General features: G+C 52.6%; 88 protein-coding genes (2 of these 88 only partly in view). 37 read left to right on the top strand and 51 right to left on the bottom strand.

Annotated features, from left to right (window positions below):
* The 4 genes from FH871_RS15700 to FH871_RS15685 all read left to right on the top strand — a co-directional run.
* On the top strand, nt 1-1,069 hold the 3' portion of the coding sequence (locus FH871_RS15700) for a CHAT domain-containing protein (RefSeq protein ID WP_138992355.1). Its footprint begins 794 nt before the window's first position; the window shows 1,069 of its 1,863 coding nt (coding positions 795-1,863); its start codon lies off the left edge, out of view; the stop codon is at nt 1,067-1,069.
* Between the two features lie 3 nt (nt 1,070-1,072).
* Nucleotides 1,073-4,762, top strand: coding sequence for an NACHT and WD repeat domain-containing protein (locus tag FH871_RS15695; RefSeq protein ID WP_138992354.1), 3,690 nt, complete (start codon nt 1,073-1,075; stop codon nt 4,760-4,762).
* 147 nt (nt 4,763-4,909) lie between these two features.
* Nucleotides 4,910-6,211: a caspase family protein gene (locus tag FH871_RS15690; protein WP_138992353.1), complete on the top strand. Its 1,302-nt coding sequence runs from the start codon at nt 4,910-4,912 to the stop codon at nt 6,209-6,211.
* Complete coding sequence (locus tag FH871_RS15685; protein ID WP_138992352.1) at nt 6,208-6,636, top strand: hypothetical protein; 429 nt, start codon at nt 6,208-6,210, stop codon at nt 6,634-6,636. The genes FH871_RS15690 and FH871_RS15685 overlap by 4 nt, the downstream gene beginning before the upstream one ends.
* On the opposite strand, the gene FH871_RS15680 is transcribed toward FH871_RS15685, so the two are convergent.
* The 6 genes from FH871_RS15680 to selD all read right to left on the bottom strand — a co-directional run bounded on the left by FH871_RS15680 (nt 6,620) and on the right by selD (nt 11,192).
* Complete coding sequence (locus FH871_RS15680) at nt 6,620-7,000, bottom strand: hypothetical protein (protein WP_138992351.1); 381 nt, start codon at nt 6,998-7,000, stop codon at nt 6,620-6,622. The genes FH871_RS15685 and FH871_RS15680 overlap by 17 nt on opposite strands.
* Nucleotides 7,001-7,053: 53 nt before the next feature.
* Entirely contained in the window at nt 7,054-7,659 is a 606-nt protein-coding gene (locus tag FH871_RS15675; protein WP_138992350.1) for an RNA polymerase sigma factor, read from the bottom strand.
* 181 nt (nt 7,660-7,840) lie between these two features.
* Complete coding sequence (locus FH871_RS15670; RefSeq protein ID WP_138992349.1) at nt 7,841-8,482, bottom strand: MBL fold metallo-hydrolase; 642 nt, start codon at nt 8,480-8,482, stop codon at nt 7,841-7,843.
* 20 nt (nt 8,483-8,502) lie between these two features.
* Nucleotides 8,503-9,204: an SAM-dependent methyltransferase gene (locus FH871_RS15665; protein WP_138992348.1), complete on the bottom strand. Its 702-nt coding sequence runs from the start codon at nt 9,202-9,204 to the stop codon at nt 8,503-8,505.
* Nucleotides 9,205-9,271: 67 nt separating this feature from the next.
* The gene (locus tag FH871_RS15660) at nt 9,272-10,042 is read right to left on the bottom strand and encodes an alpha/beta fold hydrolase (RefSeq protein ID WP_138992347.1); all 771 of its coding nucleotides are present in this window, start codon (nt 10,040-10,042) and stop codon (nt 9,272-9,274) included.
* A 103-nt stretch (nt 10,043-10,145) separates the two neighbouring features.
* Nucleotides 10,146-11,192, bottom strand: a complete 1,047-nt coding sequence (gene selD / locus FH871_RS15655) for a selenide, water dikinase SelD (RefSeq protein ID WP_138992346.1) — start codon at nt 11,190-11,192, stop codon at nt 10,146-10,148.
* A 385-nt stretch (nt 11,193-11,577) separates the two neighbouring features.
* Between selD and FH871_RS15650 the strand changes: the two genes are divergently transcribed.
* Nucleotides 11,578-14,964, top strand: a complete 3,387-nt coding sequence (locus FH871_RS15650) for a carboxypeptidase regulatory-like domain-containing protein (RefSeq protein ID WP_138992345.1) — start codon at nt 11,578-11,580, stop codon at nt 14,962-14,964.
* A 63-nt stretch (nt 14,965-15,027) separates the two neighbouring features.
* A complete protein-coding gene (locus FH871_RS15645) occupies nt 15,028-15,897 on the top strand; it encodes a glycerophosphodiester phosphodiesterase family protein (RefSeq protein WP_138992344.1) in 870 nt (289 codons plus the stop codon).
* A 2-nt stretch (nt 15,898-15,899) separates the two neighbouring features.
* On the opposite strand, the gene FH871_RS15640 is transcribed toward FH871_RS15645, so the two are convergent.
* Nucleotides 15,900-16,817, bottom strand: coding sequence for a patatin-like phospholipase family protein (locus FH871_RS15640; protein ID WP_138992343.1), 918 nt, complete (start codon nt 16,815-16,817; stop codon nt 15,900-15,902).
* 233 nt (nt 16,818-17,050) lie between these two features.
* Between FH871_RS15640 and FH871_RS15635 the strand changes: the two genes are divergently transcribed.
* A complete protein-coding gene (locus tag FH871_RS15635; RefSeq protein ID WP_114405232.1) occupies nt 17,051-18,025 on the top strand; it encodes a polyprenyl synthetase family protein in 975 nt (324 codons plus the stop codon).
* An 83-nt stretch (nt 18,026-18,108) separates the two neighbouring features.
* On the opposite strand, the gene FH871_RS15630 is transcribed toward FH871_RS15635, so the two are convergent.
* Nucleotides 18,109-18,825 carry a fatty acid desaturase gene (locus tag FH871_RS15630; RefSeq protein WP_138992342.1) on the bottom strand — a complete coding sequence of 239 codons (717 nt, stop codon included), beginning with the start codon at nt 18,823-18,825 and terminating at the stop codon, nt 18,109-18,111.
* A gap of 126 nt (nt 18,826-18,951) precedes the next feature.
* Between FH871_RS15630 and pafA the strand changes: the two genes are divergently transcribed.
* Entirely contained in the window at nt 18,952-20,577 is a 1,626-nt protein-coding gene (gene pafA / locus FH871_RS15625) for an alkaline phosphatase PafA (RefSeq protein WP_306439238.1), read from the top strand.
* Between the two features lie 76 nt (nt 20,578-20,653).
* On the opposite strand, the gene FH871_RS15620 is transcribed toward pafA, so the two are convergent.
* Nucleotides 20,654-21,112, bottom strand: a complete 459-nt coding sequence (locus FH871_RS15620; RefSeq protein ID WP_138992340.1) for an NfeD family protein — start codon at nt 21,110-21,112, stop codon at nt 20,654-20,656.
* A 4-nt stretch (nt 21,113-21,116) separates the two neighbouring features.
* Nucleotides 21,117-22,034, bottom strand: a complete 918-nt coding sequence (locus FH871_RS15615; protein WP_114404982.1) for an SPFH domain-containing protein — start codon at nt 22,032-22,034, stop codon at nt 21,117-21,119.
* Between the two features lie 279 nt (nt 22,035-22,313).
* Between FH871_RS15615 and FH871_RS15610 the strand changes: the two genes are divergently transcribed.
* From FH871_RS15610 to FH871_RS15600, 3 genes are all read left to right on the top strand, one after another.
* Nucleotides 22,314-23,168 carry a LytTR family DNA-binding domain-containing protein gene (locus FH871_RS15610; protein ID WP_138992339.1) on the top strand — a complete coding sequence of 285 codons (855 nt, stop codon included), beginning with the start codon at nt 22,314-22,316 and terminating at the stop codon, nt 23,166-23,168.
* A gap of 146 nt (nt 23,169-23,314) precedes the next feature.
* On the top strand, nt 23,315-23,893 hold the full coding sequence (locus FH871_RS15605) for a hypothetical protein (RefSeq protein ID WP_138992338.1): 579 nt from the start codon (nt 23,315-23,317) through the stop codon (nt 23,891-23,893).
* Nucleotides 23,894-23,993: 100 nt separating this feature from the next.
* Nucleotides 23,994-25,136 carry a serine hydrolase gene (locus FH871_RS15600; RefSeq protein ID WP_138992337.1) on the top strand — a complete coding sequence of 381 codons (1,143 nt, stop codon included), beginning with the start codon at nt 23,994-23,996 and terminating at the stop codon, nt 25,134-25,136.
* A 27-nt stretch (nt 25,137-25,163) separates the two neighbouring features.
* Here FH871_RS15600 and FH871_RS15595 read toward each other — a convergent pair whose 3' ends face one another.
* Complete coding sequence (locus FH871_RS15595; RefSeq protein ID WP_138992336.1) at nt 25,164-26,318, bottom strand: acyl-CoA dehydrogenase family protein; 1,155 nt, start codon at nt 26,316-26,318, stop codon at nt 25,164-25,166.
* A 316-nt stretch (nt 26,319-26,634) separates the two neighbouring features.
* On the opposite strand from FH871_RS15595, the gene FH871_RS15590 reads away from it, so the two are divergent.
* From FH871_RS15590 to FH871_RS15575, 4 genes are all read left to right on the top strand, one after another.
* Entirely contained in the window at nt 26,635-27,966 is a 1,332-nt protein-coding gene (locus tag FH871_RS15590; protein WP_114404977.1) for a UDP-glucose/GDP-mannose dehydrogenase family protein, read from the top strand.
* A gap of 36 nt (nt 27,967-28,002) precedes the next feature.
* The gene (locus FH871_RS15585; protein WP_138992335.1) at nt 28,003-28,983 is read left to right on the top strand and encodes a UDP-glucuronic acid decarboxylase family protein; all 981 of its coding nucleotides are present in this window, start codon (nt 28,003-28,005) and stop codon (nt 28,981-28,983) included.
* 361 nt (nt 28,984-29,344) lie between these two features.
* The gene (locus FH871_RS15580; protein WP_171062857.1) at nt 29,345-32,065 is read left to right on the top strand and encodes a SusC/RagA family TonB-linked outer membrane protein; all 2,721 of its coding nucleotides are present in this window, start codon (nt 29,345-29,347) and stop codon (nt 32,063-32,065) included.
* Between the two features lie 99 nt (nt 32,066-32,164).
* A complete protein-coding gene (locus FH871_RS15575; protein ID WP_138992333.1) occupies nt 32,165-33,664 on the top strand; it encodes a RagB/SusD family nutrient uptake outer membrane protein in 1,500 nt (499 codons plus the stop codon).
* 120 nt (nt 33,665-33,784) lie between these two features.
* Here FH871_RS15575 and FH871_RS15570 read toward each other — a convergent pair whose 3' ends face one another.
* Nucleotides 33,785-36,580, bottom strand: coding sequence for a family 78 glycoside hydrolase catalytic domain (locus FH871_RS15570; RefSeq protein ID WP_138992332.1), 2,796 nt, complete (start codon nt 36,578-36,580; stop codon nt 33,785-33,787).
* Between the two features lie 271 nt (nt 36,581-36,851).
* Here FH871_RS15570 and FH871_RS15565 point away from each other — a divergent pair, with 271 nt between their 5' ends.
* Nucleotides 36,852-38,555: a hypothetical protein gene (locus tag FH871_RS15565; RefSeq protein WP_138992331.1), complete on the top strand. Its 1,704-nt coding sequence runs from the start codon at nt 36,852-36,854 to the stop codon at nt 38,553-38,555.
* Here FH871_RS15565 and FH871_RS15560 read toward each other — a convergent pair.
* Both FH871_RS15560 and FH871_RS15555 read right to left on the bottom strand, forming a co-directional pair.
* Nucleotides 38,522-42,364 carry a glycosyltransferase gene (locus FH871_RS15560; RefSeq protein WP_138992330.1) on the bottom strand — a complete coding sequence of 1,281 codons (3,843 nt, stop codon included), beginning with the start codon at nt 42,362-42,364 and terminating at the stop codon, nt 38,522-38,524. The genes FH871_RS15565 and FH871_RS15560 overlap by 34 nt on opposite strands.
* Nucleotides 42,361-43,659, bottom strand: a complete 1,299-nt coding sequence (locus FH871_RS15555; RefSeq protein WP_138992329.1) for a glycoside hydrolase family 2 TIM barrel-domain containing protein — start codon at nt 43,657-43,659, stop codon at nt 42,361-42,363. The genes FH871_RS15560 and FH871_RS15555 overlap by 4 nt, the downstream gene beginning before the upstream one ends.
* A 360-nt stretch (nt 43,660-44,019) precedes the next feature.
* Here FH871_RS15555 and FH871_RS15550 point away from each other — a divergent pair, with 360 nt between their 5' ends.
* The 5 genes from FH871_RS15550 to FH871_RS15530 all read left to right on the top strand — a co-directional run bounded on the left by FH871_RS15550 (nt 44,020) and on the right by FH871_RS15530 (nt 56,511).
* A complete protein-coding gene (locus FH871_RS15550) occupies nt 44,020-44,910 on the top strand; it encodes a hypothetical protein (protein ID WP_138992328.1) in 891 nt (296 codons plus the stop codon).
* Between the two features lie 364 nt (nt 44,911-45,274).
* Entirely contained in the window at nt 45,275-46,852 is a 1,578-nt protein-coding gene (locus FH871_RS15545; protein ID WP_138992327.1) for a lytic transglycosylase domain-containing protein, read from the top strand.
* Between the two features lie 145 nt (nt 46,853-46,997).
* Entirely contained in the window at nt 46,998-47,591 is a 594-nt protein-coding gene (gene ruvA / locus FH871_RS15540; RefSeq protein WP_138992326.1) for a Holliday junction branch migration protein RuvA, read from the top strand.
* Between the two features lie 278 nt (nt 47,592-47,869).
* The gene (gene sprA / locus FH871_RS15535) at nt 47,870-55,276 is read left to right on the top strand and encodes a cell surface protein SprA (protein WP_229317335.1); all 7,407 of its coding nucleotides are present in this window, start codon (nt 47,870-47,872) and stop codon (nt 55,274-55,276) included.
* 83 nt (nt 55,277-55,359) lie between these two features.
* Nucleotides 55,360-56,511 (top strand): BamA/TamA family outer membrane protein, encoded by a 1,152-nt coding sequence (locus FH871_RS15530; protein ID WP_229317321.1) that lies wholly within the window; start codon nt 55,360-55,362, stop codon nt 56,509-56,511.
* On the opposite strand, the gene FH871_RS15525 is transcribed toward FH871_RS15530, so the two are convergent.
* From FH871_RS15525 to FH871_RS15505, 5 genes are all read right to left on the bottom strand, one after another.
* Complete coding sequence (locus tag FH871_RS15525) at nt 56,512-56,838, bottom strand: DUF2752 domain-containing protein (RefSeq protein ID WP_138992325.1); 327 nt, start codon at nt 56,836-56,838, stop codon at nt 56,512-56,514.
* A gap of 40 nt (nt 56,839-56,878) precedes the next feature.
* On the bottom strand, nt 56,879-57,415 hold the full coding sequence (locus tag FH871_RS15520) for a CD225/dispanin family protein (RefSeq protein WP_138992324.1): 537 nt from the start codon (nt 57,413-57,415) through the stop codon (nt 56,879-56,881).
* 101 nt (nt 57,416-57,516) lie between these two features.
* Entirely contained in the window at nt 57,517-58,209 is a 693-nt protein-coding gene (locus FH871_RS15515; RefSeq protein ID WP_138992323.1) for a uracil-DNA glycosylase family protein, read from the bottom strand.
* Nucleotide 58,210: 1 nt separating this feature from the next.
* Nucleotides 58,211-59,056: a serine hydrolase gene (locus FH871_RS15510; RefSeq protein ID WP_138992322.1), complete on the bottom strand. Its 846-nt coding sequence runs from the start codon at nt 59,054-59,056 to the stop codon at nt 58,211-58,213.
* Nucleotides 59,053-60,030 carry an NAD(P)-dependent oxidoreductase gene (locus tag FH871_RS15505; RefSeq protein ID WP_138992321.1) on the bottom strand — a complete coding sequence of 326 codons (978 nt, stop codon included), beginning with the start codon at nt 60,028-60,030 and terminating at the stop codon, nt 59,053-59,055. Before FH871_RS15505 ends, FH871_RS15510 begins: the two co-directional genes overlap by 4 nt.
* 157 nt (nt 60,031-60,187) lie before the next feature.
* Here FH871_RS15505 and pdxA point away from each other — a divergent pair, with 157 nt between their 5' ends.
* On the top strand, nt 60,188-61,348 hold the full coding sequence (gene pdxA / locus FH871_RS15500; RefSeq protein ID WP_138992320.1) for a 4-hydroxythreonine-4-phosphate dehydrogenase PdxA: 1,161 nt from the start codon (nt 60,188-60,190) through the stop codon (nt 61,346-61,348).
* 6 nt (nt 61,349-61,354) lie between these two features.
* On the top strand, nt 61,355-62,245 hold the full coding sequence (locus tag FH871_RS15495) for a YicC/YloC family endoribonuclease (RefSeq protein ID WP_114404960.1): 891 nt from the start codon (nt 61,355-61,357) through the stop codon (nt 62,243-62,245).
* Between the two features lie 54 nt (nt 62,246-62,299).
* On the opposite strand, the gene FH871_RS15490 is transcribed toward FH871_RS15495, so the two are convergent.
* Nucleotides 62,300-63,352: a saccharopine dehydrogenase C-terminal domain-containing protein gene (locus tag FH871_RS15490; protein WP_138992319.1), complete on the bottom strand. Its 1,053-nt coding sequence runs from the start codon at nt 63,350-63,352 to the stop codon at nt 62,300-62,302.
* 213 nt (nt 63,353-63,565) lie between these two features.
* On the opposite strand from FH871_RS15490, the gene FH871_RS15485 reads away from it, so the two are divergent.
* The 3 genes from FH871_RS15485 (at nt 63,566) to FH871_RS15475 (ending at nt 67,861) form a co-directional block, all read left to right on the top strand.
* Nucleotides 63,566-64,156: a DNA-3-methyladenine glycosylase gene (locus FH871_RS15485; RefSeq protein ID WP_138992318.1), complete on the top strand. Its 591-nt coding sequence runs from the start codon at nt 63,566-63,568 to the stop codon at nt 64,154-64,156.
* Between the two features lie 207 nt (nt 64,157-64,363).
* On the top strand, nt 64,364-66,688 hold the full coding sequence (locus FH871_RS15480; RefSeq protein WP_229317319.1) for a TonB-dependent receptor: 2,325 nt from the start codon (nt 64,364-64,366) through the stop codon (nt 66,686-66,688).
* 12 nt (nt 66,689-66,700) lie between these two features.
* A complete protein-coding gene (locus tag FH871_RS15475; RefSeq protein ID WP_138992316.1) occupies nt 66,701-67,861 on the top strand; it encodes a PepSY domain-containing protein in 1,161 nt (386 codons plus the stop codon).
* 105 nt (nt 67,862-67,966) lie between these two features.
* Here the strand turns inward: FH871_RS15475 and FH871_RS15470 are convergent, their stop codons facing one another.
* Nucleotides 67,967-69,586 (bottom strand): hypothetical protein, encoded by a 1,620-nt coding sequence (locus tag FH871_RS15470; protein ID WP_138992315.1) that lies wholly within the window; start codon nt 69,584-69,586, stop codon nt 67,967-67,969.
* Nucleotides 69,587-69,674: 88 nt separating this feature from the next.
* On the bottom strand, nt 69,675-70,385 hold the full coding sequence (locus FH871_RS15465) for a hypothetical protein (protein WP_138992314.1): 711 nt from the start codon (nt 70,383-70,385) through the stop codon (nt 69,675-69,677).
* A gap of 209 nt (nt 70,386-70,594) precedes the next feature.
* Here FH871_RS15465 and FH871_RS15460 point away from each other — a divergent pair, with 209 nt between their 5' ends.
* Nucleotides 70,595-72,127, top strand: a complete 1,533-nt coding sequence (locus tag FH871_RS15460; RefSeq protein ID WP_138992313.1) for an aldehyde dehydrogenase family protein — start codon at nt 70,595-70,597, stop codon at nt 72,125-72,127.
* 69 nt (nt 72,128-72,196) lie between these two features.
* Here the strand turns inward: FH871_RS15460 and FH871_RS15455 are convergent, their stop codons facing one another.
* Nucleotides 72,197-73,162: an aldose 1-epimerase gene (locus tag FH871_RS15455; RefSeq protein WP_138992312.1), complete on the bottom strand. Its 966-nt coding sequence runs from the start codon at nt 73,160-73,162 to the stop codon at nt 72,197-72,199.
* 269 nt (nt 73,163-73,431) lie between these two features.
* Between FH871_RS15455 and FH871_RS15450 the strand changes: the two genes are divergently transcribed.
* The gene (locus tag FH871_RS15450) at nt 73,432-74,532 is read left to right on the top strand and encodes an acyloxyacyl hydrolase (protein WP_138992311.1); all 1,101 of its coding nucleotides are present in this window, start codon (nt 73,432-73,434) and stop codon (nt 74,530-74,532) included.
* Between the two features lie 165 nt (nt 74,533-74,697).
* Nucleotides 74,698-75,531: a hypothetical protein gene (locus FH871_RS15445; protein WP_138992310.1), complete on the top strand. Its 834-nt coding sequence runs from the start codon at nt 74,698-74,700 to the stop codon at nt 75,529-75,531.
* A gap of 12 nt (nt 75,532-75,543) precedes the next feature.
* On the opposite strand, the gene FH871_RS15440 is transcribed toward FH871_RS15445, so the two are convergent.
* The 4 genes from FH871_RS15440 to FH871_RS15425 all read right to left on the bottom strand — a co-directional run bounded on the left by FH871_RS15440 (nt 75,544) and on the right by FH871_RS15425 (nt 78,653).
* The gene (locus FH871_RS15440) at nt 75,544-76,341 is read right to left on the bottom strand and encodes a TIGR02757 family protein (protein WP_138992309.1); all 798 of its coding nucleotides are present in this window, start codon (nt 76,339-76,341) and stop codon (nt 75,544-75,546) included.
* An 83-nt stretch (nt 76,342-76,424) separates the two neighbouring features.
* Nucleotides 76,425-76,646, bottom strand: coding sequence for a hypothetical protein (locus FH871_RS15435; RefSeq protein ID WP_114404947.1), 222 nt, complete (start codon nt 76,644-76,646; stop codon nt 76,425-76,427).
* A gap of 79 nt (nt 76,647-76,725) precedes the next feature.
* Nucleotides 76,726-77,793 (bottom strand): LysM peptidoglycan-binding domain-containing protein, encoded by a 1,068-nt coding sequence (locus tag FH871_RS15430; protein ID WP_229317317.1) that lies wholly within the window; start codon nt 77,791-77,793, stop codon nt 76,726-76,728.
* The gene (locus FH871_RS15425; RefSeq protein WP_171062856.1) at nt 77,790-78,653 is read right to left on the bottom strand and encodes a DUF4905 domain-containing protein; all 864 of its coding nucleotides are present in this window, start codon (nt 78,651-78,653) and stop codon (nt 77,790-77,792) included. Before FH871_RS15425 ends, FH871_RS15430 begins: the two co-directional genes overlap by 4 nt.
* 94 nt (nt 78,654-78,747) lie before the next feature.
* On the opposite strand from FH871_RS15425, the gene kdsB reads away from it, so the two are divergent.
* Nucleotides 78,748-79,476 carry a 3-deoxy-manno-octulosonate cytidylyltransferase gene (gene kdsB / locus FH871_RS15420; RefSeq protein ID WP_138992307.1) on the top strand — a complete coding sequence of 243 codons (729 nt, stop codon included), beginning with the start codon at nt 78,748-78,750 and terminating at the stop codon, nt 79,474-79,476.
* A gap of 460 nt (nt 79,477-79,936) precedes the next feature.
* Nucleotides 79,937-81,493, top strand: a complete 1,557-nt coding sequence (locus FH871_RS15415; RefSeq protein ID WP_138992306.1) for a bifunctional response regulator/alkaline phosphatase family protein — start codon at nt 79,937-79,939, stop codon at nt 81,491-81,493.
* 108 nt (nt 81,494-81,601) lie between these two features.
* Here the strand turns inward: FH871_RS15415 and FH871_RS15410 are convergent, their stop codons facing one another.
* Both FH871_RS15410 and fsa read right to left on the bottom strand, forming a co-directional pair.
* A complete protein-coding gene (locus tag FH871_RS15410) occupies nt 81,602-82,282 on the bottom strand; it encodes a cell division ATP-binding protein FtsE (RefSeq protein WP_114407801.1) in 681 nt (226 codons plus the stop codon).
* A gap of 101 nt (nt 82,283-82,383) precedes the next feature.
* Nucleotides 82,384-83,043, bottom strand: coding sequence for a fructose-6-phosphate aldolase (gene fsa, locus FH871_RS15405; RefSeq protein WP_114407802.1), 660 nt, complete (start codon nt 83,041-83,043; stop codon nt 82,384-82,386).
* A gap of 323 nt (nt 83,044-83,366) precedes the next feature.
* On the opposite strand from fsa, the gene FH871_RS15400 reads away from it, so the two are divergent.
* The 3 genes from FH871_RS15400 (at nt 83,367) to FH871_RS15390 (ending at nt 85,432) form a co-directional block, all read left to right on the top strand.
* Nucleotides 83,367-84,140, top strand: a complete 774-nt coding sequence (locus FH871_RS15400; protein WP_229317316.1) for a tetratricopeptide repeat protein — start codon at nt 83,367-83,369, stop codon at nt 84,138-84,140.
* 33 nt (nt 84,141-84,173) lie between these two features.
* Nucleotides 84,174-84,524, top strand: coding sequence for a transmembrane 220 family protein (locus FH871_RS15395; RefSeq protein ID WP_138992304.1), 351 nt, complete (start codon nt 84,174-84,176; stop codon nt 84,522-84,524).
* A gap of 395 nt (nt 84,525-84,919) precedes the next feature.
* On the top strand, nt 84,920-85,432 hold the full coding sequence (locus FH871_RS15390) for a hypothetical protein (protein WP_138992303.1): 513 nt from the start codon (nt 84,920-84,922) through the stop codon (nt 85,430-85,432).
* A 23-nt stretch (nt 85,433-85,455) separates the two neighbouring features.
* On the opposite strand, the gene FH871_RS15385 is transcribed toward FH871_RS15390, so the two are convergent.
* From FH871_RS15385 to FH871_RS15360, 6 genes are all read right to left on the bottom strand, one after another.
* Nucleotides 85,456-86,394 (bottom strand): glycerophosphodiester phosphodiesterase family protein, encoded by a 939-nt coding sequence (locus FH871_RS15385; RefSeq protein ID WP_138992302.1) that lies wholly within the window; start codon nt 86,392-86,394, stop codon nt 85,456-85,458.
* A 211-nt stretch (nt 86,395-86,605) separates the two neighbouring features.
* Nucleotides 86,606-89,239: a CotH kinase family protein gene (locus FH871_RS15380; protein WP_138992301.1), complete on the bottom strand. Its 2,634-nt coding sequence runs from the start codon at nt 89,237-89,239 to the stop codon at nt 86,606-86,608.
* A gap of 464 nt (nt 89,240-89,703) precedes the next feature.
* Nucleotides 89,704-90,624 (bottom strand): AraC family transcriptional regulator, encoded by a 921-nt coding sequence (locus FH871_RS15375; RefSeq protein WP_138992300.1) that lies wholly within the window; start codon nt 90,622-90,624, stop codon nt 89,704-89,706.
* A gap of 71 nt (nt 90,625-90,695) precedes the next feature.
* Complete coding sequence (locus tag FH871_RS15370) at nt 90,696-91,706, bottom strand: aldo/keto reductase (protein ID WP_138992299.1); 1,011 nt, start codon at nt 91,704-91,706, stop codon at nt 90,696-90,698.
* 153 nt (nt 91,707-91,859) lie between these two features.
* On the bottom strand, nt 91,860-93,734 hold the full coding sequence (locus FH871_RS15365; RefSeq protein WP_171062855.1) for a serine hydrolase: 1,875 nt from the start codon (nt 93,732-93,734) through the stop codon (nt 91,860-91,862).
* Between the two features lie 107 nt (nt 93,735-93,841).
* The gene (locus FH871_RS15360) at nt 93,842-94,774 is read right to left on the bottom strand and encodes a M20/M25/M40 family metallo-hydrolase (RefSeq protein ID WP_138992297.1); all 933 of its coding nucleotides are present in this window, start codon (nt 94,772-94,774) and stop codon (nt 93,842-93,844) included.
* 131 nt (nt 94,775-94,905) lie between these two features.
* Here FH871_RS15360 and bla point away from each other — a divergent pair, with 131 nt between their 5' ends.
* Complete coding sequence (bla, locus tag FH871_RS15355; protein ID WP_138992296.1) at nt 94,906-95,664, top strand: subclass B1 metallo-beta-lactamase; 759 nt, start codon at nt 94,906-94,908, stop codon at nt 95,662-95,664.
* 34 nt (nt 95,665-95,698) lie between these two features.
* On the opposite strand, the gene FH871_RS15350 is transcribed toward bla, so the two are convergent.
* The 7 genes from FH871_RS15350 to FH871_RS15320 all read right to left on the bottom strand — a co-directional run bounded on the left by FH871_RS15350 (nt 95,699) and on the right by FH871_RS15320 (nt 100,686).
* Nucleotides 95,699-95,905, bottom strand: coding sequence for a hypothetical protein (locus FH871_RS15350; RefSeq protein WP_138992295.1), 207 nt, complete (start codon nt 95,903-95,905; stop codon nt 95,699-95,701).
* 333 nt (nt 95,906-96,238) lie between these two features.
* A complete protein-coding gene (locus FH871_RS15345) occupies nt 96,239-96,658 on the bottom strand; it encodes a hypothetical protein (protein WP_138992294.1) in 420 nt (139 codons plus the stop codon).
* Between the two features lie 54 nt (nt 96,659-96,712).
* Entirely contained in the window at nt 96,713-97,213 is a 501-nt protein-coding gene (locus FH871_RS15340; protein WP_138992293.1) for a hypothetical protein, read from the bottom strand.
* Nucleotides 97,214-97,246: 33 nt separating this feature from the next.
* On the bottom strand, nt 97,247-97,699 hold the full coding sequence (locus tag FH871_RS15335) for a hypothetical protein (protein WP_138992292.1): 453 nt from the start codon (nt 97,697-97,699) through the stop codon (nt 97,247-97,249).
* Between the two features lie 100 nt (nt 97,700-97,799).
* A complete protein-coding gene (locus FH871_RS15330; protein ID WP_138992291.1) occupies nt 97,800-98,435 on the bottom strand; it encodes a response regulator transcription factor in 636 nt (211 codons plus the stop codon).
* Nucleotides 98,432-100,417 carry a tetratricopeptide repeat protein gene (locus FH871_RS15325; RefSeq protein WP_138992290.1) on the bottom strand — a complete coding sequence of 662 codons (1,986 nt, stop codon included), beginning with the start codon at nt 100,415-100,417 and terminating at the stop codon, nt 98,432-98,434. Before FH871_RS15325 ends, FH871_RS15330 begins: the two co-directional genes overlap by 4 nt.
* A gap of 68 nt (nt 100,418-100,485) precedes the next feature.
* Nucleotides 100,486-100,686: a hypothetical protein gene (locus tag FH871_RS15320; RefSeq protein ID WP_138992289.1), complete on the bottom strand. Its 201-nt coding sequence runs from the start codon at nt 100,684-100,686 to the stop codon at nt 100,486-100,488.
* 420 nt (nt 100,687-101,106) lie between these two features.
* Between FH871_RS15320 and FH871_RS15315 the strand changes: the two genes are divergently transcribed.
* The gene (locus tag FH871_RS15315; protein ID WP_138992288.1) at nt 101,107-101,676 is read left to right on the top strand and encodes a DJ-1/PfpI family protein; all 570 of its coding nucleotides are present in this window, start codon (nt 101,107-101,109) and stop codon (nt 101,674-101,676) included.
* Nucleotides 101,677-101,786: 110 nt separating this feature from the next.
* Here the strand turns inward: FH871_RS15315 and FH871_RS15310 are convergent, their stop codons facing one another.
* The 5 genes from FH871_RS15310 to FH871_RS15290 form a co-directional block, all read right to left on the bottom strand.
* Nucleotides 101,787-101,936 (bottom strand): hypothetical protein, encoded by a 150-nt coding sequence (locus FH871_RS15310; RefSeq protein WP_229317314.1) that lies wholly within the window; start codon nt 101,934-101,936, stop codon nt 101,787-101,789.
* 340 nt (nt 101,937-102,276) lie between these two features.
* Entirely contained in the window at nt 102,277-103,095 is an 819-nt protein-coding gene (locus FH871_RS15305) for a DUF6615 family protein (protein ID WP_138992287.1), read from the bottom strand.
* 2 nt (nt 103,096-103,097) lie between these two features.
* Nucleotides 103,098-103,754 carry a hypothetical protein gene (locus FH871_RS15300; protein ID WP_138992286.1) on the bottom strand — a complete coding sequence of 219 codons (657 nt, stop codon included), beginning with the start codon at nt 103,752-103,754 and terminating at the stop codon, nt 103,098-103,100.
* A 175-nt stretch (nt 103,755-103,929) separates the two neighbouring features.
* The gene (locus FH871_RS15295; protein WP_212768232.1) at nt 103,930-107,349 is read right to left on the bottom strand and encodes a ThuA domain-containing protein; all 3,420 of its coding nucleotides are present in this window, start codon (nt 107,347-107,349) and stop codon (nt 103,930-103,932) included.
* Between the two features lie 162 nt (nt 107,350-107,511).
* Nucleotides 107,512-108,834, bottom strand: a complete 1,323-nt coding sequence (locus FH871_RS15290) for a Gfo/Idh/MocA family protein (protein WP_138992285.1) — start codon at nt 108,832-108,834, stop codon at nt 107,512-107,514.
* 200 nt (nt 108,835-109,034) lie between these two features.
* Between FH871_RS15290 and FH871_RS15285 the strand changes: the two genes are divergently transcribed.
* The gene (locus FH871_RS15285; RefSeq protein ID WP_138992284.1) at nt 109,035-109,568 is read left to right on the top strand and encodes a hypothetical protein; all 534 of its coding nucleotides are present in this window, start codon (nt 109,035-109,037) and stop codon (nt 109,566-109,568) included.
* Nucleotides 109,569-109,610: 42 nt separating this feature from the next.
* Here the strand turns inward: FH871_RS15285 and FH871_RS15280 are convergent, their stop codons facing one another.
* The 4 genes from FH871_RS15280 to FH871_RS15265 form a co-directional block, all read right to left on the bottom strand.
* A complete protein-coding gene (locus FH871_RS15280; RefSeq protein WP_138992283.1) occupies nt 109,611-111,554 on the bottom strand; it encodes an SGNH/GDSL hydrolase family protein in 1,944 nt (647 codons plus the stop codon).
* 309 nt (nt 111,555-111,863) lie between these two features.
* Nucleotides 111,864-112,688, bottom strand: coding sequence for a polysaccharide deacetylase family protein (locus FH871_RS15275; protein ID WP_138992282.1), 825 nt, complete (start codon nt 112,686-112,688; stop codon nt 111,864-111,866).
* 40 nt (nt 112,689-112,728) lie between these two features.
* Nucleotides 112,729-114,081 carry a neutral/alkaline non-lysosomal ceramidase N-terminal domain-containing protein gene (locus FH871_RS15270; RefSeq protein WP_138992281.1) on the bottom strand — a complete coding sequence of 451 codons (1,353 nt, stop codon included), beginning with the start codon at nt 114,079-114,081 and terminating at the stop codon, nt 112,729-112,731.
* Nucleotides 114,082-114,202: 121 nt separating this feature from the next.
* Nucleotides 114,203-115,343, bottom strand: the 3' end of a protein-coding gene (locus FH871_RS15265; RefSeq protein ID WP_138992280.1) for a PVC-type heme-binding CxxCH protein. Its footprint extends 1,913 nt past the window's final position; the window shows 1,141 of its 3,054 coding nt (coding positions 1,914-3,054); its start codon lies beyond the right edge, outside the window; its stop codon occupies nt 114,203-114,205.

The following is a 115,343-nucleotide window of genomic DNA, read 5'->3' as shown; positions in this document are numbered from 1 at the left end:
ACTGCCGTATCCGATTGCCGAACCGCTCCGCCGGTTATTCACGCCCCCGTTCAGTCCGGAAGGCAAGAAATTGCCGATTCCAAGTACGCGCGAAAGGCTGCTGAACTACACGGCCCTGTTCGAGTCCGCTCTTGACTTACTGATGATTACCCTGCTGGCTCAGGTACTCGACCGGCTGATCCGGTATCGGAAAGAAGGAGTGGAGCCACCGATGACGGCAGAAACCACCGCCCTGTTGCAGCGGCTGGTGACGGAGGGCTGGTCGAATCTGGAACCGCACCAACTGGAGCGATCGCTGCGGATGTTGAGCCAGTTTCTGGCCGATAGTCAGATCAAACTCTTCGTCCCGGAAATGCAGGAACTCGCCCGTCAGTTCGATGAACGGGAGACGTTTTACGAATGCTTTCTCTTTTTTGATGACCTGCGCCGGCGGCTGGCGGGCAACGCCGGGGTCGCCAACATTCCGTCGCTTTGTCAGGTGGGCGAGGATCAACTCGTGGAGTTGTGCAAACGGCTGGGTTTCTGGGCGAACTACCAGCTTGAATCGTACAAAAACATTCGGGTCGTACGGTTTTTTTACCGGCAGGAAGAGTACAAACACGAGAAAGCGGTTTTAAGAACTACCCAGAACCCGTACGAAGACAAATCATTTCAGGAGATCAACCTGACCAATCCGTGGGCGTCGCAATCCGTGCTGCTGGTGAAAGTCCGGCGGGAAGCCACCACGGGCGAAACCGAAGTGGCTGATTTCCTGAACCTTTCGCCCTTGCTGATCGACCAGAATGTCTACATCAAAAGCAACGTTTTCGATCCGTATAGTTTTCATTCATCCCAACCCGGAACGTTGCGGTTCAAACACATCGCCCGGCCCGAAGATCCGTTGCTAAGTGTGTCGTTCAAGCCCAGTGAGACGGAAGTGCTTCAGAAGCAGGATTTTACGACCCTGCGCGAACAGTTCAGTACCGTACTGGCGCTGCTTTCGTTACCCGATCCGCTGGCGACCGCCGAAAACGAACCGAACCCTTCAAATACCGATACCAACATTGATCTGCTTTCTCTGTCTGACTAAACCATGCCCGCCCCCCCGTCCGTAAGCAGTCCGTTTAAATTTCTTGACGCCTACACAGCCGCCGACCAATCCCGGTTTTTTGGCCGACATGCGGAGCAGAAACGGCTTGTCGAACTCCTCTTCCGGTCCCGGCTGGTGCTGGTCTACGGGCCGTCGGGCACCGGGAAAACCAGCCTGGTGCAGTGCGGACTGGCGAAGGCGATTCCGGCTTCCGATTATTTTCTGGTGTCCATCCGGCGCCGGGGCGATTTGCGGCAGACGCTGGTAACGATCCTGAGCGGTATGCTGGAAGAAACCGCCCTGACCGATCCGGTCGCCCTCGTGGCGGAATGTATTCGCTACGCGCTGCGTCCGATCTATCTGGTTTTCGACCAGCTCGAAGAACTCTTTATCAGCGGCACGGCGGAAGAACAGCAGTGGTTTGCCGGTTTTTTGAAAGCGATCGAACATTCGTCGATTGCCTGCAAAGTGATTCTGGTCACGCGCGAAGATTTCCTGGCGTTTCTGTATACCTACGAAGAACAACTGCCCGGTTTGTTCGATTTTCGGATGCGGGTGGAGCCGATGAGCGAACGGAATCTGGAAGAAGTGATTGTCGGCACGTTTAGCCAGATTGACGCCGTTCGGCTGGTGGAGGAACCCCGGACGGTCAGGCTCATTCTGGAAAACAACCGCAGTTCGGCTAATTCGTTTCAACTGCCTTATCTTCAGGTGTATCTGGATCGGCTCTGGCGGAAGGAGAACGAAAAAGATCCGGAACCACCCGTCTGGATTACCCCGGCTCTGGTGGAGGAGGTGGGCCGAATCGACGACGTGCTGGAGCTTTTTCTGGCCGAACAGAAGAAATTCGTAACCGACTTGCTGGCCCCGGACGAGCAACCTGCTGTGAGTCTGGTGCTCGAAACCTTTGTGACCTACGAAGGCACCCGCCGGGAACACCGGCTGGCATCGCTTGAAGAAGCCACGCGCCTGCCCGTTGCGCTGCTCCTGCGAATTTTGTCCGAGCTGGAACGCACACGTCTGGTTCGTCCGGACGAAGGGACCTACGAACTGGCCCACGACAGTCTGGCCAAGGTGATCGACAAGGGGCGTTCGGCCGAACAGCGGCAAATCAACGACATCATCCGGCGGCTGAAAGATGCGTATCGCGAATACATGGAGAAAAACCAGGCGGAAGATTTGCTGCTCTCTTCGCGCCGACTGTCCGAAATCCGGCTCTACGAAAAAGCCGTACACGACGAACTGGACCGCAGCCTGGAGAAGCCCGAAAGCGACGCCAAATGGGCGTATATCGAAGCCAGCCGGGCCTTTCAGAAGCGGCTACAGCGCCGGGAACTGGAAGAGCAGCAGCGGAAAAATGCCCGGCTGAAACGCACCATCGCCATTGTGTCGGTGTTTCTGGCGGTAGCGCTGGCGTCGGTCTGGTTTGCTGTCAATCAGTGGGGCAAAACCAACCACACCCGCATCGTATTACAGGCAGAAGAGATGGACCCCGTCCAGGCTTTGGTAACAGTGGCTGGCGTGTATGAGCAGGACCCGAACGAATTGAACCGGAAAGCCCTCTACAACCAATTTTACAACCACCGGCTGTATGCGTCGAAGCTGGAGCTGGAAAGCATGCCGATCCGGGAGGCTGATTTTTCGGAGGATGGCCGGTATGTGCTGACCACCACTGAGGGTAACCTCGTTCACCGCTGGGATCGGAGTCAGCAGAACCTGAAAGCCGATTCGTTGGAAATTCCCGGTGTTTACCTGTCGGTCGAACTGGCTCCCGATAACCGGCGTGTGCTGGCCCTGACCGAGCCGGGGAACGTTTTTCTGGCCGACTTCGGGGATAAAACGCTCAAAGCGATCGGTGCGGACCCCACCGTATTTTTTGCTGAATTTTCGAAGGATGGCCAGACGATTTTGACCGTCAACGGCGAAGGGACGGTGACGCTCTGGACGCAGAATGGCAGCAAAGCCGAGGTGCTGACGGCCCTTCCACCGATGGAACTAGCGGCCTATTCGTTGGATGGTTCGATGATCGTGGGTTCTCCGAAACTGAAAGTTGGGCAGGAAAACAAGGAACTGAGCAACCAGATTCTGTTGTGGGACCCGCTGGGGAAACAACTGTTGGATTCGATTCGGTTACCGAATGGGGTTATTTGGGCCGAAGCGATTGAAGACGGTCGCTTGTTACTCGTTGGAACCGAGGATGGTCGGGTGTTTCAGTGGGATCGGAGAACCCGGCAGATTCGCCCCCTGCAGCAGCCAGGCGGGGATTTTCAATTTCCCAATCTCAAGCTTTCGCGCGATGGTCATACCCTGGCCGCGGGTGTCGGGCAGGCCATTTACTGGTGGAATTCGGATGGAAAACTGGTGGATAAGTTGAAAGTAGACCAACTGTTGCAGTCGATCGAAATCTCCCCGGATGGCAGGATGATGCTGACCGTTGCCGGGACCGAGGTCGAACTGTGGGATCAGGATAAACAATCCAAAGGCGTTTTATCGCATTCAACAACCGTGTCGACGGTGGCCTTTGCGCCCGATGGAAAATCGATTCTGACCCGAACGGAAGACGGTAAAGTGTTTCTCTGGAATTGGCAGGATGATCGCTTGCTGGAATTACCCCACGAGGAGATTGTTCTGGACGTTTCGGTTTCGGCCGACGATCAGACGATGGTGACATTAACCGTTGAAGATCAGGTCGTTTTCTGGAACCGGGCCGGTCAGCCGATCGATTCGGTGGTGGCACCGTTCGGAACCGTAGGTGTTTTGGTGTCCGTCGACGCCCGGCATCTGTTGCTCGACATTCCGGACAAGAATGCCGTGGTCTGGAACCGCACCCAACGGCGGATGAAGTCGCTGGCTGGTGAGTTCGTCACGGCCTCGGCCGACCGAAGCACGTTCTTGACGCGCACGAAAACCGGGAAGGGCTATCTGTGGAATTTCGAGGGCGAGCGAATCGACAGCCTGCCAATGAATCTGAATGGGCATCTCATTTATTTGTCGGAAAATGGGCAGGAAGCGGTGATCCGGTCGCTGCGGTCGACGGGTGGGAAGATGCACATCTGGAGCCGCAAAAACCGGCGGCTGATGCCCTTGCCGGGAAACCACCTGCAGGCCACGATTTCGCCGGATGGAACGTCGGTTTATGCCCTGACCAAAGGCAACAATGACACTTTGTCGGGCTGGAATCAGCAGGGGCAGTCCTTTCTGTCGCAATCCCTGCAATCCGGGCGGTTTACCGCCGGGTACGTAATCCGGTCTTTTGCCCTGTCGCCCTCCGGTCAACAGGCGCTGATTACACAAGAGGCTGAAAATCAGGCTTTTCTGTGGAATGTAAAAGCGAAGTCATTCAGTTTGCTAACGCACAGCAAGGAAGTGGAAAACGCCGAATTTTCGCCGGACGGAACCCTCATCGCCACATTTCAGGGCGACGGTAAATCGTTCTGGTGGGGAGCTGACGGGAAGCGGCTTCTCGATTGGCGGGGTACCGTAGACCAGTTCAGTTTTTCAAAAAGTGGTGCCCTTTATTCCGCCATTCAGGGGCATCGGGTTTTGGTTTGGCCCGGCCCGGATTTTATCACCGAATGGCTTGATCAGCATATTCCGAAAGCGGAACGGCAGACGATTTTGGCCGGTGTGAAAAAACAATACCGGCTGCAAACCTCGTTTTGGGAGGCCATCTGGCAATCGTTCCGGGAGTAAAAACCGGTGGGCTTGCCATTCATCGGGAACAAACCGGGTAAACGTCTTTTCGCGTTGATCGGGTGTAAATTGCCCAATTACACAAAAGTCATTGTATCCGAATGCCCGATTCCGTACCTTAATTCGCAGAAAAATCTGTCTATTCCTATGAAACCCTTCGTTGGCCTGATTTTGATTTGCCTTTGGGTGGCGTCTTTGCCAACGCGCGGGCAGTCGGTGGTGGAGCCGCTCGTTCAGTTCAGGAACGATTCGATTCCGGCGATGGCGTTTAGTGTGACGGGCTCCGGGCGGCATTTCAACCGGTTTTATCCCCTCGATGTCGATAACGTTAAAATTCGCATCGGCGATACGCTGCAGGTGAAGGTGACCCCCATCAAATCCAACCGCAACCTGATTATTTCCATCCGCAACTGTTACGGAAATTGCACCATCGACGAGCGGGCCACCAGCGGATCGAAGACCACGGCCTACTCCGTTTTGTCGGCCAACGTCGACACCCTCAGGGAGTTAACGCTGAAAGTGCCGATCACCCAAACCGTTGCCTTTACCGACAATACCGGCAACAAACTGTCGCTGGATAACTCGGGTCTGAAATTCATTTTCGTTTATATTTCAAACCCGAACATGGCCCTGGCGGAGTATGACCTGGAGCTTTCGATTATACGAAAATCCGAACGGAACAACGAATATCCGCTGCCCGCCAAAGTAAAACGGCCAACCATGGCGACCGCCCGCTACCACGCGGTTTTGATTGGGGTCAACGATTACAGCGATGCCCGAATCAAACTCAACCGTCCCCGCAGCGACATTGCCCGGCTGGACAGCGTGTTGCGGCAGAAATACGAGTTTACGTCGATTATCAACCTGCCCAATGCTACCAAAAAAATGGTGAAAGACACGCTGACGGCGCTTTCCTACCGGCTGCTGAGCGACGATAACCTGCTGATTTTCTTTGCAGGACACAGTGTCAGTACCGACGAGAATACCGGTTTCTGGGCCTTGCAGGATACGCAGCAGGAAGATCTGGACAGCTATTTGTCAAATGCCGCGCTGGTGTCGATTCTGAACGAAATGCGCACCCAGCATCTGTTGCTGGTGGTCGATGCGTGTTACGGGGCCACGGTGGTGTCGTATCAGGTGATGACCAACCAGAAACTCCAGACCTGGGAGGAAAAATATACCCAGAAAAGCCGCAAAGCCATGAGTTGCAGTTCGTTGGAAGAAGTACCCGACAACAGTGTGTTCCTGGATTATTTCATCAAACGGCTGGCTACGAACGGGGAGGAGTATCTGCCGTCGGAAGAGTTGTTCGACAGCCTGAAAAATGAGGTTCACAACCGAACGCAGATCCGGCAAAAACCGACCTACGGGCACATCAAAGGCTCGACGCCGGGAGCGGGGGATTTTATGTTCAAACGCAAACTGCGGTTAGCCGTCAAATCGGAATGAGGCTGCTTTTGCTCATCGGCTTACTGGGATGCAGCCTTCCGGTGGTGGGAAGCCGGGTTTGGGCGGATTCCAGCCGGGCCAAAGGGGATACGCTGGAAGTGAGTTACATCAAGGTGTTTTTTATCGACGCCCCCGTGCCCGATTCAAGCCGCAAAGTGACCATCAGTTACAGTCAGAAAAGCATTATTCTGGTGAATGATTACGGCAAACCGGCGATGCTCGAAATCAGCCGGGACATGAAGCAGTGGACGGCTTTTACGATCAAGGCCAACAACGTGAGCATTTATCCCACCAACAGCACCCAGCTTTTCGTCCGGCTGAAAACCGATCCCGTTCGGAGCAATAAATACACCGTCCGCCGGGGATCGCGCTACCGGATTTACCTCGGCACGGATGGAAAGCTGGCGCTCAACCCGGAGGACTAAACCTGCCGTTTTTTCTCCAGTGCAGTTTACGGAAGAAAAACCGTGCGAGCGCAGACCAGCCCGGCGGCTGCCACCGAAACCAGCGGAAAACGGGGTTCGACAGTGAGGTTGACGATGTCTTTTTTGCGAGCGTCATCGTTTCCGAAATCAGTTGCTGAAGTTCAGTTTCGGACAAATAGGCATCGTTGACCTGCAAAGCCGCAACCACCGTACGGGCCAGCTTCAGATCTTCAACCCGGTCGGGGTTGGAGACCTGCCAGATGTACCAGAACGCATCGCTCTCCGGCGTGGGTTGCAAAACCCACTTCCGAAAGGTCTCATTCCAGATTAATTTTTCGATGTTTGGGGCGTATTGCTGTGGCATTCGTGGCGCATTTGCTGTGTGAAGGGACCAGAGACGGGTTGACTGCATGTCCGTCAACCCAGCAGGTGAATCAGCGAAACGACAAAAAAGTCGGCTTTCCACTGGGCTTTCAATTGTTTGATGGCAGCCTGGAGCAGATTCGAAACCGACTGCGGGGCGATGCTCATGACCTCGGAAATGTGGTCGCGGTCCAGTCCCTGAAAAAACTTGAGATACACCACTTCCTGCTGCCGTTTGGGCAATTGCCCGATGAGGAACTTTATCCGGTCGACCACACAACGTGAGGATTCGTCTTCAACCAGACTTTCCTGCACTGAAAATTCGACCGAGAAATGGTCGACACAATCCAGTGGAGTCCCTGATTGCCAGCGTTTATTTTCAAGAGCCCGGTGCATGTGTCGGTGGAGGGACGCCAGCAGGTACGCTTTCACCACAACGGTATCGTTCAGCGTATCTCTTTTCTGCCACAATTCCAGAAAAAGAGCCTGAATGCAAGCTTTCACGAATGCGGAATCCTGGGAATATTTATGACCGTATGCGAAAAGCAGTCGGCCATATTTTTCCATTAACTTCTCAAAAGCCCTGCTGTTTCCGTTTTTAAACTGCTGCCAGAGAGCGAGCTCATCCACGACAACCGGGTTTTTATTCAATATATTCATGACATACCCTTGCTGCGGATAGTGGAAGATGCCTTGCCGATCAAATATAGGGTATTATCTGAATTCCTGAAAATAAGTCTTACTATATGTCAAAATAGTACCAAGCTGGGTGGAATGGGGAGTGGTGAAAGGGTACTTTCCCGATAAGCACAGGAAAACGCGAATGGACCGACAACGACCGTTACAGCCTGACAAACGGATTGGTTCGTTTTTCCTGGCCGATCGCCGTGGTTCCCATGTGGCCGGGGTAAACCGTGTAGTCGTCGGGCAGGGTGTAGAATTGCGTCCGGATGCTGTGAACCAGCGTATCGAAGTCGGAAAGCGGAAAGTCGGTTCGTCCGACGCTGCCCCGGAACAGCACATCGCCCCCGATGACGAAGCGGTCGGCATGACCGACAAAAGCCACATGCCCCGGCGCGTGTCCCGGCACAAAACGCACTTCCAGCTCCGAGTTTCCGAATGAAAGAGTTTGCCCCGCTACCAGCCATTGATCGGCTTCGGTCGGCTCATAAGCCCGGAAACCGTAGTGCTGCGCCAGGATTTGCGCCGACTTCAAAACCGGCAGGTCGCTTTCGTGCAGGTACAAGTCAACACCGTATTTCCGCTTGACGAACGCATTGCCCAACACATGATCGATGTGGGCGTGGGTATTGAGCAGTTTAACCGGTTTCAGGTCGTTTTGCGCAATGAAAGCCGTTAGCGCTTCTTTCTCGGACTGGTCGTAACAACCGGGATCGATGATAACCGCTTCGCGGGATTCGTCGTATAAAACGTACGTATTTTCAGCCAGCGCGTTAAAAGTAAAAGCTTGTATCCGGATCATAATCAAGGAAATAGACGATCTTATAGAAGTAAAAACAGGCTGGGTTTTTTATGCAGATCCGGTGTTTGGGCCTTCCATTCGCGGATGCTCAGCGTGCGGACCAACTCGTCGTTGGCGGTCAGATTGCAGGCAATGCACAGCCGGGTTTCGGGATTGCAGGCCGTCAGGATGTCGGCCAGCAGGTGGTTGTTGCGGTAGGGTGTTTCCATGAAAATCTGGGTCTGCTGGCGTTTGCGGGCATCCAGTTCCAACTGCTTGATTTCTTGAAGCCGGGCCGGTTTTTCGATGGACAAATACCCGTGAAAAGCGAACGACTGACCACTCATGCCTGACGCCATCAGGGCCAGCAGAATGGACGACGGCCCCACCAGCGGCCGAACCTGCCAACCCGTTTGGTGAGCCAGCCGCACCGCCACCGCGCCGGGGTCGGCCACGCCGGGGCAACCCGCTTCGGACAGAACGCCCGCATCCCGGTTTTGCTGTTTCAGGATGGCTAACTGCTGTTTGGTTTCGGCTTCGGGCGTGTCTTTGTCGAGGTCGTAAAACAACAGGTCGTCGATCACCACCCCGGTTTTCAGACTGCTGATGAACCGCCGGGCCGTGCGGACGTTTTCGACAAAAAACACCGTCGTCTGGCTGATCACCTCACGGATTTGGGGTGACAGCACCTGGTCGGCGGTATTTTCGGCCAGCAGGGTGGGAATAAGATACAGAACAGGCATGATAAAAAAGGAAGCAAACCGCATCCGCAAAGATGCCGACCGGTTTGCAAAGAACCGAATAAGCCGACTACTTTTCTAAAAACCGCATCAGTATTTCCACAAACTCCACCGGTTTTTCGGCCTGTACCCAATGCCCGGCATCCTCGATGGTTTCGAGCGTGCTGTTCGGGAAAATGCGTTTGATTTCGGCCTCGTCTTCGTCTTTGATGTAGCGTGATTTGGCACCCCGGATGAAGAGCGTCGGTTCCGTTACCGTCCGGACGTGGGCCAACTCGCCCCCAATCGCGTGCAATTCCTGCTCGATAACGGGCAGGTTGAGCCGCCAGTCGAACTGACCGTCGTCGGTGCGAAACAGGTTTTTAAGCAGGAATTGCCGAACGGGCAGAATGGGTTCGTACTGGCTCAGAATGTCGTCGGCGTCGTTGCGGCTTTTGATGGTCGTCAGGTCGATGGCTTTCAATCCCCGGATCAACTCGGCGTGGTGAACGGGGTAAAATTTGGGGGCAATGTCCACGATCACCAACCGGCTGAATTGCCCGGGATAGTCCATTGCAAACTGCATGACGGCTTTTCCCCCCATCGAATGACCGATCACGACAGGCTTGTCCAACTGGTGTTCGGTGATGAATTCCTGCAAATCGGAGGCCATGGCGTCGTAATTGAACACCTCGCTGCGGGGCGACCGCCCGTGGTTGCGCTGATCGACCAGAAACACGCGATGGTTGTGTTCGGCGATGGATTTCGAAATGGTCAGCCAGTTATCGGACGAGCCGAAAACACCGTGCAGAATGATGATGGGAGGGCCGGTCTCGCCGGTCTGTCGATAGTAGAGTTTCATAGAAATTGTACCCACGGCGGTTCGTCCGTGTAGGGTTCAGGGGCCAAATTACAGAATATTGCCTGATATTTCACGGCCGAACCGCCGTGGGTAGGATGGATGTTTACCGAACGTAAACGACTTTTTCGCCTTTTTCGATCAGTTGCCCGAAGGCTTTTAAATGAAGTTTGTATTCAAAAGCCACCTGCTCGAACAGCGTGGCACTGCGGGGATCGACGGCAACCAGCAAACCGCCACTGTGTTGCGGATCGGCGAGCAAAAACCGTTGTTCCTCCGTCAGTTCGCTGGTTTTTTCGCTGAAAAGATCCCAGTTTCGGCGGGTGCCGTCCGGAATGTTTTCCGACTTTCGGTATTCGTCCAGCATCGGCAGAACCGGGACTTTGTGAAAATCGATCTCGGCGCTCAGTCCGCTGTTTTCGGCCATCGTGATCAGGTGACCCAGCAAACCGTAGCCCGAAACGTGGGTCAGTGCCTTAACGTACGGCAGTTTTCCGAGGAAGGTTCCGAACGTATTCAGTTTCGTCATCTGGCTCAGGGCCAGTTCAGAATGTTCGGCGCTCAGGGTTTCCCGTTGCAGCGCGGTGGCCAGCATACCGGTACCCAGCGGTTTGGTCAGATACAGGCAGCAGCCTTCCGTGGCCGTGCTGTTTTGTTTCAAATGGTTCAGGCGCACCTTGCCGGTGACGGCCAGCCCAAAAAACGGCTCGGCACTTTCGATGCTGTGAATGCCCGCCAGTGGAATACCGGCTTCGGCGCAGAGGGAGCGGCTACCATCCAGGATTTGACCGGCAATTTCAACCGGAATGGTATCGCATGGCCAGCCCAGCATGGCCACCGCCAGCAGCGGTTCTCCCCCCATGGCGTAGATGTTGTTGAGGGCGTTGGCGGAGGCAATTCGACCGAAATCGTAGGCGTCGTCCACGAAGGGCGTGAAGAAATCGGCCGTGCTGACGACGGCTTCACCGTGGCCCGTTTCCAGGACGGCGGCATCGTCGCGGTGATCCGGACCCACCAGTAAGTTAGGGAAATTGGGGAGGGAAGACGTTGGAGCGTTCAGGAGCGTGTGAAGAACCGTTGGGTCAATTTGGCCGCCAAAACCAGCGCTATGGCTGAATTGGGCCAGTTTGTATATTTCCGTTTGTTGAATCATGTCCGTACGTGTTGTAACTGCTGTGCGGTTTTCTTTTTAATACTACTGAAAGATAAAAAGAAAGGTTTAAAATGTCGCTTTTTCGGGGCGATGGATGAATTGTTAAAAATCAGGTAAATACCTGAATAGTAGAAGATTGTCTAAAATAGATGCAAAAACGGACGATGGCTTAACGCAATGGTAACATAAAAATAATGTGGCGAAATTGAACGATAAAAACAGATTTATGGAGTTTTTGTAGATTGCTTGTTTGTATAAATGTTATTTTGGTACTTTACTAAGAACTGCTACTTGAGTCACAAAAAAAAATGTCGTTTCTTTGTGAAGAACTGTAGCAGGTTGTCGGATACACTTCAAACCAAATTTAACCAAATCAACCATTTTTATGAACAGAAAATTACTGTCTATCTACCTGGTAGCGTTCCTGTGCGGGCTGGTCTTTGTGCTGTCCGGCGGAGATGTTCAGGCACAGGTGACTTCTTCATCCATTGCAGGTTTTGTGAAAGATCAGAAGGGAGACGGGCTTCCGGGCGCGACGATCGTGGCGATTCACACGCCTTCCGGTACGCGCTACGGAACCATAACCAACGGTGAAGGGCGTTATACTTTTCCCAACGTTCGGGTGGGTGGGCCGTATACGGTAACCTCGACCTTCGTTGGCTTTAAAGAACAGACAAAGGCTGACATTTTTGCGAGTCTGGGAACGGCCGCCAATGTGGATTTTGCAATGGCCGACGAAAGCACGCAGCTTTCGGAAATCGTCGTGTCGGGTAGCCGGAGCGATATTTTCAGTTCGGACCGGACCGGGGCGGCTGCTTCCTTCGGACGGGAAGCCATCAACACGATTCCAACCATTAACCGGACGCTGACCGACGTTACCAAATACAACGCCTACGGCAACGGTCAGTCCTTTGCCGGACAGGATCCCCGTTTTAACAACTTCACCATCGACGGTTCGGTGTTTAACAACGGATTCGGTTTGGGTAGCTCGGCACTGGCCGGTGGCCGGACCGGAACAACGGCGGTTTCACTGGACGCCATTGACCAGATTCAGGTGAACGTGGCCCCGTTCGATATTCGCCAGTCGGGCTTTACGGGCGCAGGTATCAACGCCGTCACCCGTTCCGGTACCAACGAATTCTCGGGATCGGTCTATCACCTGTTCCGGAACAACAGCCTGGTGGGTAAAAAAGCCGATGGGGATGAAATTACGCCTAAACCCAACATCAATGAGAAAACGTACGGTTTTCGGTTGGGCGGTCCCCTGATCAAGAATAAGCTGTTTTTCTTCGTCAATGGCGAGATGTTCGACAGCAGCACGCCAGCTTTGCTGTGGAGTCTCGACCGTGGCCAGGGCGGTGGAAACGTTTCGCGGGTAACCGAAACCGATATGCGTGATCTGGATCAGTTTATGCAAACGAATTTTGGCCGGAGTCTGGGAGCCTATGATGGCTTCAACAACGATGTAAAAAGCCGGAAAGGCTTGATCCGTCTGGATTACAACATCAACGACCAGCACAAACTGTCGGTACGGTATTCACACCACAATTCGGAATCAGGCTCCATCATCAGCAACAGTAACAGTAGCAACACGGCGGGGAATGGAAACCGGACGAACAGCGATCTGGCGATTTCACCGGAAAACTCCGGCTATATCATTGCCGATAACACCCGCTCGATTGCGGCTGAGCTGACCTCGAACTTCGGGGGTAAATTTGCCAATAACCTCATTGCTACGTACAACAAACAGAACGAAGACCGGACGTATAAAACCGATATTTTTCCGACCGTCGATATTCTGAAAGACGGGAGTACGTACACATCCATTGGGTTTGATCCGTTTACCCCGAACAACAAGCTGAATTATTCGACGATGAACATCACCGACAATTTCAGCTTTTTTGCCGGAAGACATACTCTGACGGCTGGTGTTGTCTACGAACATTACACCTCGAACAACGTGTTCTTCCCGTCATCGAAAGGGGTATACGTGTATAACTCCATCGACGATTTCAAGACGGCGGCTTTAGCCTCGATCAACAACCCGACCGCAACGACCTCACCGGTAACGGTTGCCCGTTATAATTTGCGGTATTCGCTGATTCCGGGTGGTGGTGAGCCCTTGCAGACGCTGAAACGGAATCTGTACAGCGCTTACATTCAGGATGAGTTCCAGGCTACTCCAAACTTCAAGCTGACAGTAGGTTTGCGGGGCGATGTGTTTCAATATGACAACAGCACGGCTGAAAACTTTAACAATCCGATTGTGGCCGGTTTGACATTTAGGGATGAAGAAGGACAAAATTACAAAATCACGACCGGAACATTCCCGAAAGCGCGTTTGCTGTTGTCACCCCGGGTTGGGTTTAACTGGGATGTGAAAGGAGACAAAACGACGCAGATTCGCGGAGGAAGTGGTGTCTTCGTTTCCCGGATTCCGGAAGTATTGATTTCCAATCAATTAGGAAATAACGGGGTCAATACCGCCGTCATTAACGTACAGAACACGACGGCGTATCCGTTTGTGACCGACCCAAGCCAGTTACCGGCCGCCGTTCGTCCACCCGATCCTTCAACGGTTGATTTAACGAAACTGCTTCCGTACGTTGTCAACGCATCGGATCAAAACCTGAAGTACCCCCAAATCTGGAAAACGAACCTGGCCGTCGATCAGCGTTTGCCCTGGGGGTTGATCGGTACGGTTGAGTTTGTTTACAACAAAAACATTCAGGCCCTGCGTTACATCGATGCCAACCTGAAAGCACCAACCCGGACGCTGAACGGCCCGGACACGCGTCCAGTTTTCCCGGCTTTCGGGGTAACCAGTTCAGGGAGCGGAGCCGCCAACACCGTAAACATTGCCCGGTATTACAATACGGCCATTGCCAACGCCTTTGTGTTGAGAAACACCAACAAGGGAAGCTCGTACATCGTGACGGCGAAACTGGAGAAACCGGCCACCCGTGGGTTTGGTGGAATGCTGGCGTACACCTACGGCGAAGCCCGGGATCTGGCCTTTGTGGGGAGCACGGTTCAGGCCAACGTGCCGACAACGATGGGACAGAATTACCTGACCACCTCGTATTCGGATCAGGATTTGCGTCACCGGATTGTGGGGTATCTTAATTACCGGCTGAACTACGGCGGTAAATTTGGCGGTTCGACTGCCTTCACGCTGGGCGTTCTGTCGACCAGTGGCAGCAAAATCTCGTACACCTACAACCAGGATGTGAACTTTGACGGTCAGACGACCAATGATTTGTTGTACGTGCCGAGAAATGCTTCTGAGCTGACGTTTGCTCCGCTTACTGTCGGATCAGGTACGAGTGCCGTGACCTACTCCCCGGAGCAGCAGCAAACGGCTTTTAATGCCTACATCGAAGGGAATGACTACCTGAAAACCCGTCGCGGTCAGTACGCCGAGCGGAACGGCGGTAACTATCCCTGGCTGACCCGTTTCGACTTTACGGTTATTCAGGAGTTTTATGTAGCCGTGGGTGCCAAAGGTAAACGCAACACGATTCAATTCCGGGCTGATATTCTGAACGTTACCAACCTGCTCAACAATAGCTGGGGGCTGGGAAAAACCGTTACGACCTTCAACCCGCTGGCGCTGGCCAGTGTGAATACCACGACGGGTATTCCTACGTATCGGCTGGCTACGCAGGTCGTTGATGATCAGCGCATTCTGCTCAGAGATTCGTTCGTTCCCAGCCAGAACCTGAACGCGGTGTATCAGGCTCAGTTGGGTATCCGGTATATCTTTAATTAAGCACTCCTTAGTCAGACAACACCCCCGCCGGAGCGATTCGACGGGGGTGTTTTTTTTGAAGCGATGAAAAAGTTGATTTTAGCCGGGGCATTTTTGCTGGTTGGGGTTGGACTGTTGGCACAGCCCGCATCGAAATATACCACGGCAAAAGCATTGGAACAGGTTCTGGCGTATCGTACTGATCGGAAATTTCCTTTGATTCTGGCTCATCGGGGTGGCCCGGAAGTTACAGAAACGGAGAATAGTCTGGAGACCTTCCGGCATACGGTTCGGCAAATTCCGGATGCCATCATTGAAATGGACGTTCGGATGACCGCCGACAGCGTGCTGGTGCTGTTGCATGACGACGAAATTGAACGAACCACCACCGGGAAAGGGTCGTTGAAAGGGCAGACCTGGGCCGAACTGAAAGCGGTTTTTCTGCGCGATCTACAGGGTCATTCCACCCGACAGCGCATCCCGCTTTTCGACGATGTTCTGCGCTGGGGAGCCGGAAAGGTGTTGATGGCTATCGATGCCAAACCGGAGGTTGATTTGCGAAAAGTGATGAAAGCCATTGTGGATCGGGGAGCTTTGCACAGTGTTTTTGTCATTTGCTATTCGACAGCGGACGCTGTAAAGCTGCGTAAACAGTACCCGGATGTCTGGATTGCGCTGGGATTCAATACCGCCGATCACGGTGAATCGATCCGAAAATCGGGTTTGTCGTTGCATCATCTGATTGCGTTGGCGGCTCGCCAGGGAAGTGATTTTTACCGAAGGGTTCATCAGGATGGTATTGCCTGTACGGCAGGAACCTACGGGCCTGGCAATCTGGATGAAAAACCAATCAGGGAGGTGGCCGACGATTATAGAAAGATCTTTCAGACAGGCGCGGATATTTTGACAACCGACCGACCGGTGGAAGTCAGGCGGTTATTCAAGGATTTATAGAGCTATACCTGCCGCTCAATCCCCTGCGCCCGCAGCGCAATGGTGGCATCGCGGTAGCCCTGCACGATCAGCCGCCCGATGTCGTCGGACGAAAACCGCATCAGGTTCAAATACAGCGGTTCGTTCGGGCGGACGAGGGTCAGGTGCATGGTGTTGCCCCGCAGTTTCTCGCGCTCAATCCAGCGTTCGGCCCAGGCAATATCGTTGTTGACTATCTGGTTGACCGTGATGTCTTTCACGCGTTCTACTAAATTCAGCAGGCTGCGGTAATTGAATTTTTCCGTAAATATCCGTTTGGCGTGGCAGGCGACACACACCAGTTCGTCGGCCCCGTCGTCGATGGCTTCCCGCAGCGGGGCGACCTCCCGCAGACCGCCGTCCAGAAACATCTTCTGGCGGTCGTTACCGACGCAGACGGCGGGCATCAGAAACGGCAGGGAACTGCTGGCAATGACGTAATCCAGGATCGATTCGTCGTCGTTGCTGGTATACACAATGTCGCCTTTGATGATGTCGACCGCGCCCACTTTCAGTTTGACGGGGCTGTTGACCAGAACCGGGAGCTTGATGTGGGTTCGAATCAGGCTTTGAAGGGGCGCGGTGTCCAGCAAACCATCGAAGCGGCTCAGCAGGGTGTTGTAGCCCATCACCAGCGTTGACTGAACCACGGCCACGTCCTTCGGCTGGGTGATGTTCCGAATCCAGAATTCGATCAGTTGCCGACCGGCTTTGGGCCAGTCGACGGCACCATGCTCGGCAAACTGTTTCCCGGCTTCGTGAACCAGAAAAACCGCATTGAGGCTCCCCACCGAAATGCCATAAATGGCTTCGGGTTCAAAACCGGATTCCAGAATGGCCTGAATCGCACCCGCCTGAAAAGCCCCCTTGAGCGAACCGCCCCCTAATACCAGTGCACGCATGGAAAAAGATTGATGAATGATGGACGATGAATGCAAACAGGAATGAGAGGTTTTTTTTCATCCATCATTCATCGTCCATCATTCATCATTTTTACTAACCGTAACATTACATTTTTAGAGCCAATCTTGCAACGGGTGCGAAGTTTTTACGAAGTTTTGTCCTGATCTCGCATTTGAGTGGTATACTTGCGCCCTGAATGCGGTTCATCCAACCCGATGAACTGATGTGAATGATGCCACTATCGATCCGGGACATACAAGCGCCGATTGCTGCCGAAATGGAAACATTTGAGCACAAATTCCGGCAGTTTATGAAAAGCGAAGTCATGCTTCTGGACCAGATCATGAACTACATCGTGCGCCGAAAGGGCAAACAGCTTCGGCCCATGTTCGTTTTTCTGACGGCCGGTGTCTGCGGAACCGTCACCGAATCGACCCACCGGGGTGCGGCCCTCATCGAACTGCTGCACACGGCGACCCTCGTTCACGACGATGTGGTCGATGACTCCAACTACCGCCGGGGTTTCTTCTCCATCAACGCCCTTTGGAAGAACAAAATCGCTGTGCTGGTGGGCGATTATCTGCTCTCACGCGGGCTGCTGCTGTCGGTCGACAACGGCGATTACGATTTGCTGAAAATTGTCTCGAAGGCGGTTCGCGAGATCAGCGAGGGTGAGTTGCTCCAGATCGAAAAAGCCCGGCGGCTGGACATTACGGAAGCGGTTTACTACGAAATCATCCGCCAGAAAACCGCATCGCTGATTTCGGCCTGTTGCGCCGTGGGTGCCCGCTCGGTGGATGCCAGCGCCGAAATGATCGAAACCGCCCGGATGTTCGGCGAAAAAGTGGGAATTGCTTTCCAGATCAAAGACGATTTGTTCGACTACGGGGAAGAAGAGGTGGGCAAACCGCTCGGCATCGATATCAAGGAAAAGAAAATGACGCTGCCGTTGATTTATGCGCTGAACAACGCGAAATGGGTCGAAAAACGGCGGATGATCAACATCGTCAAGAATGAAAGTGAAAACCCGAAACGGGTCGCCGAAGTCATTGATTTTGTGAAGAAGTCGGGCGGTATTCAATACGCCACGACGGTTATGACCCGCTACGTCGACGAAGCCAAAGCCCTTCTGTTCACCCTGCCCGACTCCCGCTACCGCACTTCTCTGGAACAATTGGTGCAGTATACCATTGAGCGCTCTAAATAGTGAAGAGTTAACAATGAAGAGTTGGCTGACGCATATTCGTTCGTATAGGCCAATTGCTTGAATACGCTTTTAACTCTTCACTGTTAACTCCTTTCCCGCGCTTCCGGCAACTTCCACCAGGGCAAATATGGCCAGGCATGGTGCTCGGCGTGGTAGCCGAAAAAATAGCAACTCAGGAAGGCCAGCACGTGGTTGCGTTTCTGGCTGCGGGCGTTGTGGGGCGGATTGTGGTGTTCACCCCGGTGGGGGCGATAGGTGCCAAAGTAAAAGAGCTGGAACGTGCTCAACACCGCCGGAACCATCCAGAACGCAATCAGATTTTCCATCGGAAACCAGAGCTTCAGCACGTTGTAAGTAACCGCCATCAGGACAATCTGAAGCACCGAAATGTATTCTTTCAGGAAACTGTAGTACCAGGCCAGAAAACCGGGATTGCCTTCGTGGTAGTCGGGGTCGTCGGGGGTGGCCGAGTGTTTGTGGTGCAGGTGGTGTTTACGGCTGAGTTGGTTGTAGTTATTGAAGGCAAACAATGTGGCACACAGCAAGCCAATGGCGTTGTTCAATCGCTTGTTGTGGGGAGCCACCACGCCGTGAATGGCATCGTGGGCGGTAATGAAAACGCCGGTATAGAGGTGGGTTTGGACCAGTACGAAAACGTAAACCAGCGGATTCTGCCAGTTGATCGGGTAATTCAGCAGAAAAACCAGCATGCCCAGCCAACTGAGCAGAATGGCCGCAGCAAAATAAAGGCCCCGGTTGCCGATTTGAGAAGGTTTAAACGAAATTGCGGAAGTTACCATTTAACAATTCATTTACCGGCTAACGACCCGCGTACCAGAAATGTTCATTACTTTTGGGGTTATAACCCGACTCATTCTCCATAGTCCCTTCCCATTGGCATGAAACTAGTCCGTTTAGGCTTACTTTTGCTTGCACCCGTCTTGGTGTTTGCGCAACCTGCTCCCAAAAAAGCAGCCAACCCTTCAACCTCCCTGAGCCGCCCGAAACTGGTGGTTGGCATCATCGTTGACCAGATGCGGTATGATTATTTGTACCGGTTTTACAACAAATATTCCGAAGGCGGATTTAAACGGATGATGCGGGACGGCTTTAATGCCCGTAATAATCACTACCATTATGCGGCTACGATTACCGCCCCCGGTCACACGCACGTATACACGGGTTCGGCCCCGGCCATTTCCGGTATTGTGGGCAATGACTGGTACGACCGGGCCGCTGAACGGACGGTGTATTGTGTCGAAGATTCAACGGTACGATCGGTCGGAAACACGTCGTCAGCCGGGCGGATGTCTCCGCGAAACCTGCTGGTGACGACCGTGACGGACCAGTTGAAAGTGGCCACGCAGGGTCGCTCGAAAGTCATTGGCATTGCCATGAAAGACCGGGGTGCCATTCTGCCTGCGGGTCATGCCGCCAATGCCGCCTACTGGTTCGACTCGAAAGACGGAAGCTGGATTTCGAGTACATTTTATATGAAAGAACAGCCCCAGTGGGCAAAGGACTTTAACGCCCTCAAACTGTCGGACAAATACCTGACACAAACTTGGGAAACCACGTTGCCAATTGATCAATATACGGAAAGCACTGCCGATGACACGCCGTTTGAGAATCCGCTGACCGGCGAACCCAAAGCCGTGTTCCCGCACCAGGCCATTGCCTCGCTCGGCAGTAAATACGAAGCCCTGCGGACCAGCCCATTTGGCGATGTGTTGACGAAAGAAATGGCGATAGCCGCTCTGAAAGGCGAGAATATGGGAAAAGGCAGCGAGACCGATTTCCTCTGCGTCAGTTTTTCGTCACCCGATGCCATTGGTCACCGGTTCAGTCCATCGTCCGTTGAAATCGAGGATGAATACCTGCGCCTGGACAAAGTGATGGCGGACCTGCTGAATGCGCTGGATGCGCAGGTCGGAAAGGGGAATTATTTCACGTTTCTGTCGGCCGACCACGGTGCCGCCGATAACCCGGGTTACTCGCAGAGCCTGAATTTACCGGGCGATTTTCTGGAAGCAAAGGACATCAGCGCGGCCACCGACAAGGCCCTGACGGACGCGTTTGGCCCCGGGAAATGGGTCATTGGCAATTCCAATGCACAGGTCTATCTGAACCACGACCTGCTGCGGGAAAAGAAAGTGAAAGTGGCCGAGGCTACTGAAGTGGTGCGGATGGCCTTATTGAAAAATCCGGGCATTCAGAACGTGCTTAACCTGCACGACATCAACTCGAATTCCGTCCCGGAATACTGGTTGCCTTTGCTGCGGAATGTCTACAACCCCCGGCGAAGCGGTGACCTGTATCTGGTGACGCAACCCGGCTGGCTGGAAGGCTACCGGAAAGGCGGCACTTCGCACGGAACGCTCTATAATTACGATACCCACGTCCCGCTGGTCTTTTACGGCTGGGGCATCAAACCCGGCGAAACCACCCGCCGGACACACATTGCCGACATTGCCTCCACGGTTTCGGCGCTCCTGCACATTCTGGAGCCCAGCGGAAACATTGGCGATCCGGTGGCGGAAGCGATGAAATAAAACTGGGTAAATAACAAAAAAACGACTCTATGCTTCACTTGGCATAGAGTCGTTTTGGTTTGGGAAAAGGAGTTTCTTACTGGAAACTCTCCACCGGAACCTGCGCAACAATAACCCGGCTCCCCTCCATTCTTTTGATCACTACCGGCCGCCCTGCCATGATCGACTCGTCGTTGTCCGAAACCGCCGTCCATTCCGTGCCGCGGTAGAAAATCCGGCCTTCGCCGGAGGCTGGGATGGTTTCAACGACCGTGGCTTTGTCGCCCACCGATTCGACGTATTCCTGTTTTCGGGTGCGGGATTCGAACCAGCGCCGGAGCGGTTTTCGGCCTGTGACCAGTGTTAGCAGCGTGATGGACGCAAACGCAAACAACTGGGCGCTGACTTCCGGCGTTACGCCCAGCCAGGTGACCAGGGCCGTAACGAACGCGCCAACGCTCAGGAAGGCGAAGACAAACGAAACACTGAGTAGTTCGGCAATCAGGAACAGAATGCCCAGAACGACCCATAACTGAGGCCAGGTGATGAAGTCCATCGCTTTATGATTTTTTGTCCTGATGTTTGACCACCGTCATGGCGGTTGAAATAATCGATGCCAGATCCCCGAAATTCGCGGGCAGAATCAGCGTGTTGTTGGTGCGGGCCAGGTTGCCAAACTGATCGACCAGTTGTTCGGCCACCCGGAGTTGGACGGCATCCATACCACCTTCGTCGTTGATCGCGGCTGCCACTTTTCGGATGCTTTCGGCGGTGGCATCGGCGATGGATTTGATGGCTTCCGCTTCGCCCGATGCTTCATTGATCTGCCGCAGCCGCACCCCTTCGGATTCGAGAACAACCTTCTGTTTTTGCCCCTCGGCGATGTTGATGGCGGATTGCTTTTCACCCTCCGATTGCAGAATGACCGCCCGTTTTTCACGTTCGGCCTGCATCTGCTTCTCCATCGCGTTCAAAACGGATTGAGGGGGCGTAATGTTCTTGATTTCGTAGCGCAACACTTTAACACCCCAGCCAATGGCGGCTTCGTCGATGGCCCGGACCACCGCCTGATTCAACGTCGTCCGTTCTTCAAACGTCTTGTCCAGTTCAATTTTGCCCATCTCACTCCGCATCGTGGTCTGCGACAACTGAATGACGGCAAACCGGTAATCGGCAATTCCGTACGACGCTTTCTGTGGATCGACAATCTGAATAAAAATGACGCCATCGACGCGCACCTGCACGTTGTCGCGGGTAATGCAGATTTGTTCGGGAATGTCAAGAGCGGTTTCTTTTAAACTGTGCTTGTAGGCAACCCGGTCGAAAAAAGGAATGATGAACGTGATGCCCGGCTGCAGAACCGCCAGAAATTTACCCAGACGCTCCACCACATAGGCGGTTTGCTGCGGCACGACCTTGACCGTCATGAAAACCACCAGAAGGGCCAGAACGACAAGGGTTAAAAAAACATATCCCATAAGAGAGTGAAGGTTAAGTGAATGAAAGAGGATAGAAGTAATACGTGAGACAAAAGACAGGAGTGTCTCTATGCTCTCGTCTCCCGTCTTTTGTCTTGACTAAATCTCGGAAAAATAGACGCATATCTCCAACTACTGTGATGATAGGCAGAAAAAACCGTAAATGAAAGGTTGTGAGGCTGGATGGAGAAATTAGATTAATTTGCGGCAGTAATCAGCCGCTGAAGGGACGTTGTCCCATTGGCTACCGGAAGTCTGTCAATTGTACTGGTAATCCCAATGCCTGTTATTCACTACCCCGACCGCTGGGTTCGCCTGATCGGCATTCCGATCTGGGCGGTGCTGTTCCGGTTCATCGGCGATCCGGCTCCCCTCGGTGATTTGTTTCTGAATCCGCTTTTTTACCTCGATGTGGCCGTCATCATGGGGGTAAATGTCATTCTCTGGGAGTTCAACCGCTGGCTGATCCGAAAGATGGACGTACGGTATTCGTGGGCGACTCAACCGCTGCAACGGCTGGTGACCCAGGGCGGTCTGGCGTTGGCTTCTACGGGGTTTATCATCGCCGTTTTTAGCCTGATCTACAACAAGTTTATTCTGAAAAGGCCCCCGCCGTTCGACTTGTCGATCACCATTTCCAACGATATTCCGATTGGACTCCTTTTCATCGTTATTCTGCACATGGCCTACACCATGTACTGGATGCGGGCCTACCACCGCCAGGCCATTGCCGAATTGCGCCAGCAACTGGCCGGTGTACGGACCGAACCCGCACCCGAAGAAAACCGCAATCCAGCCCTGAAAACCCTGCTGGTGAACCAGGGCAAAGGGTTCGTTCCGGTTTCAATGGAGCAGATTGCCTACATTTTTATTACGAACGAAACCAGCATCGTCAAAACCGTCGATAGCCAGTCGTTTACCGTCGATGCCACCCTCGAGCAGCTCAGCGAGCGCTTGCCCGTCGATGTTTTTTTTCGGCTCAACCGCCAGTTCATCACCCACCGAAAGGCCATCCGGAAAGTCGAAAACGACGGTTCCGGGCGGTTGGTGCTGCATCTTCACCCCGGCCACTCCGAAGAGGTGGCCGTTAGCCGTCGGCGTGTGACCGAATTTCGGCAGTGGATGGGATCCTAACCCCAAAACCTTCGTGCTTTTATCCACCATTCGCGTTTTCATTTCGGCCATTCAGCCCGGAACACCGACCGGTGGGCGGTCAAAAACCGCCTTGGCATCGTTTTTAGGTCCAATTTTGCAGCCAACAACAACTGCTGAACAATGCCATGAAAACAGTGCAAGTCTTCCTTGTCATGCTGCTGGTCGTCACGACGGTGAACGCGCAGAAGCCCAATCCGACCCGAAGCGGTCTGCCCATCACCCTCAGTCTGTTCTCGGAATCCATTAGTTTGCCAACCTTTAAACACATTCAGACGGGTGGTATTGGAATCAAAATCGGAACCGAGCTATATTACCGCAACCGCCCCGGTTCTCAACTCATCCAGACCCTGAACGTGGGCTATTACCACCATCCGCGGGTGCAAACCGGCTTTTTTGTCAACTCCGAATTTGGTTTCCGGAAGTACGTCGGGTCGCTCTATGTCGATGCTTTTCTGGGTGGTGGAACCTTGCTGGTGCGACCGGTTTCACCTTCCTACACACAGGATTCGAACTCGGGTGAGTACCGCAAAGCCCCGGCGACGCAACTCAAATTCATGCCCACCATCAGTGCCGGTCTGGGGTATCGTTTCCACCACCGAACGACGGTGTTTACCCGTTACGAACTCTTTGGCGAAATGCCGTTCCGTGAAATTTTACTACCCCACCAGGCCCTGCATCTGGGCACGAGGTTTCTGTTCAACTAGAAGAAAGACGATCGAAGTGAGTGGGACCTGAAAAATGGAAACCTGCTAGGTAGTCTCACTTCCCTTGTCTCACCTCTTATTTCTCCATAAACAACAACTCATGAAAAAACAATTGATTTTCAGTGCCTTCGCGGCACTGCTACTCATAGCGTGCGAAACCGACCCCGTTCTCAAACCGACTACTGAACCCGGTTCGACAGACGAATATGCCAATCATCCTAAAAACCAGCTTTACCAGAAAGAACTGGGGGATTTTCGCCGAAAGTGGAACATACCCGGTTCTCTGATGCTGCTGAAACGCGCCGACGAACCCGTTTGGATCGGTGCTGTTGGCAAATCCAATCTGGAACACCAGACCGACCTTCGCATCACCGATCTGTTTCGCACCGGCAGCATCACCAAAGCGTTGGTGGCAACGGTGGTTATGAAAATGAAAGAAGAAGGGCAACTGCGTCTGGAGGACAACCTGGCTGCGTTGTTGCCCGAGATGAACGGCAACATTCCGGATGCGCAGACGATCACGGTTCGGCACCTTCTGGCCCACACCAGCGGTATCGTAGATCCAACGAACGATGACCTTCAGTATCAGCTCGATCTGTTGAACAATCCGCACCGCCGGGTTCAGCAATCGACCGACGAAATCCTGCAACGATACGTCTACGGCCGGGCACTGGTTTTTCAGCCGGGCGATCGCTCTCAGTATTCGAATACCAATTTCTGGTTATTGGGGAAAGTGATTGAGAAAATCCGGGGGAAGCGCCTGCAGACGGTTTTGGAGGAGGTGATTTTTACGCCTTTCGGCCTGACCCACAGCTACCTCGACCGGCGCGACGACCGCAATGTGGTTCGGGGCTACAACGATTTTTATGCCAACGGAAAACTGATGGACGTGACGGCCATCGACCGCGCCGATGCCGACGGTCAGGCCAACGGTGGGCTGGTTTCAACCGCCGGCGATTTGCTGAAATTCAGTGAGGCTTTCTTTGCCGGAAAAATCATCCGTCCGGCGTCGGTGCAGGAAATGATGACGATTCAACCCGTGCGGAACGGCGTCAATGAATACGGTTTGGGACTGGAATCGTATTCTTCAACCGAACTGGGCATGGGTTGGGGACACAACGGGACGCTGCTGGGCGTTGACGCCAACTGGTTTTATTTCCCCGACAAAAAGGCTCTGTATGTCATTTTTAACAACAACGGCGGAGGTTCGGATAAATCATTTGTGGAAAAGTTGCTGAAATAGAAATGGCGGGAACGTTTCCCGCCATTTCTATTTCAGGATCAGTCGTGAAATCACCAGCCGCTGAATTTCGCTGGTTCCTTCGCCGATGGTGCAAAGCTTGGCGTCGCGGTAGTATTTCTCGACCGGAAAGTCTTTCGTGTAGCCATATCCGCCAAAAATCTGCACGGCTTCGTCGGCCGCTTTCACGGCCACTTCCGACGCGTAGAGTTTCGCCATCGCCGATTCCTTCGTGACTGGTTTTCCGGCATCTTTCAAATCGGCGGCCTGGTAGGTGAGGAGTTTGGCAGCTTCGATGGTGGTGGCTAAATCGGCGAGTTTGAACGCAATGGCCTGAAACCGGGCTATCGCCTGGCCAAACTGCTCCCGTTCCTGGGCGTATTTCAGGGCGTGTTCGTAGGCACCCAGCGCAATGCCGAGGCTCAGGGCGGCAATCGAAATCCGGCCGCCGTCCAGAATTTTCAGGGACTGCACAAAACCGTCGCCCACCTCGCCGAGCCGCTGGCTGTCGGGAATGCGGCAATCCTGAAACAACATTTCTGCCGTCTCGGACGCCCGCATACCGAGTTTGTCTTCTTTTTTGCCGCCCGAAAAACCGGGTGTGCCACGTTCGACCACAAAAGCTGTGGCATTGTGGGCGGTATTGGGTTCTCCCGTTCGGGCGATGACCACGGCCACATGACCGCTTTTTCCGTGTGTAATGAAATTTTTGGAGCCATTCAGCACCCAGTTTTCACCATCCCGAACGGCCACGGTGCGCATGTTGCCAGCATCGGAGCCGGTGTTGGGTTCGGTCAGCCCCCAGGCACCAATCCATTCGCCGGAGGCCAGTTTGGGTAAATACAACTGCTTTTGCGCCGGATTGCCAAACAGCAGGATGTGATTCGTACAGAGGGAGTTGTGAGCCGCCATCGACAAGCCGATGGAACCGTCTACCTTCGCTAATTCGACAATGGCACCGACGTATTCCCGGTAGCCGAGTCCGGAACCGCCGTATTCTTCCGGGACCAGAATGCCCAAAAGCCCCAATTCGCCCAACTGGCGCATCGTTTCAATCGGGAAATGCTGCGACTCATCCCACTCCCGAACAAATGGCAGAATCTGGCGTGCGGCAAAATCGCGGACGGTTTGGGCAATTAGTTGCGAACTATCGTCTACTTGGTTTTCTACAATTTCTGAAGTCATGAACGAGCTATGCTGTGTGGCACTTTTACGATGATTTTAATAATAATTTACAAAAAAAAATCGACAGACCCAAGCCGGTTGGCAAATCCGTCTGCAATGGATTTAGCAATTTACTGTGCGGTCTGTGCGGATGGCTAACTGACATTGAGCCAGCGCGATACCCGAAGATTATCGACCTCTGAATCACAAATTCCGGGAGGAGCCATCAGAATTAAGTAAAAAAATCTATTTTTGTGTCCTGCAATCAAGGTATACAAAAAGTACAAATCAGTTGACTTCTATCAACCTATCTTAACATAAATACAATCACTTCTCTATGAAATTAGCCGTTATTGGAACCGGGTATGTCGGGCTCGTTACGGGGACCTGTTTTGCCGAAACCGGAAACCAGGTCGTCTGCGTCGACATCGACGAGCGTAAAGTTGAAAAACTGAACAACGGAATCATTCCGATTTACGAACCGGGTCTGGATGTTTTATTCAACCGGAATACGGCCGAAGGGCGTCTGAAATTTACGACCAACCTGGCCGAAGGGATTGAAGGAGCGGAAGTTATTTTCCTGGCGTTGCCCACACCGCCGGGCGAAGACGGCTCGGCCGATTTGAAATACATTCTGAAAGTATCGGACGATCTGGGTCCGTTGCTGAAGCAATACGCGGTTATTGTCGACAAAAGCACCGTGCCGGTGGGAACCGCCGAAAAGGTGTGGCTGCACATTTCGCGGGGCGCGAAAATCGACTTCGACGTGGTGTCGAACCCCGAATTTCTGCGGGAAGGCGTTGCCGTCGATGATTTCATGAAACCGGATCGCGTCGTGATTGGAACCAAGTCAGACAAAGCCAAAGCCGTTCTGAATAAGCTGTATGCCCCGCTCGTTCGGCAGGGTAACCCGGTAATTTTCATGGATGAGCGTTCGGCCGAAATGACCAAATATGCCGCCAACGCGTTCCTGGCCGTTAAAATTTCGTTCATGAACGAGATCGCCAACCTTTGCGAGAAAGCCGGTGCGAACGTCGACGATATTCGTCGGGGCATCGGAACCGACAGCCGGATTGGCAAGCGGTTTTTGTTCGCCGGGATTGGCTACGGCGGCAGCTGTTTTCCGAAAGACGTGCAGGCGCTGGCCAAAACCGCGCAGGAATACGACTACGATTTCAAAATTCTGAAGTCGGTGATGGATGTCAATACCAAACAGAAAAGCAAACTGCTTCCGATCATCAAAAACCACTTTGACGGCGATCTGAAAGGGAAAACCATTGCCGTCTGGGGGCTGGCGTTCAAACCGTATACCGACGACATCCGGGAAGCACCGGCGCTGGAAAACATCCGGGCCTTGCTGAAGGAAGGCGCCAAAGTAACGGTTTACGACCCCGAAGCGATGGACAATGTGCGGAATGTTCTGGGCAATCAGATCAACTACGCCCATACGTCGTATGCCGCCCTGGACGATGCCGACGCTCTGGTGATCATGACCGAGTGGCCGTTGTTCCGTACGCCGGACTTTGGAAAAATGAACCTGTTGCTGAAAAACAAGCTAATATTCGATGGTCGGAATGTCTACGAACTCGACCAGATGAAGGAAGTCGGGTATACCTACTACAGCATCGGGCGCGAAACCGTAACGCCGGAAGTCACGCAGAATGCGTAAACGGATCAACTAAAAAAAATCTGAAACTCTCACTTTATGAAACGCGTACTCATTACAGGCGGGGCTGGTTTCCTGGGGTCGCACCTCTGCGATCGGTTTATCAAAGAGGGCTACCACGTCATTGCGATGGACAACCTCATTACGGGCGACATTCGCAACATCGAACACCTGTTCCACCTGCCCAACTTCGAGTTCTATCACCACGACGTATCGAAATTCATCCACGTTTCGGGCGATCTGGACTATATTCTCCACTTCGCGTCGCCCGCCAGCCCGATCGATTACCTGAAAATTCCGATCCAGACGCTGAAAGTCGGGTCGCTGGGCATTCACAATTGCCTCGGACTGGCGCGGGTTAAAAACGCCCGGGTGCTGATCGCTTCCACCTCGGAAGTGTACGGCGATCCGGCGGTTCACCCGCAAAACGAGGATTACTGGGGCAATGTGAACCCGGTTGGTCCGCGTGGGGTATACGACGAAGCCAAGCGTTTTCAGGAAGCGATCACGATGGCGTATCATACCTACCACGGTCTGGAAACGCGGATTGTGCGGATTTTCAATACCTACGGCCCCCGGATGCGACTCAACGACGGCCGGGTGTTGCCCGCTTTCATCGGTCAGGCGCTGCGCGGAGAAGACCTCACGGTTTTCGGCGACGGCAGCCAGACCCGTTCGTTCTGCTACGTCGATGATCTGGTCGAAGGTATCTACCGGTTGCTGCTGAGCGACTATGCCTACCCGGTCAACATCGGTAACCCCGGCGAGATCACCATCCGGGAATTTGGCGAAGAAATCATCAAACTGACGGGAACCAAGCAGAAACTGATCGTTAAACCGTTGCCGACCGACGACCCGAAACAACGCCGTCCGGACATCACGCGGGCGCAGCAGATTCTGGGGTGGGAGCCGAAGGTTTCGCGGGCCGAAGGGTTGCGGATTACGTATGATTACTTCCGCAGCCTGCCGGAAGAAGAATTGTACAAAGCTGCCTACCACCGGGAGTTTGTAAAAAAATAAACAGACAAACGTTTTTTCAGTGCTGACGGACTTTAGTCCGTAACAGTCAGTCCGTTTCGGGCAGCCTGTTTCTCTGAAAAGGATAAAAAGTTGGTCGGTATAAAGAGCCTGCGTAGTCGTAAAGAGTACGCAGGCTCTTTTATTTTTTGGATTGGTATTATTCTTGATACGGAAGAGTTAATTAACTTTCAGCATTACCTCCTCTAACCCGTCCAGGTATATGATACACCCACCGATTATCCGGTGTTTCTCAACAATATGGATAAAAACCAATTCGCTCATTTTCAATCCTTTTATCCTCGCTTTAACGCTTCAGTTACCCGCCCATGCCACCGCAGCTTTCCCATCTGATGATTCACTTTTGACGCAAAATGGCCGGCTGACCGCCTTTCGGCACACCAGCTCGACGGATACGGTTTCGGCTAAAAACCTCCGACGGATCGTGACCGCAAACTCCCTGCAAAGCTTGCAGGGGCAGGTGGCCGGCCTGTTGGTTCGGTCCAATTCCGGCGAACCGGGCGGGGCGGCAACCCTGCAAATTCACGGGCCGGGGCGGTTTGGCGATACCACACCCCTGGTGGTGGTAGATGGGATGATTATCGGACAAACGGATAACCTGAACTGGCTGGCTCCAAACACCATCGAAACCGTCGAAGTCCTGAAAGATGCCACCTCGATGGGGCTCTATGGCATGCGGGGTTCCAACGGCGTTATTCTGATTACCACCCAAAAAGGCGAAACCGGCCAGCCCCGCGTCACTGTCGATTTGTACACCGGCGTTCAGCGGACGACCCGGATGCCGCAACTCCTCAATACCCGCCAGTACATCAGTTACATTAACGACAGCCGCTCGAACGGCGGCTTGATTCCGGCGTTTAAACTGACCAATCAGGTGTCGCTCGATACCCTGCTGGGCACCAGCACCGACTGGCTCGGCGCGTTGTTTCGGCCGGCACCGGTTCGGAGTGCGTATGTATCCGTCGCGGGAGGCAGGGAGTCGGCACGGTACCTGATCGCTGCGGATTATTTCAAACAGGACGGCGTTATTCTCGGCTCCGATTTCGAGCGGTTGTCGATGCGGCTCAACACCGATTTCGATCTGACCGACAACCTGAAAGTGGGTCAGAACCTGACCCTCAGCCAGTCGGTCCGGCACGCCAACGACGGAACCGGGGGCCGGACACCCATTGAACAGGCTTTGAAAAGTGCGCCCTATCTGTCGATCACCAACCCGCGACGGGTGGGCGGCTACGAGGGTACTACCTACCTCGACGCCGGCAACGACGCCCTGAATCCCATCGGCTTGTCGGTTTTGACCAACGATCGGCACACCTCCCTGAATCTGATCGGTGATCTGTTCGGCGAATGGACGCTGTTCGATGGCCTGACCTACCGCGCGACCCTCGGCTTCGATCTGCGCAATTTCGACCGTGCCTATTCCATGCCGGCGTTCAACATGGGCGAGTACAACATCAACCTGACGGCTTCGCTGGCCCGGGCCAAACAGACGAATTACAACACCTTGCTGCATCATCAACTGAGTTATAGCCACACGCTGGATGCCCATTCGCTGACGGTTTTGCTGGCGGGAAGTCGCCAGACCTACCGAAATGACGACATCCTGGCGTACGCGGATGATTTGCCGGGGAACGACATTCGGTCGCTGACGGCCGGTCAATCGTCGCGCAACCGGACGGTAGGCGGCACCTACGCGTTCTACCGGGTGGTGAGTCTAATGGGTCAGTTGTCGTATGATTTTCAGAAAAAATACTGGTTGACGGCGGCACTCCGGCGCGATGGTTCGTCGCGTTTCGGTCCGGGACACCGCTTTGGGGCGTTTCCGTCGGTGGGCGCGGCCTGGTACCTTACCAAAGAGCGGTTTCTGGAATCGGTGCCGTACCTGAATACCGTCAAACTGCGGGTCGGTTGGGGGAAAAGCGGCAACGACAACGTCGGAGATTTTCAATATGCGTCGCTGATTGCACAAAACTACAATTACCCGTTCGGCCCCACCAACTCGTTTCTGGGCGTCGGGGCGTTTCCCAGCACCTTGCCCAACACCGGTATTCGCTGGGAAACGACCACGACCAGCAACGTCGGGCTGGATGTCAGTGTGCTGGAAAACAGTGTCAAATTGCGGGTCGACTATTTCCGGAAACAAACGACGAATCTGCTGGTAGAGGTGCCCTTGCCGGCGTCGGTGGGCGCTGCGGCACCGCTGACCAACGCCGGGGTGGTCGATAATTCCGGGATCGATCTGAGTCTGACGGGCGAACGCAGCAACGACTGGATCAGCTTTAGCCTGACCGGTTTTGCCAGTTGGCAGAAAAACAAGGTGATTTCGCTGGGCGACCGACCCAGCCCGGTTTTGGGCGGGCTGGTACAGGACGAAACCGTAACGGCTACCGCCGTAGGGCAGCCCGTGGGGAGTTACTACGGTTTTCAGCGGGTGGGCATTTTTCAAAACCGTGACGAAATCATCAAGAACCCCAGCCTGACCGGCACCGAACCCGGCGATATTCGGTATGCGGATCTGAACCAGGACGGCAAAATTACGGACGCGGACAAAACCTTTCTCGGCAGTCCGATTCCGACGGTTTATTACGGTTTTTCGGCCTCGGTGAGCGGGGCCGGTTTTGACCTGTCGGTCTTGTTGCAGGGAGCTTCGGGCAACCAGCTTTACAACGCTACGGCCTACTGGCTGAACGGGTATCTGGGCCGGTATAACGCCGGAACGGAAGTGCTCAGCCGCTGGACGCGCGAAAAACCGTCGACCACACAGCCCCGCGCGGATGCCTCCGGAACCCGGAATTTTCGCCCGTCCGACCGCTTTGTGGAGGACGGCAGTTATTTTCGGTTAAAGTCCCTGCAACTGGGCTACACCTTGCCTGAATCACTGACCTCGACCTTTGGAGCCAGCCGCTTGCGGGTCTATGTCGGGGCACAGAACCTGTTTACAAAAACAAAATATTCCGGTTTCGATCCTGAATTTGCCAGTAACCAGGCCCTGGGCGAAGGCATTGATGTCGCCCAGCAACCGCAGTCACGGATGTTTCTGGGGGGATTACAGCTTAATTTTTAATGGTTTACGGTTTTCAGTTTACAGTAAGCTGACGCATTCAACCGGTACGCGCGTCAGCCCACCGTAAACTGAAAACCGTAAACTGAAAACCGAGTTCATATGAAAAAAATAAGCACGCTTTTGCTGGTGGCCGGGTTGGTGGCTGGTTGCAGCGATAAGGCGCTGGACGTTCAGAATGTGAATGTGCTGACGACGGATAATTATTACAAAACGGAGGAAGATGCACTCAAGGCCGTCAATGCGGCTTATGCGACTTTGGCATCGCCGGATCTGTATTCCCAGATCATGCATTTGACCCAGGAACTGATGTCGGACGAAACCGAGGCCACGGTGTCGACCAGTCCGAGTCTGGTGTTGATGCGTGAAGCCGAAGCCGATGCCGGCACGGAAGTGTTCAATTTTCTCTGGACGGGCTGTTACCAGGGTATTTACCGGGCCAATCTGGCCATTACCCGCATTCCGGGCGTTCCGATGAACGAAGCGAAGAAGAGCCGTTTGCTGGGCGAAGCGTATTTTCTGCGGGCGATGTATTACTTCACGCTGGTGACGAATTTTGGCGATGTACCGCTGATTCTGAAAGTGGTCGATGTGAGCAAACCCGAAGAAAAGCAACCGACCCGGATTGCGGTTTCGCAGGTGTACGCGGCCATTCTGAAAGATTTTGAAGAGGCCGAAAAACGCTTGCCGGTTTTGTATGAAGGCGACGAAATTGGCCGGGCCACGCGTGGAGCCGCCAAAGGATTCCGGGCCAAAGCTTTGCTCTACCGCGCCAACCTGACCAACAGCCAGACCGATTACGCGGCCGCAGCAAAACTCTTCAAGGAGATCATCGACTCCAACGTCTACGATCTGGTGCCGAATTACCGCGATAACCACACGAATGTCAATGAGAATAATAAGGAGTCGCTTTTTGAAGTCCAGTTTTCGGCCACGGTCAATCCCGGTGCGTTCTGTGATGAATGCGGAACGGGCGGTTTGCGGCCCCTTGAAATGGGGGTTCGGGGCCGGGCCTACAACAACGTGATTCCGTCGGAGTGGTACGTCAAGCAGTTTGAGGTGGGCGATACGCGCCTGCTGGCGTCGGTTTTTGGGCCGCAGGGGAGCAAATTCGACGGACTGGATTATTACAAAGTGCTTGAATATACGTCCTGGTTCGACGTTTTACCGGCTGATTTTGCCGTCCGGAAATACCAGAAAGATGGCGGGAACGAGTTCGACTGGACGACGGGTTCGGACGTCAACATCCGGCTGCTGCGTTTTGCCGACGTCCTGCTGATGTTTGCCGAAGCCACCAATTCGGCCTCCGGGCCAACCGCCGAAGCCTATGCCGCCGTCAACCGCGTTCGGAAACGGGCGGGCTTGCGGGAACTTGATCCCGGTTTGTCGAAAACCGCTTTCATGGAGTGGATTGCCCACGAACGGGTGGTGGAGCTTGGGCTGGAAGGACACCGCTGGCGGGATCTGGTTCGCTGGAAAAAAGCATATCTGGAACTGACCTCCAAAGGCCGTCCATTCGATGAAAAGAAGCATTACCTGTTTCCCATTCCCGCCAAAGAACGCCAGCTCAACCCGAACCTGACGCAGAATCCGGGGTGGTAAAAAAGCAAAGGAATAATGAATATCGAATGTTGAATACCGAATATCGAAGTGATTGATCCGACTTTCGATATACGTTATTTGACATTCAATATTCTTTATTCGACATTCAATATTCGTTATTTAAAGCTTAAACACATAACTGCCTGAACCAATAGCCACGACGGTTTGGGTGGTTTCCGTCCGTAGCACCTTGATATCTTTCTGCTGATCAAGGGCTTTGCCGCTTTCCAGAATCGGGCTGCCGTTGGCGGTGGGGAGATACACCGTGGCGGTGGTGTTGGCCGGAATGCTGACCATCAGTTCCAGTTGGGGACCGGTTTTTTTCCATTCACTCCGGATCGGGCCGTAGGGCGAATGATACCGGACGCGGGTGTGGGTGATGTCTCCCACAACCTCGGGTTTGATGACGATGGCTTTGAAACCCGGCACGTTTTCATCCTGCTGAATCCCGCCCAGGCCGCTGTAGAGCCACTCCATGAGGTGTCCGAGCATGAAGTGGTTGTTGGATACAAACCGCAGGGCGGGCCAGGATTCCGTCAGGGCGGTGGCGCCGTGAGCCAGTTGGTAGCCGTATCCCGGCACATCGGCGCGGTTGTTCATGGCGTAAATGGCGTCCGAAGCACCGACCTGACCCAGCGCCAGCAGCAAATACCGGAATCCGATGTCGCCCGCCGTCAGGCTATAGTGGTTGTCTTTGAGGTTTTTCAATAAACTGGCCGTCACGGCGGCACGGTTGTCAGGTGTCACCAGATTCATGTAAATCGGCATGGCATTGGATGTCTGGCTTCCCGATCCATACTGGCCTTTCTGGGCGTCGTAAAACGTTTCGTTGAACGCTTTTTTGACAGCCTGAGCCAATTGCTGAAACTGGTCGGCGTCGGCGGTTTTGCCCAGCAGACGGGCGGTTTTTTCCAGAATGGTCAGGTCGTAAAAGTAGGTGGCTGTGGCCGTAATGCCTTTGGGTGTCAACTGCGATTCGCCCGGCGGTTTGGGGCCCAGATCGCACCAGTCGCCCAAACCGTGCGTCAGAATGTGGTTATCGGCTTTGGTTCCCAGATAGGCCACGTACTTTTTCATCATGTCGTAACTCTCCACCAGAATACTTTTATCACCGTACCATTGGAAGGTATACCACGGCAGAATCACCCCGGCGCTGCCCCATTCGGGGGAGTCGCGAAAACCGCTGGCGAAGGCGGTGTATTCGGGAGCAATGTCGGGAATGAGGCCATTGGCCAACTGCGCTGACTGCATATCCCGAATGATTTTCGGCAGCAGCGTCGCCAGATCGTAGGTATACCGGGCCGAGCCGCTCATGAGGTGCGTCTCTTCCAGCCAGCCCAGTTTCTCGCGGTGCGGGCAATCGGTCAGCGTGCTCACCATGTTGCTTTTGATGGCCCAGTCGATGAGTCGGTCGATGCGGTTAAACAGCTCATTCGAACACCAAAACTTTCCGACGGTTTCGGCTGAACCCCGAATGTGCAGTCCTTTGACGGCTTTCAAAACCGGAATAGCAGCGGAAGGCATCGCGATCGTACTCAGCAGGCCCTGGGCCGGAACGGCGCCTTCGATTTGCAGATACCGGAAACCGTAGTAGGTAAAGCGCGGATGCCAGGTTTCGGTGCCGCTTCCTTTGAGAGTGTACCGGTAAAAGTGCGGCTGACCGCTGGATTGCTGCGTCACCAGACTATCGTCACCCAATAACTCGCCGGGCGTTATTTTGATGATGGAACCGGCTTTTCCCGATACCGAAATCTGAGGAATACCAGCCATGTTCTGACCCAGATCAATCACGTAAATACCGGCTTTGGGCTGCGTGATCCGCACTGGTTTGAAGGTTTCCATGATTTTGACCGGCGGAGCAGTTTGCGACCGCAGTTGGGGCGATCCCTGCACCACGAGCGGTGTTTGCCAGTCGGTATCCTCAAAACCGGCTTCCATCCAGCCCGAAATTTCTTTGGTGGCGTCCCAGTCTTCACCCCCGTAAATACTCGAATAGGTGATCGGGCTTTGCGTTACTTTCCATGATTGATCGGTCACTACCTCCTGGTGCGTTCCATCTTCGTACGCCAGTTGCAGTTTGCAGATCAGTTTCGGATAGCCAAACGAGCCCACAATTTTCCGGTACCGTTCAACGGGGATGTTATAAAAACCGTTGCCAAGGAGCACACTCAACACGTTTGTGCCTTTTCGGAGCGCGGTCGTTACGTCGTAGGTCGCGTATAAAGCATAGTGATCGTAATTCGTCCAGCCGGGATCGATAAAATGGTCTTTTACGCGTCGTCCGTTAAGGCTCAGTTCATAATGGCCCAGACCGGAAATAAAAGCCGTGGCTCGCTTCAGCGGTTTTTCCAGCCGGAATTCTTTCCGGAATTGGGGCAGTGCATTCTGGGCTGATTTTCGGTCTCCCAACGGTTTGGCCGCATTGGGGTCGTGGACAAACGGAACAATCCGCTCCGATGCCGGCAGTTCTTCCAGCGCAATCCACTGCGCCTTGCCCCAGTCGGCTTGGGTTAGCAAACCCATTTGCCAGGTGGCGGGGGCGCTCCAGCCCGACGGCTGGCCGTCTTTGTCCCAGATCTGCACTTTCCAGTAGTAGGACTGGCTCGCCAGCAGCGGTTTGCCCTCGTACGGCACCTGAATCGACTGGTCGGAAATGCGTTTGCCCGAATCCCAGAGGTTGCCCTGACTGGTGGCCAGCGTCTGCGGATTGTCGGACACCAGAATCCGGTAAGCAGTTTGCTTTTGACCCCGAACCGCCGACCCCAACTGCCAGCTTAACCGGGGCTGACGGCTTTCGACACCGAGCGGCTGATCCCGGGAATCGCACCGGAGCCGGGTGAGCGGAACCGGTTCGGCGGTCCAGGCCTTGAAACTAAGCAGGCAAAAAAAGAGGAACGGGTAAAAGGGCAGTCTCATAACGCGTTCGAGGGGCTTTCGCAGGCTGGAAAAGTCAGGCGACAATCGCCCGTTCATTGTCCTCAAAAGCGCTTCGGTTCAGGAAGTCTACCCGCTGGTCTAAAAGTTTAACCCACGGTTTTCGAAAGGCGGGTCAAGAAAGGTCCGCCGGGCGGCCGGAGCCGTTGCAATCCGCAGTAAAAGCCCGGTACAGATTTTGCCTGCTTTCAATAAACGGACATCGATGAAAGCGTGTCCTGTGCATCCAACGTTATTCATTGATGACCATCAAATGAGAAGAATTGTTCTATACACACTGGGTGGAGGGCTGGTGATCACTTTCCTGGTATTTTTCTTCAAAACGCATTTTCCGTTTCAAAACGAAAGCCCTCCGGTGGCCCTGATTAATCACGATTTTGAAGAGAGCGTGGTCGGAATATTCGATCGAAAAAGTCGGCTAACAACGCGACCGGCGAACTCATTTCATACCCTTTCGGTGACCCTGGACCGAACCGTTCCGGCAGCCTCTCTGCAAAAACTGGTTTCAGACCTACCGGCTGATCTCCCGGTTTTAATCACCGTACAGATGGCCGTTTCGCCGGATCAGGAGAATGGCCTTGATGAAATTTTAGAAGGCCGGTTTGACGATTCCATCAAAATGTTTTGTGACGCAATCACCCAGCATAAATCGGAAATTTATCTGCGGTGGAGTCCGGAAATGGAAGTGCCGGTACGGCTTTATTCGTGGCAGTACCAGTCACCGCTTGTATACATCGATGCGTTCCGGTATTTTGCAAAACGCTGCAAAACCGCATCGCCGAAGATTAAGATAGTCTGGGGGCCAGCGGGTTATCCCGGAGCCGACGAATACTGGCCGGGAGAGGAAGAGGTGGATGTGACCAGCGTTACCCTCGATGGCAAATCCGAACAACGGGCCACGGCGTATCCCCGGGTCGCGGATCCAATTACGGCCATAAAGCGGAAAATACACCGGATGCGGTTTATGGATAAGCCCCTGCTTATTCTGGCACCCCGGACGAAAGAGCGTGATCCGTCGCTTTCCAAAACGATTCAGGAAGCAGTGGCGGAGATCAAAAAAGAAGCACCCGGTATATATACGAATCTGCCTAAAAAACCGGCTATTGAAAATGCGGTTACGCAGGAAACGTCGAAACCGGAAATTGGCGTTTATGATCCGAAACAGTTCCTGGTTAAATCAAAATCCGTACAGGCAGAGCATCTTTTTATTGATTTGGAAGCAATTCAGGACGGCAGTTTTGATAAAGAATTTAAAGCCGTTGTGGCGCGAAATCATGATGTAATTCTCAGCGTAGAACCGTGGAAAGACCGGATAGTTCGAAAAGACACCAATGTGTTGTTCAATACGATTTCGGGCGTTTATGATGACGAATTCAGGGCGGTTTATCAAGTCATTTCGGCGACTACGCAAACCGTTTATTTGCGATTTGCGCACGAAATGGAGATTCCCATTCAGCGGTACGCGTGGCAAAGTCAGGACCCGGTTTTATACAGCAAGGCGTTCCGGTATTTCATGAATTTTGACGGAAAAAGAGCGAAAAATATCCGGCGTGTGTGGGGCCCCGCCGGTGACCGGGGTTCCCTGGAATGGTGGCCCGGCGACGATGTGGTCGACTACATCAGCGTGGCGATTTATGGACTTCCCGACAAAAACATCACCGATCCGGCCCTCCAGGAGTCATTCCAGGCCATTTACAGCCGCAAACAGTACCGGATGCGATTGGTGAACAAGCCGATTTTTGTGACGGAATTCGGGGTGAAAGGCCCGGAAGATTTCCAGAAAAAATGGCTGGAAGAGGCAGCCGCCGTGCTGAATGCGCACCCGGAAGTTTTTGGCGTCTGTTACTTTAATCTGGCCGATAACCCGAAAGTCTGGGGTAAAATACCTCCCCCGGACTGGAGCATCAGCAAGTCGACTTTCGATCATTTTGTCCGAACTTTAGCCGACCACCGCTGAGGGATGCTGTCCATAGGCCGGGTAGGGGCCATGACCGGAAGCGGGGTATGGAGTGTCGAGCGGACGATGTCCAGAACCGTATTTCCTTTCAGAATATACAGATAAAGCTGGTAGCTTGATGGATTTTCCGGGATGGTAAGCAATAAACGGGGGCCTTCGCCCACATTTTTTACCGAAACGGGGTTTTCGAAGCGGTCCATTTTTACCAGTTTCCACTCCAGGCGAAAAGTGACCGGTACTGCCTGGGCCAGCACCCACTGATCGGTGTTGCGGATGAGTGCATGGTAGGGAAGTTGCGCCCCGGGAAAGGTTCCCAGGGCGGGTTTCAGAATTTTAATGGGAGGGAGCAACGCTGGCAGGGGCGTCCCTTTCCAGGTATGGCGTAATTGCAAGAGTGCCCGTTTCGTACGGCCCACATGGTCTTTTAACCCGTTGAAACTAACCCAGTCGGTGGTTTGCTCATCCTGCCAGTTTTCAATAAATAAACCGGTTGTTGTTTTTGGAAGTTTGGTGTATTCGCTGACGCTAATTTCACTGAAAAAATACGGAACCTGTAGTTTAGCCAGTTGTGAAACGGCGCGCGATGGTTTCTTCAGAACCAGCCCGAAAGCGTCGATAGCCGGAATGAAATGGTGGAACCGGTTCGTAAGCTGTACCAGATTTTCCGATGCGTCCAGATCGACGGTGACGGGTTTATCCGGATCAATTTGTTTCAGCTCGTTGACAACCGATTTGAGCCACGACAGGTATGCATATTCCTGATAAAGCAGATCCGGTTTGTAATAATAACGGGAAAGTTTCTGAAATGAGGTATTACCCATATTCCAGGAAACAATTTCGGGATGGTCTTTCAGGTTACGGACGGCATCCAGAATGGTAGTGCGTAAGTCCTCCAGTTTATCCTGATCAGTTGCAAAATTAATCTTGTCTGGTATCCAGAAACTGTAGTGAATTTTAAGGCCGGTTTTTTGTGCCGTATTCAGAAGGTTGTGCTCATAAATACTGGGTCCGCTGTATTTAAGGGTCGTGATGCCCAGTTCTTTCATTTCCTTGAAATCAGTTAGAAAATCTTTTTTGGTAAAAACCGACCGACTCTTCATCCAGTTCTGCCCCTTGGTGTAATGGATGCCTTTGGTACCGATAAAAAAGTTTCGGTTAGCCGGGCGGGAGCGGGCGAGCGGTTCGGCTGCTTCTGCCAACACCGGTATTGTTTTTCCGGCGAAGGAAACGTTCTCTTCATGTTCAGGGTACTGACCGCCTAAAAACCGCAACGAATCCGGCGGCAGATTCCGCCAATCCCGCGCGTGAGGGTCGAACCCGTCATTGACCAAAACGACCCCTTTTATTTCAGGAAAGGCACGCCGTGCCGACTGAATGTCCTGTTTCGACCAGCCGGTTTGCTGGTTTTCCGAGCTTAAATACCCCAATTCAGTGAGCAGAACCGGTAGGCCGGAACGAAAGATGGGATTCTGGTGAAAGGGATTGTAGAGGTCTTCCAGAGAACGTTTTTTTGGGCCCGTCTTGAGAAAACCCTCATTCAAGGCCGTGACGCCGATCCAGTCGACGTAGTCTTTGCCGGGGAAATAGGCGTCGATAGCATCGACCGTTCCGGGGCTCCAAACCCAGATTGCCGTGTAAACACCCTGCTTTGAAAAATAGTTGTGGACGTATTTCCAGGCTTCTTTAAAGTCATTCGGTGCGTTTTTAGTTGGTTGGGAGCTGTGGTGAACCGATTTGTCGGCTCCCGGAGCGAAGCGAAGAAAGATGGGGCGATGCAGTGATTTTAGCTGTTCTGAAAACCGACGGAGATACGTATCGTAGTGGCCCTCGACGAGTCGGCGAAAAAAAACGGCGACTGTGTCAGTATTATTATTTGTCTGGTTATTTGCAAAAATCATCGGCTGGGGTTCCCAGGTAATCAGCGGAATAGAGCCATTTCGATAGACGGAATCAATCGATTTGAGTGGCAGATACCCCGCCGGTTTATCCCCCCAGGGCATGTAAAATGAGATGAGGTCAACATGAACCTGATTAGACACCTGGTAGGATTTGATTGTACGCACGGAAGACATTCCACCGGGCTTGTCCGGCGAATACATCACATACAGAAAAAGATTGTCTTTGTGGGTGAACAGGGACTGGGCCATCTCGGTTTTAGACTGAAATTTTGCATAAAACAGGATGGAGAAAACCAGCATTCCGGTGATCCATAGTGCGGTATGGCGCAGTCCGGTATACAGCCACCGTCGTAAAATCCAGAAATATCCTTTCCCTTTTTGAATGATTTTAATGAAGTTGTTCAGGCGAGAATAACGCTCTTTAATGGCTCTGAACTGCTGCTGTCGACTGGCCGCAATGGTAAAAATCATGAACAGGCTGTTCAGGCCGGCAAAACCCGCCATGATCAGATTGTAGGGGTTCCAGTCCGTATACAAACCGTAGGTGATCGCCAGAATGGACAGGGCCAGCATCAACAGATTCGGGATGTTCAGGGGCCAGTTATTCGCTTCGTTTCCATCTTTTGGCGTAGGAACATAGGGTACTTTTTTCCTGAAAAGGGTGTAGATGAAGCCCAGGATAAAGATCCACCAGGTTCCGATCATAAGCAGTCCTCCCACGATGTGAAAACCGCGTTCTTCATCCTCCATCACCCACCATTGTACGAAGTGCCGGATCAGCACAATGGACGCGACAAACGGCAGGCCGATGGAAACGAATTCGGCCAGATCAATGTGCATAGGGCTCACGCCAAAGAACAGGGCCAGGATTGGAATTAAAAAGTTGATCAAATACAAAACGCCGGACAAATAATGGAAGGGAATGACGCCATAATGGAGTTTTTGTCGCCACGTAAATTGGGTAAAAAGCCGGGGATAGGTCGTGAAAAACAGCTCAAAAACCCCGCGTGACCATTTTAGCTGTTGTTTGTAATAGGCTGACAGCGTGGACGGAACGAGGCCGCGCGCCAAAACCGCCGGAACATACACCGACTGCCATCCTTTGGCGTGCAATTGCATGGAGGTGTGCATGTCTTCGGCTAACCCGGCCGCGTGCCCGCCGATGGATTCAAGGGCGGTGCGCCGGAAGGTGCAGTTCGCCCCAATCGCCAGGACGGTTCCGTACCGGTTCATGGTCATCATCATTGGGCCGTAAAACTGGTACGTTTGCTGGGCCGCCCCTTTGGCAATCAATCCCTCATCGTAGTTTTTGTAGGCTTGGACAATCTGCACATACCCAACCGCCGGGTTGTTGAAATGGGTGACGATGGGATCCAGAAAATGCGGAAAAGGAACGTGATCCGGATCCAGAATCACGCACAATTCGCCGGACGATTGAGCCAGGGCATTGTTAATATTCCCTGCTTTGGCGTCTTTTTTATCCGTGCGGGTGATGTGCCGGACGCCTAGTTTTTGGCAAACCTCCCGCAGGTAGGGATCGTCGGCTTCATCGCAGAGGTAGGTGGTATGCGGATGGGTGATCGCCTGAATGGCCGTCAGCGTTTCGATGATCATTTCGTACGGTTCGCCTGCACAAAATGTGGTGAAAATATCGACGGTATACGGTTTGGTGGTGGGCGGTGTTTCAGGAACGGTTATGTAAAAATAATGGTACCATTCATGCAGAATTTTAAGACACGTAAATCCAAAGGCGACCATCAGCATCCAGTACAGAGGCAAATAGCCTCTGACCGATGCTTTGAGCATGTTTTCCAGGAAAAATACCAGGGATGCCAAGCCTAAAAAGATCATCAGACGAAGCGTGAAGCGTTCGCGTTTCGATGGCGGTTTTACGGGCGGAATGGATTTCATGGGTCGCTTACCACGTAAAAAGGGGTGTTACAGGTGGCGAAATTCCCATTTTGGAGGTAAATGGTTGCAAACAGACGATAAGGTCCTTCCTGATCGGGCGCCACAAAGGTCGCCTTTAGATTCTGATTTTTTTGGAACAACCCTTCAATCGGTTTGCGTTTTTTGGTGCTGTTTTGGTTGTTTTCCCGGTACCAGTCTTCCGGTAAAATTTGCCATTTAACAGTTTTGATCTGGTCATTGGTTTTATACAGAAATACCTCCGCCGTTGACAAACTTCCCGGGTTTAGCAGAATATTATCGCGGGCTCCTTTTTGATTAACCAGCATGTATTGGAGTTCAGGAAACGGCTCGGGCGACGGTTTACCGGTCCAGATATACTTCATGATGGCCACCGGTTCAGCGTGGGCCCCGGCTTCGTCAAACAGGCTGAACCAGGTGGGCGTGGTTTCCTGTTTGTTCCCCCAGAAAAAAACAAAAGAGCCTAAAAACCGGGGATCTTCCCGCGGAATATCCTGCTGATAACGCTTTAAATATAAGTCGGCTTTTTTCTTGCTCGTGTTTTCAATGTAGGCACCCCAGGCGGTTTGTTCCGTCCCTTCCCAGGGGCCGTCGATTCCCCATTCGGTCAGCAGATAAGGCCCGTTCCAAAACCAGGAAAAGTCTGCCAGGTCTTTCCGCAGGGTTTTGATGTTGCTGTAGATGTTAAACGAGAGCAGATCGACATCGCAGCGGGTGGTGATGTTGAAAATGTATTTTGTATTAAAATTCAGGACCACCGTGGTAACGGGATGGTCAGGATCATCCCGGTGAATCATATCCGTAATCGCATTAAACGTGGTATAAAACCGGTAGTACGAAAAACCGAACGGGAAGTCGAGTTCGTTGCCCAGGCTCCACATCAAAACCGCCGGATTGTGCTTGAAGCGGTTGACAACGACCTGTAAGGCTTTGAGGTGGGAGGCCACTTTTACCGGATTGTTGTAAAAAGACGTATCGTCATTTATGGGAAGCGGCAGGCCCACAACCACGGCCAGGTGGTTCGCCTGTGCACTGTCCAGGAGGCTGGCAAGCCGGGTGGTATCCCAGGTTTTGAGCGTATTTCCACCCGATTGTTTTAACGTGTGGAAGTGTGAATAGCCAGCTGCTCCCTTGATTTCAAAAGGACGTCCGTTTCGGTAGAGGATGAATTTTCCGTCTTTTTTCCCAATCGATACGGTTCGCCGGAAAGGTTGGTCTTCCGGGTTGTGACATTGCGATAGCCCGGTCAATAGCACAATACTGCCGAGGAAGAGCATTGTCAGAACTGAAGCTTTCTTTGGTAACCTCACCGTTTGAAGTTCAGAAATAGTAACGGACGAAATGGTTTAAGCCGGATCAGCCAGCGCATCTCTTTCTAAGTCTATGCGGGAAAACGCTGCAAACATCATTCCAATTTTCCATTTAGATTACCAGGAAAAGAACTTTAAAAAAACGGTGATACGTTCGTAAATCAGGTATTATTTCCGCTCCAAAATGCGCAAAGGGAGGTTTTAATCCGACAGTATTACCGGTTAATAAATACCGCATTAGTATATACGTTAATGTTATAATTATTCCAGCTATAGTGATACATTTACTTGTAAAGTTTCAACAAAATAAACATCCACTGTATGAAAATGATCCATGTACTTCGGGGAGTTCTTTATGTATTGGTCGCTTTTCAGTTTACTGGCTGTGGCGACCATCTTTTTCCGAACGTTTCACCGGGTTCAGTTCCTGACCGTTTGCGGATTAAAACCGTAACGCAGGAACTCGCTGACGTCGCTGGCCGGTCCAGTTTAGTGCAATACATCAGCACCTTCGGTTACGATTTGCAAGGCCGTCTGAACACGATTACGACTACTCAAAATCCCAGTGATCCGAATGCACCGGTTGAAACCGGCGCTTTTACTTACAATGCCCAAAACCAGGTCATCCAATTTCAACGCGAAATCACCCCGGCGGGTGAACCGAAGATAACCGAAACCTATTCGTATACGTATGTCAACAGCCAGATGACCCGGCTTTATTACACCAACAATAAAGATGGACGGGGCGATAATGTCTGGGACTTAACGTTTCAATACAACCCCGATAACCAGGTGAAAAGTAGCCGTAAATCCTTTGAAACCGGCGGGGTTTCTTACAAGGAAAACAGTGAATACTTCTTCACGGGGAACAACCTGACGGCTATCACAACGACGACAGAGGTGTCGCCAGGCCCCGGCGGAGGTACGTTTACAACCAACTTTACGCACGATTCCAAAACAAATCCGTTCTATAACGTCGCCGTCATTCCGGCCCCCTATGCCACGGCGGGGGTGTCAACACCTTTCAACGGAATACTGGATTTTTATACCTATTACGGTGGGGTTGACAATGTTCTCCATCTGAGCCGGAACAACGTGCTTTCGTCCGGATCCATCACGTATGCGTATACCTACGTCGGGGATTTACCAGCGACCCGCATTAAAACCGAGCCCTTTAAACCCCGGGAAACCTTAACCTATGTGTATGAAAGTTATTGAACCTCCCTACGGTGGCTGAGATCCTCTTGCCCGAACGGTTAGGTCTGGAACGGCACTGGTACCGACCTCTTTCGAAAGAAAACCGTGACGCAGTTGGATTGAAATCGTCTCAAAACAAAAACGGTGACAAAGTATACAGAACCCTGCTTGGTCACCGTTTTTAAAAATACACGGCCTAAGTCACATCACGGGATTAAACAGCTTAGTTACAAAACTTTGAACCAACTCTGCCGGACAACTCAGGAGATTTATCGACCTAATTTGCCGAAAAGTTTGACGAAAACTATTTTTTGTCCTATTTTTATCGACCATACCGTTCTTGCCTTGATAATTACTTAACCAACATGTAACCCAAAACCTGCTCATGTCGAACCTGAAGACGACCCTTCACGGCCTCCGATTGGCTTGTACCGTATTGCTTTTAGTAAGCGTTGCCCCCCGCAGTTGGGGCGCTTTTTTTCAGGCCGACACCAACGGTGTCAGAGCCGACACGGCACAGGAAACCATTGAAGTGGTCGATGTGCCCGAGGTCTTGTCCATCCCGGAGCCCGTTCTGCGTGACCGACTTGCCAAACTGGAACAGACCATTCCCCTGAACTACAACAAAACCGTCCACGGTTTTATCGATTACTTTACCTTCCGCCGACCGAGCTACACCAAAAAGGTGATGGAGCGGATGCCGATGTTCTTCCCCTTGTATGAGCGGTTGCTGGCCCAGCACGACATTCCCGACGAGCTGAAATACCTCTCGATTGTTGAATCGTCGCTGGACCCCAAAGCGGTTTCGCGCGTCGGCGCAGGTGGTTTGTGGCAGTTTATGCCGTATACGGGCGCAGATTTTAAACTCTATCAGGATGACTACATCGATGAGCGCATGGACCCCGTCAAGTCGACCGATGCCGCCTGTCGCTATCTGAAAGATTTATACCGGGTTTTTGGCGACTGGCACCTCGCACTGGCGGCCTACAACAGCGGTCCGGGGACGGTGAAACGCGCCATGCGCCGGTCCGGGGGCGATTCGTTCTGGACGATTTATAATTTCCTGCCGAAAGAAACCCGCGCGTATGTCCCGCAATTCATTGCGTTGACCTACATGATGAACTTCGCCAACGACCACGGGATTTACGCTGAACAGCCCGAATACCCCATTCCCTGTGATACGATTCACGTCAACGGGTACCTGTCGATCGAGCGGTTTTGCAAATACAGCGGGGTGCCGCTGGCCGAAATTCAGAAAATGAATCCGTCGATCATGACGGGTGTCCTGTCGGATCAAACGCGCAGTTTTGTGCTTCGGGTACCGAAAGCCCATTTCGATTATTTTGCGGCCAACCGGCGGTCGATTCTGGATTCAGCCGGTCGGAATCCGACGATTTCGACCAATATGTTGCTGGCGTCGACAGAAAGCGTCGACTACCGTTCCGACTCCGCGCGAAAACGGGACTATTTTCCTTTTACCGATGCCAATGAGGAGCAGGCCCGGGAGTCGCAGCCCGTGGTAGCCGCCAACGCCCTTGTCTCCGATGCAGATGACGTTGAGGAGGTGGTCCGCCGAAAGCCGAAAAAAACCGTGTACGTCGTGAAGCGGGGCGAGGTGCTGTCGCGCATTGCGGAGAAGTACGACGTGGACGTGTATGACCTCAAAAAGTGGAACCACCTGCGTTCAACCCGCATTCAAAAAGGCCAGAAGCTGGTCATTTTCCGGGAACAGGCGCTGCCGGAAACGTCGTCCCGGATGGCCAAAGTGACCAAAAGTCAGGGTAAGTCAGAAGTGGCAAAACAGACCAAAACCTACAAACCAAAGTACCACCGGGTTCAGGATGGCGACACGCTCTGGAATATTTCGAAGCGGTATAGCGACCTGAGCGTCGATGAACTGAAAAAACTGAATAAAATCAAGGGAAATTCACTCAAACCCGGTCAGCGTCTGATTGTAGGTTAGTAGGGATTGAAGGTTGAAGAGTTAAGTGTGAAGAGTTAAAAATGAAAGTTAATGAAGGCATGTTTAACTCTTAACTCTTCGTTCTTAACTCTTTCGTATCTTTGACTTTTTAAGACCGGCCTATACTGGTTGAAAAAAGCTATCTATGATTGCTTACATTAGCGGAAAAATTACCCACAAAGACCCGACCCTTGTGATTCTGGAAGCCAACGGAGTTGGCTACGAAATCCATGTTTCCCTGTACACGTCGACGGTTTTGCCAAAGCTGGGCGAACCCTCGAAATTGTTTACGTATCAACACATTCGCGAAGATGCCCAGACACTGTACGGTTTTGGTGATCTCGACGAAAAAAACCTTTTTCTGGATTTGATTGGCGTGTCGGGCATCGGTCCCAATACCGCACTCACCATGCTCTCAACCCTGACGCCGGTCGAACTCCGTCAGGCCATTTTGATGGAAAACGTTGGAGCGGTTCAGAAAATCAAAGGCATCGGGAGTAAAACGGCTCAACGGGTTATTCTGGAATTGCGTGACAAGATGAAAAAAGCGGGGATTATGGCACAGGCCGGTACACCAAACTACCGGATGACCGTCAACCCCGTTCGGGATGAAGCCCTGGCGGCACTCGTTACGCTGGGTATTCCGAAGGCTGCGGCCGAAAAAAGCCTCGATACGATCCTGAAACGCGAAGGCGACGAACTCAACGTTGAACAGCTTATACGTCTGGCTCTCAAGTAATTATGGATTATGGATTATGAATTATGAGTTGGCAAACGCAAGCGTCGCAACTCATAACCCATAACTCATAATTCATAACTAAAATATTGGCAAGGTTTTCGCCGTTTGGTGATAGAGATGTATCTGAATAAACTAACTACCTATTCCACCGAATCAAATTATACGTGCCTCTCTTGGAATGTGTTGAGTCCCACCGATTGACCCGGTTGCGGTTGTTAAATGGCCGGATTGAGCCCTGGATGGTTGTGCTGTGTGCGTTACTGGTTGGGTCGGCCTGGATGCCTGTAACAGCCCAGACACCCGCGCGTCGCCGGACAGTTTCGCTGGCCGATTCTCTGGCCCGCGTCCGTCAGGATAGCATCCGAGCCACCCGTTCGGCCGAGCGCCGACCCATTATTCGCTGGCGTGACCGGTATATCAGTCCTTTTTCCGCTACTATTCCCAGGTCGCCTTTTTTGTTGCGTGATCCGCGGGCGGTTTCGACCGAGGTTCAACTCACGAGGCCGGGTCAGATTTCCGTATTGGAACGCATCGGCGGCCAACCGGAGACTTCGCGTCCGACGTCCGGATCAACCACTACACCCGCGGCCACGACCGGAAACTCCGTCATCGGGGCCATCCCGGTTGCTCCCCCGCCGACCCGACCAGCGGCCGGTTTACCGTATCGGCCAGCCGAAACCATGTCGTATGACGACTATAACCGTTTGCAAAACCAACGTGTTCAAAAAAGTTTGTGGCGGGAATACAGCGCGCGAAATGATGGTCAAAGTGCCGTCAGTGGAAGGGGACTGGTTCCAAAACTGGAATTACCACCGGTTTTTGACCGGCTCTTTGGGGGTAATCTGGTGGATTTCAAGCCGAACGGATTTGTCATGCTCGATTTTGGGTATCTCTACCAGTTCATCGACAACCCGATTATTCCGGTTTTGCAGCGTCGGAATGGCAACTTTGTCTTTAATCAACAGATCAATATCAGTTTCAATGGGAAGATCGGTGAGCGCCTGGGTCTTACGGCCAATTACGACACCAAATCCAGTTTCAATTTTGAAAATGTCCTGAAGCTGAATTATCGCCCACCGGTTCCGAACTTGCCCAATGCCAACGGATTGACGAACGGCCTTCCCGGTTTACCCAGCCCTGGTGGCTTGCCGGGTTTACCCAGTCCTGGGGGCCTGCCGGGCAGTTTACCCAGTTTGGGAAGTATGACGCCTTCGGCCATTCCTCAGTTTCAGCCTCAGGACCCCAGCATCATTCAGAGTCTGGAAGCCGGGAACATCAGTTGGCCGCTCAGTAGCCAGTTGATTCCGGGCGTACAAAACCTGTTCGGGGTAAAAACCCAGCTTCGTTTCGGGAAGTTAAACGCCACCCTGGTTGCATCGCAACAGCGTTCAAAACAGGAAGAGATTACGATCAAAGGCGGATCGATGCAGAAAAACTACGAGATCCGGGTCGATACCTACGACGAAAACCGCCATTTCTTTCTGTCGCAGTTTTTCCGGAACAACTACGAACGCTCCCTGAAAAGCCTACCCCAGATCATATCGGGTGTAACCATTACGCGTTTAGAGGTATACGTAACCAACCGGACCAACACCACCACCACCCTGCGGAACGTCGTCGGTTTTGCGGATCTGGGCGAACCCCGACCGTTCAACACCGCCAATCCGAACCTCCAGCCCATCAATCCGGACGCCAGCAGCGCGGCCGACAACACTACCGGCAATGGCTTGTTTGCCCGATTGCGAGCGAACACCGGCATCCGGCAGGTGGATCAGGTGAACTTTTTACTGGATGGCACCTTCGGTTTTGCCAAAGGCATCGACTATGAACTGCTACGGGGGGCCAAACGCCTGACCGAAACCGAGTACAAGTTTCAGCCGGAACTGGGGTATATTTCGCTGGTAACACCCCTGCGCAACGACGAAGTGCTGGCGGTTTCCTACGAATACACCTACCGGGGCCGGAAATACCAGGTGGGGGAATTGACCGAAGATTACCAGAACCGGCAGGACAATGAAGTGTTGATTTTGAAGCTGTTGAAATCATCGACGATCCGCAACAACACGCAGTTGCCGATGTGGAACCTGATGATGAAAAACATTTATTCGCTCAACACCTCCCAGATCAACAAGCAGAATTTCCAGTTGCGGATTATTTACAAAGATGACCTGACCGGGATCGATAACCCCAATTTGCAGGAAGGGCCGGGAACCATCAAGGACATCCCGCTGGTGCAGGTCTTCAACATGGACCAGGTCAATGCCCAACTCGACCCGCAGCGGGACGGTAATTTTGATTTTGTCGAAGGCGTCACGGTCGACAGCCGGTATGGCCGGGTGATTTTTCCGGTACTGGAGCCTTTTGGGTCGTATCTGGCCAACAAGTTTGGGACCGACGACGCCCTGAAAGCGAAATACGTTTACAATGAACTATACCGAACTACGCTGGTCGATGCGCAGCAGGTGGCGGGTAAAAACAAATTTTTCCTGAAAGGGAGTTACCAGTCGTCGACGGGCGGGGAAGTGACGTTGCCCTACGGCGTCGATGAGAAATCGGTGCAGGTGACGGCGGGTGGCGTGCCGTTGTCGCCCGGTTCAGATTTTGTGGTGGAGTCGCAGATTGGCCGGGTGCGGTTTCTGAACGAAAGCCTGATGAATTCGGGTCAGGAAATCAAGGTGCGGTATGAGCGCCCCGATCTGTTTCAGAACCAGATTCGGCGACTGATCGGAACGCGGCTGGATTACAAACTGAGCCCCGAAGTGAACATCGGGATGACGGCCATGAACATGCGGGAAACCCCCGCCGGTTTTCTGACGCGCGTGGCCATCGGAAACGAACCCGTGAACAACACCATTCTGGGATTCGACGCCATGATCCGGAAAGACTCCCGGTTTTTGACCCGGATGCTGGATGGACTGCCGCTGATTCAGACGAAGGAACTGTCGAACATTGCTTTCCAGGGCGAAGTGGCCCAGTTGTTTCCGGGTGTAGCTCCGCGTGTCAACAACAACGCGTTCATCGACGATTTTGAAGCCGCCCGCACGCTCTACGACCTCACCCGCCAACCCACGCGCTGGCGGCTGGGATCGACCCCGACGACGCCGGAGCGGGCTTTTCCGCAGGGCACATTTGCCGAACCCCTGGCTTATGCCTACAACCGCGCCCGGATTTCGGTCTATACGGTCGACAACACCTTCAGTACTGCCAACACGGTAGGAGGGGGGCGTTCACCCCAGAGTAACCTGACCGAGAACGATTTAAGGAACGTTTACGAACAGTTTTTTCTTTCCAATGAACTGTTTCAGGGGCGCTCGGTGCGTCTGGTCAACCTGCCGGAGAACATTCTGGACGTGGCCTATTTCCCCCGGGAACGCGGGATGTACAACTTTAACCCGAACCTGGCTCCCGACGGACGCCTGGCCGGTGACCCGAAAAAGAATTTTGGCTCGGTGATGCGGGCCATCACGTCTGATGCCGACTTTGACAACGCCAACATCGAAAACATCGATTTCTGGTTGATGGACCCCTTTGTGGGCGCTACGGATTCGACCTTCGCTACGGTTCACGACGGTTTTGAGAACAAGGCCAACCGCACCGGTGGAAAACTGGTCTTCAACCTGGGTGATCTGTCGGAAGACGTGATCAAGGACGGGCGGTACAATTTTGAAAACGGACTGGCGGTTCCGAATGGTCTCTCGCCCGATTCAACGGCCTGGGGGCGGGTGACGCGTTCGCAGTTTGTGACGCAGGCTTTCGATAACGTCACGCGCTCGCAGCAGGACATCGGTCTGGACGGGTTGAGCAACCGGGACGAGAACACGTATTTTAAAAGTTACATCGATCAGGTTTCGCCCCGACTGAATGCCGAAGCCCGCGAACGGCTGTTGAGCGATCCCGCCAACGATGACTTTATATTTTATTACGGCCAACGCGCCGATTCGGTGCGGCATATTGTCAGTCGATACAAACAATATATGGGCATGGAGAACAACTCGCCCGAATCGCAGGACCGCAACCAGTTGGTGACGCCCGCATCGACCACGCTGCCTGACATCGAAGATTTGAATACGGACAACACCATCAACGACAACGAAGCCTATTACGAATACGAAATTGACCTGAAACCGGGGCAGCTTGCGGTGGGCCGGGGCTACATTGTCGATAAAGTGGAAGTGCAGACCAAGGCCGGCCGGCCGGTGACCTGGTATCTGTTCCGGATTCCGGTGCGCGATAATCCCAAAAAAGTCGGGAACATCAACGGATTTAAGTCGGTGCGGTTTGCGCGGATGTACCTGACGGAGTTTGAAGAACCGGTGGTGTTGCGGTTTGCGCAGTTGCAGATGACGTCCAACCAATACCGGAAGTATACGGGCGACCTGTCGGCGCGCGGTTTGCAGGAGGTACCGGAGCCCTACGATGCACAGTTCAAAGTGAGCGCGGTGAACGTGGAAGAGAACAGCGCCCCCGGTAACAACAAGTATATTTACCGCGTTCCCCCCGGTTTTCAGCGAGACCGCGATTTTACGCAGATCAACCAGGTGGAACTCAACGAGCAGTCGATGAGCCTGAGCGTGACCAACCTGCGGGATGGTGATTCGCGGGCGGCTTTCAAAAATACGAACCTCGACCTGTTGTTCCGGGAGCGGCTGAAGATGTTCATTCACATGCACAATGAGCAGAACGAAAATGGTCAGGTATCGGCCTTTGTTCGGCTCGGAACGGATTTTACGGACAACTACTACGAAATCGAGATTCCCAATCTGGTTTCAACCCCGGACGGTAGCCAACCCGACGATGCGGTGTGGCCTGCCGCCAACGACCTCGACATTGCGATCGACGAACTGATTAACCTCAAGGCGGAGAAAAACCGCCAGTTTACGCGAACATCGGCCCAGCCGTTTACGATGAATAGTGCCGACGGGCGGTATAAACTGACCGTGGTTGGAAATCCGGATTTGAGCGCGGTGCAGATCATCATGATTGGCGTCCGCAATCCGAAGTCGGCCGACGAGCAGGCGAAGAGTTTTACCATCTGGGTGAATGAGCTACGCGCCAACGGCTTCGACCAGACGGCCGGTCGGGCTGCGGTTGGGGTGCTCAACGCCAAACTGGCCGACGTGGCCACCGTTACGGCCTCGGGGAAAATAACGACGTTTGGCTTCGGCGGTGTGCAGCAGCGGATTTCGGAGCGGTCGCGGGAAACCTCCACGGAATACGGAATTCAGTCGCAGATTGCAGTCGATAAACTGTTGCCCGAAAAATGGGGGCTGAAGATTCCGCTGTATGTCAATTACGACCAGCGGCTGATTCAGCCGCATTTCGACCCGCTCGACCCCGACACCCCGCTGGAAACCACATTATCGACGCTGAATGAAAATGACCGGGATCGATACCGCAGGCTGGTCGAAGACCGTTCCATCCGGCGCGGAATCAACCTGTCGAATTTCCGGAAGGTGAAAACCAATCCGAATGCCAAAAGCCATTTCTATGACGTTGAAAACCTGTCGTTTACATATGCATTCAACGAAGCGACCCGGACGAATGTTCTGACTGAACAATTCATTCAAAAACAAACGCGCGGAGGCATTGCCTACGTCTACAGTGCCCAACCGAAACCGTTCGAACCGTTTAAACGGTTTCAGTCGCTGGAACGCCCGTATCTGCGCTGGCTGCGTGATTTTAACCTGACGTTGCTGCCAACACAGGTGGCCGTGCGGGGTGAGGTGGACCGGAGTTTTATCAAAACCCAGCTCCGCAATTCCGAACTCACGACCGAGGGCATGGTACCGCAATTCGAGAAGTATTTCTGGTTCAACCGGTACTATGATTTGCAGTGGAACCTGACCAAAAATTTGATTTTAACCTACAACGCCCGTTCCAACGCCATCATCGACGAACCCGCCGGGGATTTGAACACGCAGGCCAAGGTCGACTCGGTCTGGGCCAATGCCCGGCGGTTTGGCCGGACGAAAAACTATGAGCAGAACATCCGGGCCACCTACCGGATGCCGCTGGACAAACTGCCATTGCTCGACTGGATTGCCGCCGACCTGACCTACAACGTGGGCTACCAGTTTCAGGCCAACTCGTTCGGCATTACCGATACGCTGAATGTGCCGTTTGGCAATACCATCCGCAACAACCGGGAATGGGGCATTCAGGGGCGGGTGGATTTTATCCGGTTGTATAACAAAATCAAGTCGCTGCGGTTTGCCAACACGCCCTCGGTTCCCCGGAAAAACTTCACCCGAAACCCCGGTGATATCGAGGATATTCAGCGCACGGAAAGCCGGGTGTTGAAGAGTTTTGTCCGGACGTTGCTAACGGTTCGGGGCATTAATTTCAACTACACGGTGCAGGAATCGACGTTGCTGCCGGGCTTTTTGCCGACGCCCCGGTTCTTTGGTCTTTCGCGCGAAAACGCGCCTGGTTTGCCGTTCGTGCTGGGAAGTCAGGATCGGAACATCCACCGGAAATCCGCCGAACGGGGCTGGTTATCCAAAAGCACGGTGTTGAATCAGCCGTTTACGCAGACGCTCGGCAAGAAGTTCGACGCCCGCACGACGCTGGAACCGTTCAAGGATTTTCGCATAACGGTCGAAGCCCGGCTGACCCGCCAGGATAGTTACCAGGAAGTCTACCGGGTCGATACAACCGGCGGTTCTTTTACGAGCCTGAGTCCGTACCGTAACGGTCAATTCAGCATGTCGTTTCTGTCGTTCAAAACGGCGTTTACCAAGCTCAACAGCGACAATTCATCGCCGATCTTCGACCGGTTTGCCGAATACCGCAAGATCATTCTGAACCGGCTGATACTGAACCGGCCCGTGGGAAGTTTGGGCGAATACAACCTGACATCGCAGGATGTGCTGATTCCGGCGTTCTTCGCGGCTTACAGCGGAAAAGACCCCAATACGGTGAAAATCAATCCGTTCCTGCGGTTTCCACTGCCCAACTGGCGGGTGGACTACAACGGTTTGTCGCAACTGAAACCGTTCCGCAAACTGTTCAGTGCCTTCACTTTAACCCACAGTTACAACTCGACCTACAGCGTCGGCAACTTTACCTCGTCGCTCGACTACGAAGCGGCTTATGTGAATCTGGCTGTGATGAACTACCCGCTGGCAACGCAGTACAACGATCAGAATCAGTTCATTCCGATTTTTGTGATGAGCACCATCACCATGACCGAGCGGTTTTCGCCTTTGCTGGGCGTGACCTTCCGGACGCAGAGTAAAATCAGCGGAGGGCTGGAATACAACCAGGATCGGAGCGTTGCCCTCAACCTGTCCAATGCGCAGGTCGCCGAACTCAGCAACAAGGACATCACGTTCCGGTTTGGTTTCACGAAGACGAATTTCCGGATTCCCTTTAAAATTAACGGGGCCTACCAACGGCTGAAAAACGACCTGATCTTTAATTGCAACCTGACTTTCCGCGACACGCGAACCGTTCAACGGAAATTTGACGATACCGCCCAAAATGAAAATGGCGTTGGCGAGCAAATTATTACCGCCGGAAACGTCAACTTCCAGTTGCGGCCACAGGTGAGCTACGTCGTCAATCGCCGGTTAAACGTCCAGATTTATTTCGATCGAACGTTCAATGACCCGCTGGTTTCCAACTCGTTCCGCCGGGCTACCACGGCGGGTGGGGTTCAGATTCGCTTCAATCTGGCGGAATAAAACAAACGGTTTTGTTTCAGCCGATCGGTGTTTCGGCTGGAACCCTCAATCATTCTGGCGGTTTTTCCAGTTATAAGAGGTGAATGCAAAAACGAACGATGGGAATCCACCTGAAAAGTAGTTTACTGGTACTGGTTTTTGGTTTAACGGTTTCATCTGCCTGGGCGCAGGGTTCGCTCGTTCGGTATGTAAAACGGGTCCTGAACGATACTTCTTCGGCCGCTACGTCAAAATTACTGATTTTCCCCACCGCCGGTTTTGCGCCTGAAACGAGTGTGGAGATTGGGATTCGCACGTTTTCATTGTTCTATGCCAAAAAAGACACGGTCGTCAACCGGCTCAGCGAGATCGTTCTCTATACCTTCGTTACGTTCCGGGGTCAGTTCGGTGCACTGCTCGAAAATGCGGCTTATACCAATAAAAACCGGTATTTTTTTCTGGGACGAGCGCGCTACCAACAGTTTCCGCTGCTCTACTACGGCATTGGGCCATCCACCTCGTCGGGCAATCCGGTGCTGGTCAATTCCAATTATGTTCAGATTCGCCAGCGTATTCTTCGGCAGGTTAAAAACAACTGGTATGCCGGTGCCGAAGCCGATTTTCAGAACATTGGACGCGTTTCGTTCGAAACGGAAAACAAACCCCATTTTGACTTGCCACTGGGGTATGAAGGCTCCACCACGATGGGGCTGGGCGCGGCAGTGGTATATGACGACCGGAAAAATGTCCTGAATGTTCGAAAAGGGGGATTTCTGGAAACGGGTATTTTGTGGTATCAGCCCGGCTTCGGCAGTGATTTTAAATACCGGAGTGTGGTGCTCGACAGCCGCCTGTTTCGGCCACTGGGCCGCCCCAACCGGGTGCTGGCCCTCCAATTGGCCGGTACGTTCATGACCGGCGATATTCCGTTCAATAACCTGGGTTTGATTGGTGGCGAATCGCTCATGCGCGGTTATTACCTGGGGCGTTATCGCGACAAGAATGTGCTGGCGGGGCAGGCCGAAGTACGGTGGCTTCCGTTCGGTTTCAGCAAACGCTGGGGGGCAACGGTATTTGCCGGTTTAGGCACGGTTTCGCCCACCATTCGATCGTTTCAGGTCGATCAGGTCCGGTGGGCTGCGGGCGGGGGCGTCCGGTTTTTGTTCTTCCAGAAAAAAGACGTTTTTCTGCGGGCCGATCTGGGCGTCACCCGCGAAGGCACCGGCTTTTACATCTCGCTGGGGGAAGCGTTTTAGTCAGACCACATTTCTTCCGATCCAGTAAATGAGCACGATTCCCAGCACAATCAGGCTGGCGGTTTTGCCGTAGAACCGCTGGTGAAAACCGGCCTGGCTTTTCCGCAAAGGTGTGTATTCCAGCACCAGTCCCGTTAGAACGTAGGGGAGTGATGCAACCAGCAACGGATTGTGGTGATAAGCCTGCCGAAGGTTGCCGTGCATCAACTGGTGGAAACAGCGCTGCGAACCGCATCCCGGACAGTCCAGACCCGTCAGAAACCGGAAGGGGCAGGGCGGAAAAAACGACACCCGGGCCGGATCGAACCAGAAATAGAGCCCTGCCATGCCAGTTAGCAAAAACAGGAGGATAACGGGTCCGGATCGGTTAAAAAAACGAGTTGGAGACCCCACTGAGAATACCGATGAAGATGGCCGCCAAATACAGCACCCAAAAACCGATGGACACAAAAAAGCTCACTTTGGTCCACTTGGCGGCTTCTTCGGAAGCGCGTTGTGCGCCCACAAAATCACCGTTGCTGTAGCGGGTTTCAACATTGGAGGCATTGACAATCCCGGCGATGCCGAAGGGCAGACAACAGAAAAGCGTGACCAGAATGGACTCCACCAGCCAGGTTTTGGGCCGGTTGCCCAGACCAGCCGACAGCGGTTGATTCGGCGTGTACGACTCCTGAAAAGGCTGATACGCCGGTGGGTTTGGCGTTGGGGGTTGAACCGGGTAAACCGGTGGCGCTTGTGGGCGGGAAAGCCATTCGTTGATTTCGGGAACGGTTTGGGCCGCAACCCAGTCGGGCAGGCCCTGCGTCCAGACTTTGGTGTCCGGTTTGAGGGGCTTCGACCGCAGTTCTTCCAGGGTAAACGGGCCGAGCTGCTGGTTGCCCTCCAGGTAGTAGTATTGTTTCATGTAGAAAAAGGAAGGAATGGTTGGGGATTGATCCTCAAAAAACTAGCCGTTTGAAAGATAGAAAAAGATGTCGATTGATGCGTCTTCCGGCCCTCCTTTTTTTATGAAAGGCAATCGGCCAGCGTGCGCACGTACCGATCGACATACGATTCGATGTCCCGGCTGCGGTATTGCAGAATATAGCGTGGATGATCGAGGGTTACGATTTGTTCGAAAAACCGGTGCTCTTTGTTAAGTTTTTGAAGGAACGCTTCATTTTTTCGCCCCAGACAAACCGCCACCCGCCGGTTTTTCTCCAGACCGGATTGGTCGAATAAAAGTTGTGTTCGGACGGTATCGGCAATGGCGGGCCAGAGGGTGACAGTTGTCGCTTTATCGTCGTAAAAATTGTAGTTTTTTCCATCTTTCACCAGGGCCAGTGGGTAAAGCGACGTCAGGAAGAATTGCCCGTAAAAGGCTTTTGCACCGCCGAAGGCTTCGACAATCTGGTAAATAAACCGACTCGAAAGTTCCGGTGAAGGCGGCAGATCGTTGTCGATTCCGCAATATTTCCGGAGATTTTGGGGCGTGGTAAACGAGATGCCCGTTACCCCGGCGCCAAAGCGTCCGGGGTTGATGCCCAGGATGTACACCCGGGGCGCGTTATCCGAAAAATAGGTGGTAAAAAACTGGTTGACAATAGCTTGTACTTCCGGTTGCTCGTACGGATTGAGCGCACTGACCCCGAGCGGGAGGTTCGTCGGTTTTTTCAAGCCCAGGTAATAGGCAATCGCGCGGTCGGCAAAGGTTTCCATTTCACAGATACTGGTTGTAGCAAATGGCCGCGATTTCGCCAATGATTTTTTCGGCTTCCGGGGTGGTGGTGCCCTGCACAAAAACCGAGAGCAGAAAGGGCCTGGTGACGTAAAAAATACCGGCATCCCCCCGGACGTAGGTAAGTTCCCCGGTTTTGTGGGCAATGACAGCCGATTTGGGTAAAAACAGCCGGAACGTCGTTTGGTCTGCATTGCGTTTCAGAATGTCGATCATCTGGGCGCAGAGGGCCGGTGTCGCCACTTCGTTGCGGTAGATTTTCTTCAGTAGCAGGTTCATTTCCCGGGCAGTTACCCGGTTTTCCCGACCCTGTTTAGCGGCAAGCGTATCCATCATCACCCGGTTTAACCGGCTCTGCGTGAGGCCCAGCGTTTGCATTCGGCGGTTGATGTTGTCCATACCCAGTTCCCGGATCAGGATGTTGGTGGCGGAATTGTCGCTGCGGATCATCATCAGGGTCAGGACCTCCAGGTTGGTGAGTTTGCTCTCGTCGGGATAGGTTTGCAAAACGCCCGAACCACCGGTTTTCTCCGACGCCAGCAGCACATGGACTTTTTCAAGATCGAATTTTCCGGCTTTTACCTGTTCCATCGTTTCGATCATGATCGGAATTTTGATGACGCTGGCCGAGGGAACCAGTTCGTCGGGCCGATGAAAAAACCGGGTGTCGTCGGTCAATGATTCAAAGGCTACATTCACCTGCGCCTGAGCCGGTAATTTTTGGAGATAACCGGTTAATTTTTCGGGCAGAAGCTGGGCCGTTGCCAAAATGGGAGCCAGAAAGAGGGAGAAAACGAGAAAGAGCGTGGAGCGAAAAACAAGGGTCATTTCCTGGAATGAATGTTTAAGTCAGGTTGGTTGGGAAGTACGGTTTTCAGTTGGGTCACCAGCACCTCATTGATGCGAACGTAACTTTCGTGGGTCCAGCCCGCCACATGGGGCGTCAGCAAAACCCGGTCCGAATTTCGCAGGTAATCAAAAGCCGTCTGTTGATCGGGCGTCAGTTTAGCCAGTTTTTCATTTTCCAGTACATCCAGACAGGCCCCCCGGACTTTTCCGCTTTCCAGACCCCGCACCAGGGCGGGCAGGGACACGATTTCGCCCCGGGCAATATTGATCAGAAAAAACGGCTTTTCGACGCGTTCGATAAACGCATCACCGATCATCATCCGGGTTTCGTCGGTCAGCGGAACGTGGAGGCTCAGCACATCGGCTTCTTCCAGAATTTGTTCCATTTCGGCTTCCTGGGCGTAGGCTCCGGCATACTGCGTCAGGTATTTGTCGTAACACAATACCCGGCATCCAAAACCGCTGAGCCGACGCGCCGTAGCCCGGCCGTTGTTGCCAAACCCGACGATGCCGACGGTCAGGCTGCCCAGTTCGTAGCCCCGGTTTCCTTCGCGATCCCAAACGCCCCGGCGCACTTCCCGGTCACCTTTGGCAATGTTGGCCAGCAAGCCCAGCAACATGCCCACGGTATGTTCGGCCACCGCATCGCGATTGCCTTCCCCCGCGTGGAAGACGTGAATGTTTCGCTGATGGGCCAGCTCAAGATCGATCAGATCAAGTCCGGCACCGGCGCGGCCGATAAAAAGAAGCCGTTGGGCCGCTTCCAGCACTTCGGCATCGACCGGCGTTTTGCTCCGGATCAGTAGCCCCTCGTAATCGGCAATCTGCTCGATCAGCGCACTTCGCGAAATTTTGGGTTCATACCGAAAGGCAAACCCCGCCTGTTCGAGCATGGGAAACAGCGAGGGGTGCATTTCGTCGGCAATCAGGATTATGGGTTGAATCTGGGACATCCGTATGGTTTTTGTAACTTGCAAAAAAATGAGCCATGAACCATGACTAATGAACACGATCTGAGAACGCTTGCAAGGTGCTTCGGGCAGAAAAACCGCTGTTCAGCAGGCGTTGTTCATCGTTCAATCGAACACAAGGGCGAAACTAATAACTTAAATGGAACCGCGCCAATCGGAGAAAAATAACGAACGCCAACCGGAACCCCAAACCCGTCGGCCAGTCATCGGAATCACCCTCGGGGATTACAATGGGATTGGGCCGGAAGTCATTCTGAAAGCCCTGCAACACAATCGCTTGCAGAAAATCTGCACGCCGGTTATCTACGGTTCGATGCGCGTCCTGAACCGCTATCGGAATATGTTGCAGCAAAGTGGCCTGTCGTTGAAAGACTGGAACCTGAACGGGATTCAGCAGGTTGGACAGGCCAATCCGAAGTTTACGAACGTCATCACCTGCTGGAACGATCAGGGTGGAAACCCAGGGGGTGATCGACAGGGGCAGGAAGTTCAGCCGGGAAAAGTGACACCCGAAGCCGGACAGGCCGCGCTGGCGTGTTTGCAACGGGCCACAGAAGACCTCAAAGCGGGTCATCTGGACGCCATTGTGACGGCTCCGATCAATAAAAATAACATCCAGACCGAAACCTTCCAATTTCCGGGTCATACCGAATATTTTGCCGAAGCCTTTGGGGTGAAAGAAAACCTGATGTTTCTGGTGAGTGACGTGTTGCGGGTTGGTGTCGTAACGGGCCACATTCCGCTGGGTCGCATCCGCTCGAACATCACCAAAGAGAAAGTGTTGCAGAAACTTCAGTTGATGTATCAATCCTTACGGGGCGATTTTGGCGTCCGAAAACCGCGCATTGCGGTGCTGGGGCTCAACCCGCACGCGGGCGAAGAAGGATTGCTGGGCAATGAGGAACAGGAAATTCTGAAACCGCTGATTCAGGAACTGCGCAACAAGGGACAGTTGATTTACGGGCCGTTTGCGTCGGACGGTTTTTTCGGAACCCGGGCGTATCGCAAGTACGATGCCGTGCTGGCCATGTACCACGATCAGGGGTTGATTCCCTTCAAAACCATTGCGTTCGACGAGGGCGTCAATTTTACGGCCGGGATGCCGGTGGTTCGCACCTCACCCGACCACGGCACGGCGTATGATATTGCCGGGAAAAACCTGGCCGACGAAACGTCGATGATTCAGGCGATTTATGTGGCCTGCGATGTGTCGAAATACCGCAAAGAAATGGCGGAAATTGAACGGAATGCCTTGAATAAGAAAACGCCAAGTGGTAAAATAAGTGAGCAGTCTGCTTAAAAAATTATGCTAAAATCGATGACCGGGTTCGGCAGTGCCACCCAGGAAGCCAACGGGCTGACGGTAACTGCTGAAGTAAAAACGTTGAATTCTAAGTTTCTGGATATTTATTGCCGGTTACCGAGGGTATTCTCCGATAAAGAAGTTGAATTGCGAAATCTGCTCACGCAGAAACTGGAGCGCGGCAAAGTGGAACTGTCGCTGAATGTGACCCGCCTGTCGGATGTTCGGCCGGGCGTGACCGTAAACCGCCCGCTGATCGAAGCTTATCTGAAAGACCTCCGCGAAACTTCACAGGGATTTTTACTGGATGTGTCGGATGGTGATCTGTTCAAACTGGCTTTGCAACAGCCCAACGCCTTCAATTCCGAAGCCTCCAGTGCGTCGGATACGGCCGCCAGTGATTGGGAGCTGATTCAGTTGACTGCCCTGGAAGCCGTTCGGAAATGCGACGAATTTCGGCAGCAGGAGGGCAATGGCCTGGAAATCAAGTTCAGAGAATATATCCAGATCATTACCGACCGCCTGACGCTGATCGAGGTGCAGGATGTGAAGCGCATCCCCGCCGTTCGCGAACGGGTTCGCAGCATGGTCGTCGAATTGATGGGCAGTGACGAATTTGACCAGAACCGGTTTGAGCAGGAGCTGATTTATTACATCGAGAAATTCGACATTTCGGAAGAAAAAGTTCGCTTGAAAAACCACCTGAGCTATTTCATGGAAGTGCTCGCGGCTGAAGAAGCCAATGGGAAAAAACTTAATTTCATCGCGCAGGAGATTGGCCGGGAAATCAACACCATCGGTTCCAAAGCCAACGATGCCGCCATTCAGCGGCTGGTGGTGCAGATGAAAGATGAACTGGAGAAAATCAAGGAGCAGACGCTGAATGTAATTTAAAATGCAGGCCCTGACAGCGCCGGGCCGTCGATACGGTCGAAGACCCTGTCAGGGCTATTTAAAAAACGCTCCGTTCTGGGTTGCCAGCAAGCGCTCGAACGGAATGTCTTCCTGTTTGATGAAACCTTTTTGGGGCAGTAAACCGTCGGCCACCAGTTCAACGACAGCGGCTACCGATCCGGCGGTGGTCCAGGAGATGGCCCGCCAGGGTTTTCCGTCGATTTCGCGGGGATGATAGGCCCGGTAAAACTCTTCGCGTTCGAGAACCGCTCCTTTCCAGCCTTCGACCACGGCATACACATAGACCACATCGGCCTGCACGGGCGGTTTGGCTTCGGTCAGAATCTGCTCGACCAGCACGCGTTTATCTTTCAGAATCAGTTCGTACAACAAAAACCGCATCAGTTTGGCGTGACCAGGGTAGCGAATAGTCTTGTAGTTCAGCGTATCGACCTGTCCGGCGTAGGTTTCACACATGGTTCCCAGGCCGCCGGAGGTGCTGAAGGCTTCGAATTCCTGCCCTTCGATGTTGATCACTTCGATGCCGTCGAGGGCCGGGACGGTTTTGAAAACGCCGTTTGAAATCACTTCGCAATCGTTCAGGTATTCATTGATCACCCCGGCGGGCGACCATGTAAACGAATAGCCCAGCAAACCGTTCGGGTAGCGCGGCAGAGCGCCCACGCGCAGTTCGATATCCCGGAGTTTGGTGAACCGTTTGGCGAGGTCAGCCCCAACGATGCCGATCAGGCCCGGTGCCAGCCCACACTGCGGTGCCATAACGGCTTTGGCGGTTTCGGCCATCAGACGAATGGCGGTGGTGGTCGGAACGTCTTCCGTCAGGTCGAAATAATGAAGGCCCAACTGCCAGGCGGTGGTGGCAATCGGCAGGTTCAGGTTGTAGGGCAGGCAGGAGACCACGGCGTCGAAACCGGCCAGCGTTTGCCGGAGCGTGGCTTCGTCGGAAACGTCACCGGAAATGACCGGGAAGGGAAGATCGTAGACCGGTGGTAGTTTTTCAAAACCGGTTACGGTGAAGCGTTTGTTGAGGAGAATACCGACCAGCGAGCCGACTTTTCCCATGCCAACCACAAGAACTTTTTTCATGCTATCGTTTGCTAAGCTCCGTAATTGGGCCAATATACGCACTGGATCTCATTTCTAGAAAATCAGGCCTACTTCGCAACGGAATAGGAACACGGATATAACGGATAGAACAGATTTACGCGGATTAAAATAAAAATCAGTTTTTTGATCCGTTCCATCCGTGTTCCTATCCAAAATTTTAAACAGCTTGCCTATTTAGCCGTTACCATACCGATGAATAAACTACCCCCCGACTTTTACGAAAATCACGATACCATCACGCTCTCCCGGCGTTTGCTGGGCTGCGAACTGGTTCACGAAAGCCCGGAAGGAATCACGGCGGGCATCATTGTGGAAACCGAAGCCTACCTGACCGGTGATCCGGCCTGCCACGCCTATCGACGCAAAACCGCCCGCAATGCCGCCATGTTCGGTCCGGCGGGAACGCTGTACGTGTATCTGATCTACGGTTTTTACCATTGCCTGAACGTCGTCACGGGGCCGGAAGATGTGGGGGAGGCCGTTCTGATTCGGGCGCTCGAACCCACCGAAGGCATCGATCTGATGGGCCAACGGCGGAACCTCGATCCCGCTACCAAAGCCGGTTTGCGCGGACTGACCAGCGGCCCCGGCAAACTGGTGATTGCCATGGGCATCTCGCGGGATCACAACTTTCTGTCGCTCAGTGAATCCCGTATTTACATTCGCCCCAGCCAACTGAATAACTTCGAACTGGTGACGACAACGCGAATCGGCATCACACAGGGTGCCGAGTTGCCCTACCGGTTCTATGTAAAAGGCAACCGGTTTGTCAGTAAGCCGTAAGTTCCTGGCAAGATAAAAGGCGCTTTTTACGGGCTCTAGCCCGTTTTTGCCAAATTCGACTAAAATTTTGATGAAAATATTGGGCCGCAATCAGTTCAGATATACCTTTGTAATCAATAATTAGTCTAAATAATATTTGTGAATACAATCGTAATGACCAGATCTACGTTAACAATCCGTCTCTTTATACCCCTTTCTGTGCTCTGTATGAGTCTGTTTTGCTTTTCGGCAAGGGCTCAAAATACCGGTTCGATTACCGGAAAAACCCGCACGGCGGATGCCCGGCCACTGGCGCAGGTCAACATTCGCGTGGCGGGAACCCGCCTGGGAACCCTTACCAATGAATCCGGCGAATACCTCATCCCGAATGTTCCGGCTGGTCCGCAGGTGTTGGTCATCAGCCGGGTGGGTCATGCCCGCATTCGCCAGGCTGTGACGGTGACGGCCGGTGAAACCACCCAGGTGCCTGATCTGACCGTGCTCGAAAACGCCGAACAACTCGATGAGGTAGTGGTCGAAGGGAAAAATACGTATAAAACCGACGTTCCTTCATCCAGTCTGCGCCTGAAAACACCCTTGCTGGAAGTGCCGCAAAACATTCAGGTGGTAAACCGGCAGTTGCTCGCCGATCAACAGATTTTCGACATGCTGGAAGGCGTTTCCCGAAACGTCAGTGGCGTCACCCGGCAGGAACACTGGGACAATTACGCCCGGCTGAACATGCGCGGATCGCGGGTGGCTCCCTTCCGCAACGGGATGAACGTGCAATCGACCTGGGGGCCGCTGGCGGAAGATCTGTCGATGGTGGAACGGATCGAGTTTGTGAAAGGTCCGGCCGGGTTTATGATGGCCAACGGCGAACCGAGTGGCTTTTACAACGTCGTGACCAAAAAACCGACCGGTGTGACCCGTGGGGAAGCGGCCTTCGCGGTCGGAAGTTTTGATACGTACCGCGCCACCCTCGATCTGGACGGGAAACTGAGCCAGGACAACCGCCTGTTGTATCGACTGAACGTGATGGGGCAGTCGAAAGGCTCGCACCGGGATTTTGAGTTCAATAACCGGTATACGATTGCGCCGGTGGTGAAGTACAAAATCAATGAGCAGACGTCGATTACGGCCGAATATACCTACCAGTATTCCCAGATGTCGGCGATTGGTTCCGCGTACGTATTCGACGCCAACGGCCTGGCCAGACAGCCCCGCAATGCGACCAACTCCTTTGCCAACCTCGATCCGACGGTTATTCATGACCACAGTGCTTTCCTGATTTTTGAGCACCAGATCAGTGACAACTGGAAACTGACGGGTCAACTGGCGTATTTCAATTTCAACCAGGTGGGCAGTTCGCTCTGGGCCGATTCGGCGAAAACCGACGGGCGGATTTACAGCTACAACGGGATCTGGGATGCCGCCAACGAAAGCAAGTTTGGGCAGATTTTTGTCAATGGCGAAGTAACGACCGGCCCGGTAGTCCACCGGATTCTGGGCGGGCTGGATTTGGGAAACAAGAAATACATGGCCGACTGGGGTCAGAGTTTTCCGCTCTACGACAGCACTTTCGTGTTCAACTCCAATTCGCCGAATTATTACCTGCCCGCCCACCTGATTCCGAAGTTCGACCGTTCGGCCAGTCTGCGGGCCCGTGCCGGCGTCAACGTCATGAGTCAGTCGTTCACGGGTTTATACGTGCAGGATGAACTTCGGTTCTGGCAGGACCGGATTCGGTTGACGCTGGCGGGTCGGCTGACGTCGGTGAAAGACAGCCAGTATGGGGTCGGAACGAATGAAACGAAGTTCACCCCCCGCGTCGGGATCAGCGGTTCGATCAACAAACAGACTTCAATTTACGCCTTGTACGATCAGGCTTTTGTGCCGCAGTCGGGTGCCGACCGGCAGGGCAGAGCCTTCGATCCGATTACGGGCAACAACCTCGAAGCCGGTTTGAAGAAAGACTGGGCCGACGGTCGCTGGAACTCGACGGTTTCGGTCTATCAGATCACGAAAAACAACGTGTTGACCACCGATCCGACCAATCCCAACTATTCGATTCAACTGGGCGAGACCCAGACCAAAGGGGTTGAAGTGGACGTACGGGGCGAACTGTTGCCCGGCATGAATCTGGTGATCAATTACGCCTACACCGATGGCAAAATTACGAAAGATACGAAGTCGGAAAACGTGGGTCTGCCGGTTCCCGGTTTTAGCAAACACGTGACCAACGCCTGGCTGTCGCATCGCTTGCGGAAGGGTGTCTTGCAGGGATTGGGTGCTTCGCTCGGGTATCAGTGGCAACTCGACCGCTACGGCTGGTTTTCGGATGCCGTCGATGACAAGCCGACGATGCCCAACACATTCCGGCTGGATGGCGCTATTTCCTGGCAGAATAACCGCGTGAGTGTTGCGCTGAATGTGAACAATATTCTGGACGCGTATCTGTATTCGGGGGCTTATTATGCCTGGAGCAAAGCCTATTACTGGCAGGCCGAAGCACCCCGCAATTTCCGGTTGAGTTTAGGGTATAAATTTTGACAGGTTGATCGAATGACGGTAAAAAAGATAGTTGGAAAACTACACCTCTGGCTCGGACTGGCGTCCGGGCTTTTGGTGTTTGTGGTGGCGATCACGGGCTGTATTCTGGCCTTTGAGCAGGAAATCAAAAGCATCGTTCGCCCGTTTCAGTATGTTGAGCCGGTAGCCAATGGCGTCGTCTTGCCGCCTTCCCGATTACAGGCTATTGCGGAGAAACAGGTTCCGGGAAAACCGGCGAAAGGCGTCAATTACGGGGCGTTGGGCCACAGCGTCAACGTGCCTTTTTACGGCGTAAATCCCGATTATTACGTTCAGGTGTATCTGAATCCGTACACCGGCGAGGTGTTGAGCGTGGTGGATGAGGAGACGGATTTCTTTCATTTCATTCTCCACGGGCATTATTATTTGTGGTTGCCGGAAGAAATCGGGCAACCGGTCGTGGCGTATGGCACATTGGTTTTTACGATCCTGCTGATTACCGGAATGGTGCTGTGGTGGCCGAAGAAATGGAGTCGGTCCAATCGGGATAAGAGCTTCAAAGTCAAGTGGAAAGCCCAATGGCGCCGGGTCAATTACGACCTTCACAACGTGCCCGGTTTTTACGCCCTGTTCATTTCACTGGTGCTGGCCATAACCGGGATGATCTTCGGAATCCAGTGGCTGGGCAATTCGATTTACTGGACGACCTCGGGCGGGAAAACCATGCCGGACTACCAGCTTCCTTTGTCGGACTCGACCCAGGCCCGGCGGTATGCAAACCCCACCGACCGGCTTTGGCAACAGTTTTACAAGAACAAAACCGAAACCGCCAGTCTGTATATTTCCTGTCCTGAACGAGCCTCGGAATCCATATCGGTTTCGATCAATCACCGACCCGGCACGTATTACAAAACGGATTATTACACCTTCGATCAATACACGCTAAAAGCGTTAACCGGCGAAGGGCCTTATTTTGGTGAATACGCAACGGCCGGTTTTGGCGACAAACTCCGGCGGATGAACTACGATATTCACGTGGGAGCCATTCTGAGTTTACCCGGCAAAATTCTGGCCTTCTGTGCCAGCCTGATCTGCGCCAGTTTGCCTGTTACCGGCTTCATCATCTGGTGGGGACGCCGGAAGAAAAAGGTTCTCAAACCGCAACGGCGCGTAGCGAAGGCTCAGGCGGTTTGAGCGGTTGACAGGATAAAAAGAGAATGCTGAATGGAAAAGTAGTCAGGCGCTCTGAAACACTTTTACATTCAGCATTCATCATTTTACATTCAGCATTCCCCTACCTTACGGATTGCAATACTGTTTACTTTCTTCCGTCGTGAAGTTAATTGGCCAGCTTGTGCTGGTGACGGTGTAATTGTTGATTTCAATATCCAGGCGATCCGGAATGGAACCGGCTCTCAGGTCATACGCCTTGTTGAGCTGGATCATCACTTTCGCACTGAGCGAAGGAAACGCCAGCGTGGGCAGGTCCTGCCAGTCGTCCTGGCTACCGGCTGCCCTGTATTGTGCATACAGGACTTTAAACGGCAATTTGTCCGGATTCACACCATTGGGGCCGCACTTGAAGTTGAAGAAAATGGTCACTTCCCGCCGGCTGTCGGGCGCTGCGGGCGGCAGTGGCGTGTAGGGAACCGCTTTCAGATCGAACGAGACCTCGCTGTTGGCACAGGCGTCGATTTCGGGCGACACGTAGGCTTTGCTGGCATTGTCGTACAACCGAAGCCGGATTCTCAACCCTCTTTTCAGGTTGGTCAGCCGAACCGAACTGCCGTTGTTGATGGCCGTGGAAAAGGTGAGCGGATTTCCGGCGCGTACCACGATGTTGCCGTCCTGGTCGATGGCTTCCACACGGTAGGCCGGGCTGCGGTCGGGGTAGTTACTGACAAATTTGAACGTTGGGCCATCTTCGCAAACTTCTTCGGTGAAAGCCGCCACCCAGAGTGAAAGGTGGCTGATGTCGGCCGCGTATTCCAGGCTGCCATTGGCCGCCCGCTGCACCTTGCCGGGTTCTTCCCGCGTCCATTTATTGGCAACTTCATCGAAGCTGAACAACGGAATGACATCTCCCGGCTGGATGTTTCGTCCCAGTGTCGGGTTCATCATCTGCGAATTGAGGGCAAAGGAAATCCGGATCGGTTTCGAAAACGTTTTCGCGAGTTGATACTCGTCGTTATAGACCGTTATGTGGGCTCCACCGGCTACTGAAAGCACCTGCTGATTGCCGAGAAAACCACCGGCGGGCGTCGATGCGTTGATGATGCCGTTGCCCGGTAATTCAGAAACCGCCTTTGGCGTGGAACTGTTGTTGATGGGATCGGCCGTTACGGTCAGGTCGCCACCCACCGGCTGGCCGGCTACGTCTTTCACCTCACTGCCCTGTGGCACCGTGACGGTCGCCTGGGTCACGTTGGGTTCGGCTTTCGTCTGCACCGTAGCCGCCGTTTGCACCGTCCCGTTGTCGCTGCTCTTGAACGATTGTTGAGCGGGTTCGGCGTTGTTTTTCGTACTTAGCAACGGGATGGTCAGGTTGCGGGGTGTTGTGTTTTCCAGCCTGATTTCCTGAATGTTATCGACCAGCTCATCGGCCAGGGTCACGATGTTGAACCGAATCGGAGCCGTGGGTGAGACCGTTGTGGAGGGCGACAAACACAGGAACAATTTGCCGTCGGAAGTCAGTTTGAATTTTTTGGTATTGAGCGTCGTAACAATTTTTTCGGCGTCCGGCCCCGCAATTTTGACGGTTAATTTATCGGGTGTCAACCCCGCTGGAATCGTGTATTTGACCTGAACGGCTACCGCCAGCGGGTCTTTAAATTTGAGTTCAACATTTTCGACCGGATTCTGGCATGCATCGAGCAACCCTACCACCAGCACACATACCATTGATAACAAACGTTTCATAAGGAGATAAATTTAGAATAAAGAGGAGAGACAAGAGAGGAAAGACGCAACCGTTCCGCATACGGGAAAGTGGTCTCTTTTCTTTCGTCTATCTTCTGAATAAACCGTAGGTCAATAAAAATTGAAGAGAGGGTAGAAAACGATAACTTTTTAGATTTTGCTGAATAACCGGTATTTGTTCGTCGATGGTGGTGGTTTCCAGAAAACCGGTGTATTGCAGATCGACTTTGGGTGAACCGAGGTAATACGCGCCTAACTCCACCGCAAAACCCAACCGGCGGATGGGCGTCGAGCGGCCGTAACCGAAACCGGCGTAGCCCAGCATACTGTTCCACTTCAGGGAAGCGTTGACCACACCAACGTTTTCTTCCGAAATCTCAATGCCACCGAATTTTACTTTGCCCTCGGCAATTACATTGGCGGTCAAATCGGGCCGCCACGTATAGCCAGCTCCTCCGGTGACGAATAGCTGGTTGCCCTTGAACGGGTGCCACTTGACGGACGCCAGCGCAATACCCACCACCAGATCGGGCGTGATGTTCAGCTTGCCCTCCCCGGCTTTTACCCGGAAAACACCGTCGTAAGCAAAGTAACTGACGCCGACACGACCCACAATCCGGGCGTCGGGGCGGAGGCTTTTGGCGAGTTGAATCCCCAGACCGGTTGAGCCCACCTGCAAACCAATGGCGTACGGAGCGGGTTGTAATCGGATGGAATCACGAACCGATTGTGCGGCTAAACGCATCGCGCTGGTGGTGATTAAAATGAATAGTAAAAAAGCTGTAACTGGTTTATTCATACGCACTTATTGGTTAGTAAGCAGATTTATTATCGGAAGTTAAGCAATTATCAGACAACAAAATTGAAATGGATATGAAATATTAGTAATTGGTCGGGGCAGAAAAATATTTATCACATTAGCGGGTTCCTTTATAATAATTTTGTTTACAAATTAGCCGCGTTAACGTTTGGTGTGTCAAACGGATGGCTTTTGAATAAATTACCGGTATGCAACAATTCCTTCAAAAACTAAAAACACAGCCGCTGATGTCGGGCACCAGTACCGGCCAGGCTTTTTGGCACTCAGCAGCGGAAGAACACCTGCTGGATTCGTATTCACCCGTCGACGGCCAATTGATGGCCCGCGTTTTTCCCACCACGCACGAAGACTACGACCAGGTGGTGGAAACCGCCCGGGCAGCATTCCTGGAATGGCGGAGCGTTCCGGCACCGAAACGGGGCGAGATTGTCAGACAGATGGGTGAACAATTCCGGCAGTATAAAAAAGAACTCGGCACGCTCGTTAGCTACGAAATGGGAAAATCTCTGCAGGAGGGGATGGGTGAGGTTCAGGAAATTATCGACATCTGCGATTTTGCCGTGGGTCAGTCGCGACAGCTCTACGGCCAAACCATGCACAGCGAGCGCCCCGACCACCGGATGTATGAACAGTGGCATCCGCTGGGTGTCGTGGGTATTATTTCGGCCTTTAATTTTCCGGTGGCGGTTTGGTCGTGGAACGCGATGCTGGCCTGGGTCTGTGGCAACGTCTGCATCTGGAAACCGTCGGAAAAAACACCCCTCACGGCTTTGGCGTGTCAGCAGATTATCAAAGACGTGCTGGAGCAAAACGAGGTTCCGGAAGGCGTTTCGTGTCTGATAACGGGGGGGCGTGAGGTAGGCGCGTGGCTGGCGGAAGACCCGCGGATTGCACTGGTGTCGGCCACCGGTTCCACGCGCATGGGCAAGGCGATGGCGCAAACCGTTGCCGGGCGGCTGGGCCGGTATTTGCTCGAACTGGGCGGAAACAACGCCATTATTATTTCGCAACATGCCGACCTGAACGTCGCCATTCCCGCCATTGTGTTTGGGGCGGTGGGTACTGCCGGCCAGCGGTGTACGTCCACGCGACGGCTGATTATTCAGGAGTCGGTTTATGAGGATGTCAAACAGCGTCTGGTAAAAGCCTACGGACAGCTTCGCATTGGAAATCCGCTGGAGGAACAAAACCACGTTGGGCCGCTGATCGACCGGGCGGCTGTGTCGGGGTATCAATCGGCCCTGTTTCAGATCAAGGAGCAGGGGGGGCGGTTGCTGATCGATGGTGAAGTACTGGAAGGTCCCGCTTTCGAATCGGGCTGTTACGTCCGGCCCGCCATTGCCGAGATGCCCGCGCAGACCGAAATTGTTCAGCACGAGACGTTTGCGCCGATCTTGTATTTGCTGAAATACCAGACGCTGGAAGAAGCCATCGCGCTGCAAAACGGCGTTCCGCAGGGCTTGTCATCAGCGGTTTTTACGCTCAATTTGCGCGAAGCCGAGCGGTTTCTTTCAGCCGCCGGTTCGGATTGCGGCATTGCGAACGTGAACATTGGCACATCGGGTGCCGAAATCGGTGGGGCCTTCGGGGGGGAAAAAGAAACCGGGGGTGGTCGCGAATCCGGCTCCGATTCCTGGAAAGCCTACATGCGCCGTCAAACCAACACCATCAACTACGGAACCACACTGCCGCTGGCGCAGGGGATTAAATTTGAATTATGAGTTAAGAGTTAAGAGTTAAGAGTTGGCCTGAGCCATTGAATGCGTCAGCCAACTCTTAACTCATCACTCTTAACTCAAACTAACCCGAATAGTGCCTTTGGCCACTTCGTTGGGTTCCAGAACGATAAGACCCTGGCCGTTGTTGAGGGCGTTGACGTTGCTGGTGAGCGATTCGATGGCGATGTTGTCGCGTCCAACGGGGGTATACACAACCAGATACTTGAATTTTCCTGGGCCGGTTTCCTGCCAGACATTCAGTTGCAGCCCTTGTTGGGCCGACCGCAAAACCGTCGTGACACCCGCTCCGTTGTTTTCTTCAACGATAAATGCGGCATCCAGCACCCGATCGCGGAGCGACAGTTCACCTTTCTGTTCGAAGATTTCTTCGCCAACCGGTAGCAGACGGTCGTCCAGCAAAACCTGCTTGGCGGCCGGTAATTCAATGGTCAGTTGGTCGACGGGTTCTTCGTTCAGGGTAAAGTAGGGGTGCCAGCCAAAGCTGACAGGGGCGGTTCGGTTACCGGTATTCCGGGCTTCGTAAGTCACCGTCAGGCCGGCTGATGACAGGGTATAGCGGATTCGGAATTCAAACGGAAAGGGGTAGCCGGGGTAGGAGCCGTCGTGGAGGTAGCGGAGCGTCAGCGAAGCTTCCGATTCGCTGATTTCCTGCCCATACAGTTCAAAGGCTTTTCCAAAGACAAAACCGTGAATGGCGTTATCGTGGTGGGCTTCATTCATCGGGAGGGTAAACATTTCACCCTCAAAAGCATAAATACCGTGCCGGATGCGGCTGGGAAACGGGAAAAGCAGGGCGCTGGCGTGGGTTTCGTCGGCCAGCACCGCCTGCTGCGATTTGGGAGCCCGGATGAGTGAAACCAGTTTGGACTCTTGGGTTGAGCGCTGGTGACGCAGCACCAGTTGCCGGACCATGGCACCGTGGGCGGGCAGCAGGCTGACAAATTCGCCGGTTTCGACGTTTTGAATGGAATATTCGGTAAAGGCGCCAAAAGGCTGGTGGTGGATTTCAAAAGGCATTTTTCGATTCGATTAAGATGTCAACTGGGGATAGTCGGGTACGCTTTGTATACTAAACCGGAAATACGAAGATAGACACTTTTTATTTTTGTAGGGCTTCAGTCCGCTGGGAGTCCCCCCGAAATGGACTTTTTTTGGATTAAAGCCATGACAAATAGTACTAAATAATAAAGTGTTCACCTTGAATAAAATAACTTTTAAAAGATAGAAAATGGCATGTAACTTGTTGAAAAATAGCAATTAAAAAAATATTTGTAAGACAAGTATTTATGCGGAATTTTTACAGGCTCCTCGTGCTTTTACCGGGGTTAATGTCGTCGGCGTTCGGACAGGTAGGCACAGATACTTTAACGGCTCAGCGGCAATTTGGTTTAACCTGGCAGCAGGGAATCTCAAAATCCAATCAAGTTGTTCCGGCTTCCCGGCAAACTCCAATCGGCGTTGAACTGGCTTATAGTCAGGTAAGTTTGCGTCGGCGGGCCTGGGAAAATTGCCAGTGTTTTGCGCAGGTGGGGGGTTATATCAACTACATCACGTTCCGCAATCCCGATCCGCTGGGACGCACGATGGGCGCCGGTCTGTTTTTTGAACCCCTGATCAATTACCGCAGCCGGTTGTATTTTTCGGTTCGGGGCCTGGCCGGACTCACGTACCTGACCCGGGTTTACGACCCTGTTGACAATCCGACCAATGACCACTTCAGCATGCCCGTCAGTGCTTTAATTGCCGCCAGTTTTACGGGCCACTACCGGCTGACGAAGCAGTGGGATCTGACGCTCGGTGCTACCTACAACCATATTTCCAACGCCGGTACGCGATTGCCCAACCAGGGCATGAATGTTCCGACCATCGCTCTGGGAGCACAATACCAATTGCATCCGGCGGTTTTTCCCGACACCCGCCTGTGGGTTCCCGCCCCCTTAACCCGGCGGTGGATGAGCCGGGTTTTGATGATGGGGTCGGTGCGGGTATTGCCTGAAACGGATACAAAGCCGGAGATGACGTTGCCGGTATTTGGTGTGAATGTGGTGGGAGGGTACCGGGTGACGCGAAACCATGCCTTTTCGGCGGGCTTCGAACTGGTGGACGACCGGTATTTCAAGGAACAGGTCATGACCTGGACAAGAGGCCGCGTTACCGATGCCCGTCAGGGGACCATTCTGGCAGGTTACGAATTCTGGCAGGGACGTTTTATTTTTGCGGCCCACCACGGCTGGAACATTATTCGGCCCCAATGGTATAAACCGGCATCCTATCAGCGTTATAACCTGCTCTACCGGCTACGCAACGGAATCACGGCCGGTATGAGTGTGAAAGCCTACGGTGAGAATACGAAAGGATTTAGCGTGATGGCGGGTTACAGCCTGTAGACCACCACCGGAACGCCCGTCGTTTTCAACACTGGTCCGCAATCAGGGGGTAAGAATAATTATTTAATGAAATGAAAAGAGAAAATGTGACTTTTGAGGTTTTTCATCATATAGTATTTAGTAAGCAATGCTATACTATGTAACTACCTAAAATTGTCGTTCGCCGTGTTTGCATCCGAAGAAGTGCTTTCCCCCGATGAAATATACAAAGCGCATAACGAAATCAGTCAGCTCAAACAGGCCCTGGAACGGGAGGCTGTGTTTGGAGAAGGACGATTACCGAAAGAGGTTGTAGACTATAAGGAAAGGAGGCATAACTTACTCTACTACCAGCTATCGCTCACCGCCCGAACCCTCCCGATTTATGACTTCATCGGACGCCCGGTTTATCGGCCATCCCATGAGTTGTCGGATAGTCAGGTGAGTCGGGAAGTCGATCGGCTTCTGCTGTTGCTGGCCCACAACGGAATTGAAATTGCCATATCAGATCCACACAGCAACGCGGACGACCGGAAATTGTACTCGTTCCTGACCGAAATGGTTTTTAAGCGGGAAGTTAAAGAAATTCGATTGCCGGGCATCAGTTACAGCATCGACTACAATTATTATTGTCCGGATTATACGCACTCCTGTATTTTTATTGCTGACGAATTGCTCACTGGTTTATTCGAGCATGATTATGAGCGACTGGAAAGCTGCCTGTCTCCTCATTTCTACATCAACAACAATCCGCTGGAGGATTTGTATCGGCATGTGATTGTAAAGTTTGATACCTACCGGGCCTATCTGCACAACTATTTGCTTGTCGGCTGGACGATCGAAGGTATTGATCTAAACGAAAACCAACGGAAGGGAACCGTTCACCTGGCCCTTCATTATGGACGGGAGAAAGACAAAAAACCGTTGTTTACCAACAAGGGAAAGTTGGTTTGTTACGGAAATGAGAACAACTGGTGGTTTATTCACCAGATCGATCTTCCCGGATTAAAACTGGAGTAACCCAAACCGGGCTTACATTTCGCCTTCCACACCCAGCCCAAACAGGGCAAAATCGTATTTTACCGGATCGGCCGGATCAAATTGTTTCAGGGTTTCGGTTAACGCAAGGGCGGCTTTCCAGTCGGTTTGAGGACGATCCAGGAGCCCCAGTTTCCGGGCCACACGCTCCACATGTACGTCGATGGGAATGATGAGTTGCTCCGGCCGGATGCGGTTCCAGAGGCCGAAGTCGACGCCCTGTTCATCGCGCCGGACCATCCAGCGCAGAAACATGTTCAGCCGTTTGCAGGACGAATTTCGGGTGGGCGTGGCGATGTGCTTGCGGGTCCGATCCGGAAAAAAAGGATCGTCGCAAAACCGGTTGTGAAACGTTTCCAGGAAGATCCCTGCCGGGTGCCAGTTGACCTCATTTGGTCTTTGTTCGAGGTTGCAGGCAGGTATGAAAGCATCCTCCAGGGTTTCGTGGCGCTGGTAAAACTGGCGAAAGAAATGCAGGAAATACAAGGTATCCGTCGCGTTGAACGTGCGGTGTTTGAAGTCTAAAAACCGCTTCAGATCAGTGTCCTGGTGGTTCCGCACAAAATCGTAGGGTGCGCCGTCCATGCGGTCGATCAGGTCGCTGGCTTTTTTGAGAATGACCGGACGTTGTCCCCAGGCCAGTACGGCAGCCCAGAATCCCATAATTTCGATGTCCTGCCGCCGGCTGAACCGGTGCGGAATGCTGATGGGATCTTTTTCGATAAACGAACGCTGGTTATACTGCCCGACTTTTCGGTCGAGTAATTCTTTTACGGATACGGAATCGTACATGAGGGCGGTTTGAACTACACAGGCAGACGGCAGCATTCGAATGGGCTTCTGAATGCGCCGGAAAATTTCGGATGGGCAGGCTATTATTTACTTTTTCCGCCACTCAACACGTAAACCACACCTTGTGAGATCTTGGAAAAAAACGAAACAACGACGGAAAACAGGGCCGTAAATAAGGCAATGATCGGGTAGGAAAGGGTAAAAACGGTACTCCAGACCTTGTAGCCCGTGGTTGCCTTCATCTTCTCTTCCCGTTCTTTGTGCCGGCGGGCAATGCGTTCGGCTTTTTGTTCTGGTGTAAGCATGGGTACTTTGAATAGCGAATAATGAATGATAAATACCGAATAACGAAGTGTCAATGGCTTCGGTTTTCAATACACATTCTTAAGGTACTAAGTAACTGACCTCAGCACGAAAACGTCGATCGGCGGGAGAAAGTTTCTCGAAGGCCCGTGCCGAAACTTTCACGATCACTTTGTCATTGACGCTGGTGTCGGGCAGGCGGCCGATTATTTTCACCCAGATCGACTGCTGATTCATGTCGTTTCGCACCAGAACCAGCGTACCGATGGGGGCGGAGCGGTGCAAGGCCAGGTACTTGTTCGAGTTGCCGGAGTTTTCGATGATTTCGGCCATCCCGATTTCGGAAATGCGACGCGTGTTGCCACCGGGGTTTGGAAGCGGGCCCGAATCGCCGGGGCGAATGATGCGGGGTTCTGAAGGGGCCGGGCTGGTGGGTTCGGCGGCTGGGCGTTCGCTTTCTGCGGGTCGGCTGGGTTCTTCCCGGGGGGGCGTTGGAACCGTGCGTGGGGGAGCCGCCGGCCGTTCGGTTTTGGGCGAGTCGTTGCGGGAGGTCCGCGAAACTTCGGTCGAGGAGTCAGACCGGTGTGTGGGGGCCACGGCGACGGGTTTGGCCAGCGGTTCCCGAACGCGCCACGCTTTTTCCGAGACAATCAGCGCCTGACCACTCACGATGTGGTCGGACGAAAGGTTGTTCCATTTGCGAACCTCCTCCATCGAGACCCCGTAGCGCGATGCCAGGCTGTACAAGGTTTGCCCCGGTTCCACCTGGTGGATACCGCTGTTGGCTTCCCGAACGGTTTCCTGTTTCACTTGGCGCTCCTCGCGTTCCAGCGATTCTTTTTCCTCTTTTTTGATGGCTTTGGTAACGGCCTTTTCTTCTTTCCGCGACAGATTGCCGGCTGGAACACGCACCACCTGATCGTAGCGGACGCCATCGGCAAGGCCCGGATTCGCGTCTTTGATGGCCTGAACGGTGGTGTTGTATTTCCGAACGAGCGAATACAGCGTTTGCCCCTGTTCGACCCGGTGCAGAACGTACAATTTACCGTCTTTCTTCTCCATCCCGAGAGAATCCGGCAGAACAGGGTGGGCCTGGGTAATGATACTGGTCAGCCAGCCAGCTAGTAACAGCGGCATCAGTCGCTTCATGGCATTGGTTTCAAATAATAACTCGTAAGACAAGTTGAAGTAGTTTGAATGATGATCTGGTTTTGCCAGACGCAGAAAGAGCCGTTTCCGACCAACGGCTGGACGTTTAATTCGGAGAGCGGCCGGGCGGTTTCAGGGTCCTGGCCGGTTTTCTGGTATAACCAGATCGTTCGTAGACGGTCGGTGATCAACACGGATGCGTGTAGCTGATCGTTTGTTTCACGATAATAATACGAAAAAATAAGTTTATCGCCAATTTCCAAATACTCGACCGGGCCAATCGGCTCCTGCTGCGTCTGTTTTTTTATATACCGGTCGACAACCGGCCACCAGGTGCTGGCCGTCGTGTAAGAAACGGGAAAAGACAAGCGGGAATTGTTAAAAACCGGTGGATTTTCAGCGGTTACAACCGGTTCACCATCGGCCAGCCGAAACGCTACAACGGGTGAGGTGGTCAGGTCGGTCAGCGAAGCTCGTTGCGCCCAAACCCGTTCGGCATCGGCTCCGGTCAAAACGTGTTGGGGCCATTCCCAGCGCGGCTGACCGGTTTTCAGGTCAACGTTTCCCAGGGCTGTCGGAACCGGTAACCGGTTGTTATCGAAGCGGTGGTAGAGCGCCTGACCCTTCCAGATGCCAATCAGGGAGGAATGAAACGGCAACTGGGGGACCGTTTCGTACACCACCTTTCCATGCGGTAATGACACCGTTGCGAAGGTCAGTGTCTGCGAATCCCGGTTTCGCAATTCGGCAACAACCAGGCCCGGACTTGTATCGACCTGTTCAAAAACCAGCCGCCAAACCGGGTCCGAAAACTGTAGTTGGAAAGCAATAGGCAACGGATTGGGGCTTGCGTTGGTCATTCGGAATTGAGATCGGGCCAGAATCAACACGCCATTTTTTCCCGTGTAAACCGAGTTCCGCGTATCTTGCGCCAAAAATACCGAAAATCGACGAATGAACATCCTCGGAATTATCCCGGCTCGTTATGCCTCCAGCCGTTTCCCGGCCAAAGCCCTGGCGGATATTGGTGGAAAAACCATGATTCAACGCGTGATGGAGCAGTCCCAAAAGGCGACCTCCCTCAGCCGGGTAGTGATTGCGACCGACCATGAAGCCATTGCGGGGCCGGTTCGCGCGTTTGGCGGAGAGGTCATCATGACCTCCGAGAATCACCAGAGCGGAACCGACCGTTGTTACGAAGCGATGCGGGCCGTCGGGGAGACGTTCGATTATGTGATTAATATACAGGGTGATGAACCTTTTATCAAACCCGAGCAGATTGATCTGCTGGCTTCGGTGCTGGATGGACAGACGGAACTGGCCACGCTGGTGAAGCGGATCGACGATCCGGAAGTGCTGTTTAATCCGAGTACGCCGAAAGTGGTGCTGAACAGCCGGGGGGAAGCCCTGTATTTCAGTCGCCAGACGCTTCCGTACCTGCGCGGCTGGCCGTTGGAAGCGTGGCTGCAACACCATATCTTTTACAAACACATCGGCATTTACGCCTACCGGGCCGATATTCTGGGCCAGATTACGCAGTTGCCGCCCTCGCTGCTGGAAAAAGCCGAAGCCCTCGAACAACTCCGCTGGCTCGAAAACGGCTACCGGATTCGTTGCGTCGTAACGGAACTGGACAGCTACGGGATCGACACGCCGGAGGACCTGGAGCGATTGGTGCATTAGCAAAAGTACTGGAACACCCGGTATTAAACAGCGCAGCGTCGGGAGAAGATCGGTTTTTGCCAAAGACCGCGAGCTGTGAGGTTCGCAACAATTTGTCCGGCAGTCGCGTACCTCACGGCACGCAGGAAAGATGATTCGTCTTGTTGCTACCGACGCTTCGCTGTTTAATCCCTACGGGATAAGTGACGCTTCGCTGTTCAATCCCTAGGGATAAGCTCATCTGCCGGTTTACTTCGAAAAATCAGATCTTGCTCATTGTCTGTTTCGAACACAGCCGCAGAGAAAACAGCTCTTTTTCAAAAAGGTAAGCTGAAAAAGGTAACTTGCCCTCAGGACGATGCCGATCACTTCCTGGGACGGGTGTTAAAGACTGTTAAAATCGAACCACCTGAACAGTTTCGGTCGTTACCAAGTTGAACTAGAGTAAACAATTCAATCTAACCACACAGAAAACCGTATCATGCAAAATTATTCCATCCTCTGGGCCGATGACGAAATTGACTTATTGAAACCCCATATTCTTTTTTTGAACAACAAAGGATATACCATTACGCCCGTGAACAGCGGAGCCGATGCACTCGAAAAAGTGGATCAGGAAAACTTCGATCTCGTTTTTCTGGACGAAATGATGCCGGGCATGACAGGCTTGGAAACGCTCCAGCAAATCAAACAAATGCGGCCCAATCTGCCGGTTGTGATGATTACGAAGAGCGAAGAAGAGCACATCATGGAAGGGGCAATCGGGGCCAAAATCGCCGATTACCTCATCAAACCGCTCAACCCCAACCAGATTCTGCTGTCGGTTAAAAAAATCCTCGATAACAAACGCCTGGTGACCGAAAAAACCAACCAGAGCTACCAGCAGGACTTCCGGAATTTGTCGAATCTGTACAACGACCGCGTCGATTTCGAAGACTGGGTCGATATTTATAAGAAGCTCATTTTCTGGGAACTGGAATTGGATGGCGCGCAGGATAAAAGCATGGGCGAAGTTTTCAACATGCAGAAAAGTGAGGCCAATGCGACGTTTTGCAAGTTCGTAATGAACAATTACGAAGACTGGCTGAATGAACCCAAAGGCGACAAACCGGTGATGTCGCACCAGTTGATGCGGAAGAAAGTGTTTCCTTTGATCGAGCAGAACAACCCGCTTTTCTTCGTGCTGATCGACAACCTGCGCTACGACCAGTGGAAAGTGATCGAGCCGATTCTGTCCGAATATTTTACGGTGGAAGAAGAATCATCCTATTATTCCATTTTGCCGACCACCACGGCTTTTGCCCGGAACGCCATTTTCTCGGGGATGATGCCGAGCGAAATGGAGAAAAAACATCCCGATTTGTGGGTGAACGACGATAATGAAGAAGCCGGTTTGAACAACAACGAAGACCAGTTTCTGAAACGCCAGATCGATAGCAGCCGACTCAATATCAAGTTTTCGTACCACAAGATTCTGAACATCAACCAGGGAAAACACCTGGTCGATAACTTCAGCAACCTGATGCAGAACGATCTGAACGTGATCGTCTACAACTTCGTGGATATGCTGTCGCACGCCCGGACGGACATGGCGATGATCAAGGAACTGGCCCCCGATGAAGCGGCTTACCGCTCGATTACGCGGTCGTGGTTCAGCCACTCGCCTTTGCTGGAACTGGTTCGGAAGATTTCGGAAAAGAATGGCCGACTGATTATTACCACCGACCACGGCATGATCCGGGTGCAGAAACCGGCCAAGATTGTGGGCTACCGGGATACGAACACCAACCTGCGCTACAAACAGGGCAAGAATCTGGGTTTCGACGACAACCACCTGTTCGTTTGCCGCAAACCGGAAAACTTCTTCCTGCCCCGGATTCACGTCTCCACGGCCTATGTCTTTACGCTGGAAGATTACTTCTTTGCGTATCCGAACAACTACAATTATTACGTCAATTATTACCGGGATACATTCCAGCACGGGGGAGTCTCGCTGGAAGAAATGATCATTCCGTTTGTGTATCTGAAACCGAAGTGATGATGCAGGATAATATCGAATAATGAATGGCGCATATTGAATAACGAAATCGATCGCATCCGGTTTACTTTGTTATTCAATATGCGCCATTCATTATTCGATATTTTATTAAAGTCCCTGCTCAATCACCTTTCCATCCTCGACCCGCAACACCCGGGCGGGATATTTACGGAGGAAGTCGTAGTTGTGGGTGGCCATCAGGATGGCGGTACCGGAATTGTTGATGGTTTGGAAAACATTCATGATTTGTTCGCCAACGGCCGGATCCAGGTTTCCGGTCGGTTCATCGGCAATCAAAATCATGGGTTCGTTAAGCATGGCGCGGGCTACCACCACCCGTTGCTGTTCCCCTCCTGAAAGCTGGTGGGGCATTTTCTTTTGCAGAGTTCCCAGACCCACCTGCATCAACACCTCGGAAATGCGGTTTTTCATCTTGGTCTGATCTGTCCACCCGGTGGCCTTGAGCACGAACCGCAGGTTTTCCTCGATGTTGCGGTCCATGAAAAGCTGAAAGTCCTGGAAGACGATGCCAATTTTCCGGCGCAGATACGGAACATCCTTCGGTTTTAATTTTTCGAGGCCAAAACCAGCCACGCGGCCGGTACCCGCTTGCAGCCAAAGGTCAGCATACAGCGTTTTGAGCAGCGAGCTTTTGCCGCTACCCGTTCGGCCAATTAAAAACACAAAATCCCCTTTGTTGACGTCAAACGTCACATCAGCCAGGACAATCCGACCTCCCTGGTAGATATCAGCCTGATTCAGAGACAGAACGGGTTCGGTAGAGAACATGGTTTTCAATTATGAATGAGGAATGAGGAATGATGAACGTTACAGGGACGCCTATGTGAAACGGACGTTAGCTAGCATCGTTTATAATTCATCATTCATACTTATTTTGTTGCTGCTTTCTTGTGATCAGCCAGGAACTTGGCCAGACCAATGTCCGTCAGGGGATGGCTGAAGAGGGCGTTGATGACACTCAGCGGCCCGGTCATCACATCGGCGCCCACTTCGGCACACTGGATGATGTGCATCGGGTGCCGAACGGAAGCCGCCAGAATCTGCGTGCCGTAGCCATAATTGCGGTAAATCAGGGCAATTTGTTCGATCAGCGCAACCCCATCGACCGAAATGTCGTCCAAACGACCAATGAAGGGAGACACATACGTGGCACCCGCCTTGGCTGCCAGCAGGGCTTGTCCCGCCGAAAAAATCAGTGTACAATTGGTTTTGATGCCCTTTTCCGTGAAGTAGTTGATGGCTTTGATGCCTTCCTTGATCATCGGTACTTTCACGACAATTTTATCATCGATTTCGGCCAGTTCTTCGCCTTCAGCAATCATTTCGTTAAACGTAGTCGCGATTACTTCGGCGCTTACGTCGCCATCGACAATGTCACAGATGGCTTTGTAATGCTGCATGACACTGTTTTTGCCGGTGATGCCTTCCTTCGCCATCAGGGATGGGTTGGTGGTCACACCATCTAAAATGCCCAGATCCTGCGCTTCGCGAATATCGTTTAAATTGGCGGTATCGATGAAAAATTTCATAGAGTCTAAACTGAAAGAAAAGAGATGATATGAGTGATTAGAATGCGTTCAATAATAAAGATAATCGTTCAATCAGACGATCGGATTTTTCATTTTCCGTTGAGTGAATCAGGCACTGAAGCGATTGGGCCGCGTTCAGAATGTTGGAAAACAAAAAAAGGCAAACCGACATCTCACCGCTACGACCGCCTACCCTTGCTTCTGTCAAGACCTGGGGGATTCAGCAGGAGCTGGTAGTGCCTGTTTGCCGGGTGCAAAATTAGTAATTTATGCAGGAAAATAAAAGCCACTGGCTACTTTTGTAGCAATTTCACGCTGATCCTATGATAAAGACCGTTTTAAATACCCTTCAAGGCCGTTACCCGCTCGAAAGAATCTCAGGAAAGAGCGGCAGAACGCTCGGGATGGGCCTTGTTGTCTATTGCCTGCTCATACTACAATCCTGCACGTCGTCGGAAGGCAAACTAACGGAAGCCCGGGCCTTGATGCAGCAGGGCAAATTTCGCGAAGCCATTCAGCCGCTGAATCAGGCGATCGATGCCGATGCGAATAATTACGAAGCCTTCAACAGCCGGGGCGTTGCGTATTTTGAGTTGAAAGACTTCGAAAATGCCCTGCTGGATTATGAACAGGCCATTCAGTTGAAACCCGACTTTTATAAACCGTATTACAACCGGGCGAAGCTGAAAACCGCCCGGGGCGAAACCGACTCGGCTTTGAAAGATTACGCCGAAGCCATCCGCCGGGCCCCGGATTCCTCCGACATTTACCTCGACCGGGGTCAATTGTTTGCCAACAGCGGGAATCTGGTATCGGCTTTGTCGGACTTCAACCAGGCCATCCAACGGGATGCGAAAAATTCGCTGGCGTACTTCAACCGGGGAAACATCCGGTTTCAGCAGGAAGAATACCCCGAAGCCCTGAATGATTTTACGAAAACTGTGCAACTGGACGCTAAATTTGGCAAAGCGTTCAACGCCCTTGGCGTGACCCAGGTCATGATGAACCAGCGCGAAAATGGATGTCTGAGTCTGAAACAGGCCAAACAACTGGGCTATACCGAAGCCCAGGCGTATCTGACCGAATACTGTCAATAAAAGATTTTTTACACTTTTATACCTCCTAAACCCATGCGGAAGATTCTTGCCATCACGTTTGGTCTGTTGTTTACCCTCTTTGCGGCTTTTCAGTACAACGACCCCGACCCACAGGTGTGGGTTCCCATTTATGGATTTGCTGCCATTGCCAGTTTTATGGCGCTCGGAACCGCCGGGCGCCTGTGGTTTTACCTGGCGGCCGGTGCCATTTACCTGGTTTCGGCCATTTACTGGTGGCCCCCACAATTTGAAGGGTTTTTATTGGACGAAATGGGCATGAAAACGCTCAACGTCGAACTGGCCCGCGAATCCGGCGGTCTGGCAATCTGTGGTGTGGCCATGCTGCTGCTGGCGGGGTTGACGCGGAGGGGCGTAAGGGCTTGAAATAACTAGCGCCTGCGGGCCATTGCGGTTTGTTACGCTAAACCACCTCGTTTTGCTGTGGCAGAATAAATTCAAAAGTCCCCAATTGTCGGCAAATCCCCATAATTTGTTGCAGTTCGGGTTTGGAATCAGAAGGTGTGATAGAAATAATTTGTAGTTGAAAAAAGCATCGACATTGCAATGTCGATGCTTTTTTTGGCGTAATCAAAACCTGTAAATGGTTGAAAAACCGCTTGACCAACTCGAATGTTCTTCGTCCGTAAACTAGCTCATTCAATAATATAAAATATTGATAGTAAGGGATTTAGTTCTAATAAATTCCTAGTTTAGTGTATTCTAAATCCGTTGGGTTTCCTACGACATAATTCCTGAACCTCCTTTTATTTTTCAACCCTATGGCGCAGTCGGTAGTCGTAATCAGCTACGCTAATGATCGGGTCTATCCATTTCCGAGCCTGAAAGAAGAGGACGAAAAGGTACATGCCTGCCTGCAAACCCGGGCAGCCACTCAGCCGTTTCGAATCATCCGGGAATCGTTTGTTTCCAGACCCCAGTTACTTTCCATTCTAACGACGCCATCCGACCGGGATAATCTGCTGATCCTGTTGTATAGTGGCCATGCGGCTAAAGATTATTTAGTCACCGAGGAAGAATCCACCAACGTCAATGGCATGTCCAGGCTATTAAGCCAATGTTCCAGTTTGAATTTGCTGGTTCTAAATGGGTGTTCGACGTTGGCGCAGGTGAAGCTTATTTTTGAGGCATTTGGCCAGCAGAATCGAAAACCGCCCGTCAACCCGGATGGCAAAACTGCCCGCATCTATCGAAACCTTCTCTACGAACTCGATCACGGAACACTGGTTCCTCCACTGAGCGCCGAGGATAAAAAGAAATACAACATCCGATAAACCCGCCAACCCGGTATATCCTGTCAGAACCGGTCACTGACCACGGCTTTTTTAAAATAAACGCTCTTCGCACTTTTGGCGGGAACCATCGACTGAATGGCGTCGGCGGTTTCAATCGGCAGATCGGATTCCAGAATGCTGGCACCGTCGTTGAAAACCGCCCGGTAAGCGGCTGCCCGTTCGTCGGGTGTTTTCAGTTTGTCGTAGGTGGGGGCCGCCGAGATCATGCACATGACACCTTTCGCGTTCAGCAAACGGTACATTTCCTTGTTCTCGGGTTTGACATCCGGACCAATGTAGGCGATCATCTGCGAAAACGGAATCCCGGCTTTTTCGTAGTCCTTCATGGCCTGGGGCGTTTTCACAAAAGCCGAAAACATCTGGTTTTTGTTTCCTTTGTAGTAATACAAGGCTTCTTCGGCGTTGTGAACGGTGAGCATCACGAAGGCATCGGCTTTGAGTTCTTTGATGACTGCGGCAATCATCCGAAACGGCACATCTTTTTTGTCCAGATTCAGAATCGTTTTTCCCCGCGCCCAGTCAATGGCTTCGGCCAGCGTCGGGATCCGGTGTTCAGTTACGTTGCCCTCCGCATCTTTCAGCCGCAATTTCTTCAGTTCATTCCACGTATAGTCGCCCACTTTCCCGGTTCCGGTGGTGGTTCGTTCCAGCGTGGCGTCGTGCATCAGCACAATCACGCTGTCTTTGGTCAGCCGCGGATCGATCTCGAAAAAAGCCGGGGTGTGTTTCAGGGTGTTCTCGAACGTCGCCATCGAATTTTCCGGAAAGCCTTTTACCATGCCGCCCCGGTGGCCACTGATGATCGGCCGATCCTGGCCCGTCCACCGGAAAAAACTGTGTAATTCTTTGGGCGTTTTGATCGCCAGGATGTGCAAAGGTTGCTGTGCCTGGACGAGATACGGGTAGAAAAAGAAAGCCAGAAAAGGGATTGTTTTAAACATACAAATCAGCGAATGAACAGTCATGCAACGGTAACAGGTTACACGGGTAAGCATACCTGCCGCCTATGTGGGTTTTTGAACCGCAATTTGGCTAAAAATGACGGAGTTTATCCTGTTTAAGGGCCATTTTAAAACTAGGGAGATTTACACATACCGAGGGCCTGCCCGGAACAACTCCTGACAGGCCCTCGGTGGATGGACTAAAAACCGCTTATTGCTGAAGAACCAGACTTTTCGTGCGAACGTCCTTCCCCTGTTGAACCTGAACCATATACAGCCCGGTGGCACCGGATAAACGTACTTTTTGTTTCTGGATTCCGCTGCCTTCCAGGGTACTCGTAAACCAGTTGCGACCCAGTAAATCAACAACCGATATGGTCGACTGCTGCCAGGTGGCGGTATAGAAGCTCACCTCAAATTCACCGCTCGTCGGATTCGGTGCGACCGAAATGCGGATGTCGGATTCGTCCTCGAACGAGGCACTCAGGCGGGCACCGGGTGCACAGGGCCCGAGCACTTTGGGTGCCTGTTTCAGTGTATAGGTACTGCCCAGCACCCGCGCCGAAATGGTGTGGGTCCGGTTGTCTTTCAGGGACTCGGGCGTCGGAAAGCTATAGACGTGCCGACCGTCACCTTTACCGGCGGCTTTGATGTCCTCGCGGTAAATATCGGCCAGTACCGTTCCCAGGGAGGTGTTGCCCTCCAGAAACTCGACCGTCAGCGGGGTGTTCGGTTTGTTCCGGTCCCAGACCCACCCCCGCATCGTTCCGCATTCGACCTTATCCAGGAATCCTTCAAAATTGCCGGTTACGGTCGTTGGGTTATTGATGGTAACCGTAACGGCAGCCGAGGAACCGCTTTCGCAACCGGCTTCCTTTTGGCATTTGGCGGTATAACTGGTCGTTATGGCCGGGTTCACGGTAATCGGCGATCCGGTTTGGTTATTGCTCCAGACCACCGTATAAGCACACCCGGTAGCCGTCAGTTGCACACTTTGGCCGGATGTCGCCGTGGTAGAACTGGCATTGACGGCGGGGGCCGCCGGTGGCGTACAACCGCCCGGTGCCGTAATCTGAACCACGCTACTGTACTGCGAGGTTTCACTCGTACTGATCATTTTCAGGCGATAGTACGCAGGTGAGGAGGCATTCGAATGCGTGAAACTGTAGTTTTGGGTGCCGTCGCTGGTACCGGCGGCCGCCACTTCACCCACTTTGCTGTAGGAACTGCCATTGGTACTGAATTCAACTTCAAACCGGCGGGAGTTCTGCTCTTTGCTGGTGGTCCAGTCCAGTTTTTTTTGCGCTCCATCGATGACGCCCGTAAACGATGTCAAGGTGACTACGAAGGGAGCGGGTGCGTCGGACGGAAAAGCCCCGATGTATTTGTCCAGATAAGCCAGGCGTTTCTCGAGCCAGGGGTCGATGTAGGAGAAGTCGGCCAACGCCAGTCGATCGGGCCACCGCAGGGTTTCGCGGGCGTAGGCACCTTCATGCTGGAGCAGGTTATAATGAGTCCGCAATTCCTGTTTGATACTTTCCAGGCTGTAGATGGTGCCTCTCAGCTCAAACCAGCGTTTCCGGAGTTTGGATTTAAATCCATCGGGGTCCAGCGACAGGAGCCGGTTATAAAGCCCGTTGGTCATAATATCGTTCGTATGGTATTCTTTGTTTCCCGTAAAATCGTATCCAAACGACGCATCTAAATCCCACGGAAGGAAAAAATATTTTTCCCCTTCTTTGTATTTCGCCAGTACCTGATTGTTCGACATGTTATCCGCAGCGCGGATGGCGTTAATGAAAACGAAATTGTCGATCAGACTGGTCATTTCCACCCGACTGAAAATTCCGGCTTTAAAATTCTGATTGGAAGAATTAACGATAAAGTTCACAAAATCATAGAGGTTAAACCAGAATGACTGTTTCGGATAATCGATTTCAAAACCACCCCAACTCAGGCCGGCGTTGGGATCGTAGCCTGGCAAAGGTCCGGTATATTTAGTTGCGCTTCCCGGATTAGTCTTGTAGAGTTCGCCCCGAACTTCGCCGTCGTCGGTGATTTTCTTGAGTTTTAATTGCTTCCGGTCTTCCTTTTCGGTCAGCAGATAAACCCCGTTATAAGAACCGTTGATGAATACATCGGTATACCGGTATCGGATTCCGCCAATGGCTTCGGGTTCCTTGGCGATATAGGGCAGTGTATGTGTTTTAAGCCAGAGTGAATGCGCCGTTGCATTTTGGAGTCGCATGGATTCACCGTACATGGCCAGGAGATAATAATCACTGTCTTCGCGCAATCCGTCCAGACTAACATCCCGACTTTCATCCCCTTTTATATCATTCCATAATTCCATATTATACCCTTTCTTCGGGTAGCCTCTTGAGAAATTACCCCGCACCCGAATGCCCATGTAAGACGTCACCAGTGGCTTGTCAGCCGTAGAAAGCGTAATGGTTCCCGGGGTACGAACATCGTCTTCCTTTTCGTTAATGGCCTTACTGTTAACGGTTTTAACATTCAGGATCGGCAAGCCAGTGAAGAACAGGGTAAAAATGGCTCCGTTGCTGTTAATCTTGTAGGCCTTGCCCTTTTCAAAGGCCGCAGTCGCTTCTGAAAAAGTATACTCCTTATCGAAGATGATTTTCGGACGTGCCGGTTGACCGGATGGAATGGTCGGAATTCGATTGCAGACGATGAGCTTTCTTGATTTATCCACCTGATAACTCTCAGGCTCTACACTAATGGACTGTGCGTATACAACCGTGGTTTCCAGGCAGGAAATCAGCAGGAATATTCCCAAAAAACACGAATAGAGGGATTTAATAGCGGTAAAAGTTTGCTTCATAACGCGAGAAAAATTTAAGTAAACGCTGATATAAAAAGGATTGGAAGCTATATAACGGCTAAATAGGCTTCTTAAACGGAATAAGTGCTATTTCTGCATCATATACTACTACAAATATAGAATTTATTTATAGGATGGTACATTGATTCTTTAACAGGGGCGGAGATGGATTACCGGTGAATACCAAAAAGCTTTAGCCGTCTGATTAAATTGCGCGACAGGGCAACAATGAACTGCATTATTTAAAAAGGGTAACGCAGGTTAAGTTATCAAACGGCATGATTATTCCGATTGTACAAACAGATATCTTGTACGAGTACAGCGTTGTGTCTTTTGTCCTTACAAACAATTTTAAATAGGGTTGCTATAGGATAAAATGTAGGGGTAGAAAGCATGAATGAACGGCATTTCGTAGGTTGGTTTGGTTACGATTTGCTCCGGCAATGCCGTACTACTTCGGGAATCTAATTGAACGTATGCCGGAATTCGAGCGGAGAGAGATTCGTTTTATTCTTGAACAGTTTGCTAAACGACTGCGGGTATTCAAAACCGAGTTGATACGCAATTTCGCTCACCGAGAGGGAAGTGGTCGTCAAGATTTCCTGTGCTTTTTCGATTAGTTTGTTGTGGATGTGCTGCTGGGTGCTCTGGCCCGTCAGGTTGCGCAGGAGGTCGCTTAAGTAGTTGGGCGAAATGGCGAGTTGTTCCGAAATGTAATGGACCGTTGGCAGCCCCAGTTGCCGCACCTTCTCGCCGGAAAAGTAATCCACTAACAGCGCTTCCAGCTTGATCAGCAAATCGCTGTTGGCAGCTTTGCGGGTGATGAACTGCCGGTTGTAGAACCGGTTTGAATAATTGAGCAATAATTCGATGTGCGAAACGATAACATCCTGACTGTAGGAGTCAATATTCGAACGATATTCCTGTTCAATATTCTTCATTATGGTGGTGGCCATTGCTTCTTCCTTTTCGGAAAGATGCAGGGCTTCATTCGCGGCATATGAGAAAAAACCGTAATTCCGGATGGATTTTGCCAACTGGTAATTCCGGATGTAATCGGAATGCACCACCAGCCACCAACCCGAAAGCGCCAGCTCATCCGTGATATCCGTGGTAATGACTTGCCCGGGTGAGAAGAAAGTCATGATGCCTTCGTCGAAATCATAATAGTTCTGACCATATTTTAATTTTCCTTTAAATCCTTTTTTGATGCAGATCGAGTAAAAATTGTAAATAAGGCTTCTCATGCTTTCATCCGTATAGCATGTTATTTCTTCGAAATTAATTACGCTCACCAGCGGATGTTCCGGTTTGGGTAACTCCAGAATCCGGTGTAAATCAGCGATTGACTGGATAAAATAGGGAGAACTGGCGTTCTTTTTCATGCAGGTTTTGATTTTGAAGACCCGGAAAAGCATCGCCAAAAAATGCTTTTCCGGGTTGCTTTCCTACTTTTTTATAAGTTAACCATCGCCATTCCGCTGGCGTCATACCGGTCGCCGGTCGAGGTGCCCAGCGGAATGATGGCTTCCAGACGAGCCAGTTCGTCGGTGCTGAGCGAGATGCCGGTAGCCGCCAGATTCTGCTCCACGTATTTCACGCGTTTGGTCCCCGGAATCGGTAAAAAGCCTTTGGCAATTACCCACGCAATGGCCAGTTGCGACGGCGTAATTTCTTTTTCTGCGGCCAGTTCGTGAATCGCATCGACCAGTTCCAGGTTCTTGTAAAACTGCTCGCCCTGAAAACGGGGAATGCTTCGCCGGAAATCATTGGCCGGAAAATCATCCGGGCTTTTCACTTCGCCGGAAATAAAACCCCGGCCCAGGGGTGAATAGGCCACAAAACCGATGCCCAGTTCCTGAATCGTCGCCAGAATACCGTCTTCTTCCACACTGCGCTCAAACAGAGAGTATTCGGTCTGGACCGCCGTCAGGGGATGAACGTTGTGGGCCTTCCGAATGGTTTCCGAACCCACTTCCGACAGGCCGATGTACCCAACTTTCCCTTCCTTAACCAGTTCGGCCATAGCCCCCACGGTTTCTTCAACTGGCGTGCTGGGGTCCAGGCGGTGGAGGTAGTACAGGTCGATGAAATCGGTTCCCAGGTTTTTCAGCGAACGCTCGACGGCTTTCCTGACATAGTCACGCTGGCCGTTGATGCGCCAGGTCAATTGTTCGTTGTCGTCGATCTCGTAGCCGAACTTGGTGGCAATCACATACTGATCCCGGTTTCCCCGGATGGCTTTGGCCACGAGTCGTTCGTTGGCGAGTGGGCCGTATAAATCAGCCGTATCCAGAAAATTACCGCCCAGTTCGAGCGAGCGGTGAATGGTGGCAATGGATTCGGCTTCGTCGGCTTTTCCGTAAATATCCATGCCCGCAATTTGGCTCATGCCCATGCAACCCAATCCAATTTTGGGAACGACCAGTCCCTGACTGCCTAATTTCGTTTTTTGAATACTGCTCATAAGTTTTCTTGTTAAATCGGAGTCAACTCTTGACGCTGCAAAGGTGCGGCAGTTCAGATCCAAAAAAGTAACCAGATCTCTTGATGTTGTATCCGAAATGGGGAAACGGATCGAACGTATTTCATTCTGTTATTTCTGCCTGACGGATTTGCGTTATTGCCAGGTTGGTACGCCAATGGCTCCAAACCACGTTAGATAACCGGTGGCCATGACATGGAGAACCGATAGCACGACCATGTGCCAGTAAACGGTTCTGCTCACGCTGGCTTTCCGTTCCTGGATCAGCCTGATGACGGACCAGACGGCCGCCAGGGCAAAAAGAATGGACAATACCAGCGCGGAAACCGATATAAGCCCTGGCTTTCCCAGCCTTTCCATCGGATCCTGCCCGCCGATGATGCCCAGAATCGTGGTCAACAGAAAAAGCAGACTCGTCAGAAAAGGCCACAGAATAACGTTGCGCGTCTCCGTACGGCCCCGCCTGGTCTTCCAGTATCGGATCAACCAGACGCTGCCGAAAATCACCGAACCCAGCAGATACAAGATCCAGAGGATGCTGAGCAGGTATTGACCATATGCCAGAACCGGTGAAATCCGCAGCAGAGCCAGACTGCCCACGTGAACGACTTCCCCCGCCAGCGGGTCCTGTACCTGCACCACACTGATTTTCCCGGTTTCGGGCGAGGCATACCGGCGGTCGGTCACGGCGACGTGGGTTTCTAAACCGCCCCCGAACAGGTTTCGGCTAAAAAGAAAATTTCCGTTCCGCCAAAGGCGCTTTACGTCCACAATCCGCTGTTGAAAATACATCTTTTGCACCCGCGGATTGATCGGAACATAATAGCCCGAAATCGCATCCTCGAGCTTTTGTTTCACCGGCTTTGTGCGGGTCGAATCGGTCGGAAAAGGGGCCGTCTGAAAACTCCGGATCAGGTTCCCAATCTGGGAAAGGGCATTTCCGTTCGCGGCATTGATCATAATGGCATAGCCCACCCGGTGGGTCGGGAGATACGAAAAATCCGTCAGTCCGCCGTTCACCCCGCCTGCGTGGGATCGGTATACAAACTGCTTATACGGGGTCGAATAGTTGGCCAAACCGTATCCGTAGTCCAGACCCGCCCGGGCGCCGGTGGTGGTGGTGGGGGTTTCCATGCGTTTCAGGGAGGTTTCACCCACGAGTTGCCGATCACCAACCCGACCCCGATTGACAAAAAAAAGGAGCATCCGGGCCATATCCGTCGGTGACGCATTAATGGCCCCCGACGGACGAACGCTGATGTTCCAATACGGCTGGGGATTGTTGTTCACGTAGAGGGTGGCCCCCCGTTGCTGGTAAAGCGCCGACGCAAAATACGTCGCCGTTGTCATGCCCAGCGGTTGAAAAAAATGGGTCTGTATGTAGTCTTCAAAACGCTGGCCCGTCCGTTTTTCGATGATGTAGGCGGCCACCGGCGGACCCGAATTGCTGTAGGCCATCCGTGTGCCCGGCATCCAGCGGGATGTCCGTGTGCCGGGCAGAAAATCGAGTCCCTGTTTCAGCGTAAGGGAAGGATCGTTGAGGGCGTAATCCGCCAGGTGCATATCGTCCCAGCCCGTGGTGTGTTCCAGCAGGTGCTCCACGAGAATCGGAGCGGTTTTTTCCCAGGGGTTGACGTAGGCAATTTCGGGGGCTAAGTCCCTGACTTTGTCTTTCAGATGAATCCGGCCTTCTTCCTGGAGCTTCAGAACGGCCAGCGAAACGAACATTTTCGACACCGAACCAATGCGGAACAGCGTCGTAGCCGTAGCCTTCGTGTTTTTCTCCAGATTGGCTTTTCCCAAACCGGCCACCCAAACCGTACTGTCTCCCTTGACCAAAGCCACCCCGACCGCCGGAGTTCCGGTTTCTTTCAGTACGTTTTCAATCGCCCGTTGAAGTTCTGGAATCGTTTTGGGGGACTTCGGTTTCTCCTGGCTTCTTCCAGTCAGAGGAACGAAAAGAATGCAAAAAAAGAAAACCGTGTAACGAATTTGTTGGGGGAGGTTCATGCCGGAGGTCTTTCTACGTGGGCCAACGCTGTCCATAGCGTATTTTCAATAGAAAGTAGCTTTGCTTCCGGCATTACTCTACCCGGTTAAAATCGTTGACTGGCGGCTTACTGAACCGGGGTAAATGTCATCTTCGGCAGCTTCATAGCGTTGTCGATCAGCCTGATTTCCAGCCGCAGAATTTCCTCCTCGGCTTTGGCGTCGATTTTCTCGGGATCGTCACCCGGTTTGTGGTAATCCGGATGCCCGCCGGTATGGAAAAACAGCACGGGAATTTTTTTGGCGTAAAAAGCCGCATTATCGGAACCACCGTTGCCGGCCCGGTCGGTGAAGAATTTCACCCCGGCGGTGACGTCTTTGAAAACCGTCGGCCAGGCGTCGGCGGTTCCGTAGCCCCCGATGCCGATGCCGCGTTCCGGGTTATACCGGCCAATCATGTCCATACAAATCATGAAATTCATCCGGTCCAGCGGCAGGGTGGGGTGGTTCAGAAAATGGCGGGAACCCAGCAACCCCAGTTCTTCCGCGCCGAATGCCATGAACAGAAAATTGTACGGTTCTTTTACTGAATTTTTGGCGTAATACTGCGCCAGTTCCAGCAAACCGGCCACGCCCGAGGCATTGTCGTCGGCGCCGTTGTGAATCTGTCCCTGCGGTTTGGGGTCCAGCGAACTGCCCTGATCGCCCAAACCTAGGTGGTCGTAATGGGCACCGATCACAATGGTATGCTCCGCGCCGTTGTCCAGAAATCCAATCACATTGGCGGCTTTGCGGAGGCTGTCGGGCACCACCACGCGCCGGACTTTGGCCGTAAAAGGTTGGTAAAAACCGTCTTCGCCCAGCGGTTTCAGACCGTATTTCCGGAAATGCCGGGCGATGTAGGCCGCAGCTTTGGCATTTTCACGACTGCCGGTACCCCGGCCCTTCATCCGGTCGGAAGCCAGTTTTTTGATGTGTTTGTGAATTCGGTCGGCCGAGGGCTCCTGCGCCCGCAACGGAATCGTCAGGAAAAGCAAAAGAGCAAGTAAGCGGTAGTTCATACCCGCAAAAGTAACGCATTTTGGTGGCTTTGGAGTCGGATTTCTGTGTCTGCTAGCTATGAGATGGGAAACATTTTTTGCAATTTTGCTTTACCAATTCGGGGTATTTACTCATCAGCAATTTCTTCTTCATGCGTATTCTGACGGCATTTGTTTTCGCCATCTTTCTGCACGGTTTCGCACAGGCGCAATCGTCAAAAAAAAACGTACTGCCCAAACTGGTGGTGACGCCCCTCAATGACCAGGTTCTGGTTCACACCACGTATGGGATGTATCAAAATGACGCCGTCCCCTCCAATGGACTCATTATCAAAACAAAAGACGGCGTCGTATTGGTGGATACAGGGTGGGATACCCGGGAAAATACCGGCAACACCCAACAAGTGCTGCAATGGGTAAAGGACAACCTGCACCAGCCCGTCCGGCTCTGCATCGTCACCCACGCCCACGGCGACCGGGTGGGCGGTGTCGGTGAATTGCGAAAAGCCGGTATTCGGGTAGTGGGCACCCCGCTGACAGCCCAAAAATCGGTAAAGGAAGGATACGAAGCGCCCGAAGCCATCCTCCCAAATGATACGACCTTCACGATCGGTCAGGAACCAATTCGGTGTTATTTTCCAGGCGAAGGGCATACAAGTGACAACATTGTGGTCTGGCTCCCCAACCAGCAGATTCTGCACGGTGGTTGTTTTGTCAAAAGCGTAGCGGCTTTCGGCATGGGCTACGTCGGCGACGCCAACCTGAAAGAATGGCCGAATTCGATCCGGCGTGTAATGGCGCAATTTGGAACGGCGAAGATCGTTGTACCGGGCCATGAAGACTGGAGCGATCCCAAATCACTGGACCACACGCTGCGGTTGCTGGAAAAACACGCGGCTTCCAAACGTTGAAAGTTCAAGAGTCAGGCGGTTTTAACGAATGCCGTCAAAGATTTTCCCGGTACGGTTCCGATTTTATTGAGTGCGTCAGCTTTCTCCGCACGGTTTCGGCAGTTCGTAAATCTTTCAGACTGATTTTGGCCCGGTCACGCAGGACTTTACTGGCGTGGAACTGGTCGGTAACCGTGTGCAGCAGGAAGGCCAGCATCTGCGCTTCGTTTGCCGTTAACTCAAGTTCAATGCGCTTTTTCATGGTATCTGTTGTTGTGGTAAATAGAAGCGTAAAACCGTGTCAGCCCCATCATGAAACCGTGAAAACCTGCCGCCGGAAAAAGCCGCTCGGGTTCAATTAATCGCATGAATTGGGATACGTCTAGATAACAAAATAAGTACACATTTAGATCGCAAAATGACCGGTTTAACTACGGAAAATACAAATGATTTGTGCGTTTGAACCGATGTGAGCAGCGCGGAAAAGTTGGGTCTGGCATAGAAAAAACCGACCTGGAGCAGGCCGGTTTTTTAGGCACTAAAAGTAAGTGCGTAGTCAAGCATTTACTGGTTTTCGAAAGACGGTCTTACGGTCTTACCGGTATTTTTTTTCGATGGCATTCACCAGTTTACGAGCCGCTGCTCTTTTGGCGTTAAACCCGTTGGTGCCGTTGGGACTGGCTCTGTAGGTGTCTGTTTCCCAGAGCAGCGCATCGGATTTATCGTAAAACCGGGCGCTACAGGCCATCGAAGTGCCTCCCCAGGATGTAACCCGGATGCCTCTGCTGGCTTCGAGGTTTAACTTGATGATGAAATCGGCTGAGGATTTATTGGCGGCTACTTTCCAGTGGCCCCATTCCTGAAGCTGATCGACAAAGGCTTTCAGCGTTTCCTGGCTGTTTTCGTTTTTCGACAACGATTCGACATAAACGGTATTTCCCTTTTTGAGCGGTTCTTCGGACTGAGCCAGAGCCAGTGAGGAAACGAGGAGCAAAAAACTAATCCAGATTTTCATAGCCATAGCGTTTTGAGTTGACGGGGAGATACAAAATGAACGGTCCAGGCCGCTTTACCTCCCGAATTTGAAGGCGGCACCGAGTTCGAAGCTAGAACCGGCGGAATTGACGAGTCCCAGATTGAGCTGCGCATACGGGCCAATCCGTTCATTGACCAGATACCGGGCACCGAGTTGGGCACCGGCAAAAACGTTTCCGGAGTCCGTTCGCCCATCCCGCGACGAAAAGGGTTTGCCGATGTGAATGCCCAGGAAAGGGTCGAGTTTATTGCCCGTAACCGAAAAAGCTTTGGCCAGATGGTAGTTGCCCAGCACGCCAATCGAATAGGCACTGTAGCCCTTGTTTGATTGATAAACCACTTTACCGGCGATCCCAATCTCATCCGTAACGCCATATTCAACGGCTACCGTAACCGGGGTGGCATTGCTTTTCAGGAGCAAACCGGCAGTGCCAACGATCCGGCCCTGCTCAAAGGCTTTCTGGGCCTGCACACAATAGCTACTCAGCAGCATCAGGAAGGCCGTACTGAGGATAAATGCGAGTTTCTTGCACATAATCAGCTCATTAAATGGGTGGAAAAAGTGATGTTATTTTTCGGCCGTGAACCTGAGTTCCGACGTTTCCTTCGTGGTCGGATCGGTTTCGGAGATCGCCAGGTTCATTTTTTTGCCGTCGGCACTGGCAATGGTCTGGTTACCTGCGGTAAGGTTATAGCCCGACCCGTTTTGCTGCACGGTGATGTTTTTCAGCTCGATGGACTGATCGTCGCTGCCCGTTATTTTTAGGGTCAATCGGAGCGTCACCTGATCGTCGGTGGTTTGGGGCGTCAGGCTGGCGGTGCCGGATACGGTCTGGCCGTTCTGGGTATAGGGCAGCGTCGGCAGATTAATGCGGTCGTCGCCCGACACGTAATAGAACGATGTCAGGTTATACGTACCCGCCACGGCTTCCGCCGGTTTGGCGGGTGCGACTTCGTCACCGTCTTTTTTGCAGGCCGTAAAAGTCAGCGTTACCAGGAGGAACAGAAGGAGCGTTTTCATGATCGTGCGTTGTTTTGGGGTGATTACCGTCAATCACCGGGGCAAAACTATCGGCTCTTTCCGGGGCCGACAATACCGCATTTGCATGATTTTTTACGCTTTATTTTCGTCCCAGATACTTGTTGACCGCTTCGACTTTGGAGTGAACCTGGAGTTTTTCGTAGATGTTGAAGATGTGTTTCCGGACGGTGGTGGGGCTGACAAACAGCTCGGCGGCCACCTCCTTGTGGCTGTGTCCTTTCGACAGTCGATCCAGAATTTCCCGTTCGCGGGGTGTCAGAACATCCAGCTCGTTGGGAGCCGTTGGGTTGATGTGGAACGAACTGGCAATTTTGCGGGCAATGGTGCTGCTCATGGGCGACCCGCCTTCGTGCAGTTCGGTAATGGCTTCCAGGAGTTTATGGGGCGGGCTGCGCTTGAGGATGTAGGCATTCGCACCCGCTTTGAGCGCTTCAAAAACCGTCTCGTCTTCGTCGTACATCGTACACATCATGAACTGGGTGGCCGGGCAGAGCTGCTTCAGGTGCCGCACACAGTCGATGCCGTTCATGCCCGGCAGGTCGATGTCCATCAACACCACATCGACACATTGCCCCGGCAAATGATCCAGGGCTGCTTCGGCTGTTTCGAAGGTGGCCTGACAGGCGAAACCGTCGGCGCCATCGACCAGAATGGCCAGCGACTGCCGGATCAGTTCCTTGTCTTCTACAATGGCGACAGTGATGGGGGTGTTCATCCGGCAATATTGGCGCTTTTTTGGGTTTTCTGCCATACTGCATTTGCAGTATTTTTGGCCGTCGGGTATGGATACATAATGGTCACACGGGTACCCGTCGGCGACGAAGAAATGTCGCAGATGCCACCCGATTCGCCCATGCGGTTTTTCATATTGCCCAGTCCGTTCCGGAACCGGCTTCGTTCATGCGGAGCAAAACCGTGTCCGTTGTCGGCAACTTCAATCACCAGCCGGTCGGTTTCGGGCCGGATCGTGAGCCAGACCTGCGTGGCCTGCGCGTGTTTGACCACATTGTGAAGGGCTTCTTTCACGGTCAGGAACACATTCCGGCGGTCGACTCCCCGCATGGCAATTTCCCGGGGCGACTCGCTCACCTGCGTCCGCAGAAGCAAAGCCGTATCTTCGATGAACTCGCTGGCGAAGGCCCGGGTGTAGGCAATCAGTCCATTGAGACTGTCGTTTTTGGTATTCAGCGACCAGATGATTTCGTTCATGGCCGTCACCATGTCGGCCGAAATCGCCGAAATTTTTGCAATTTCAGGGAGCGTTGCGGCATTCATCCGGGTTTTGACCACCTCACTCAACAAACCGATTGTCGTCAGCGATGCGCCGAGGTCATCGTGCATTTCTTTGGAAATCCGCAGCCGTTCTTTCTGCTGACCCTGCAATTCGGACTGCACCACGGCGAGTTCGTGGGCGCGCTCGGCCGCCAGCAGGGCATTGTCGGACGTGCGCCGACGCTGGCGCATGTAGAGGTAGGCAAACACCAAACCGCTCACCACGCTCAGCCCCACCAGAACCGCCATCAGGAGCCACAGTTTCTGACGCTGGTGCGCCTGTTCCAACTGCTCGATCCGGCGCTGTTTTTCGGCCAGTTGCTGCCCCGCTTCGGCCTGCCGGAGTTTCACTTCGTATTCGCCCAGTAGTTCTTTGGCCTCCCGTGTCGACAACGAATCATTGGTTTTGACGTACTGCTGATACCAGGCAAAGGCGGTTTTGTAGTCGCCCAAACCATGGCTGGCATTCGCATATTCCCGGTAAATGTTCCGAAATTCCGACAGGCCCACGCGATTGGTTTTTGCCATGTCGTACGCCCGGTCCAGCAGGGGTTTGGCCCGCCCGAACTGATTCAGGCCGTTGTACGTGGCCGCCTGACCGGCCAGCAAATGCAACTCCTGGAGGGGATTGTTGTACTGACGATTCAACCGCAACGCTTTCTGGTAGTAAAACAGGGCCGAGTCATACCGGGCTTCTTCGTTGTGCAGATTCGCAATATTGCTGTATAAATTGATCAGCAGCGAAAGGTCTTTGGTCGTGTCAAGGAGGGCTTTTGTTTTCTGGAAATACACCAACGCTTCTTTCAACCGGTTTTGTTTGACGTACACAGAGGCCACGCTGTGGTAGTCCACTGCCAGTTCCTGGTTCGTGCTTTTCGCGATGCGGTCATACCGGATCGCCCGGTTGTAGTAGTCCAGGGCCTGTGGATACAGCTTCTCGGCTTCGTAGATCAGGCCCAGATTCTGGTACAAAACCGCAGCCTTTTTCCGGTTCTGGTGGGCCAGCATGTAGGGGGCGGCCATCTTGAAGTACTGAATGGCCTGCTTGTTTTTGCCTTGCCACTTGGCCGACTGCGCCAGCGCAAAATGGCACTGGCTCCGGTATTGTTCGGAAGGTTCCCGCAGGGCTTTTTGCAGGGCTTCGGCCGCCAGTTTTTCCGATTCGTCGTGCCGACCCAGCACATCCAGCAGGTAAGTAATCAGCCGCACGCTTTCGAAATACCCTTTCGTGTAGCCGGTTTTCAGGGAGGCCGCCAGGGCTTCCCGGTAGTCGCGCAGGGCCTTTTCGGGCTGTTGCATTTCAATGGCTTCGGCCTGGTTGAGTTGCGTCAGAATGGCCGAGGTATCCGCCGACGACTGGCCGAAGGCGTTGGTTTCCGCCAGAACCAGAACCGAAACTACAAGCAGAAGTCGTTTGACCAGCATACGAATGTTGCTAAGGCATTGATTCGCCAATATAGATGGTTAGTTCTTTATTTATTCATAAACGGTATTTAATTGAGCGCGTAGGCTTCAGAAAAAATGAACCCTTTTTCAACGGGATCATAGACGTAATCACCATCAGGTTCCGACAGCCCGGCCTGTTCCAGGTACTCGATCACCTGAAAATGATTGGTGAAAACGATGGGGGCGTGGTCGTCGACCCGAAGTTCAAAAACGGATTGGTCGATGTTGTAGGAAACCGCATATTTCATGGCGTATGGAGCAAGTGTGAGGTGAACCAATACAACACCGGGGGGTGGGTTACTGTTTGCGGTTTTTGGCTTGCAAAGGACGGATCAGCGGTTTTTTGACTGACATACCGATCATTCTGCCCGTTTTTAAGTCGCGTAGCGACGAAATGTTTGTAGTCTAATAGCCACCAGGTTCCGGCCTTTTGGGTCGCGTAGCGATCGGACTTTGCCTTTTGTTGGATCGCTACGCGATCCACAAGAACGGTTTTTTGAAGTGTTGACAGGTAGGCTTCCGTTGTCGCTCGCGTAGCGCGGGGGCGGATGATCAGGACGGTAATCAGAATGTTGAGGGATAGGTAGGACGGCCGGATTGTTTGCTTTTGGTGGTTTAGCGGGGTAAAATGGCTCTATCTTCTCCCCCTATTCTAAATTCGTTACGCCATGAATCGCAAAATACTGATTGTCACCGGTGATGGTGGCGAAAGTTACGAAACCCTCTATGCCGTTCACCGCTTTCAGGAAGAAGGCGACATCGCGGTGATTGCCGCGCCCAGCAAACGCCGGTTGAACCTGGTGATGCACGATTTTGAACCCGGTTGGGACACCTACATCGAGCGGCTCGGCTATTGTCTGGTTTCCGATCTGACGATCGACGAAGTAGTCGTCGACGACTATGACGCCATTCTGCTGCTGGGCGGTCGCGCCCCCGAATACCTGCGCAACCACGCCGGGCTGCTGGAGGTCGTACGAGCGTTTGACCGGCAGGGCAAATGGGTCTTTGCCATCTGCCACGGCATCCAGATTCTGGTCACCGCTGGTTTGGCGAACAACCGGAAGCTAACCGCTTACGAACATGTGCGGACCGAAATTGAGATGGGTGGGGGCACCTATTCGACCCAACAGGCCGTCCGCGACGGAAATATGGTCACCGCACAGACCTGGCAATCACACCCCGAGTTCTACCGCGAGGTCTTTGCCTGTCTCAAAAAAGAGGAACTCGTGGAAAAGTAAAGGCCGAATTTGAAACCGTGTCGTTTCTGTCTTCTTTATGCCCTTGCTGGAGAAGGCAGAAACGGCTCTACAGTTTGATCGAAAGTTCTAAATGCCCATCTAAACCCCGTTCAACGATTTTTTGAAGGGTTGACAAGCGAACTTCTTTTGAAGTTTTCGTAGCCCGCTTCCAGTTCTTCCCGCTTCGCACAGCCCCGTTCGCCGTAATACTGGTTCTTGAACTGTTCGAGCGTGGTGAGGGTATTATTTTTCGTTTTCATAGGGTGGCTTCTCATTTATACATCTTGTCCCTAACCATGCGAATGTTGTTGAACATCGGTAGGTCTTCAACGCAGTCAGTCGGAATAATGCCCCGGTTGATCCAGTTGATTACCACCTGAATCGAAACACCGTATTTTTTGGCGTAATCCCGCACCGATAGCCATTCGCCCAGATCCAGTTCGTGACCGTGCGATTTCAGAAAATCCAGCGTTTGTTGCTGGCCCCGCTTAATTTCTTCCAGTTCCGCAGTGAGATCAATTTTTGTTTTTTTCCATAGCTCGTTCCTAAGTCTGTGGCAGACCTAGAGTATATAGAAAAATATGAATAATAAAATACAATTTAATATAGTTCTTCGTTCGATAAATCAATTATTGCGATCCTCTTAGGATATATATTAAGCTCTGAACTATACAATCCCTCTGGAAATTCAGTTAAAGAACCTATTTCTCGTGTATTATAATCAGATTCCAAAATATCTAAAAATTGTTTAGGTAGATTAGTTACTTTTTTAAAAGGCACTCCAAAAAGATTCCCTGTTGATTCAGAAGTTGATTCATTTTGATATAGCATTTTGAAAAGTGGACAGCTAAACAGACATCGAATTGGTAATGTTTCATGAAAATTATGTATCCTATCAAATGTTCTAAATCCTCTATTTCCTATTGCAATTTCTACGTTTCTCAATAATGTAAAACTCCACCCTAATAGTTCTCTATCAAAATCTTGATTACAGTGCCAGTGATTAGCTTGTATTGCCCTAGGGAAGAAGTTATAAAAATTATATAGTGGTATAGCTTTATAAAAATCCGCAAACTTCTGAAGTATATCTATTTGATAGTTATCATTTGGTGGTGCCCCTACTTTATGATTTAAACTATCATATTTATTTGTTTTTGGATTTAGCTTTTTAGCCTGAATAGCATATCTTATCCACCCATGAGTACGTGATCCTACAAACCACTCCCAATCCGTTCCCTGTACGGATTCCGCTAGCTTAGGGGTTTGGAGGATACGGATATTGCGAAAATTTTGTTTTGCCAGTTCAAGCAGAATAGTGTCGGTTATTGTTTCTTCTCCATAAATTGTCCGGTAGCGATTTGCAAAGTCAATATCAGTCCAGACGCGCCTTGATATTTCTTCAAATTTTTCACGAATCATAATTATGATTGAATAATAAAATAAAATACAACTCTTCCAAAATAAATAAATTTAAATTTGGCATATCGCATCCCATTTAAATATAGTTTCCATCTCAGAATAATTTCGGGTCTAGTTGAAGAACTATTCCAAAATACGATGTCGTCTGATGACTCACCATCTCTAATAACCCAATTCGATTGAGTTTCTGCCTGATGTAAAATGGAGCATCTAACATTTGTATAAAAATCTTCAGCAATATTCAAATTTTTAAAAATAACGGAGAATGGGAGATTCTCTGTAAGAAAATCAGTAAAGATTTCTTTGGTATGTAATGAATAGAAATTTCCTTTTTTGTCATGATTAACTTTACTAGCAACAATACTGCCATTTGAGTCATAATAATTAGGATACTTAAATTCATACCCTTTCTTCAATGTTTCAAAGAATTCAATAAGCGAACAATAAATTGCGACAATTGAAAATCCCTTACCTTGCTGTTTATGAATACTAGAAATAGCATTAATTGGCTCAAAATACCTTGTTGTTATTCTTGCCAACAAAAAATCTTCAAAAGCCTGTTCCCAAAGAATGTCTGTTGGCTCATTGATTAACTTTACCTTTAAGGCTTTCCAATCACAAACTTTTTTAAGGCCAGCGATATTTGTTTTATCGTCCATTTTCTTTCGATAATATATATAAACACTTGCATGAGACTGTAAAGTGATGTTACAATTCCATTACTCTTGGTAATGAGACAAAGAAATGTTTTGACAAGTTATAAAATAATGTATCATTTCAAAAAAGCCACCGCAGTTCCTCAAAACCACGGTGGCTCCTTCATTTAAAACAATCTCACTTCCCAAATTCAACCCAACTTACCCCGCCGATATTCTCGGCTTTCGGATCAGCGTTCACAAACACAAAGTACAAATCCTGCTTGCTGCCGGGGTCCTGAATCGGGGCGCTGAGCTCGGCGGTTTTGTTCCAGGCTCCCGTGGCCGTATACGCCACCGTGCTGATCACCGGGCCTTTTGCCGAACCGGTATGGACTTCAATCGTGCCGTCGTGGTCTTTCGAAGCCACCTGGTACGTCAGCTTCTGGATGCCTTTCAGATCCACGCCTTTCAGCACGAAATACGCTTTGTTTTTGGTGGCGCCCAGCCGTCCCCGCTGGCGGTTCATGTTATACACCTCGTCGGCGTCGCCGGCCTGCACTTTGGCGGGGCGCAGAATCAGGCTTTCGCTGCTGGTCAGGGGCGTGATGGCCCCGCCTTTGTCGGTATACGACGCCGACAGAATGTAGCGCCCCGTCTGGTCCTTGCCGACGTGCTCTTTCAAAACCGTCGTGCCCTGCTGCGGCAGCGTCACATCCGGTTGTTCGTTCCCCAACGCCAGCACGTATTTCACGATTTCGGTGGCGTCTTCCTTCGACAACTGCGGGTGGGCGTTCATGGCGTGTTCGCCCCAGACGCCACCGCCACCCGTGATCACCTTATTAGCCAGTCGCGTGGCTGCGCCCTTGTCACCCCGGTATTTCTTCGAGACTTCAACAAACGCCGGGCCGACCGACTTGCCGTTGATCTGGTGACACGCCTTGCAATCGCTGGCCTGCATCAGGTTTTTGCCCAGATTGAAGGTGCTCGTAATCTGCTGGTGACCCACCAACTGGTCGTTTCCGGCCACTTTCGGAATGTAGTTCAGCGCGACTTTGACCTTCTTCTTATCGATCACTTTGTCCTCATTATCCTTCACATTGACCGCGTATTTGAACGGCGTCTGATCCGCAAAGAAAAACGTGCTGTTATCGGTGGTCGCAATGGCCACCTGCGGCAGCGTGTTCCCGACTTTGATTTCCAGCGTATCGACCGAGCTTTGTCCCGACGGATCGGTCACTTTCAGCGTCACCGGGTAAATGCCGTTTTTCTGGAACGTAAACGTCGGATTGGCTTCGGTCGAAGCCACCTGATTGCCGTCAAATTTCCATTCGTAGGTCAGTTTGTCATCCTCATCGAAGTCGTAGCTCTGGCGGCTGTTGAAGGCCACTTTGAACGGAGCCAGCCCAATCGTGTCCCGCGCCGTCACCTTCGCAACAGGCGTGCGGTTTCCGGGGTTGAACTCGATTTTGACCAGCCGCGCATCGTCGTTGTCGATCCCGTAGACCGAACCGTATTCCAGCATGTAGATCTCACCTTTCGGCCCAATCTCCATATCGACCGGACGGCGGAAATCACCCCGCACCGGCATGAAGGCTTCCAGGCGTTTGTAGTTCTGGTTGTCGTCCATCCGAACGGCATACACCCAGTTCCGCATCCAGTCGTACATGAACAGCGCCTTGTCGTAATACTGCGGCAGTTTCACATCGGATTGCAGATTAGCGTTGAAGTGGTATACCGGGCCACCCATCGCACACCGACCACCCGTTCCCAGTTCCGGAAATTCGGTCGACTTGTTGTACGGATACCAGACCATTGCCTTCGTGACGGGCGGCAGGTTTTTCAACCCGGTGTTGTTGGGTGAATTGTTGACCGGCGCGTTTGGATCGAACTCGGCACCCACGGCTTTGGTCGCAAAATCGTAGGCTTTGTACGGTTTGCTGTCGCCGACAAAAAACGGCCAGCCGTAATTCCCGGCTTTTTTCGCCTGGTTAAACTCGTCGTAGCCGCGTGGTCCCTGCGGTCCATCGGTGCCGGAATCCGGGCCAATTTCACCCCAATACACGATCGAGGTTTCGGGATCGACCGAAATCCGGTACGGATTCCGGCAACCCATGACGTAGATTTCGGGCCGGGTTTGTGCCATGCCTTTCGGGAACAGGTTACCCTCGGGAATCGTATACGAACCGTCGGGCTCAACGTGAATCCGCAGAATTTTACCGCGCAAATCATTGGTATTTCCCGCCGAACGAGCCGCATCGAACGTCAGCCGACCCGCCTGCCAGTCGGTCGGTGAAAAACCGCTCGATTCGAACGGTACGGTATTGTCGCCCGTCGAAATGAACAGATTGCCGTGTTTGTCCCAGGCCATCGAACCGCCGGTGTGGGCGCTCACTTCCAGATCGATCGGAAATTCGATGATCGATTTTTCCGATTTGATGTCGAGCGTGCCGTCGTCGTTCATCACAAACCGCCCGATCCGCTGCTTCGTTTCCTCGCCGGTCTGAATCGTGTAGAAGAAATAGAGGTAATGGTTTTTGGCAAAATTCGGGTCGATGGTCATGCCCAATAAACCGTTCAGGTACTTCTCGACGGCTTTTACCGGAAAATCATAAACCAGTTTCGTGCTTCTGGTTTTGGGGTCATACATGTAAAACTTGCCCTTCCGTTCGGCCATGAACACCCGGCCATCCGGTGCTACGGCTAGTTCCATTGGTTCGTTGAGGTCGTTGGACAGCACGGTTTTCACAAACCGGGTTTCGTCCGGCGTCTTCACCGCGTACGACTTCGAATAGTCGAGATCTTTGTTGTCGCCGATCACGTATTTCAAGCCGCCGAGCAAATGTTGCTGGAACAGCGGCTCACTGTAGCTTTCGTTCGTATGCCCACCGCCGGTATAAAACGCGCGGCCCCCGTCAAATTCGTGGTACCAGACAAACGGGTGATTGTCGCCGTTGCGGCCGCCTTCGTACGTCGTTTCGTCCAGTTTCGCCAGCACTTTGATGTCGGGATTGATGTTCCGGTAGCTGTACAATTCATCGAACCGCTCCCAGCGGTCGGGCAGAAAACTCGTCGATGGGTGGTTTTTGTCGATCACGTCGATGGCCACTTTCTGCTGTTTGGGGTGGTGCAGAAAATACGCCCCGGCGAGTTTGTTGTACCACGGCCAGTTGTATTCGGTATCCGCCGACGCGTGAATGCCCATGAAGTTGCCCCCGGCCTGAATGTAGCGTTCAAACGCCACCTGCTGATCGGGGTTCAGCACGTTGCCGGTGGTGCTCAGAAACACAACGGCGGTGTAGTGTTTCAGGCTGTCTTCCACGAAGTAGTCGGCGTTTTTGGTCGTATCGACCCGGAAACCGTTCTCCTGGCCCAGCTTCTGAATGGCGGCAATTCCGGTCGGAATCGACTCGTGGTAATAGCCTTTGGTGCGCGAAAAAACCAGAATGCGCGGCACTTTCGGCTTGGGTGCCGGAGCCGTCGCCACGGGTTCGGGGGTCGACGACGGAGCCTGCGTCGACGCTTTCTGGGGCGTCTTGCAGCCGTAAAAGCTCCCGGCAACCGACGCCATAAGCAGAAGTGTAGCGCCGATGGTACTTGTTTTGATAGAGATTGGCATTGTGTTTGGAATATTAACTTTGGTTGAGCAAATCAAAACGGTTAAAACCGTTGGAGACAAATGGTTGATACTGTATAATTAACCCACGGTTTAAACCGTGGGTTAACATAAATGGTCGTCCATTTTGGAAACCGTTTTAACGGTTTCAGGCCGGGCGTTCGGTTAGACTTTGATCGCCCATTCGCTTTTCAACGACCTTTCCAACAGGCCATTGGCTTCTTTGTCTTTCTTGAAATTCTCCTTTTTCGGGTCCCATTTCAGCGGACGTTTGAGCTGGTAGGCAATGTTACCAATGGTGCAAACCGACGCCGTGCGGTGACCGATTTCGACGTCGCAAATGGGTTCGCTGCGTTTCCGCATGGCGTTCAGGAAGTCCTTGTAGTGGTTGTCGCTGTGGTAAACGTGTTTCTCGTCCGGGCCGATCACCTTGTCTTTGAGCGTAGCCGGGGTGGTTTCCAGCTTCTTGCGCTGAATGTTCAACGTGCCTTCCGAACCGACAAACTGGATGGCGTTGTTCCATTCCCAGGGTTCGTGGGTCATCGTGATGCCGTTGTCGTAGCGATACGTCAGGAATTTATGCTCCTTGCCGTCGGGCGGAATCACCTCCACGGGGCCGCTGTTGTCCATGTCGAGCGACCACTGCACGATGTCGAACATGTGCGCCCCCCAGTCGGTCACCATGCCGCCCCCAAACTCCTTGTAATTCCGCCAGTTGGGGAATACGTCTTTCGACAGGGGCGGGGCCAGTTCGGAATTGAACGGAACCGGTTCGTTGGGTCCCAGCCACATCGCCCAGTCCAATCCTTCCGGAATGGGTTCAGCCGGTAAATCATACCGTTTGGGCGGAGGCCCCACGTTCACTTTGATGCCTTTGATGTCACCGATGTAGCCGTTGCGGATCAGTTCGGCGGTTTGCCGGAACTCCGGCCACGACCGCTGCATACTGCCCGTCTGAAACACCCGCTTGTGTTTGCGGGTGGCGTTCACCATCGCCCGGCCTTCTTTGATGGTCAGCGCGAGCGGTTTTTCGCAGTAAATATCCTTCCCGGCTTCGGCGGCTTTCACGGCCATGACGGCGTGCCAGTGGTCGGGCGAGGCAATGACCACGGCATCGATGTCCTTGCGGTCGAGGAGCTGCCGGAAGTCGTTATACGCCTGAATTTCCGAATAGGCGCCATTCACTTTGGCCTTTCCGTCTTCGCTGGTGTAATAGGCTTTGGCCTGTTCGATAAACAGGTCGCGCTTGGCTTTGTAGACTTCCGCACTGGCCAGAATCCGGGTTTCGCCGGTGGCCAGAAAATTCCGGGAGAGCCCGCGGCTCTGCTTGCCGGTTCCGATAAATCCCAGCGTAATAATGTCGCTCGGTGCCCGGTAGCCCGTTCCGCCCAGCACAAATCGGGGAACGATCATGAAGGCCGACAGGGCTGCGGACGCCTGTCCGATGAATTTTCGACGGGATAACGCACTAAAAGGTTCTTTTTCCATGAGGGTCTGGCAAATTGAGCTTGATTTCCAAGTAGAAAGCCAAAACCGCCCCGGATTTACTATCGGCGGTTTTCGAAAAGCCGCCCATTCGGTCGCTTCAGGGGTGGCTTTTTCCGTTTCAACCGCCTGACCACTGGCCGAAGCACTACGACGCGCCAATTTTGATCCCGATACCAGTAAACACAAATCAAACTGAACAAATGAAAACAATAATGATGACGCTGCTGGCGGTGGTTCTGCTGGGCAGTTGCAAAAAAGACGCGGAGGCTGTACTGCCGGGTGGCCATGTGCCAGCCAAAGCCGCCGGGAAATGGATGTATGGCTCGTTTGCCATGGGTGACTTCTGGGCCTACGACGGTTCCTATCAGGGTAAACCCTTTGAACTGGCGGTGGTGTTCGACTTTAAAAACGATGGCACCTATGAAAAGTATTTCGTGGCCACCACCCGCGATTATTCGGGCTGCAAAACCGAAGCGTTTACCTTCGAAAAAGGAAGCGTGGATTTCAGCGAAACCGACGGCTCGTTTACGACAACCCCCACGGAAGGCCATTACCGGGGCTTTTATTCCTGCTTTCCGAAGCAAAATGTGAACCGGAAAATGAATCGCGAGGAACTGAAAACGCAGACGTATTATTACGAACTGAAAACCGGCAGCAATGGCAAGCCGAATCTGGTGGTGCGATTTCAGGAAAGTGACAGCAACGTCAGTACGTTTCTGCCGACGTCGTGGTGAATGAAGACCTGACCGGTTTGGTTCCGAAGTCCGACAGCGTTCTTAATTCACCAGAAAATACACGATCCGGCAGGCGGTTCCTTTGCTTTTGGGGTTTCGGGTGGCCGCCAAACGGAGTTGCAATACGTGTTTTTTATTGGGTAGGTTGCTGGCGAAAAGTTTGTACCACGGCAGGTGCAATTGCTGGCTCCACTGGGTCTGGAGGTCCATTTTCTGGTACGGTCCCTGGTCGATGCGGTATTCCACTTCCCCCGCATCCGGCCCCGAGATCAGGGCGATGCCAACGGCGGTGCCCGTAAAGTTGAGTGAAAGAGCGGCTCCCGGCGTGGTGGCTTCCAGCATGGGGCGGTCGACAAAACCGGGGCGGGTCGAAACGCCATCCGCCGGTTTCCAGTTATCGACCAGCCTCCAGCCGTTTTGGAGCGAGGCTTCGTGGATCGGGACATAATGGCCGTTGTCAAAACTACCGCGAACCAGCGGAGACACCCCGGATGACAGTTTGGCCGGAGCTGATGAAGCGGTTTGGAAAGCCGTATTCAGCAGATGCTTCATGGTTTGAAAATACACTTCCTGGCCGAACGGTGACGGGTGCAAATCCTTGAAATCGTATTCCCAGGAAAACTCGTTCGCTGCGATCCGGTCGTACACTTCCCGGGCCAGGTCGATGGAAGGCAGTTGGTAATGGGCAGCCACCCGCTCGTGGTTGGCGAGTTCTACCGGTTTTTTGCCCTGCCGGAAATCACCGAACTTGTCGGGGTCGGCAAACTCCATCAGCACCACATCGACGGCTGGATTGGCTTTTCGGGCATGTCGCACAATGCCTTCCAGCGCGCGAAGTTGCGTCAGGCTATCGGTTTCGTTCGTGCGGTCGTTGACGGCGGCTTCCACAAACAGCAAATCGACTTTGCCCTGGCTTAACACATCCTGTTCGATGCGAAACGAATGCGGCAAACTGCCCAGCGACGGAATCCCGGCTTTGATAAAGGTGAACGCCGTTTGCGGAAATTTCTCCTGCAAATACCGGCTCACCTTGTCCCGCCAGCCCGGATTGTGGGTGATGGAACCGCCCAGAAACGCCACTGTGGCCTTTTTTTGCTCCGTGATTACCCGGTAGGCATTCGGCAAACCACCCCGAATGGTGACGTACGCCGATGAGGAAAGCGGTTTCTGAACCGGTACGGAATGCCGGGTGATGAAGTCGGCCCACCAGTCCGGATGTTCAATCGGGAAGTGATGGCCTTCGAGTGTTTGCGCACCCCGCGACATGGCATAAACCGTAGTCGGACCGCCCAGTTTCTGATACCGTTCCACGAGCGGAAACGTGTTTTCGTCGGACGGAACCAGCTTGTCGTTCAGGCTGATGACGTGCAAAATGGGGATTTTATAAGCCGCCATGCCTTCCAGATGGTCCATCGGGTTGTCGTCGAACGCCAGCGCCTGTGGTTCCGAAAATCCGTAAACGTCGAGCAATTGCTGCCACGATTTGGCGTCGCCTTTACTTTTTCCTTTTCCGCCGGGCCAGCTCTTAAAATCACAAACCGGGGCTTCGGCATAGATGCAACTCACTTTGGCGGGATTCCGTTTGGCCCAACCGTAGACGTATAAACCGCCCCGGCTGACGCCCTCCAGCGCCACCTTCGGCGCAAAACCTTTTTCTGAAACGAGGTGCTGGTAAAAAGCATCCCAGATCATCATCGCCTTCGGGCTGCCGTATAAATCGTTGGTATTGATGTAGGCAATGTGAAAACCGCGTTCCAGCAGAATGCTGTCCATTTCGATGTGCCAGTCGGGGAAGTGGGCCCGCCAGACCCACGGGTTGCCGGGCAATGATTTCCGGGGTTTTATGTACCGGGCCGGGACGTCATGGAGTTTGAATTCTACTTTTTCAAAGCTGTGCCACAAGGTGGTTTTTTCGTTCGGCTGAGCGAGCAGAATACCAGCAGTGAACGTTAAAAAGAGGGTAAAGATGATCGGGAGGGAACGCATAGGAACGGAATATCGACTCAAAACCGGAAGCGATAAACGGTTCTTTTCTACTCTTTTCCACGGGTTTTACGGGGCGTCTCAACGTGTCTCCGTATTCCCGCGTTCCCGCGTCCCCGTATTCCCGTGTTCCCGTGTCCCCATATTCCCGTGTCCCCATATTCCCGTATTCCCGTGTCCACGTATTCCCGCGTCCCGGGTCCCCGGGTTGCACCCGGGGCTAGTTATGGAAGCCTTTCAGGCTTTGGGGTGGTGGCAAAAAATCAGCCTCCGGCCAGAAACCGGAGGCTGACAAAAATTACCATCTCTATTTTAATTCCGTTGTTTGTTAACGTATTTGGCCACCGTTCCGATAGGAGCAATCCAGACGCCGTTGGCGGGGTCTTTGGCGTATTCGCAGAGTTGCTTCAACATCGCCAGACGTGTGGTTTGTCCCCCGGATTCGGCCGTTTCGTGACCCGCCAGCACCAGCCATTGCCCGGTTTTGCGGGCGGTTTCGATCAGGTCTTTGATTTCACTAAAATCCTTTCCGTCCATTTCCATTCCATAAATCTGGGCCATGTCACAATAGGCCGGATCATTGGGCGCTTCGTTCCGCCAGCCGCGACCGCTGATGAACAGGTCGGACACAATCGGCACGTAGCTCTGCGTGGTTTTTCCGCGCCCGATAAACATCTGCCCACAGGGGTAGGCAAACACCTCCGGTTTGACGCCCAGCAATTCCTGCACCTGCTTGTTGGCTTCGATCAGTTCCGCCCGCATTTTCTCGCCCGTATAATCTTCCAGCGCCTTTTCCCGCGACCAGGTAAAGTTGCCGCTGCACGGGTGATTGACCGAGTGGTTACCCATTTCGTGACCACTGGCGACGGCTTTTTTCCAGCCTTCCAGCCGTTTTTTTACCGCCGATGGCACAACGAAAAAGGTGGCTTTAACATCGTATTGATCGAGCAAAACCGTCCCCTTGTCGACGTTGCTCAGCCGGGCATCATCGAAGCTGAGGCTCAGGGCTACTTTCTTGCCGTTCGGCCAGACAATGGGGGCTGCCGACGGTTTTGCGGGCGGCACTTCGCTCGAAAACGAGAGGCTGAGCAAGGCGCAGAAAAGGGTAGATGCACGAAGAATGGGGTTCAGTTTCATGGGAATAAGGTCTAGGTATCAAAGGTAGAAAAAACCGCCGTCAGGGTTTTCGACTGCTGGCAGGATGTCCCTGTAAATAATTGACCACGGACTCCGTCAGATCTTTGGCGGCAGCGGGCGTGTAGGGCGAAACCGTTATCTCATACCCACCGTGCGTGATTTCTTCGGCCGTCAGCAGATACCCCAGCCAACCGTTGCCGTAGCCAAAATAGAAGGTGTAGGGGAAAGGCGACCGGTCGCGAACCTCGTTGGAGATTTCACAAAACAGTTCGAGCGGGGCGCTCCAGATGGCGATGTCGTCGTTGATTTGCAGAAACCGGACGGGCAGTTTGATCATATTTACCCCGGCTTTGGTGGTTCGCGTGTAGTCTTTCAAATCATCGACCCAACCCAGTTCGGGCTTCCGGGGTGTTTCAACAACCAGGCTGGCGGTTTTCAGACTGACTTCCGCCGTGGTCGCCTTGATCGACTGGTTGGCAGCAATGATTTTGTCCCCCAGTAAGGTCTTGAACTGGTGGAGCCGCCCGATTTTATGGTTCGCGTACTGGCTGTAAATTGGCGCAATGTTGCCGGCGGCTCCGTTGATGAACAGCAACGGAATGCCCAGTTGTTCTTCTACATACTGAGCGACCACACCCGGCGCATCCCCGCTAATCAGCAGGTTTTCGCCCCCCATCACCGTTCCGTGAATCGCATAGTTGGAAATCAACGCCATCGGAGTGCCGTCCGCTTTATCCAGTCGAAGCATCCCGATCCGGCGATCGACCGGACCATCCGGGTCCATGCCCAGAAACGCTTTGCCGTCGACGCCCTTGGCCCGCCGGTTGATGTTGGCCTGCGCCATGCCCCAGCCCACGCCCAACCGGGCCGGTTCGAGTTTCTTCCGGGCTTCAGCGACGCCATCGATGAGCTTCTTTTCCACTACATCGGTGTAGTCCGAATCGAATTTATGCTGGTACCGTTCGCCCATAAAGAGGGCCGGTAAACCGGGAGGACCCACTTCGGGGGCCGAATGCGTGTGCGTTAAGGTCCACCAGAAATTCACCGGATCGATGCCCAACTGGCTCTTCAATTTGGCGGCCACTTTGTCGTATTCGGAAGGCGAAACCACGGCAAAATCCGACGACACCAGCACGAACTGCGTTTTGCCGTCGTCCAACACGGTGATGCGGTGGTAAATCCGGTCCAGAACCCCGGTCGAGCGCCTGGCACCGTAGCCGAGCAGCATCTGATGGCCTTCCGGCGTCACATCTACCTTGACCACAGCCGCCCGAAAACCGGTGGCTCTGGGGTTGATGGCCTGACTCCTTATCGGGAAAAGCAATAGAACAGCTACCGCCAAAAGGCCGACCTGGCGTTTAAAAGTCGGTATATGGTTTTGAAAAAAAAGCATGGTTAAGGGGTTAAGAAGTGTTTTTTTGGGTTTACGGTATTCGGTTTACGGTATTCGGTTGGCTGACGCGTTTTGTTTGCATGCGTCAGCCACCGTAAACCGAATACCGTAAACCGTAAACTCATTTCGCCTTCCGGATATACGCCAGCAGATCCGCCATTTGCTGCGGGTTGATCTGCTTTTCCAAACCGACGGTCATGGCCGACATGTTCATGGCTTTCAGGGTCTCGATGTCCTGCCGGGCAATGGTGGTTTCCTGGCCGCCCTGGTTGCGCAGGGTGAGGGCCGTTGGTGTTTCGGTCGAGATCAATCCCTGCTGGGTTTCGCCGTTTTTCAGCGTGATCGTCCAGAGGTCGTAGCCGTCGGCGATAGACAGGTTCGGGTTTAGAATGTCGCCCAGAATAGAGGCCGGTCGCCGGTTTCGGATGGTCGCCAGATCGGGGCCGTAGGCAATACCACCCGCGCTGCTGATCTGGTGACAAAGCGCACAGTTCTGCTGGAAAACCAGCGCACCTTTGTCCGCATCAGCCGGTAGTTCCAGCGAAGTCTGGTATTGCTTGATGACCTCATCCCGCTGTTTGTCGCGTTTCGTCAGCAGCACCCGCGCCCGGTTTCGCGATTCGACGTTCGAGTTCGCCATCAAACCGACGCTGCGGGGCCAGCCGATGCTATTCTGGTCGATGGTTCCTTTTTCGACGGCATCCAGCAACAGCTTGATCCGGGATTGTCTGACCGGGTCCGGGCCGCTGAAAAACGTTGCAATGGCCGGTTCGCGGATGTCGGGGGTCATGACGGGCCACTTTTGCAACACATAGTCACTGACCGTGGCATCGGGGATCGAACTCAGCGTTTTCAATGCGGCCACCTGAACCGACAGCGGCTCGTTCGGCGCAATCATTTTTTTGAGGAGCGGAATCTGGGGCGTTGCGTCGCGCAGGGCTAGAAAACCGAGGGCTTCCGATCGCTTCTCTTCCGACTGTTTCGGGTCAGCCGCCGTCTGCACCGCCTGTTGAAAAGCCGCCGTTGTTTGGGCGTCGTCCGGCAGACCCGTTACCTGCAAAAACTGAAGGCAGGCCGAGCGAACGGAAGAGGAGGGGTGATCGAAAAAAGACCGGATTAGCAGTTGTTGTTCCGCCAGAAAATTTGAGTCGAGCGTCGCATTGCGCCGTTTTACGCCCTGAGCGACGCCTTTGATGATGGAGGGCTGCCACGTCTCTTTTTCCGCCGAAACCGGTACGAGCGCTTGCTGAAGGAGCGAATGG

The organism is Larkinella sp. C7 (assembly GCF_006149005.1).
Classification (GTDB): Bacteria; Bacteroidota; Bacteroidia; order Cytophagales; family Spirosomataceae; genus Larkinella.
The sequence above is the reverse complement of the archived record's forward strand: the minus strand, read 5'-3'. Positions and strand labels throughout refer to the sequence as shown.

Excerpts from the sequence above, each read along its gene's own strand:
- FH871_RS15695 (WP_138992354.1), top strand. The coding sequence starts at position 1,073 with ATGCCCGCCCCCCCGTCCGTAAGCAGTCCGTTTAAATTTCTTGACGCC.
- FH871_RS15690 (WP_138992353.1), top strand. The coding sequence starts at position 4,910 with ATGAAACCCTTCGTTGGCCTGATTTTGATTTGCCTTTGGGTGGCGTCT.
- FH871_RS15685 (WP_138992352.1), top strand. The coding sequence starts at position 6,208 with ATGAGGCTGCTTTTGCTCATCGGCTTACTGGGATGCAGCCTTCCGGTG.
- FH871_RS15680 (WP_138992351.1), bottom strand. The coding sequence starts at position 7,000 with ATGCCACAGCAATACGCCCCAAACATCGAAAAATTAATCTGGAATGAG.
- FH871_RS15675 (WP_138992350.1), bottom strand. The coding sequence starts at position 7,659 with ATGAATATATTGAATAAAAACCCGGTTGTCGTGGATGAGCTCGCTCTC.
- FH871_RS15670 (WP_138992349.1), bottom strand. The coding sequence starts at position 8,482 with ATGATCCGGATACAAGCTTTTACTTTTAACGCGCTGGCTGAAAATACG.
- FH871_RS15665 (WP_138992348.1), bottom strand. The coding sequence starts at position 9,204 with ATGCCTGTTCTGTATCTTATTCCCACCCTGCTGGCCGAAAATACCGCC.
- FH871_RS15660 (WP_138992347.1), bottom strand. The coding sequence starts at position 10,042 with ATGAAACTCTACTATCGACAGACCGGCGAGACCGGCCCTCCCATCATC.
- selD (WP_138992346.1), bottom strand. The coding sequence starts at position 11,192 with ATGATTCAACAAACGGAAATATACAAACTGGCCCAATTCAGCCATAGC.
- FH871_RS15650 (WP_138992345.1), top strand. The coding sequence starts at position 11,578 with ATGAACAGAAAATTACTGTCTATCTACCTGGTAGCGTTCCTGTGCGGG.
- FH871_RS15645 (WP_138992344.1), top strand. The coding sequence starts at position 15,028 with ATGAAAAAGTTGATTTTAGCCGGGGCATTTTTGCTGGTTGGGGTTGGA.
- FH871_RS15640 (WP_138992343.1), bottom strand. The coding sequence starts at position 16,817 with ATGCGTGCACTGGTATTAGGGGGCGGTTCGCTCAAGGGGGCTTTTCAG.
- FH871_RS15635 (WP_114405232.1), top strand. The coding sequence starts at position 17,051 with ATGCCACTATCGATCCGGGACATACAAGCGCCGATTGCTGCCGAAATG.
- FH871_RS15630 (WP_138992342.1), bottom strand. The coding sequence starts at position 18,825 with ATGGTAACTTCCGCAATTTCGTTTAAACCTTCTCAAATCGGCAACCGG.
- FH871_RS15620 (WP_138992340.1), bottom strand. The coding sequence starts at position 21,112 with ATGGACTTCATCACCTGGCCTCAGTTATGGGTCGTTCTGGGCATTCTG.
- FH871_RS15615 (WP_114404982.1), bottom strand. The coding sequence starts at position 22,034 with ATGGGATATGTTTTTTTAACCCTTGTCGTTCTGGCCCTTCTGGTGGTT.
- FH871_RS15610 (WP_138992339.1), top strand. The coding sequence starts at position 22,314 with ATGCCTGTTATTCACTACCCCGACCGCTGGGTTCGCCTGATCGGCATT.
- FH871_RS15605 (WP_138992338.1), top strand. The coding sequence starts at position 23,315 with ATGAAAACAGTGCAAGTCTTCCTTGTCATGCTGCTGGTCGTCACGACG.
- FH871_RS15600 (WP_138992337.1), top strand. The coding sequence starts at position 23,994 with ATGAAAAAACAATTGATTTTCAGTGCCTTCGCGGCACTGCTACTCATA.
- FH871_RS15595 (WP_138992336.1), bottom strand. The coding sequence starts at position 26,318 with ATGACTTCAGAAATTGTAGAAAACCAAGTAGACGATAGTTCGCAACTA.
- FH871_RS15590 (WP_114404977.1), top strand. The coding sequence starts at position 26,635 with ATGAAATTAGCCGTTATTGGAACCGGGTATGTCGGGCTCGTTACGGGG.
- FH871_RS15585 (WP_138992335.1), top strand. The coding sequence starts at position 28,003 with ATGAAACGCGTACTCATTACAGGCGGGGCTGGTTTCCTGGGGTCGCAC.
- FH871_RS15575 (WP_138992333.1), top strand. The coding sequence starts at position 32,165 with ATGAAAAAAATAAGCACGCTTTTGCTGGTGGCCGGGTTGGTGGCTGGT.
- FH871_RS15570 (WP_138992332.1), bottom strand. The coding sequence starts at position 36,580 with ATGAGACTGCCCTTTTACCCGTTCCTCTTTTTTTGCCTGCTTAGTTTC.
- FH871_RS15565 (WP_138992331.1), top strand. The coding sequence starts at position 36,852 with ATGAGAAGAATTGTTCTATACACACTGGGTGGAGGGCTGGTGATCACT.
- FH871_RS15560 (WP_138992330.1), bottom strand. The coding sequence starts at position 42,364 with ATGAAATCCATTCCGCCCGTAAAACCGCCATCGAAACGCGAACGCTTC.
- FH871_RS15555 (WP_138992329.1), bottom strand. The coding sequence starts at position 43,659 with ATGCTCTTCCTCGGCAGTATTGTGCTATTGACCGGGCTATCGCAATGT.
- FH871_RS15550 (WP_138992328.1), top strand. The coding sequence starts at position 44,020 with ATGATCCATGTACTTCGGGGAGTTCTTTATGTATTGGTCGCTTTTCAG.
- FH871_RS15545 (WP_138992327.1), top strand. The coding sequence starts at position 45,275 with ATGTCGAACCTGAAGACGACCCTTCACGGCCTCCGATTGGCTTGTACC.
- ruvA (WP_138992326.1), top strand. The coding sequence starts at position 46,998 with ATGATTGCTTACATTAGCGGAAAAATTACCCACAAAGACCCGACCCTT.
- sprA (WP_229317335.1), top strand. The coding sequence starts at position 47,870 with ATGCCTGTAACAGCCCAGACACCCGCGCGTCGCCGGACAGTTTCGCTG.
- FH871_RS15530 (WP_229317321.1), top strand. The coding sequence starts at position 55,360 with ATGCAAAAACGAACGATGGGAATCCACCTGAAAAGTAGTTTACTGGTA.
- FH871_RS15525 (WP_138992325.1), bottom strand. The coding sequence starts at position 56,838 with ATGGCAGGGCTCTATTTCTGGTTCGATCCGGCCCGGGTGTCGTTTTTT.
- FH871_RS15520 (WP_138992324.1), bottom strand. The coding sequence starts at position 57,415 with ATGAAACAATACTACTACCTGGAGGGCAACCAGCAGCTCGGCCCGTTT.
- FH871_RS15515 (WP_138992323.1), bottom strand. The coding sequence starts at position 58,209 with ATGGAAACCTTTGCCGACCGCGCGATTGCCTATTACCTGGGCTTGAAA.
- FH871_RS15510 (WP_138992322.1), bottom strand. The coding sequence starts at position 59,056 with ATGACCCTTGTTTTTCGCTCCACGCTCTTTCTCGTTTTCTCCCTCTTT.
- FH871_RS15505 (WP_138992321.1), bottom strand. The coding sequence starts at position 60,030 with ATGTCCCAGATTCAACCCATAATCCTGATTGCCGACGAAATGCACCCC.
- pdxA (WP_138992320.1), top strand. The coding sequence starts at position 60,188 with ATGGAACCGCGCCAATCGGAGAAAAATAACGAACGCCAACCGGAACCC.
- FH871_RS15495 (WP_114404960.1), top strand. The coding sequence starts at position 61,355 with ATGCTAAAATCGATGACCGGGTTCGGCAGTGCCACCCAGGAAGCCAAC.
- FH871_RS15490 (WP_138992319.1), bottom strand. The coding sequence starts at position 63,352 with ATGAAAAAAGTTCTTGTGGTTGGCATGGGAAAAGTCGGCTCGCTGGTC.
- FH871_RS15485 (WP_138992318.1), top strand. The coding sequence starts at position 63,566 with ATGAATAAACTACCCCCCGACTTTTACGAAAATCACGATACCATCACG.
- FH871_RS15480 (WP_229317319.1), top strand. The coding sequence starts at position 64,364 with ATGAGTCTGTTTTGCTTTTCGGCAAGGGCTCAAAATACCGGTTCGATT.
- FH871_RS15475 (WP_138992316.1), top strand. The coding sequence starts at position 66,701 with ATGACGGTAAAAAAGATAGTTGGAAAACTACACCTCTGGCTCGGACTG.
- FH871_RS15470 (WP_138992315.1), bottom strand. The coding sequence starts at position 69,586 with ATGAAACGTTTGTTATCAATGGTATGTGTGCTGGTGGTAGGGTTGCTC.
- FH871_RS15465 (WP_138992314.1), bottom strand. The coding sequence starts at position 70,385 with ATGAATAAACCAGTTACAGCTTTTTTACTATTCATTTTAATCACCACC.
- FH871_RS15460 (WP_138992313.1), top strand. The coding sequence starts at position 70,595 with ATGCAACAATTCCTTCAAAAACTAAAAACACAGCCGCTGATGTCGGGC.
- FH871_RS15455 (WP_138992312.1), bottom strand. The coding sequence starts at position 73,162 with ATGCCTTTTGAAATCCACCACCAGCCTTTTGGCGCCTTTACCGAATAT.
- FH871_RS15450 (WP_138992311.1), top strand. The coding sequence starts at position 73,432 with ATGCGGAATTTTTACAGGCTCCTCGTGCTTTTACCGGGGTTAATGTCG.
- FH871_RS15440 (WP_138992309.1), bottom strand. The coding sequence starts at position 76,341 with ATGTACGATTCCGTATCCGTAAAAGAATTACTCGACCGAAAAGTCGGG.
- FH871_RS15435 (WP_114404947.1), bottom strand. The coding sequence starts at position 76,646 with ATGCTTACACCAGAACAAAAAGCCGAACGCATTGCCCGCCGGCACAAA.
- FH871_RS15430 (WP_229317317.1), bottom strand. The coding sequence starts at position 77,793 with ATGAAGCGACTGATGCCGCTGTTACTAGCTGGCTGGCTGACCAGTATC.
- FH871_RS15425 (WP_171062856.1), bottom strand. The coding sequence starts at position 78,653 with ATGACCAACGCAAGCCCCAATCCGTTGCCTATTGCTTTCCAACTACAG.
- kdsB (WP_138992307.1), top strand. The coding sequence starts at position 78,748 with ATGAACATCCTCGGAATTATCCCGGCTCGTTATGCCTCCAGCCGTTTC.
- FH871_RS15415 (WP_138992306.1), top strand. The coding sequence starts at position 79,937 with ATGCAAAATTATTCCATCCTCTGGGCCGATGACGAAATTGACTTATTG.
- FH871_RS15410 (WP_114407801.1), bottom strand. The coding sequence starts at position 82,282 with ATGTTCTCTACCGAACCCGTTCTGTCTCTGAATCAGGCTGATATCTAC.
- fsa (WP_114407802.1), bottom strand. The coding sequence starts at position 83,043 with ATGAAATTTTTCATCGATACCGCCAATTTAAACGATATTCGCGAAGCG.
- FH871_RS15400 (WP_229317316.1), top strand. The coding sequence starts at position 83,367 with ATGATAAAGACCGTTTTAAATACCCTTCAAGGCCGTTACCCGCTCGAA.
- FH871_RS15395 (WP_138992304.1), top strand. The coding sequence starts at position 84,174 with ATGCGGAAGATTCTTGCCATCACGTTTGGTCTGTTGTTTACCCTCTTT.
- FH871_RS15390 (WP_138992303.1), top strand. The coding sequence starts at position 84,920 with ATGGCGCAGTCGGTAGTCGTAATCAGCTACGCTAATGATCGGGTCTAT.
- FH871_RS15385 (WP_138992302.1), bottom strand. The coding sequence starts at position 86,394 with ATGTTTAAAACAATCCCTTTTCTGGCTTTCTTTTTCTACCCGTATCTC.
- FH871_RS15380 (WP_138992301.1), bottom strand. The coding sequence starts at position 89,239 with ATGAAGCAAACTTTTACCGCTATTAAATCCCTCTATTCGTGTTTTTTG.
- FH871_RS15375 (WP_138992300.1), bottom strand. The coding sequence starts at position 90,624 with ATGAAAAAGAACGCCAGTTCTCCCTATTTTATCCAGTCAATCGCTGAT.
- FH871_RS15370 (WP_138992299.1), bottom strand. The coding sequence starts at position 91,706 with ATGAGCAGTATTCAAAAAACGAAATTAGGCAGTCAGGGACTGGTCGTT.
- FH871_RS15365 (WP_171062855.1), bottom strand. The coding sequence starts at position 93,734 with ATGAACCTCCCCCAACAAATTCGTTACACGGTTTTCTTTTTTTGCATT.
- FH871_RS15360 (WP_138992297.1), bottom strand. The coding sequence starts at position 94,774 with ATGAACTACCGCTTACTTGCTCTTTTGCTTTTCCTGACGATTCCGTTG.
- bla (WP_138992296.1), top strand. The coding sequence starts at position 94,906 with ATGCGTATTCTGACGGCATTTGTTTTCGCCATCTTTCTGCACGGTTTC.
- FH871_RS15350 (WP_138992295.1), bottom strand. The coding sequence starts at position 95,905 with ATGAAAAAGCGCATTGAACTTGAGTTAACGGCAAACGAAGCGCAGATG.
- FH871_RS15345 (WP_138992294.1), bottom strand. The coding sequence starts at position 96,658 with ATGAAAATCTGGATTAGTTTTTTGCTCCTCGTTTCCTCACTGGCTCTG.
- FH871_RS15340 (WP_138992293.1), bottom strand. The coding sequence starts at position 97,213 with ATGTGCAAGAAACTCGCATTTATCCTCAGTACGGCCTTCCTGATGCTG.
- FH871_RS15335 (WP_138992292.1), bottom strand. The coding sequence starts at position 97,699 with ATGAAAACGCTCCTTCTGTTCCTCCTGGTAACGCTGACTTTTACGGCC.
- FH871_RS15330 (WP_138992291.1), bottom strand. The coding sequence starts at position 98,435 with ATGAACACCCCCATCACTGTCGCCATTGTAGAAGACAAGGAACTGATC.
- FH871_RS15325 (WP_138992290.1), bottom strand. The coding sequence starts at position 100,417 with ATGCTGGTCAAACGACTTCTGCTTGTAGTTTCGGTTCTGGTTCTGGCG.
- FH871_RS15320 (WP_138992289.1), bottom strand. The coding sequence starts at position 100,686 with ATGAAATATGCGGTTTCCTACAACATCGACCAATCCGTTTTTGAACTT.
- FH871_RS15315 (WP_138992288.1), top strand. The coding sequence starts at position 101,107 with ATGAATCGCAAAATACTGATTGTCACCGGTGATGGTGGCGAAAGTTAC.
- FH871_RS15310 (WP_229317314.1), bottom strand. The coding sequence starts at position 101,936 with ATGAAAACGAAAAATAATACCCTCACCACGCTCGAACAGTTCAAGAAC.
- FH871_RS15305 (WP_138992287.1), bottom strand. The coding sequence starts at position 103,095 with ATGATTCGTGAAAAATTTGAAGAAATATCAAGGCGCGTCTGGACTGAT.
- FH871_RS15300 (WP_138992286.1), bottom strand. The coding sequence starts at position 103,754 with ATGGACGATAAAACAAATATCGCTGGCCTTAAAAAAGTTTGTGATTGG.
- FH871_RS15295 (WP_212768232.1), bottom strand. The coding sequence starts at position 107,349 with ATGCCAATCTCTATCAAAACAAGTACCATCGGCGCTACACTTCTGCTT.
- FH871_RS15290 (WP_138992285.1), bottom strand. The coding sequence starts at position 108,834 with ATGGAAAAAGAACCTTTTAGTGCGTTATCCCGTCGAAAATTCATCGGA.
- FH871_RS15285 (WP_138992284.1), top strand. The coding sequence starts at position 109,035 with ATGAAAACAATAATGATGACGCTGCTGGCGGTGGTTCTGCTGGGCAGT.
- FH871_RS15280 (WP_138992283.1), bottom strand. The coding sequence starts at position 111,554 with ATGCGTTCCCTCCCGATCATCTTTACCCTCTTTTTAACGTTCACTGCT.
- FH871_RS15275 (WP_138992282.1), bottom strand. The coding sequence starts at position 112,688 with ATGAAACTGAACCCCATTCTTCGTGCATCTACCCTTTTCTGCGCCTTG.
- FH871_RS15270 (WP_138992281.1), bottom strand. The coding sequence starts at position 114,081 with ATGCTTTTTTTTCAAAACCATATACCGACTTTTAAACGCCAGGTCGGC.